Origin of the sequence: Streptomyces actuosus, from assembly GCF_016921115.1 — a bacterium.
GTDB classification, from domain to species: domain Bacteria; phylum Actinomycetota; class Actinomycetes; order Streptomycetales; family Streptomycetaceae; genus Streptomyces; species Streptomyces actuosus_A.
Genome location: NZ_JAFFZS010000012.1, coordinates 56,947 through 171,456 on the forward strand (window position 1 = coordinate 56,947; position 114,510 = coordinate 171,456).

A 114,510-nucleotide genomic window follows, 5' to 3' on the forward strand; every position below is an offset into this window, starting at 1 on the left:
GCTGACGTACCGCACGACCTCCCCCACCGGGAAGATCTGCTCGGCCGTCGTCCCGTCCTGTCTCAGTTTCCCGTTGACCCACAGCCGCAGCCGCAGGTCCTGCGGGTCGGGTACCTCGTCCGCCGTCACCAGCCACGGCCCGAGCGGGTTGAACGTCTCGCAGTTCTTGCCCTTGTCCCAGGTGCCGCCCCGCTCGATCTGGAACTCCCGCTCGGACACGTCGTGCGCCACCGTGTACCCGGCGACGTGTGCGAGCGCCTCCTCGGCGGAGTCCAGGTAGCGGGCCGTACGGCCGACGACGACGGCGAGTTCGACCTCCCAGTCCGTCTTGGCCGACCCGCGCGGCACCAGCACGGTGTCGTGCGGACCGACCACCGTGTCCGGCGCCTTGAAGAAGACCACCGGCTCGGACGGGGGTTGCGCCCCGGTCTCGCGGGCGTGGTCGTGGTAGTTCAGCCCGATGCACACGATCTTGCCGATACGGCCCAGCGGCGGCCCGACGCGCAGCCCGGCCGCGTCCAGCACCGGCAGCTCGCCGGAGTCGGCCGCGGCGCGGATCCGGGCGAGGGCGCCGTCGTCGGTGAGCAGGGCGCCGTCGATGTCCGGGACGAGGCCCGACAGGTCACGCAGGATGCCTTCGGCGTCGAGCAGCGCCGGTCGCTCCGACCCCGCCGTACCGACTCGCAGCAGCTTCATGGGTCCTCACCATCTCCCTCGATCGCGCCCGGCGATGGACGCGACCGGGATGCGGCCGAGGCGCAGCCATCGGAGGCTTGGTCGATCCTCCAAGCTGACTGTCCACTCCGCAATACCCCGTTCATGTACTGGACCGTAGGGTCGGCTCCGTCATCGGTACAGCACGGCACGCTCGACCGCGCTCCACGTCGTACTGGTCACGACGTACAGCGCGGCCGCCAGCGGTACGACCGCCACGGTGACGAGGGTCGCGAACGACATGAACGGCATCACTTTGGAGACCGCTCCCAGGCCGGGCACCGTCGCCGCGTCCCCGGCGCCCTCCTCCGCGCGCGCACCGCCCGGGAAGACCGCGCCGCCGGCGTCGGGCGTGCGCCTGATCCGCCGGTAGTTGCCGACCGCGACGACGAACACGACGGCGAACAGGGCGAGGTACACCGCCCCGGCCGGGCCGAGGAGCCCGCCGCCGGCGAGGGCGTCGGGCCAGCGGTCACCCAGGGGGGCCCTGAACAGGTCGTGCGTCAGGAGGCCGTTGCCGTCCCCTCCGATCGTCGGGCTGGAGAACAGTCGGTAGAGCAGGAAGAAGGCGGGCAGTTGCAGCAGACTCGGCAGGCAGCCGGACAGCGGCGACACCTTCTCCTCGGCGTGCAGTTCCAGCACCGCCTGCTGCAGCCGCTCGGGGTTCCCGGCGTGCCGTCTGCGCAGCTCCGCGATCCGGGGCTGGAGTGCGGCGCGGGCCTTCTGGCCGCGCGCGGCGGCCCGGGACAGCGGATGCAGCAGGAGCCGGACGAGCACCGTGAACAGGACGATGGCGGCGGCGGCCGCGGACGCGTGGAACAGCGGCTGGAGCAGCTCGGCGAGCTGCTCGACGAGTCGAGCGAAAACGGACATGGGTGGGTGAGCCCTCCGGGGTCACGTCGTGCCGGACGTCCACGGCCGGGCATGAGGGGGCCGCCGGCCGGGGACAGGGATGTGCGGCGTGACGACCCGCGCGGGGACACGAACGAAGCCGACGCCGTCGACGGCGTCGCGACGAACGCGGCCCTACGCGGCAGTCGCCGGGAGGACGGCTCCAGGTGCCCTGGGCCGGCGGCGGCCGGGCGCGTCGGGATCGCGCTGGGGCAGGAAAGCCGTACGGCGGGCCCGGTCGCGTATCGCCGTGCGCACGCGGGTCGGTGGCACCACCGGCACGCATCGCGCGCTGACCAGGGCGCACAGACCGAGTGCGGAGCCGGCGGCGGCGGTCGCGGCGAGCGCGACCGTGACGGAGAGACTGCCGGTGTCCAGCAGCGCGACCTGCAGGATCAGGAACAGGGGAACGAGAGCGGGACGCAGCACGCGCCGACCACGGATCATCGCCTGTCCCCCTCCCCCGCCTCGGCAGCGCCTCGGTGGCACTGCGCGCCGCGCCGGACCCGGGCCCGGCACCCTCCACAACGCCCGGCACGGCCCCCATGGTTCCGCGCACGGAAACATGCCCCACGCAACCCACACCCCGTTGCCGCATCCCCGCCCCATTCCTCCTGTTTTCTAGTCCTTCCTCCCGTTCAAGGCGTTTCGTCGCACAGGACTCCCGTGTGGCGGGAGACGGCTCCGCGGGCGTGGCCGGGAGCGCGGCAGCGGGCGCGGAAGAGGGCGTCGCACCACGGCCGTGCCCCGGCAAGGCCGGGAAGGCTCAGGCCGGACGGCACCTGACCGTCGCCGCTGATCAGCAGTACGGTGTCCCCCATGCGCCCCGACACGCCCGCCGAGAACGTCGACCATGCCGCCGAGGCCGCCCGCCTGGAACGGACCGCCGGCCTGTATCCCGAGGACGCCGAACCCCTGCTGCTGCGCGCCGCGGCCCACCTGGAACTGTCCGGCCACCGCCCCGCGGCGACCGCCCTGTACGACCGTCTCCTGAACACGGCGACGGGCCTGGACAACCCCCACCTGGTGCGTGCGCTGAAAGCCTCCAACCTGTGGGAGTACGGCCACGAGGCCGAGGCGCGGGCCATCATCGACGGCCTCCGTGCCACCGGGCCGCGCGACCCGGCCCCTTGGGTGATCATCGCCGAGGCGCTGGAATCCCACGACGAGCTGGAAGCCGCGGCGGAGACCTTCACCCAAGGCACCGGCCTCCTTCTCGCGGACGCCGCGGAACCCCCGTACGCCACCCACCCGCTCCTCTTCGGCCGCCACCGGGTGCGCCGCATGCTGGGCGCGCCGCACGACGAGTGGGACACCCTGGCGGACACCCTGAACACGGCGCCGGTCTCCCTGGACGAACTGCACGACCCGAAGCGCGTCTGGTCCCTGGGCTCGGACAACCCGGCCGAACTTGCGGCGGAGATCTCCCGTCTGCGGGCCGAACTGGGCACCTACCGCGAGGCCCTCTCCCGCCCGTTCCCCGTGGCCATCCTCCACTGGCCCGCGGACGAGCTGGCGGAGCTCCTGTCCGACTACCCCGGCCTGTCCGCGGAGTACCCCTCGTACGAGGAGCACCTGGCGACGATAGAACGCTCACTGCGCGAACTCGCGGCCTCCGGCACGCAGAACCTCGGCATCGTGCCGGGCACCGTCCCCTCGTACGAGGCCTTCGCCGCCTCGGAGGGCACGTCCCCCTCGGACGCGACCCTCCTCCCGCAGTACGCGACGACACTGGCGTCCCGCGGCCTGGCAACGCCCTGGCCGCCACAACGGGGCGCGACCTGCTGGTGCGGCTCACAAGGGTCGTACGACGAGTGCCACGGGAATCCGGAGGACTGACCGACGCGCCGGGGCCCGCTGTCGAACCGGCCCCGGAGAAGTCGGCATCGCAGCCGTCGCGCCCCGGCCCGACGGGGTCAGGACACAGGTGAACCACCATGGACGCACAGCCGAACAGACCGGGCGACCATCTCGGAGCGCAGCAACGTTGACCAGGATCGAGCCTTCCTCCCCCGCCGTGTCGGCACGCATGAGCAGGCAGGCCGGCAAGGACACGGCGTGTGAGCTGGCCGTACGACGCCTGCTGCATGCGACCGGGTTGCGCTACCGCGTCGAGTACCCGGTGCCGGGCATGGCGCGGCGACGGATCGACATCGCCTTCACCTCCGTCCGGGTCGCCGTTCTCATCGACGGATGCTTCTGGCACGGCTGCCCTCTGCACGCCACGCAGCCGAAGTCGAACGCGGAGTGGTGGCGGCAGAAACTGGACCGGAACATGGCGCGGGACACGGAGACGACGGAGCACCTCACAGCGGCAGGGTGGGAGGTGCTCCGATTCTGGGAGCACGAGGCACCGGACGATGTGGCCGTGCGCATCGCGACGGCGGTCGAACGGCGACGGGCCGAGCAGGGGCGAGGGAGGCGTCGTTGACCGGGTCGAGCCGTACCCGCGTCCGCTCGGGGGCCGACCGGTTCGCTCCGGGTGCCGTGTCGACCGGTGCCGAGTCTGGACGGCAGACCGACCAGGACGACTGACGGCCGTCGCACGCGGGCGAACCGTTCGCGGGAGCGGTTCCGGCACGCTTCACCGCAGTCCGGGGGAACGAGTCCGAGATCCGTGACGCGCGGTCGACACCGCGCAGGCCGTGCGTCGTCGACGCCGGCTCCGGACCTCCCGGAGGCTGCGCGACGCCCCGGATCACATCGTGCGAGCGTCGTCCCGTTCATCGTGACGGGCACTCGGCGACCTTCCGGCAGGCCTCCGCCGGACGGCGAGCCTCTGGGCCGGCGCCACCGCCCTGGGGCGGACGTCCCCGCGCCGAGGGCGGTGGCGTTGCGTGCGTGTCCGCAGTTCGGCCGACCTCGGGTGCGCGCCGCGACGGTGACGGGTGCGCGCCTGGGCCGGCCGTCGGCCGCGGCGGCCCCCGAGGTCCGGGGGGGGACGAGCCCCGGGGGCCGTTTCTCGGTGTTGTCAGGTGCTGATCTGCTTGCGGCTGTCGCCGCCGCTGATCTGGATGCGGCGCGGCTTGGCCTGCTCCGCGACGGGGATGCGGAGCGTGAGGACGCCGGCTTCGTAGGAGGCGTCGATGCGCTGGGTGTCGAGGGTGTCGCCGAGGAAGAGCTGGCGGGTGAAGGTGCCCGTGGGGCGTTCGGCGACGAGGAGTTCCGCGCCTTCGGGGGCGGGGGACGTGCGCTCGGCTCGGACGTTGAGGACGTTGCGCTCGACGTCCAGCTCGATCGTCTCGGGGTCGATGCCGGGCAGGTCGAAGTGGACGAGGAAGTCGTCCCCTGAGCGGTAGGCGTCCATCGGCATCGCCGACGGGCGGGCCGCCGTGCCGAGCATCTGCTGTGCGAGTCGATCGAACTCACGGAACGGATCCGTGCGCATGAGCATCACAGGTCACTCCTTTCGTCAGGTGCCGTGCTGGTGATGCACTGTCCTGGCGGCTCTCGCCGCTATATTTCTTATATAGCGCGGTGGAGCAAACTTGACAAGCAGCGGCTCAAGTTTGGGCCATCGGGGAGGGCGCGCCGGAGCAGCGGGAGGACGGCGTCAGCCTCGGAGGCACCGTCGCGTGGTGGCCGAACGGCCACCAGCGGACGTCAGGAGGCATGAATGGCCGGGGTTCCCAGCGCAGTCGTCGCCGCGAGCCGGCTCGTCGGCGGGTACGGGGTGGCCCGCTGGACGAAGAAGCGGCAGCTGGGCGGTGCCGTGCGCGCCGTCGCGGGGGCCGCGGCGGCGCAGCAGTGGCGGCAACAGGCCGGCGCGAGGGCCGCGGGGATGCTGACGGCCGCGTATGTCGCCGCCTTCGCCGGGTCGCATCCGCTCGCCAAGAAGGTCGGCGCGTGGCCGTCCGTCTTCGTGCCGCGGGTGCGGTCGTGGCAGGCGCGTCCGAGGCGGCCGATGCCCCGGAGCGAGGCTGCGGGGTGCAGCAGGGCAGGCCGTCCGCCCGACGTCCGGGCTCGGCCACCGGTCGCCCGGCCGGCTCCCCCCGCCACGCCCGTACCGGTGGCACGCACCGGCCGCGCGGCGGCGTCGCCGGGGCCGTCGCCGTGGCGTCCTGGGCGGTCGCCGACCGCAACGCCAGACGCCCCGGCGGGTCCGCGGCCTCGCGGGCCCGCCCCTACGCGCCGAGCGCCTGCGACACCGTGTAGATCAGCAGTCCTGCCAGGGAGCCGACGACGGTGCCATTGATGCGGATGAACTGCAGGTCGCGGCCGATGTGCGCCTCGATCTTGCGGGTGGTGTGCTCGGCGTCCCAGCCGGCGACGGTGTCGGTGATCAAGGAGGTGATCTCCTTGCGGTAGGTCGTCACGACGTGGACGGCCGCGCCCTCGACCCAGCGGTCGACCTTGCCCTGCACCTTCGCCTCGGTGGCCATCCGGGCACCCAGGGAGAGAAGTGAGGCCCGGGTGCGCAGACGCAGTTCGCTGCGCTCGTCGTCGGCCGCCGACACGATCATGGATCGTACGGCGGTCCACGCGGAGGCGATGAGGTCCTGGACCTCCCCGCGGCCGAGCACCTCTCCCTTGAGCCGCTCCACCCGGGCGCGGGTGTCGGTGTCGGACTGCAGGTCGGAGGCGAAGTCGGTGAGGAAGCGGTCGAGGGCGCCGCGGGCGGGATGGGAGGGCATGTCCCGCATCTCGGCGCAGAAGCGCAGCAGTTCCCGGTAGACGCGCTCGCCGACCTTGCGGTCGACGAACCGCGGGGTCCAACCGGGGGCGCCGCCCTGCACGGCGTCCATCACGGAGTCGGCGTGCAGGACCAGCCAGTCATGGGCCCGGCTCACCACCAGGTCGACGACGCGTCTGTGGCCCCCGTCGACGACGACCTTCTCCAGCATCTTGCCGATGCCGGGCGCGATCTCACGGGCGTTCGCGCGCCGGGTGACGGCCTCCCCGACGACCGCCTGGACGTCGGAGTCGCGCAGGACCGTCAGGGCGCCCCGCAGGGCGGTCGACAACTCTGCCGTGACCCGGTCGGCGTGCTCCGGCTCGGCGAGCCAGACGCCGAGGCGGCTGCCGATGCCGACGCTGCGCAGCCGCTGCCGCACGACGTCCTCGGAGAGGAAGTTCTCGCCGACGAACTCGCCCAGGGAGACGCCCAGCTGGTCCTTCTTCGTGGGGATGATCGCGGTGTGGGGGATGGGCAGACCGAGGGGGCGGCGGAAGAGCGCGGTGACGGCGAACCAGTCGGCGAGCGCACCGACCATGCCGGCCTCGGCGGCGGCGGCCACGTATCCGGCCCAGGCGCCGGCTCCGGAGTCGTGGCCCCACTTGGCGAGGACGTAGACGACGGCGACGAGGAGCAGCAGGCCGGTCGCGGTGAGTTTCATGCGGCGCACGCCACGCCGCTTCTCCTCGTCGGCGGGACTGAAGGCGGTCATGGTGCGGGACACGGGCGCCCCGCGCGATGCGGTCCCCGCGTCGGGCGCCCGCCCGCCGCCGGACGAGCGCCCCGCATCGGACCGCCGCCCCGCGACGGACACGCGGCCGCCGTCTGCACGGGGGGCACCTGCGGGCCCGTCCGCGCCGGACGAGGGCCGCGTCCCGGACGCCGACGGCGCGCGGGACGCGGACGGCTCGCTCGGCACGGGGCCCGGTCGGGCCGCTGCCGCGTCGTCCGTCCCGCCCTGCGGGACGCCTTCCATCCTCTCCACCCGATCACACTCCTTCGTACACATTGTCCCTTTCTCGTCCCCCGTGCCGGGGTCGTCGGACGAACTCCCGGAACGCGGTGAAGGTTCCCGGCATCCGGACGGGTGACCGTGTGGCGCATCATGGAAGGGTCGACCACGGAGCCTCCCGCTCCCCTCGCCCCCGAGGAGACGCGCCGTATGGCCAGGCGTCACGGCCGTGCCCTGCTGTCCGCGATCGCCGCGCTGATCGTCGGCCTGTCCGCCACGCTGTACGCCGTGGCCGCCTCCGGCACCGGCACGGCGGGCCACCGGGGCGGGTCGGCCGACGGGCGCGGCCCGCACCCGTCGGCCGACCCGCCCTCCACCGGCGTCTGGGCGACGTCCTGGGCCGCGTCACCGTCCGGCGCCGAGCCCGGCACCGGGACCACCGGCATGGCCGGGCGGTCGGTTCGCAACGTGGTGCACACCAGCGTCGGCGGCACCCGCGCCCGCATCACGCTGTCCAACCTCTACGGCACCCGTCCACTGACCGTCACCGACGCCACCGTCGCCGTCGCCGCCGGTGGCGGTGGCGCGTCCGCGGACGCGGGCACCCTGCGCCGCGTCACCTTCGACGGCGGCAGCACGCGCGTCGTCATACCGGCCGGGCAGCGGGCGGTCAGCGACGCCGTGCCGGTCCCGGTGCCGGACGACGGCGACGTCCTCGTCACCACCTACTCCCCCGCCTCCTCCGGCCCCGTGACCTACCACCGCTACGCCCGGCAGACCTCCTACGCCGCCGTGGGCGACCGTGCGGCGGACCCGGACGGGTCGGCGTACACCGAGCGGACCCCGTTCTGGCGCTACCTGACCGCGCTGGACGTGCTCGGCCACGAGGCCGAGGGGACCGTCGTCGTGTTCGGCGACTCCATCACCGACGGCATGACCGCCACCTCGGACGCCGACCGGCGCTGGACCGACGTCCTCGCCGACCGGCTGCGGACGGCCGCCGACGCCGGGCAGGACGTGCCGCGCTACGGCGTCGTCAACGCCGGCATCAGCGGCAACCGCGTCCTGGTGGACGGGCTGGGACAACCCCCGGAGAATCCCAGCGGTCTCCACCGCTTCTCGCGGGACGTCCTCGGCCGGGCCGAGGTCCGGGTGGTCGTCATCGACCTCGGCGTCAACGACATCCTGCGTCCGCCCCTCCCGCCCGCCGCCGGCACCGTCCTCGACGGGCTGCGGACACTGGTGCGGCAGGCGCATGCGCGCGGCGTGAAGGTGGTGGGCGCCACGCTGACGCCGTTCGGCGGCCACCGCGGCGGCACCCCTGACCGGGAGGCCGTACGGCAGCAGGTCAACGCGGCGATCCGGGCGGGCGGCGTCTACGACGCCGTGGTCGACTTCGACGCCGCGCTGCGCGACCCGCGGGATCCGCGGCGGCTGCTGCCGCGCCACGACTGCGGCGACCATCTCCATCCGGGGGACGCCGGATACCGCGCGATGGGCGAGGCGTTCGACCTGGCGGTGCTGAAGGGCGCTGCCCCACCGGCGGCGCTGTAGCCCGCGCGCCCCTCTCGGCCGCCCGCCCCGCCTGCCGAGGCCGCGCACCGGCCCCGCCCGGCGCCTCCACGCCCGGACCGGCGGCAGGCCCTTCGACCGGCGCCCTCGGCGCCCCTCGACCGGAAGCTCAGAGCTCCTTGCCCCGGCGCTCCTCCAGCTCCCGGCGCCGTTCCTCCTTCAGCCGACGCTTCTCGGAGCGCGGGAGCCTGCGTTCGACACCGACCCCGCCCCAGAACGCGAAGCCGGTGACGACGACCCGCGGGGCGCCGGGCTCACCGGGGACGCCGGTCTCCCGCTGGTCGAAGCCGCCCATGATGCCGATCCCGCGGACCACGACCTCGACCCCGGGCGGCACGACGACCTGCAACCCACCCATGATCGCAACGCAGTTGATCACGACCTCGCGGTCCGCGAAGTTCGCCTCGCGCAGGTCGATCTCGCCTCCGCCGCAGAAGGCGAAGCAGTTGAAACGGCGCGGCACCGTCCACCGGCCCCGGCGCTGGAAACCGGAGAGCACGGCCACCCCCCATGTCGACGTGCCCTCGCCACCGACGATGCGTCCCGCCCAACCCCCGACCCGTTCCGGCTCCTTGGTCATCGACACGGCGGGCGCCGCGGACCCCGGGAGGTCCCGGGTGAGGGGCGTCAGGTCACGGTACGTGCGCGCCCGGTACGCCGCGTCCAGCCGCTCCTCGAACTCGGCCATGTCGAGCCGCCCCTCGGCGAGGGCGTCCCGCAGGACGTCGGCGACCCGCTCGCGGTCGGCGTCGGAGGCACGGAGGTCCGGGACTGCGTCGTCGGTCATGCCAGCAGCCTACGAGTTCACCGCCGCGGGCACTACGCGATCGATGTCGGCGGCCGGGAGGCGGCGCGGTTCCCCTGCCCCGCGTACATCCGCGCGATCACCGCCTCGATGTCCGGCTCCCGCACCGACAGGTCCACCAGCGGGTACTCCGCCGCGATCCGCGCCACGAGCGGTGCCGCCGACACCGACGACGGAAAGGCCAGCCACTGCCGCGGCCCCTCGACCTTCACCACGCGCGCGGGCGCCGGAGCGTCGACCGGCGGGAGCTCCCGGTCCAGGTCCACCACCAGGATCCGCTCGCTCTCCCCCGCCTCGTGCAGGCCGGCGAGCGGGCCGTCGTACATCAGACGGCCGTGGTCGATCACCATCACCCGGGAGCACAACTGCTCGATGTCCTGGAGATCATGCGTGGTGAGCAGGACCGTCGTGCCGCGTTCGTCCCGCAGCTCCCGCAGGAAGTCACGCACCCGCGCCTTGGAGATGACGTCCAGGCCGATCGTCGGCTCGTCCAGGTACAGCACCTCGGGGTCGTGCAACAGCGCCGCCGCGATGTCACCGCGCATCCGCTGCCCCAGCGACAGCTGCCGCACCGGAGTGTCCAACAGGGGGCCCAGGTCGAGGTGTTCGACGAGCCGGTCGAGATTGGCGCGGTAACGGGCGTCGGGAATCCGGTACATGCGATGCATCAGCCGGTACGAGTCGACCAGCGGCAGGTCCCACCACAACGTGGTGCGCTGCCCGAACACCACCCCGATGCGCTGCGCCAGGCGGGTCCGCTCCCGGGAGGGCTCGATGCCCGCCACGCGCAGCCGGCCCCCGCTCGGGGTGAGGATGCCGGTCAGCATCTTGATCGTCGTCGACTTGCCGGCGCCGTTCGGCCCGATGTAGCCGACCGTCTCGCCGCGCGCCACGGTGAAGGAGAGGTCGTCCACCGCCCGCACCCGCCGCCGCTCGCGCTTCAGGAAACCCGTCCTGCGGCGCACGTCGAAGACCTTCTCCACACGGTCCAGCTCGATGAACGCGCCGTCGGACGGCCCACCCCGCGCCGCATCGCCCCGCACCGCGGAGGCAGCACCCTCCGGGCCGCCGACCGCGCCGTCCCCCGTCCTGCCGCCCGCCGCACCGCCCGTGATGCCGTCGGCTGCGCCGCCCGGTCCGCCGTCCACCGCCATGCCTCCCTCAGCTCCCCGTACTCCGATACATCCGCAGCCCCGCACGCCACGCCAGCCCCGCGAGCGCACAGCAGCCCGCCGCCACCACGGGCGGCGCGAAGGCCGCCCAGCCCGGCAGGCCGAGCGGATACGGCCGCCCCAGCACATAGGCGCCGGGCACCCAGTTGACGAAGGCGAGGGGCAGCACGAACGTCACCCCCCGCACCACGTCCTTGCCGAACACGCCCGGCGGATACTGCAGCAGCGTGGTGCCGCCGTACGTGAACGCGTTCTGCACCTCCGCCGCGTCCTGCGCCACGAACTGGAAGGCGGCGCCCGCCGTGAACAACGCGCAGAAGATCAGCGCACCGCTGACCAGCACGACCGGCATCAGCAGCACCTTGGCCGCGGTCCAGTCGACGTCGACACGAAGCAGCCCGTAAGCCAGCACCAGGACGGCCTGGGTGATCCGGCCGAGGCGGCGCAGCGCGAACCGGTCGGCGGCGACCTGCGCCAGCACCGGCGCGGGCCGCACCAGCAGCGTGTCGAAGGAGCCGTCCCGCATCCGCGCACCCAGCACGTCCATCGAGCCGAACGTCAGATCGGCGATCCCGAACGCCGTCGCCGACAGCCCGTACAGAAAGGCCACCTCGGGCAGGGTCCACCCGGCGAGCGAGTCGACCTGCGAGAACATCAGCACGAGCGCGACGAAGTCCAGCCCCGTCACCAGCAGGTTCCCGAACGCCGTGAGCAGGAAGGAGGCCCGGTAGGTCATCGCCGACCGCACCCACATCCCGGCGATCAGCCCGTAGACCCGCACGCCCTCCCCGAACGGGGAGAACACCGCCGGCCGACGGGCCGGCCCGGGGAGGACCGGCCGGGCCGCCACCGGCCCGCGCCCCGGGGCGGGACCACCGCCCGCCTCCGAAAGCGCCCCGCGACCGGAACCGGTCGCGCGCCCTGTCTCATCCACCCTGCACCACCACCCGCCGCGTCGCCGCAGCCTGCACCAGCCGCCCCGCCGCCAGCAGGGCCACCGCCCACGCCGCCTGGAACGCGTACGCCGCCACCGGCGCCGTCCTCCCCAGCAGCACGTCCGCGGGCATCTGCAACTGCGCCGCCCACGGCAGCGCCCGGACGATGTCGCCGAGCACACCGGGAAAGGCGTTGAGCGGCAGGACCATCCCGGAGCAGAAGATCCCCAGCACCATCACCGCCTGGCTGACCCCCGTCCCGTCCATCAGCCAGAACACGCTCAGGGCCGCCAGGTAGCGGATCCCGAAACTCACCACCATCGCCGGCAGCAGCGCCACCGCGAACGCCGCCCACGCGAACGGGTCGTCCGGCACCGCCATGTCGAACACCAGCGCGCCGAACACGAACGGGACCACCCCACGACCCAGGATCTGGAACACCGCCCGGCCCATGTCGCTCGCCAGCCACCACAGTTGCAGATCGGCCGGCCGGTAGAGGTCGACGGCGATCTCGCCGGTGCGGATACGCGCCATCAACTCCTTCTCCACACCACCGCCCTGAAGGGCGAGGGTCGAGTAGAGGGCCTGGCCGAGCCACACATAGGTGACGGCCTGCGCCTGGTCGTACCCGCCCAGATGCGGCTTCTCGTCCCACAGGGCGAGATACGTGTAGACGAGGATCAGCCCGAAGACCGTGTTGGTGAACACCCCCGCGGCCGTGGCCGCCCGATACGTCGCGTACCGCCGGAACCCGCCCACCGCGACGGCCGGATACAACCGCCCCGCTCCCACAGCCAACGCCTCCCGGCCCGCCGACACCGAAGCGCAGGAGCCTAGCCGCCGGGCACCCGGCCCTGCCACGCCTTTTCCGACCCGCCGTCCCGCCCCGGCGCCCCTCCCCCCGCAGCCTCCCCCGCGCTTCCCAGGGCCGTGCGGGCTCCTTCCCGGCACCACCCCGCGTCCTTGTGGCCCGCCGCGCGTTCTCAAGGGGACACGTACCGGATTCCGGGAACGGATCACCCGGCACGAGAGTCTTCAATGGGGGGAGTGGGGCGCACAAGGCGCAACGACGCGTACGGGAACGTACGACGCGAAACAGGAGTCCGTGCACGAGATGAGCGACGAGCCGCAGCCACAGCAGCCGACCGACGGCGGTGCGGAAGGAGAGCCGAGGGCGGCCGACGACAAGGGCGGCAAGAAGCCCAAGCGCCCCAAGCGCACCGGCTGGCGGCGACTGATCCCGACCTGGCGCATGGTGCTCGGCACCTTCGTCATCGGCACCCTGCTGCTCATCGGGCTGTTCTTCCTCGGCTACTCGATGGTGAAGATCCCGCCGGCCAACGCCCTCGCCACCAAGCAGTCCAACGTCTACCTGTACGCGGACGGCACCGAGATCGCCCGCGACGGCGAGGTCAACCGGGAGAACGTCACCCTCGCCCAGGTCTCCAAGGACGCCCAGCACGCCGTCCTGGCCGCCGAGGACCGCGACTTCTACACGGAGTCCGCCGTCGACCCCAAGGCGATGATCCGCGCCGGCTGGAACACCGCCACCGGCAAGGGCAGGCAGTCCGGCTCCACCATCACCCAGCAGTACGTCAAGAACTACTACCTGGGCCAGGAGCAGACGGTCACCCGCAAGGTGAAGGAATTCTTCATCGCGATCAAGCTCGACCGCGAGAAGACCAAGGACGAGATCCTCCAGGGCTACCTCAACACCAGCTTCTTCGGCCGCAACGCCTATGGCATCCAGGCCGCAGCCCGCGCCTACTACGGCGTCGACGCCATCGACCTGACCCCGGCCCAGGGCGCCTACCTCGCGGCACTGCTGAACGCGCCCAGCGAGTACGACGTGGTGGCACACCCGGAGAACAAGGCCGGCGCGCAGGCCCGCTGGAACTACGTCCTCGACGGCATGGTCAAGCAGGGCTGGCTCAGCCAGGCGCAGCGGACCGGACTGAAGTTCCCGATGCCGAAGGAGGCCACGCTCTCCACCGGACTGTCCGGGCAGCGCGGCTACCTCCTCGACGCGATCAAGGACTACCTCTACGAGAACAAGATCCTCGACGCGGACGAACTGCGGGCCGGCGGCTACCGCATCACCACCACGCTCGACAAGCGCAAGCAGGACGCCTTCGTGAAGGCCGTCGACGACCGGCTGATGTCCAAACTGGACCCCAAGGCCCACCCGCGCGACCGCTACGTCCGCGCCGGCGGCGCCGCCGTCGACCCCAGGACCGGCAAGGTCGTCGCACTCTACGGCGGCATCGACTACGTCAAGCAGTACACGAACAACGCCACCCGCGGCGACTTCCAGGTCGGCTCGACGTTCAAGCCGTTCGTGTTCACCGCGGCCGTGGAGAACGGCTCCACCACCCAGGACGGCCGCACCATCACCCCCAACACCTACTACGACGGCACCAGCGGCCGCCCCGTGGAAGGCTGGAACGGCGGCGTCTACGACCCGCAGAACGAGGACGAGGTCTCCTACGGCCCCATCACCGTCCGCGAGGCCACCGACAAGTCCGTCAACTCCGTGTACGCCCAGATGGCCGTCGACGTCGGCTCCGGCAAGGTCAAGCAGACCGCGATCGACCTCGGCATCCCCGCCGACACCAAGTCCCTGGTCTCGTCCCCGTCCATCGCGCTCGGCGTCGCCAACGCCAGCGTGCTGGACATGGCGGAGGCCTACGCCACCCTCGCCAACCACGGCAAGCGCGGCACGTACACGCTGGTCCAGCGGGTCACCAGGAACGGCCGGGACGTCGTCGTGCTGCCCAAGGCGGAGCCCCACCAGGCCGTCAGCCGCGAAGCCGCCGACACCACGACCGCGATACTGCAGAGCGTCGTCGAGAACGGCACCGCCACCGCCGCCCGGGCAGCCGGCCGGCCCGCCGCCGGCAAGACCGGCACCGCCGAGGAGGACACCGCGGCCTGGTTCGCCGGCTACACCCCCGACCTCGCCACCGTCGTGTCGGTGATGGGCCAGGACCCGGACACCGCCGCGCACAAGTCGCTCTACCAGGTGATGGGCCTGCCCCGGATCAACGGCGGCGGGGCGCCCACCGAGATCTGGGCCCAGTTCACCGAGGACGCCCTGAAGAACACCCCCGTCAGCGACTTCGACCTGCACCTGGAGGAGGGCGCCGACGAGGTCGAGGAACCACCCGCCACCGACTCCCGCGACGACCAGGGGGACGGCAGCGGCGACCGGGAGGACAACGGCACCACCGGCGACACCACGGGCGGCACCACCGGAGGCGAGCCGACCCCGGGCCGGACCGGGAGCGGGGCCCAGGGCGGCACCGACGGCACCACCACCGGCACCACCACCGGCGGAGGAGCCACCACCGGCGGCGGCACGACGACCGACGGCACCACCGGCGGGACCACGACCGACGGCACCACCACCGGAGACGCCTCCGGCGGATTCACCATCGGCGGGAGCACCGGCGACACCACCGGGGACCCCACCAGCGGCGGCACGACCACCGACGGGACCACGACAGGAACGACGCTCGGCCCCGGCGCAGCGCGCCCCTGAGCACCCGGGCACGCAGTCCTGAGCACCCGGGGCGCCGCCTCGCACCCGGCGGGCACCGCACACGCCCCCGGCGGGCACCGGATCAGCGACCGCCGGTCGCTCTCAGACCCACGACGGCGACCAGCAGCAGGGGGACGAAGAAGGTACGGCGCGTCTCGTCGGCTCCCCGAGGCCGGCAAGCACGCCGCGGGAAGCGGACGTCCGGACCAGCCGGACGGACCGAAGGGGCCGGTGACGTCGGTCACCGGCCCCCTGCGCACCGACGGATCACCGGTGCCGGAACCACCGCCTCACAGGTACAGGCCCGTGGAGTCCTCCGACCCCTCGAACCGGTCCGCGGCCACCGCATGCAGGTCACGCTCACGCATGAGCACGTACGCGACACCGCGCACCTCGACCTCGGCACGGTCCTCCGGGTCGTACAGGACCCGGTCCCCCGGCTCCACGGTCCGTACGTTCTGCCCCACCGCGACGACCTCGGCCCACGCCAGCCGGCGGCCGACGGCCGCGGTGGCCGGGATCAGGATGCCGCCACCGGAACGCCGCTCGCCCTCGCTGGTGTCCTGCCGCACGAGGACCCGGTCGTGCAGCATGCGAATGGGCAGCTTGTCGGGATGGGTGCTGTGCTCGTTTCTCTTGGCGCTCACACCACTGAACCTACCTGCCGGAAGTGGATCCGTCCGGAGCCGGGGTCGGCCCGTCCGGACCCGGCTCAGCGCCGGCGGCGCCTCGTGCCCACGACGAGCAGACCCACCACACCGACGGCCAGCAGCGCCACCGGCACGACCCGCTCCATACGGGGCGCCCCGTCCTCGTCCGTGAGCTGCGCCCGCACTTCGCTCACGACCCGGTTGACCTGCACATAGGCCCTCCCGACCGTGTGGTCGACATGGGAGACGACCTTGGCCTTGGCATCCCCGACGATCGTCTTCGGGTGCACCCGCACCCCGATCTCGTCGAGCGTCTCGGCCAGCACGTCACGGCGGCGCCTGATGTCCGCCTCGATCTGCGCCGGGGTTCTGGTGTCCGACGTGTCCGCCACCGTTCGGCCTCCGAAGTCAATCCGATGCTGTTACGGACAGTCTGTCAGCTCTCGGCCCCGCCGCACCGCCAGGACCCCCGGTTACGCTGGACCGATGAGCGAGCGACTCCAGCCCGGGGACCTGGCCCCCGCCTTCACCCTGCCCGACGCCGACGGCAACGAGGTCTCCCTGTCGGACCACAAGGGCCGCAAGGTCATCGTCTACTTCTACCCGGCCGCCCTGACCGCCGGCTGCACGAAGCAGGCCTGCGACTTCACCGACAACCTCGACCTGCTGGCCGGCGCCGGCTACGACGTCATCGGCATCTCCCCCGACAAGCCGGAGAAGCTGGCGAAGTTCCGCGAGAAGGAGAGCCTGAAGGTCACCCTCCTCGCCGACCCCGACAAGGAGGTCCTCGAAGCCTACGGGGCCTTCGGCGAGAAGAAGCTGTACGGAAAGACGGTCGTCGGCGTCATCCGCTCCACCGTGATCGTCGGCGAGGACGGCAAGGTCGAGCGCGCCCTGTACAACGTGAAGGCGACGGGCCACGTGGCCAAGATCATCAGGGACCTGGGCATCTGACCGCCCCCTCCCCAGCCCCGGCCGGGCGTGACCCTCCCCCCTCCACATCGTTACTCCGTACGAGCGGGGAACGCCCGGCCGAACGGGGGAAAGAGATGGGCCGTACCGGCACCTACGCCCGCGAGACACTGGCGACCGCGGTGAGCACGTCGCGGAGCTGGAACGAGCTGATGCGCCGCCTCGGGCTCCGACCCAGCGGTGGTCAACGGCGGGTGCTCCAGCAGAAGGTCGCCAGGCTCGGCATCGACACCGGGCACTTCCAGCGGCAGACCGCGTGGCGCCGCTACCCGGACGGCGCGATCGCCGACGCGGTCGCGGCGTCCACGACCCTGCGCGAGGTGGCCCTCCAACTGGGCGCGACCCCGGCGAGCGGCACCCTCACCCACCTGCGCCGCCGGATCGAGGCGGCGGGCATCGACACCGGCCACTTCCCCGGCCTCACCCGGTCGGCCGTCGGTTTGCAGTTCACCGACGAGGAGCTGAGGACCGCCGCCGCCGGCGCCGACAGCCTCCGCGGTGCGGCGCGCACGCTCGGCGTTCCGGACGACGGGCGGTCCAGGGCGGCCCTGGGGCGCATGCTCCGGCACCGGCGGATCGACACCACACACGTCCGGCACGGCCGGCCGGCCCTCGCGGACGACGCCCTGCGCACTGCGGTGCGCTCCGCCCGCAGCTACGCGGACGTCATGCGCGCATTGGGACTGGACGTCACGCACACCAACCACCGCAGGATCCGGCGAAAGGTGGCACAACTCGGCCTCGACATCAGCCATTTCTCACGTCGCCCCCCGGAGTTCGACAGCGTCCGCGGCGGCACCGCGCCCGCGCGCCGACGGCGTCCTCGTCGTCCTGCCGCCAGGATCGGCGTGACCCAAGCGGGAGCGGTTGCACGCGGCCCTCGCGGAGCGGGGCGTACCGTACGCGTGCGCGTCGTGTGGAAACCACGGCGAGTGGCGGGGGCGGCCGATCACGCTGCACATCGACCACATCGACCACATCGACGGCGACTGGCTCGACAACCGCATCGGGAACCTGCGCTACCTCTGCCCGAACTGCCACGCCCTGACGGCCACATGGTGCCGCAGGAACACCCGGCGCACCGAGCACGGGAGCCCCCGTACACTGTGGACACCGAGCGGCACGGAGTGATCCGATATCCGTTTTGGGGCGGTCGTGGCGAAATAGGCGATACGCGCGGGTTTTAGGTGCCCGTGGGAGCAATCCCGTGTGGGTTCGAGTCCCACCGACCGCACCGTTCGCACATCGAGGGTTCGATCCGCATGCCACGCGGACCGAACCCTCGCCCCGTTCACGGGACCGCGCGCAGCCGACCCGCCCGGGACCGTACGGGCGGCCGGACGCGGGGCGGCACCCCGCCGGTTCACCCGAGGAGGTCGTGCACCACCTCGGCCAGGGCGCGGAAGGCGCGGCCCCGGTGGCTGATGGCGTTCTTCTCGTCCGGGGTCAGCTCGGCGCAGGTGCGGGTCTCGCCGTCGGGCTGGAGGATCGGGTCGTAGCCGAAGCCGCCTGTGCCGGCGGGTGCTCGGCGCAGGGTGCCGGGGAGGCGGCCCTCGACGACCCGTTCGGTGCCGTCCGGGAGGGCGAGGGCCGCGGCGCAGGCGAAGTGGGCGGCGCGGTGTTCGTCGGCGATGTCGGAGAGCTGGGCGAGCAGGAGTTCGAGGTTGGCCCGGTCGTCGCCGTGGCGGCCGGCCCAGCGGGCGGAGAAGATGCCGGGGGCGCCGCCGAGGACGTCCACGCAGAGGCCGGAGTCGTCGGCGACGGCGGGCAGGCCGGTGGCGCGGGCGAGGGCGTGGGCTTTGAGAAGGGCGTTCTCGGCGAAGGTGACGCCGGTTTCCTTGACGTCGGGGATGTCGGGGTAGGCGTCGGCGCCGACGAGTTCGTGCGCGAGTCCGGCTTCGGCGAGGATCGCCCTGAGCTCGGTGATCTTTCCGGTGTTGCGGGTGGCGAGGATCAGGCGGGTCATGGCGTTCAGTATCGCGGCTCGGTTCTGGGTGCCGGGGTGCCGGGGCGCTTGCGGCGGACGTCGAGGGGGTGCCGGTGAGGTTCCTCGGGGGTGGGCCGGTGGCGGTGCCGAGGGCTGTCCCGTGGTCCCCGGTCGATCAGCGGCGGCGTCGGATGCGGTGCGCCGCAAGACGTCGGGACGTCCTCGTGCCGGGCGTATGCGGGGCACCTCGTACCGGGCGTGGGTGAGGAACCGACGGCGCGGCGAGGTGTCGTGGCTGCCGTGGCGCACCCGGCGGGGATCATGGGGCAGGCCTCAGGGGGTGCAGACCTCAGGGGGTGCAGACCTCAGGGGGTGCAGACCTTGGTCAGTTCGCCGGCGGCGTCGGTGACGGGGCTGACGTCGGGGGTGGTGTCGCCGTTGCGGACGGCGGTGCGGACGTTGTCGACGGCTTTGCCGAGGTCGTCGACGGCCTTGTTGACGTCGGCGTTGTCGGTCTTGTCGCCGATCCTGTCGAGGTCGGTGTCTATGGCGGCGAGGGACTCGTCGAGTTGGGTGGGGTCGTCGGCGGCGTTCTCGGCGGCCTGCTGGAGGCGGGTGACGCTGTCGGCGATGGCGTCGGCGGTCTGGACGCAGTCGAGGGCCTTGTCGACGGCGTCGCAGCCGGTGGTGAGGCCGATGGTGAGTGCGGTGGCGGCGACGGCGGCGGCGATGCCGGCTGTGCGGCGGCGTGGGCGTCGGCTCGCGGCCATGGCTGTGTTCCCTCCCCTTGGGCAGGCCTGTCGGGCCTGTGACGTCATCGTTGAGGACGCGAACGGGGGCGGCACGGTTGCCCGTGCCGCCCCGGTGTCGCGAGGGTGGGTCCTACGGTTCGCGGACGGTGTCGAGTGCGGTGCGCTGTGCTGCGGCGAGTTCGGTGCAGCCGGAGACGGCGAGGTCGAGCAGGGCGTTGAGTTCGTCGCGGGCGAAGGGCTCGGCCTCGGCGGTGCCCTGGACCTCGACGAAGCGGCCGTCGCCGGTGCAGACGACGTTCATGTCGGTGTCGGCGCGGACGTCCTCCTCGTAGCACAGGTCGAGGAGGGGGATGCCGCCGACGATGCCGACGGAGACGGCGGAGACGGTGCCGATGAGGGGCTGGCGGCCGGGCTTGACGAGCTTCTTGGCCTGGGCCCAGGCGACGGCGTCGGCGAGGGCGACGTAGGCGCCGGTGATGGCGGCGGTGCGGGTGCCGCCGTCGGCCTGGAGGACGTCGCAGTCGAGGACGACGGTGTTCTCGCCGAGGGCCTTGTAGTCGAGGACGGCGCGCAGCGAGCGGCCGATGAGGCGGCTGATCTCGTGGGTCCGGCCGCCGATGCGGCCCTTGACGGACTCGCGGTCGCCTCGGGTGTTGGTGGCGCGGGGGAGCATGGAGTATTCGGCGGTGACCCAGCCCTCGCCGCTGCCCTTGCGCCAGCGCGGGACGCCCTCGGTGAAGGAGGCGGTGCAGAGGACCTTGGTGTCGCCGAAGGAGACGAGGACGGAGCCCTCGGCGTGCTTGCTCCAGCCGCGTTCGATGGTGACGGGGCGGAGCTGGCCGGGGGTGCGGCCGTCGGTTCGAGGCGTTGAGGACATGGCGTCGAGCCTAGTCGTAGCGCGGGAAGGGGCCCTTCCCTCGGTGGGAAGTGCCCCTTCCGGGTGAGGGGCGGGTCCTGGTGGGCCCGCGGCGGCTCACATCATGTCTTCGATCTCCGCGGCGATGGGGTCGGCGTCGGTGCCGATGACGACCTGGACGGCGGTGCCCATCTTGACGACGCCGTGGGCGCCGGCGGCCTTCAGGGCGGCTTCGTCGACCAGGGAGGCGTCGTTCACTTCGGTGCGCAGGCGGGTGATGCAGCCCTCGATCTCGTCGATGTTCTCGATGCCGCCGAGCCCGGCGACGATCTTCTCAGCCTTGCTGGCCATGTTCCGTCTCCCTGAAATCCCTGGTGCGACGCGCTGTGCCGCAGTAGTCGCAGTAACCCACAGTTGGCCCAGCTTCGCGAGCGGTCATGTCGTGTGTGCCGAATGATGGCGCTCACGACAGCGGAACCGAACCGTATACCAACTGGTCTACACCAGCTGACGGGCGGTCGCCAAATACGGCCCGGTGCGGAGGATGCCGATGACTGCGGAGAGTGCTGCCGAACGTCCCGGGAGCGGTGCGCGGGAACGCTGGGGTCGCCTCTTCCGAGGTCTGCAGAAGATGGGCCGGAGTCTGCAGCTGCCGATCGCGGTGCTGCCGGCGGCGGGCATCCTGAATCGGCTGGGGCAGCCGGATGTGTTCGGGGACGACGGGCTGGGGTGGACGGACGTCTCGAAGGTGATGGCGGGCGCGGGCGGGGCGCTGCTGGACGGTTCTCTGGGGCTGCCCCTGTTGTTCTGCGTGGGTGTGGCGATCGGTATGGCGAGGAAGGCCGACGGGTCGACGGCGCTGGCGGCGGTGGCGGGCTTCCTCGTCTACTACAACGTGTTGCACCAGTTCCCGGAGGACTGTCCGGAGGGTTCGACGGCGGTGGCGCAGGTCGGCTGCCAGGTGTCGGAGACGGGGGGTGGGGTGACGCCGTTCACGTTCCAGAACCCGGGGGTCTTCGGGGGGATCGTGATGGGGTTGCTGGCGGCGTATTTCTGGGCGCGGTTCCATCGGACGAAGCTGGTGGACTGGCTGGGGTTCTTCAACGGGCGGCGGCTGGTGCCGATCCTCATGGCGTTCGTGGCGATCGGGTTCGCGGCGCTGTGCCTGTGGGTGTGGCCGCCGATCGGTGACGGGCTGGAGAGTTTCAGTCGGTGGCTGCGGGACGCGGGGCCGTGGGGTGCGGGGGTGTTCGGGGTGGCGAACCGGGCGCTGCTGGTGGTGGGACTGCATCAGTTCCTGAACGTGCCGATCTGGTTCCAGTTCGGCAGTTTCACCAAGCCGGACGGCACGGTGGTGCACGGTGACATCAACATGTTCCTGGCGGGGGATCCGGATGCCGGTCAGTTCACGTCCGGTTTCTTCCCGATCATGATGTTCGCGCTGCCGGCGGCGGCGCTGGCGATCACGCACTGCGCGCGGCCGGAGCGGCGCAAGGTGGTGGGTGGGCTGATGCTGTCGGTGGCGCTGACGTCGTTCGTCACGGGGATCACCGAGCCGATCGAGTACTCGTTCCTGTTCGTGGCCCCGCTGCTGTACGCGGTGCACGCGGTGCTGACGGGTGTGTCGATGGCCCTGACCTGGGGGCTGGGGGTGCACGACGGGTTCAGCTTCTCGGCCGGTTTGATCGACTACGTCATCAACTGGAATCTGGCGACCCTCCCGTGGGCGATCGTCCCGATCGGGCTGGGCTTCGCGGCGGTCTATTACGTCGTGTTCCGCTTTGCGATCGTCCGGTTCGATCTGAAGACCCCGGGCAGGGAGCCGGAGGACGAGGTCGAGGACGTCACAAGGGCCTGACGGCGCAAGGGTTTCGGGCCTTCGGACCGCGGGTCCGGGGGCCCTTCGTCACGTTTCGGGAACGGCACGCGCCGTAGCGCTCCGGTTGCGATTTTGACGGGTTCCTTACGGCACCTTCATCGTGTTACAACAGGTCTACACCACTGAGTGGTGTAGACCACCACCCGATGGAGGAAGTCTATGAGCACCGCCACCGCATCGGCGGCCCCCACGAAGAAGTGGGGATCCGGTCTTTTCCAGGGCCTGCAGAAGGTCGGCCGCAGCCTCCAGTTGCCCATCGCCGTGCTTCCGGCGGCGGGCATCCTGCTCCGGCTGGGCCAGGACGACGTGTTCGGCAAGGACGGCCTCGGCTGGAACAAGGTCGCCTCGGTGTTCGCGACCGCAGGTGACGCCGTCTTCGCCAACCTGCCGCTGCTGTTCTGCGTGGGCATCGCCATCGGCTTCGCCAAGAAGTCCGACGGCTCCACCGCGCTGGCGGCGCTGGTGGGCTTCCTGGTCTACAAGAACGTACTGACCGCGTTCCCGATCACCGAGGAGAAGATCCAGGCAGGCAAGGACGTCGCCGCCACCTACAACGACCCCAAGGTCCTCGGCGGCATCATCATGGGCCTGATAGCCGCCGTCACCTGGCAGCGTTTCCACCGCACGAAGCTCCCCGACTGGCTGGGCTTCTTCAACGGCCGCCGTCTGGTGCCGATCCTCATGGCCTTCATCGGCACCGCCGTCGGCGTCTTCTTCGGCCTGGCCTGGGAGCCCGTCGGCAACGTCATCACCAGCTTCGGCGAGTGGATGACGGGCCTCGGCTCCTTCGGTGCCGCGATCTTCGGTGCCATCAACCGCGCCCTGCTGCCGGTCGGCATGCACCAGTTCGTCAACACGGTGGCCTGGCAGGAGATCGGTTCCTTCAAGGACCCCTCCGGCGCCATGTGGCACGGTGACCTGCCGCGCTTCTTCCACGGCGACCCGACCGCCGGTCAGTTCATGACGGGCTTCTTCCCGATCATGATGTTCGCTCTCCCCGCCGCCGCTCTCGCCATCACCCACACCGCCCGCCCGGAGCGCCGCAAGGTCGTCGGAGGCATGATGGTCTCGCTCGCGCTCACCTCCTTCGTCACCGGCATCACCGAGCCGATCGAGTTCGCGTTCATGTTCATCGCGCCGGTCCTCTACGTGATCCACGCGGTCCTGACGGCCGTCTCGATGGCTGTCACCTGGTCCCTGGGCGTGCACCACGGCTTCAGCTTCTCGGCCGGCGCGATCGACTACTTCCTCAACTGGGGCCTGGCCACCAAGCCCTGGATGATCATCCCCGTCGGTCTGGCCTTCGCCGCGATCTACTACGTCACCTTCCGCTTCGCGATCGTCAGGTTCAACATCCCCACCCCGGGCCGCGAGCCCGAGGAGGAACTCGAGGACCTCACCAAGGCGTGAGGCCGCACACCGCGCGAAAGGGCGGGGCCCGGAACCACGAGGGTTCCGGGCCCCGCCCTTTCGCGGTCCCGCCGACCGCTGCCGCGGCCCAGGGTCGAGGGATCCCGACCCGGCCCGCGGATGACGCACCCGGGCTCAGATCTCGTACGTCGCCCTCGGCGCCGCCAGGTCCACCGGGCCGTCGAACACCGCCCGCGCGTCCGCCAGGTTGACCTGCGGGTCGGTCCACGGGGGGACATGGGTGAGGACCAGGCGGCGGGCTCCGGCCCGGGCCGCCGTCTCCCCCGCCTCGCGGCCGTTGAGGTGGAGGTCGGGGATGTCCTCCTTGCCGTGGGTGAAAGCGGCCTCGCACAGGAAGAGGTCGGCGTCCCGCGCGAGGTCGTCCAGCACGGGGGTGACGCCCGTGTCGCCCGAGTACGTCAGGGTCCTGCCGCCGTGCTCGATCCGGATGCCGTACGCCTCCACCGGGTGGGCCACGCGTTCGGTGTGCACGGTGAACGGGCCGATGTCGAAGGTGGACGGCTTGACCGTGTGGAAGTCGAAGACCTCGCTCATCGACGAGGCCGACGGGGTGTCCGCGTAGGCCGTGGTCAGACGGTGCTCGGTGCCCTCGGGCCCGTAGACCGGGAGGGGGGCGCACCGGCCGCCGTCGTGCCGGTAGTAGCGCGCCACGAAGTACGCCAGCATGTCGATGCAGTGGTCGGCGTGCAGGTGGCTCAGGAAGATCGCGTCGAGGTCGTAGAGACCGCAGTGGCGCTGCAGCTCGCCGAGGGCGCCGTTGCCCATGTCGAGAAGCAACCGGAAGCCGTCGGCCTCGACGAGGTAGCTCGAGCAGGCCGATTCCGCGGACGGGAATGACCCCGAGCAGCCGACGACGGTGAGCTTCATGGAGCAGAAACCTCCGTTGGCGGAAGACGAGACAAGGGGGGCGTCAGGGGTCGTGCGGTTCGTCGAGCGTAAGGCGCAAAACCCCCGGTCGCTCCTCCGCCAAGGGCTGTTGTGGGCGAACTCACCTGTGCTGTCACCGGTTCGGCTGGACGTGGGGTGTGGACGGCGGACACGCCGTCGCGCGAAGTGAGAAGAGGGCGCGCGGCGCCGATCGCGCGCCGGTAGCGTCATCGTATGGACACGTCCTGGTGGCTGGCGCTCGCGGCGGTGGTGCTCCTCGCACTGGCCGCCGTTCTCGTCGACGGGTGGGGCCGGTCGCCGCGGCCCCCCGGCGGCGGACGGCGGACCCGCATGCCGATGCGGAGGACGGCGCGCGGGACGCGGCCGGAGCCCGCGGAGATCTGGTGGGCGGACGTGCCGTTCGAAGACGGGCCGGGCCGCAAGGACCGGCCCTGTCTGGTGCTGTCGGTGCGGGGCGGCCGGGCGGTGGTCGCGAAGATCACCACGAAGTACCGCGACGAGCGGGCCGGGGTGATCCCGCTGCCGCCGGGTGCCGTGGGGGACGCCCGCGGGCGGGCCAGCTTCCTGGAGACCGACGAGCTGCGGGAGGTGCCGGTGAGCGGCTTCCGCCGGCGGGTGGGCGTGGTGGACCCGGTCCTGTGGGACCAGGTGCGGTATCTCGCGGACTGAGCGCTCCGCTGGAAGCGCCGCGGTACGACGTCCGTCGACCGCGGCGCCGTCGCGTCCGGTCGCGCGGTTCCCCGCGCTTCTTCGGGGCGCTGTCCGCTGTCGAACCGCGGGGGAGGTCGCCCGGCCCGCTCGGCACGGCTTCCGGCCACGGCACCGGGGATGCCGTCCCCGTCGGTCGGTGGCGCTGCGGGCCGGCGTGCGGCCGTCGCCGGGGCGCCCGTGGGCCCCGCGGTCAGCGGACGGTCACGGTGACCGACCAGGAGCGGAGTGCGTGGCAGTGCGCGTGCTGGGGCGTCGAGGCGCAGACGGGACGCGTCGATGTCAGCCGGACGGTGCCGGGCGCCACGGCACGGAAGGCGGCGACGGCGTCCCCGGGGAGGATCACGATGCCCGCGTTGACGGGTTCCAGGATGTCCCCCGAGGCCTCGACGGGCGACCAGGGGCGTTCGCCGGTGCCGTCCAGGGTGAGCCGGACGTCACCACCGCGCACCAGGCAGAGGGTCGCTCCGTCGTCGTGCTCGGTGAGTTGGACGTGGCGGACGCAGTCGGCACTCGGGGTCGCGGACGGCGAGGACGGCGCGGGTGCGGACGACGTCGGCGCGGGTGCGTACGGGGAACCGCTGCCGGACGTGCCGGTCCCGCCCTGCGCGCCGCAGGCCACGAGGGACAGGGCCGCCGCGGTCATCGCGGCGGCGGTCGTCCGCCGGAACGTCGTACGGCGCATGGCGGTCCGCCTTTCAGCAGGGTCGGTGCGGGGCCGGCCGGGCCGTGCGGGCCCGTCGTCCGTCGCTCTTCACCTGTATGACGTTCCCGGGGCGCTGCGGGATCCCTGCCCCGGGACGGCGGAAGGCCCCGGCCGGTGGAGCGGCTGGGGCCCGGGGGGAAGGCAGGGGTCACGCCCAGAGCTGGCCCTGGAGCGTCTCGACGGCCTCTTCGGTGGTGGCCGCGGTGTAGACGCCGGTGGACAGGTACTTCCAGCCGCCGTCGGCCACGACGAACACGATGTCGGCGCTCTCTCCCGCCGTGACCGCCTTGCGGCCCGCGCCGATCGCGGCGTGCAGGGCGGCGCCGGTGGAGACGCCCGCGAAGATGCCCTCCTGCTGGAGCAGTTCCCGGGTGCGGGTCACGGCGTCGGCCGAGCCGACCGAGAAGCGGGTGGTGAGGACGGAGGCGTCGTACAGCTCCGGCACGAAGCCCTCGTCGAGGTTGCGCAGACCGTAGACCAGGTCGTCGTAGCGCGGCTCGGCGGCGACGATCTTCACGTCGGGCTTGTGCTCGCGCAGGTAGCGGCCGACGCCCATCAGGGTGCCCGTGGTGCCCAGGCCCGCGACGAAGTGGGTGATCGAGGGCAGGTCCGCCAGGATCTCCGGGCCGGTCGTCGCGTAGTGGGCACCGGCGTTGTCCGGGTTGCCGTACTGGTAGAGCATGACCCAGTCGGGGTGCTCGGCGGCCAGTTCCTTGGCGACCCGGACGGCGGTGTTGGAGCCGCCCGCGGCCGGGGACGAGATGATCTCGGCTCCCCACATGCCCAGCAGGTCCCGGCGTTCCTGCGAGGTGTTCTCGGGCATCACGCAGACCATGCGGTAGCCCTTGAGCTTGGCCGCCATGGCCAGGGAGATGCCGGTGTTGCCGGAGGTCGGCTCCAGGATCGTGCAGCCCGGGGTCAGACGGCCGTCCTTCTCCGCCTGCTCGATCATGTAGAGGGCCGGGCGGTCCTTGATCGAGCCGGTGGGGTTGCGGTCCTCCAGCTTGGCCCAGATCCGGACGTCCTCGGACGGCGACAGGCGCGGCAGGTGCACCAGGGGGGTGTTGCCTACCGCGTCCAGCGGGGAGTCGTAACGCATCGTTGATCAGACCATGCCGCCGGCCACGGCCGGCAGGATCGTGACGTTGTCGCCGTCGGTGAGCTTGGTGTCGATGCCGTCGAGGAAGCGGACGTCCTCGTCGTTCAGGTAGACGTTGACGAAGCGGCGCAGCTGCTCACCGTCCACGATACGGGCCCGGATGCCCGCATGCCGGGTGTCGAGGTCGGTGAACAGCTCGGCGAGGGTCTCACCTTTGCCCTCCACCGCCTTCTGACCGTCGGTGTACTGGCGGAGGATGGTGGGGATGCGGACCTCGATGGCCATGGGGCAGGGCTCCTGTCGGAAGGTGTGGTCGGGTCTGTGGGCGTGCAGCGGCGCGCGACGGCTCAGAGCCGTACGGTGGCAGGAAGTGTCAACAGATGGCGCTGTTCAGCCGGCACAGGTCGACGTGCAGCCGCGCCACGAGCAGCATGCCCGGCGCTTTTTCGCTCACGTCGTACAGAACCATGGGTTCATCGTATCGATTCCCGGTCCGACTCCCGGAGTGTGATCCCATATCCCGGACGATTGTCGCCCGGAATGCGAGATGACCTGCTGAGGGCGTGACCGGGGGGCGCGGGGTGGCCGGGCGCCGGATCGTGCCCCGGCCGGTGCCGGCGCCGTTCAGTACGACTCCACCACCGCGACCTCCTCCTCCGCGACCTCCCCGGCCACGATCCGGAAGGAGCGGAACTGGAACTCGCCGAGTCCGTCGGTGTCGGCGGTGGACACCAGGACGTAGTGGGCGCCGGGCTCGTTGGCGTAGGAGATGTCCGTGCGGGAGGGGCGAGCCTCCGTCGCGGTGTGCGAGTGGTAGATCACCACCGGCTCCTCGTCGCGGTCGTCCATCTCGCGGTACAGCTTGAGCAGGTCGCCCGAGTCGAACTCGTAGAAGGTGGGCGACATGGCCGCGTTCAGCATGGGGATGAAGCGCTCGGGGCGGTCCGAGCCCGCCGGGCCCGCGACGACACCGCACGCCTCGTCGGGGTGGTCCTTGCGGGCGTGGGCGACGATCTGGTCGTAGAGGGCCTGGGTGATGGTCAGCATGTCCGTCAGGATAAGCAGAGGGGCCGTTCCGTACCGGGGAGTGGTACGGAACGGCCCACATGCCGGACGCCCTGAGCGGCAGCCGGAGAGGGTGCCACGAGTACTCCCTCCGGCCGGGCGTCCTTCGGGGGGTCAGCCGACCTTCTCCAGCGCCGGCTCCTCGGGGCGCCGGGTGATCTGCGGGTTGCGGGACTTCAGCACGAACCAGCCGATGCCCAGGGCGAGCGCCCAGACGGCCATGACGTACAGGCAGGTGCGCGCGTCGCGGTCGTAGGCGATCAGGCAGGTGACGAAGAGCAGGAACACGATGGCGATCCAGCTGCACACCGCGCCGCCCGGCGCCGGGAAGGAGGAGGCGGGCAGCCGGCCGGCCTTGACCGCGCGGCGGTACAGGACGTGGCTGACGAGGATCATCAGCCAGGTCCAGATGCCGGCCGCGGTGGCGACGGAGGTGACGTAGCCGAAGGCCTTCTCCGGGACGACGTAGTTGAGGAGCACGCCGATCCCCATGAAAGCGACCGAGACGGTGATGCCGAGCGCGGGGGTCCGGGTGGCGGACAGCCTGCGGAAGGCCGCGGGGGCCTCGCCGTTGTCGGCGAGGGTGCGCAGCATGCGGCCCGTGGAGTACATGCCGGAGTTGCAGGAGGACAGGGCCGCGGTGAGCACGACGAAGTTGACGATGCCGGCGCCCGCCGGGATGCCGATCCTGGCGAAGGCGGCGACGAACGGGCTCACCTCGGGCGAGAACTCGGTCCACCTCACCACGCACAGGATCACGGTGAGGGCACCGACGTAGAACAGGGCGATGCGCCACGGAAGGGTGTTGATGGCCTTGGGGAGGGTCTTCTCGGGGTCCTCGGACTCGCCGGCGGTGACGCCGACCAGTTCGACGGCGAGGTAGGCGAACATCACGCCCTGAAGGGTCATCAGGGAGGAGCCGACACCCTTGGGGAAGAAGCCGTCGAAGGCCCAGAGGTTGGAGACCGCGGCGGTGTCGCCCGCGGAGGAGAAGCCGAAGGTGAGCACGCCGAGGCCGATGACGATCATGCCGATCAGCGCGGTGACCTTGACCATGGAGAACCAGAACTCCAGCTCGCCGAAGAGCTTCACGGAGATCAGGTTGACCCCGAAGAGGATCACCAGGAAGACGAGGGCCGTCACCCATCGGTGGACCGACGGGAACCAGTAGTTGACGTAGATCGCGGTGGCCGTGAGCTCGGCCATGCCGGTGACGACCCACATCAGCCAGTACGTCCAGGCGGTGAAGTAGCCGAAGAACGGGCCGAGGAATTCGCGGGAGTACTCGGCGAAGGAGCCCGAGACGGGCCGGTAGAGCAGGAGTTCGCCGAGCGCCCGCATGATGAAGAAGATGATCACGCCGGCGAGGGCGTACATGAGGATGAGGCTGGGTCCGGCCTTGGCGATGTTCGCGCCGGCTCCCAGGAAGAGGCCGACGCCGATGGCGCCGCCGATCGCGATCATCTGGACCTGGCGGCTGCCGAGCCCGCGCTCGTAGCCCTCCTCGGGGGTGGCCCCCTGGTCGACCTGCGGTGAGGTCATGGTGGTGGTGCGCCTTTCTCCATGCCGGTCCCGGCCTGTTGTCGGCCTCGGACCGGGTTCCGTTCCCCCCCGGACTGATGGAGCCGGGCGAGCCGCGCGGGCCCGCCCGTGCCTGGCCGGCGGTGGCCGACTCGGTGGCGCACCCGCCGGACACTTGGGTGGTGTGCGGCGGGCGATCATGAAGATCTATCACGGCGGTGAGCGGGATCACGGGGCCGCCATGTGATCCACCGCACGGGAGAACCGGGACAAAGAGAGGGTGGAGCAGGCGCATCCGACAGCCCGGGTGACGTGATCGTTATCCGGATTTGAGTGTCCTTTGAGCGAACAGAGGGTCGGGGCGAACCGATCCGCGACAGGCCGCGGGCCCGCCCGCACCGGTGGTCGGTGCGGGCGGGCCCGGGGGTGGTGCGGGGACGTCGGAGGCCTGGGGTTCAGCTGACGCCGACGGTCTCCGGCTCCTCCTCGGCGCCCTCGGCGGAGCGCGTCGCCTTGCGGCGGGCGAAGTCCAGGAAGGAGTTGAGCTCACGCCGGACCACCGGGGCCAGCAGGTACAGGCCCACGATGTTGATGACGGCGAGCATGAAGAGCACCGCGTCGGCCAGGTCGATCAGCGTCTGCAGGGTGAGCAGCGAGCCGGCCACCGCGAACAGGGTGTAGAGGGCCTTGTAGGTGACCTCACTGGCCCGGCTGCGCCCGAACAGGTGCGTCCAGGCCTTGAGGCCGTAGTAACCCCAGGTCAGCACGGTGGAGACGGCGAAGAGCAGCACCGCGACGGTCAGCACGTACGGGAACCAGGGCAGGACGGTCCCGAAGGCGTCGGAGGTGATGGTGACACCGCCGACGGACTCGCCCTTGCGGGCGGCGGCCCAGCTCGCCGGGTTGGCGATGACGATGGTCAGCGCGGTCATGGTGCAGATGACGACCGTGTCGATGAAGGGCTCCAGCAGGGCCACCAGACCCTCGCTGGCCGGGTGCTTGGTCTTCACCGCGGAGTGGGCGATCGGCGCGGAGCCGAGACCGGCCTCGTTGGAGAAGGCGGCCCGCTTGAAGCCGATGATCAGGGCGCCGATGATGCCGCCGGCGACGCCCTCGGGGTGGAAGGCCCCCTCGACGATGGTGGAGAACGCGGCGGGCAGCTCGGTGACGTTGACGCCGATCACCAGGAGGCAGGCGGCGATGTAGATGATCGCCATGGCGGGGACCAGGCGGCTGGTGACGGAGGCGATGGAGCGGATGCCGCCGAGCAGCACGATGCCGACCAGCGCGGCGATCAGGAGGCCGAAGAAGAGCGCGCCGGCCGAGGAGCCGAGGGCGCCGTTCTCGCCGCCGGCCACGGAGACGAGCTGGGTGTAGCTCTGGTTGACCTGGAAGAGGTTGCCGCCGAAGAGGCCGAAGAAGAGGACCATCACGGAGGCGAGGATCGCCAGGACCTTGCCCAGCTTGGCGCCACCGCTGCCGAAGCGCTCGGCGAGGCCCTTGGGCAGGTAGTGCATCGGGCCGCCGGAGACGGTGCCGTCGGCGTGCACCTCGCGGTACTTCACACCGAGCGTGACCTCGACGAACTTGGTGGCCATGCCGAGCAGGCCGCACAGGATCATCCAGAAGGTGGCGCCGGGCCCGCCGATGGAGACGGCGACGGCGACACCGGCGATGTTGCCGAGGCCGACGGTGCCGGAGACGGCGGCGGTCAGCGCCTGGAAGTGGTTGACCTCGCCGTCGGAGCCCTTCTCGTCGTACTTGCCGCGGACGACGTCCAGGGCCAGCTTGAACTTGCGCAATTGCACGAAGCCGAACCAGGTGGTGAACACCAGACCGGCGACGACGAGCCAGGCCACGATGAGCGGCAGCTCCGTTCCACCGACGGAGACGGAGTAGAAGACGATCTCGCCGAGCTTCTTGGCGATCGGTTCGAAGAATCCGCTGACGGCGTCGTCAATGGACGTGGTGACGGAGTCGAGTGACATCGAGGTACCTCGGTGGCGCGGGGACGTGTGCGCAGGGCGCAGCAGTACGGAGTGCGGGATGAGCGAACGCCGTCGTCCGTTCGGCGACAGGGATGGGAGGAGAAGCGGGGCGCGGCCCGCGGACTCGGGCGGCGAATCGCTTCTCCTGTGGTTCTGTCGTGTCTGACGTGTTGATCGGTGCGCACCGGCGGTGACCGGTTTCGGCTCTGGAGCGGCTAGGGGTGGGCCGCACGCGAGTTGCCAGTTCTTATCACGCCGTTTACGAAGCCTTGGGTGAGTGACATCACACGAAAACGCCCCCCGGGGCAAAACCCCAGGGGCGGTGACGGGATCGTTATCCGGATTTGAGCGTCCGCTGAGCGAACGTCGAGGCCTCTTCCGGTGGCGGCGGGTCAGGTCAGGAGGGTGGAGACCAACGTCTCCTGGAGCCCGCCGAGCCACAGATAGGCCATCACCATCGGCTTGCGGGGGTCCTCGTCGGGCAGCCGGTAGAGCAGGTCGCCGTCGTCATCGTCGCCGATCTCCAGGCGGGATCCGATCGCCAGGCGCAGGTCGTTGAGCGCACCCAGCCACTGCCGGGACTCCTCGGCGGAGAGTTTGAGGACCGCGCCCCCGTCGCCCGCCGACGTCAGCGCGTCCAGCGAGCGGATCATCGCCAGGGCGTCCTCCCGCTTGCGGGCCCGCAGGTCGTTCTCGGTGAAGCGACGGAACTCCGCGGAGCTGGCCCTGCGCTCCTCGGCCTCCTGCGCCGTGGCCGGCTGCTGGCGGGGATCGCTGTAGGCGTCGGGGAAGAGGCGCCTGAGGACCGGGTCGGTGGGGGGCTCGCTCGGGCCCTCGGCGAACAGCTCGGCGAGCGGGTCGTCCGGGGCGTCCTCGGCGGGGCCGGGGCCGATGAGCTCCAGCAGCTGCACGGCGAGCGAGCGGATGATGGAGATCTCGACGTCGTCGAGGGCGACGGCCGCGCCGCCGCCGGGAAGCGGTTCGAAGTGTCCGGGCATGAGGTCTTTTCGCTGGTGGGCGGTGTGCGGACGGCCTACTTGCGGTCCTGCTGGAGGGTGGCCCACAGGCCGTAGCCGTGCATGGCCTGCACGTCGCGCTCCATCTCTTCGCGCGTGCCGCTGGAGACGACCGCCCGGCCCTTGTGGTGGACGTCGAGCATGAGCTTGGTGGCCTTGTCCTTGGAGTAGCCGAAGTACGACTGGAAGACGTACGTCACATAGCTCATGAGGTTGACGGGATCGTTGTGGACGATCGTCAGCCAGGGCACGTCGGGTTCGGGTACGGCGAAGACCTCCTCCGCCGACTCGGTCTTCTCGATCTCGATGGGTGCGGCAGCCGTCACAGTGCCCATGCTGCCACGCACTCCAGAAATCGTCACACTGACGAAATGGGAGTAGCATCAGCCGTCATGAACACTGCGGGCCGCGGGCTGCCGGAGGAAGAAGGACACGAGGCGCTCTTGAGGAAGGGCGGTGGCGGAAGACGGGTGGGCGTTCCCTCGACGGCGCTCTTCACGGACCACTACGAGCTGACGATGCTCCAGGCCGCGCTCAAGGGAGGGACGGCCCAACGGCGCAGCGTCTTCGAGGTCTTCACCCGGCGGCTGCCCGAGGGACGGCGCTACGGCGTCGTGGCGGGCACCGGACGCGTCCTGGACGCGGTGGAGAACCTCCGCTTCGACGCGGACGTCCTCGGTTTCCTGCGCGAGCGGAGGATCGTCGACGAGGAGACTCTGCAGTGGCTGGCCGGATACCGCTTCTCGGGTGACGTCTGGGGCTACCCGGAGGGCGAGGTGTACTTCCCCGGCTCCCCGATCATGCGGGTGGAGGGCTCCTTCGCCGAGTGCGTGCTGCTGGAGACGGTGATCCTGTCGATCCTCAACCACGACTCGGCGATCGCCGCGGCCGCCTCCCGCATGGCGTCCGCGGCCGGCGACCGCCCGCTGATCGAGATGGGCGCCCGGCGCACCCACGAGCTGGCCGCGGTGGCCGCCGCGCGCGCCGCGTACGTCGGCGGCTTCACCTCCACCTCCGACCTGGCGGCGGGCTTCCGCTACGACATACCCACCGTCGGTACCTCCGCCCACGCCTTCACCCTGCTGCACGACCGGGAGCGGGACGCCTTCCGCGCCCAGGTGGACTCCATGGGCCGGGGCACGACGCTGCTGGTGGACACCTACGACGTCGCCGAGGCCGTCCGTACGGCGGTGGAGGTGGCCGGGCCCGAGCTGGGCGCCGTCCGCATCGACTCCGGCGACCTGCTGCTGGTCGCGCACCGGGTGCGGCAGCAGCTGGACGAGCTGGGCGCCCACCACACCAAGATCATCGTGACCTCCGACCTGGACGAGTACGCCATCGCCTCGCTGGCCGCGGCACCCGTGGACGCCTACGGCGTCGGCACCCAGCTCGTGACCGGCTCCGGGCACCCCACCTGCTCGATGGTCTACAAGCTGGTCGCCCGCGCCGAGTCCGCCGACCCGGAGGCACCGCTGGTGCCGGTGGCGAAGAAGTCGTCCGGCGGCAAGACCTCCGTCGGGGGACGCAAGTGGGCCGCGCGGCGGCTGGACGGGGACGGGATCGCCGAGGCCGAGGTCGTGGGCACCGGGACGGTGCCGGGCGAGCTGGCCGACCGGCAGCTCCTGGTGGAGCTGGTCAAGGGCGGCGAGCTCCTGGACACCGCCCGCGAGCCCCTGGACACCGTCCGCGACCGGCACGCGGCCGCCCGCGCGGGCCTGCCGCTGTCGGCGACCCAGCTCTCCCGCGGGGAACCCGTCCTCCCGACGGAATACGTCCACGAGCACCCGGGTAGCCACTGAGCGGTCGGCCTGTCGGACCCGCCGGCCGGCCACGGGGCGCACGGGCGGGAGGGCGACGACAGGTCCGCGGGGGCGGACAAGGGCACGCGCCCCCTTTCACGCCCCCTGATGCCCCCTCCCGAACCGCCCCGGGAGTCAATAGGCTCGGAAGTTCACCGGCCGGGCCCCTTCACCTTCACGCCGACCCCATAGCCGAAGGACACCCACCATGCGCCGCGCCTTGATCGTCGTAGACGTGCAGAACGACTTCTGCGAGGGGGGCAGCCTCGCGGTGGCCGGCGGCGCCGACGTCGCCGCCGCGATCACCGAGCTGATCGGGCAGGCGACCCCCGCGTACCGGCACGTGGTGGCGACCCGCGACCACCACATCGCGCCCGGCGGCCACTTCGCCGACAACCCGGACCACGCCCGCTCCTGGCCCGCCCACTGCGTGGCGGGCACCGAGGGGGTGGGCTTCCACCCGAACTTCGCGCCCGCCGTCGCCTCCGGCGCGATCGACGCCGTCTTCGACAAGGGTGCCTACTCGTCGGCCTACAGCGGCTTCGAGGGAGCCGACGAGAACGGTGTCCCGCTCGCCGACTGGCTCAAGGAGCGCGGGATCGACGAGGTGGACGTGGTGGGGATCGCCGCGGACCACTGCGTGCGGGCCACCGCGCTCGACGCCGTGAAGGAGGGCTTCCGCACCCACGTCCTGCTGGACCTCACCGCAGGTGTGGCCCAGGAGACCACCGAGTCGGCGCTGGAGGAGATGCGCCAGGCCGGCGTGGAGCTCTCGGGCAAGCCCGTCGTCCTGTGACACCCCCTCCCCCTCAAGGGGGGGTCCCGCCTCTCGCCGATGGCCGACCGTGGGATGCGGGCGGCGGGGCGCGGGCCTCAGGGCTGGGGCGTGGGGCGCCTGAGCAGGGACCTGATCGGACGCCACAGCTCGGTCACCAGTTCGGGCGCGGCGAGGCCGTGGTCGGGGTCCGTGCGCCATATGAGGCCGTCCGGGTGATGCAGGACCGCCGTGACCTCGTCCGGCGTCGGCGGGGCCGCGTTGCCCCGCAGGTACACCGCGCGCAGACCCAGGTTGCGCAGCCTGGTCAGGGCGCGCGCCCGGTTCTGGGCGAGGACGAGGACCCGCACTCCGGCGGGGCCGTCGGCGGCGGGGCTGGGCAGGTTCAGCGCCACCACGACACTGCCGTTCGGCAGCTTGCAGAAACCTCCTGCGGCCATGCAGTCACACCCCCGTGCGTACCGGTGTCAATAAGGAAGCCACAGGACGCACCTAAACACGATCGGCGGCAACCCGCCAGGGGGTTGCCGCCGATACGCGCTTGACCTGCGAAAACGTGTACTACTTCGCCGACGGTCCGACCAGCAGGGTCATCGACGAGCCGCTCCACGGCTGCCAGAGGATCCGGATGCTGGTGTCGGTGTCAGTGACCTTGACGCCGGCCAGCGGGTTCGACGCGTCGTAGTAGCTCGACCTGCCGTCGTCGAAGACCGGGACGCCGCGCTGCGACTTGACCTTGGTCTCGACGTCGGCCTTGTGGAGCGTCAGCGCGTCCGTCCGGTACCAGCTGAAGGTGGAGTCGTAGGACTGGATGCGGTTGCGCATCAGGGTGCCGTCGGTCCACTTCAGGGCGTTCGGGTGGGCGTCGACCGGAAGGATCAGGCCCTCACCCGGGTGCGCGCTGGTGTTGTCGTCCGCCTGGGAGGTGTCCCACTTCCAGATCAGCAGACCGTTCTGGTACGGGTAGTGCTCCACCCAGTCGGGGCGGGTCGACGAGAAGCCGAAGTTGTACGGGCCGGTCTTCAGCGTCTTGTCGTACGACACGTACTGCCGGTTCTCGGCGATGTAGTACTGCGCGTAGTCGTCCGTGATGGACGCGCCGATGCGGGAGAAGCCGTTGGCCGTCCAGGCCGAGTCCGCGGACTCGACGTCGTCGGCGAACAGGACCGCACCGTCGGCGGTCACGCTGATCTCGTCGGCCGCGAAGCCCTTCTGGGCCACGCCGCCGTCGGTGGCGTAGCGGAAGCGCACCTGGACCTTCTGGCCCGCGTAGGCGTCCAGCGGGAACGTCAGCTTCTGGTAGGCGTCCACCGTACCGGTGAGCGCCGGCTTGTCGCTGCCGTCGCGCGGGATGGCGGTGCCGTCGGCGAGGGTGCCGTCGATCGGCGTGAAGGTGGCGCCACCGTCCGTCGACACCTCGGTGTAGAGGTAGTCGTAGTCGGTCTCGATGTCCCACCAGCCGTCGAGGGTCAGGCTCGCGGAGGACTTGCCGGTCAGGTCGACCGTGCGGGTCAGGGTGTTGCGCAGGTCGTCACCGCTGCCGCTCCACCACTGCATCGAACCCTGCGCCGGGGCGACGACGTCGGTGGTGACCGTCTTCTCCGGCAGCGAGACCACGACGGCCTGCGGGTTCTTGGTGTTGTACTCGGCGACGCCGACCTTGTGCAGGCTGTACTTGCCCGCCTTGGCGGTGTCGTAGTTCAGCCAGCCGAGCTGGAGCTTGTCCCAGGCGCTCATGTCGCCGGGCAGGTCGCCGATCGACTCCTTGCCGGTGCCCAGCCAGGAACCGGAGGACATCAGCGTCCAGAAGCCGGTGCCGTTCTCGCCACCGCCGGAGGTGTCGTACTCGTCCGGCAGGCCGAGGTCGTGACCGTACTCGTGGGCGTAGACGCCCAGGCCGCCGTTCTCCGGCTGGATGGTGTAGTCACCGACCCAGATGCCGCTGTCGCCGATCTGCGTGCCGCCGAGCTTGTTGGCGTCCGGGCCGGTGGATCCGGCGTCGGTGCCGAAGGCGTACCAGCGGTGCGCCCAGATCGCGTCGGCACCCTGCGCGCCGCCGCCCGCGGACTCGTCCTCACCGGCGTGGACCAGCTGGAAGTGGTCGATGTAGCCGTCGGGCTCGTTGAAGTTGCCGTCGCCGTCGTAGTCGTAGCGGTCCCACTGGTCGAACTTGGACAGCTCCGCCTTGATCTCGGCGGGGGTCTCACCGGCCGCCTCGCGCTGGGCGACCCAGGCGTTGACGCCGTCCTGGACGGCGTACCAGGCGCCGGTGGGGGCGTCGTTGGAACCGTAACGGGCCTCGTTGTAGGGGATCTCGACCCAGTCGGTGACCTCGCCGTCGACCGAGTAGCGGCCCGAGGACTGCTTCTCGTAGTACTTCTTCAGCGACTCGACGCCCTTGCCGGTACCGAAGTACAGGTCCTGGAAGTGCTTCTGGTCGTAGTCCGCCTGCCAGGCGGTGCTGTTGTTCGTGGCACGGTCCGGCTGCGCGATCTGGTTGTGCAGCGGGCCGGGGGTGCCGCCGTAGCGGCTGTCGATCTGGTCACCGAACTCGACCAGGATCGTGAAGATCTTGTCGGTCCTCTCGCGGCCGAGCTCGACGTACTTGCTCCTGCCGTGACGGCTGTCGAGCTGGACGACCTTCGAACCGTCGCGGTTCTTGACGGCCGCCTTGCCGGATATGACCTGCTTCAGGGCTTCTTCGTGCTGCGCCTCCTGCGTCTTGCTGAGCGGGCCGTCGAAGTCGTGCTTCTTGGCCTGTGCGGGCTGCGGGTCCTGACGGTCCGCCGCCGGCGCCTGGGCCGGCGGGTTCTCCGCGGCCTGGGCGGCGGCGAACGTGGAGAACGTCGCGGACGCCGCAGCCAGCGCGACACCGATGGCCGCAGCTCTGAACGTCCAGGGTCTACTGGTCACTTGAGTTCCTCCCCCGCACCGGCGCGCGCGGCAGAGGTGGGCCCTGGTCATGGCGGGAACCGCGCACGCGTGTTCAGCGCGTGTGTTCAAGTGACGTCATTTGACTAGAGGTTTAGAAGAAAAGACAGACCTTGACTTGCACAGGTCAATTGCACTATGCGGAGCTGACGTCCGCTTTACGGACAGCCGGGCCAGGGCCCCCGAGGGGGCCGACACCCCCGTACATACCCCCCTGACTCCCCCTCCGGGGACCCGTCCACACTCCCCCGTCGAGCCTCCGGGACCCGGAAAAATTTCTCCGGCCCGCGCCGGCTCCCGCCGTGAACTTCCCCCCGAACCACCGTGGAACCCCCGTCGAGCCCCCGCAGTCCGCCCGGTGACTCGCCGGTGACTCCGTGCGCCCCCCGTGCACCGGCCCTGTTGGTTAGGTCACGCTTACCGTTCGTTCCGCTCGGGCATGCACGCGAATAGAGTCGAGACACCCCCGCTTCCGAGGACACGATTGCCATGCCTGGTCCGCTGCCTCGTCCGACCGTGGCACAGCTCGCCTACGGTTCCTGCACCGTCGTCTTCTCGACGCTCGCCATGCTGCTGCTGTCCCGGACGAGTTCGGGCCCCGCGGTCGCGGTCGTCGCCGTGGCGGCGCTCGCGCTGGGTCTGCTCGTCGCGATGACGGTCCCTGCGCCCAAGACGCCCGAGGCGACCGAGGCATCCGAGACGTCCGCGGCCTCCACGGCGTCCGAGTCGCCCGCGCCGGACGGGACGACCGCGTCCGCCGAGCAGAACGAACGGCAGCCGGTGGCCCCCTGACTCCACGTCCGGGACGGACCGGGTCACGTCAGGGCGACCACCACCGTCTTCGCCGCCTTGTCGTGCAGGCCCTGCTTGTAGGGCTTGTCGAAGAAGCTCCAGCCGCCCGCGATCGCCGTCCAGACGCACGCACAGCAGAACGCGAACGGGATCCACAGCACCAGGGCGCGGATCAGCGAGGTCTGCACGGTGGGCGTGGCGCCGTCGTCCAGATTGGCCACCCGCATGCCGAGCAGCCTCTTGCCGAGCGTCTGGCCCGTCCTGCTGATCAGGAACGTGTCGTAGCCGACGTAGAGCACCGCGGCGACGACGGCCTGCGCCAGCGACTTTCCGACCTGGATGGTGTTGCTGTCCACGGTGTACTCGGTGACGCCGAAGCCCCACGTGAGCAGCCAGACGACGACACCGACCAGGATCATGTCGATGATGCGGGCGAGGGTCCGCTTGCCGCTGTCGGCCAGCGGGGGCATGCCGGCCAGCGGATCGGCGGGCCCGCCCGCGCCTCCGGGCGGACCGGCGCCGTAGGGGCCACCGCCGTAGGGGCCGCCGGGGGGCGGTCCCTGGCCGTACGGGCCGCCGCCCGACGGGGTGTCGTACGGTGAGCCCGATCCCTGCCCCGGGCCGGGACCGGACGGGGACTGCTTCCTGAACGGGTCGTCTTCCGGCGGCTGTCCGGACCCGGGGGGCGGTTCGGTGCTCATGAGCCGAGTCGACCGCGAACCCCCCGGCTCCGCATCCGGCGAGCGGCCGGAAGGAGTATCGGGCACCGGGCGGACCGGCCGTGCGGCCTATCGGGTCAGCCCGCGACGAACGTGTGGGCGGCCTTGTCGTGCCAGCACTGGTGCCACGGCCGGTCGAACAGGCACCACGCGACGCCCACGAGCCCGATGCCCAGCAGGCCGGGGACGCTGTAGACCAGCCAGCGCCGCAGGGCCACGCCGAAGGACGGCGGCTCGTGCCCCTCGATGTCCTGCACCTGGAGACCGAGGAGCTTCTTCCCCAGGGTGCGGCCCCACCGGGCGGTGGGCAGTGCCTCCACCAGGACGCCGGCCACCAGCAGCACCGCGAGGACGATGCCGAGGTAGACCGACGTGGTGCCGTCGACGATCCACACCGTGACGGTGTGTCCGGACAGCTCGGCCGCGTCGATCTTCTCGTTGACGTGGTCGACGGTGCGCAGGCCGAGCGGGACCGCGGCGGCGGAGGTGACCGCCGCGAGGACCAGGGTGTCCACGAGCCGCGCGGCGAGCCGCCTGCCGAGCCCGGCGGGCCGGGCCGCGGCCTGGCGGCGGGCCGCCGCCAGGAAGGGGTCGTCGACCGGGGGCTTCCAGGGTGCGACGGGCTGCTCCTGCTCGCCCGCTTCCGCCAGCCGGTGGACCTGCTGCGCCCAGGAGGCCTGGCCGCCACCGGGGCCACTGGTGATCGGGGCGGCCGAGGCCGATGCCGCCGGGTCCGCCGCGGGAGCCGCCGCCTGGTGCGGCACACCCGGAGCGGCGGTCGCGGCCCGGGACGCGGCGGCACCGGGCCCGCCCGCCGGGGCTCCGGTGCCGTACGGCGGGCCGGACGCGGCCGGGGCGGATGCCCCGGACGCCGGCCCGGGTGCCGCGCCCTGCCCCGGTGCCCGGCCCTGGCTCTGTGCGGCTGCCGCACGGTCGGCGGCGGCCTTTCCCGCGGCGAAACCGGGCCCGGACGCGGCGGCGGGAGTCCCGGATCCGGCCTGCGGGGTGCCCGCGGAGGCCGCGCGGACCGGCCCCTGCGTGCCGAAGCCCGCGCCCGCGGGGCCCGCGGCCCGCGGATCCGTGCCGCCCGCGCCCGCCGTGCCCGTTCCCCCCGGCTCGCCCCGACCCGGCGAGGCCGCAGGACCGAACAGCATGGTGCCCTCGTCGCGTTCGCCCTGCGCGGCGGCAGGGTGCCGGAAGACGACGGTTCCCGGAGCGGGGGCGGCGCCGTCGGCCGCCGGGGCGGGGCCGGGTGACGGCGCCGGGACCCTCGGGTCGGCTCCCTGGGCGGGGGTGCCCCAGGAGACGCGGTGCTCCTCGCCGAAGCCGGACTGGCGGGAGCGGTCGGCGCCCCAGGCGGATGCGGGTTCCGCAGGGGTGCCGCGCTGCCCCTCGGCCGCGGGCTGCGACCGCGGGTCCTCGTCGAAGAAGTGCGGACCGGTCTCCTCCACGGACGGCGCCGCCGGCTGCGGGGGACGCGCGCCGGGCGGCGGGGCGAGCGGTTCGCCGTCGGTCGGTGCCGGACGGCTGGTGCCCGGTACCCAGGCGGAGCCGTTCCAGTAGCGGACGTATCCGGGGATGGACGGGTCCGGGTAATACCCTTCGCGGGGCCTGTCGTCGCCGGGGGCCGGGGTTGGGGCGCTCATGTCCGTCGTCCCGTATCTGTCTCGGAGGTGAGTTGGGGGGCTCCACATCTATCAGACGAGCGCTGCCACCACTGCCCGTCCGTCAGTACCGACTCCTTTCCGGGCAACGGCGTGCATCCGTCTTCGCGACCGGGGAGGAAAATTTTCGGAACCCGCGTAATGCTTCCGGCCCGGCCCTCTCTCTTCACGTACGGGCCCGCCCGAGGGCCCCCGACGAGAGGACCGAACCTCATGCACACCGTGGTCGAGCGCGAACTGGAACTGAAGCTCGTCCTGTCGCCGGAGCAGAGCGTCCCGGTTCCGGCCAGGCTCAGCTATCGCACCGGCGACCCCTACGCCGTGCACGTCACCTTCCACGTCAACTCCGACCACCCCGTCCGCTGGACGTTCGCCCGCGAGTTGCTGGTGGAAGGGGTGTTCCGGCCGTGCGGGCACGGGGACGTGCGGGTGTGGCCGACGAAGGTGGACGGTCGCAGCGTCGTGCTGATGGCGCTGACCTCGCCGGACGGCGACGCCCTGCTGGAAGCGCCGACGCCGCAGGTGTCGGCCTGGCTGGAGCGGACGCTGCGGGTGGTACCGCCGGGCGCGGAGGGCGAGCAGCTCGGCATCGACGACGCGCTCGACCAACTGCTCGCCCGGTGAGACCCGCGCCCGGGTCAGAACAGCTTGCCGGGGTTCAGCAGGCCGAGTGGGTCGAAGACCTGCTTGATCTGCCGTTGCAGATCCACCCCGACCGGCCCGATCTCGCGCGCCAGCCACTCCTTCTTCAGCACGCCCACGCCGTGTTCGCCGGTGATGGTGCCGCCGAGTTCCAGGCCGAGGGCCATGATCTCGTCGAAGGACTCGCGGGCGCGCCGCGACTCGTCGGGGTCCTGCGCGTCGAAGCAGACCGTCGGGTGGGTGTTGCCGTCACCCGCGTGCGCGCACACGCCGATGGTCAGACCGTGGACGTCGGCGATGCGTTCGACCCCCTCCAGCAGGTCGCCGAGCCGGGAGCGGGGCACGCACACGTCGTCGATCATCGTGGTGCCCTTGACGGCCTCCAGCGCGGTCAGCGACAACCTGCGCGCCTGGAGGAGCAGCTCGGACTCGGCCGCGTCGTCGGCGGGGACGACCTGGGTGGCGCCGGCCGCCTCGCACAGCGCGCCGACGGCAGCGAGGTCGGCGGCGGGGTCGGGGGTGTCGAAGGCGGCCAGGAGGAGGGCCTCGGTGGTCTCGGGAAGGCCCATGTGGGCGAGGTCGTTGACGGCCTTGACGGTCGTACGGTCCATCAGCTCCAGCAGGGACGGGACATGGCCGCCGGCCATGATGCGGCACACCGCGTCGCAGGCCTCCGCCGCCGACCGGAACTCCGCGGCCAGCACCAGTTGCTCGGGAGGCTTCGGCCTCAGCGCCAGCACCGCCCGCACGACGATGCCGAGGGAGCCCTCGGAGCCGACGAAGAGGCGGGTGAGGTCGTATCCGGCGACGCCCTTGGCGGTGCGGCGGCCGGTCGACAGCAGCCGGCCGTCGGCCAGGACGACGTCGAGGCCGAGCACGTACTCGGCGGTCACGCCGTACTTCACGCAGCACAGGCCGCCCGAGGCGGTGCCGATGTTGCCGCCGATCGTGCAGGTCTCCCAGCTGGAGGGGTCGGGCGGGTAGTACAGGCCGTGTTCGTGGACGGCACGGGAGAGGTCGGCGTTGACGACGCCCGGTTCGACGACGGCGATGCGGTCGACCGGATCGATCTCCAGGATGCGCCGCATCCTGGTCAGCGACAGCACGATGCAGCCGTCGGAGGCGTTGGCGCCGCCCGACAGGCCGGTGCGGGCGCCCTGCGGGACGACGGGCACGCGCAACCCGGTGGCGGTGCGCATGACGTGCTGGACCTGTTCCACCGTGCGAGGCAGGACGACCACGGCCGGGGTGCCGGCCGGGCAGAAGCTCGCCATGTCGTTGGCATAGGAGGCCGCGACGTCGGGGTCGGTCAGGACGGCCTCCGTGGGCAGGCCCGCCCGCAGCCGGTCGACGAGGGTGCCGCTGCCTGCCGTGCCCGCCGGGCGGGGCGCTTCGATACGGCTCATGATCACAGGTTCGCACCGGGGGCCATCGGTGTGAACCCCGTGTACGGCAGACGCCGCATGCCGGGGGAGGTGACCGTGGTGACGCACAGTGAGCGCCATGGAGAACAGTGCCACGGAGAACAGCGCCGAGCAGCACGCCGGGAAGCACGGGAAAGGCGCGCGTCCCCGCGCCTGGCGGCGATGGGCACTGATCGCGTCGCTCGCGGGCTGCCTCGTGCTCGGCCTGGTGCTGATGTGCCTGCCGCCGGACCGGTCCGCGACGAGACCCTCCGTCCCGGCCGCAGGGGCCCAGGCGCGGGCGGCGCTGACAGCCGGGGCACCGGCCGCGCTGCCGGATCTCGCGGTGCTGGTCGAGGAGCAGGAGGCGGTTGTGCGCCGCCGTCCGGAGGACGCGGGGGCGTGGGCGCTGCTCGGCACCGCCTACGTGGAGCTGGGCCGGCGGACCGCTGAGGCGGGCTCCTTCCCCGAGGCCGAGCAGGCGCTGCGCGCCTCGCTGCGGGCGGCGCCGAAGGCGAATCCCGAGGCGCTGGACGGGCTGGCGGCGCTGGCGATCGCGCGCCGGGACTTCCGGGCGGCGCGGGGTTTCGCCGACTCGGCGCTGAAGCAGCGGCCCGAGCGGTGGCGGACCTACCCGCTGCTGATCGAGGCCTGTGGCGGCCTGGGCGACCACAAGGCCGTCCTGCGCGCCCTGGACCGGATGCTGGAACTGGGCTCCGGGCCGGCCGTGCGGGCGTCGGCCGCCGCCGTCTACCGGGACAGCGGCCGGCGGGAGGACGCGGCGGCGGCGCTGGCGGACGCGGCGGCGGCGGCCCGGGGACCCGCCGAGCGGGCGGCCTACCTGGAGCGGGCCGGTGAACTGGCCTGGGAGCGCGGGGACCGGGAGGATGCGCTGCGGTACTTCCGGGCGGCCGTGCGCATCGATCCGGACCAGCGGGCGGCGCAGGCCGGTCAGGGGCGGGTGCTGGCCGCGCTGGGGCGGACGTCGCAGGCGCTGAGCGCCTACCGGATCGCGCTCGCCAAGCGCCCGGATCCGGAGTACGCGCTGGAGCTGGGCGAACTGTACGAGTCGCTGGGGCTGGCCGACGCGGCGCGGGTGCAGTACGACCTGCTGCGGGCGCGGGTGCGGCAGAACTCGGCCGCGGGCGTCGACGGCGATCTGGTGCTGGGCCGGTTCGAGGCCGACCACGGGGATCCGGCGCTCGCGGTGCGCATGCTGCGCGCCGAGTGGAAGCGGCAGCCGGCCCCGGCGGTCGCGGACGCGCTGGGCTGGGCGCTGCACCGGGCCGGGGCCGACGAGGAGGCGCTGCGGTACGCGGCGATCGCCACCGACCGGGCGCACGGCGGCACGGTGCGCAGTGCGCCGTACGCCTATCACCGGGGGGTGATCGAGCGGGAGCTGGACCGGTACGGGCCGGCCCGCAGGCACCTGGAGGAGGCGCTGCGGATCAACCCGTACTTCTCCCCGGTGCAGGCGCGGGCCGCGCGGGAGACGCTGCGGGCGCTGGGCGAGCCGTCGGTCGAGGACCCGCCCGGGCGCTGATCGCGGCGGTGCGGTCTACAGGTTGCCGCGCCTCTCCTGCTCGCGCTCGATCGCCTCGAACAGGGCCTTGAAGTTGCCCTTGCCGAAGCCCATCGAGCCGTGGCGTTCGATGAGCTCGAAGAAGACGGTCGGCTTGTCCTGGACCGGCTTGGTGAAGATCTGCAGCAGGTAGCCGTCCTCGTCGCGGTCGGCGAGGATCTTCAGCTCGCGCAGGGTCTCGATCGGCACGCGGGTGTCGCCGACCCACTCGCCGAGGGTGTCGTAGTACGAGTCCGGGGTGTCGAGGAACTGCACACCGGCGGCACGCATGGTGCGGACCGTCTGCACGATGTCGTTGGTGTTGAGCGCGATGTGCTGGACACCGGCCCCGCCGTAGAACTCCAGGTACTCGTCGATCTGGGACTTCTTCTTGGCGACGGCGGGCTCGTTGATCGGGAACTTGACCTTGAGCGTGCCGTCGGCCACGACCTTCGACATCAGCGCGCTGTACTCGGTGGCGATGTCGTCGCCCACGAACTCCTTCATGTTCGTGAAGCCCATGACCTTGTTGTAGAAGCCGACCCACTCGTTCATGCGGCCGAGCTCGACGTTGCCGACGCAGTGGTCGACGGCCTGGAACGTGCGCTGGGCGGGCGGCTCGACGATCGGGGCGGCGGCGACGTACCCGGGCAGGTAGGGGCCGTCGTAGCCGGTGCGCTCGACGAGGGTGTGGCGGGTCTCGCCGTAGGTGGCGATCGCCGCGAGGACGACGGTGCCGTGCTCGTCCTTCATCTCGTACGGCTCGGCGACGGACGTCGCGCCGTGCTCGATGGCGTAGGCGTAGGCGCGGCGGGCGTCCGGGACCTCGATGGCGAGGTCGATGACGCCGTCGCCGTGCTCGGCCACGTGCTGGGCGAGGAAGTGGCCCCAGGTGGTGGCGGGCTTGACGACCGAGGTGAGGACGAAGCGGGCGGAGCCGTTCTCCAGAACGTAGCTCGCGGTCTCACGGCTGCCGTTCTCCGGTCCGGAGTAGGCGACCAGCTTCATGCCGAAGGCGGTGGAGTAGTAGTGCGCCGCCTGCTTGGCGTTGCCCACGGCGAAGACGACCGCGTCCATTCCCTTGACCGGGAAGGGGTCGTCCTGCCGGGCGGTCGTGTCGGGAGTGTGGTGTGTGGTCTGCGTCATGGCCGCAGCCTGGTACCAGTCGGCAAGGTGCGCAATAGTTTGCGTGTCGACCGGGCAATCTGCCCAGCAGTACGCCCGCTTCGGCGGACTTTCTGTACAGGATGCCCAGCTCCGGGAGGCTGATGTGGCGATCGATCATCTGGACGGCCGGATCATCGTGCTCCTCGCGCAGGAGCCGCGGATCGGGGTGCTGGAGATGTCCCGGCGGCTCGGAGTGGCCCGCGGGACGGTGCAGGCGCGCCTGGACCGGCTCCAGTCGAGCGGCGTCATCCGCGGTTTCGGCCCGCAGGTCGACCCGGCGGCCCTCGGTTATCCGGTCACCGCGTTCGCGACGCTGCAGATCCGGCAGGGCCAGGGCACCGACGTGCGGGCCCACCTGGCGACGGTGCCGGAGGTTCTGGAACTGCACACGACGACCGGCACGGGGGACATGCTGTGCCGGCTGGTGGCCCGCTCGAACGCCGATCTCCAGCGGGTGATCGACCGGGTGGTCGGGATCGAGGGCATCGTCCGGGCCTCCACGGCGATCGTGATGGAGAACCCGGTGCCGCTGCGGATCATCCCGCTCGTCCAGCAGGCGGCGGAGGACCGGACCGCAAGCTGAGCCCCCCGGGGGGCTCCGGCGCGGGGCGGCAACGGCGGCACCCCGGGGCGGTCGGGGACGACCCCGCACACGACTTACAAAGAAGGCCTTGCAAAACTCTCTTTGCATAGATACCTTTGCATGCATGCCGGAGGAGCACCACGAACGGAAACGACGCCGGCTGGACGCCCGCTCGTTGCGGGGGCTCGCCCACCCGCTGAGGATGCAGCTGCTCGACACCCTGCGGGTGCACGGCCCGGCCACTGCCTCCCAGCTGGGTAAGCGGCTCGGCGAGTCCAGCGGCGCCACCAGCTATCACCTGCGCCAGCTCGCGTCCCACGGCTTCGTCGAGGACGCACCCGAGCACGGCAAGGGGCGCGAGCGCTGGTGGCGGGCGGTGGACCAGGGCCTGGTCTTCGACAGCGCCGACTTCCAGGGCGCCGGCCCGGAGGTGCGGGCGATGACCGAGGCCTTCCTGCACGAGATCGCCGGAACCCACGCCCGCGAGCTGTCCGCCTGGCTCGGCACCCGGGACGCCTGGTCCGACGGCTGGGCCCGCGCGAGCGACATGAGCGACGCGACCCTGCGGCTCACCCCCGAGCTGGCCGCCGAACTCGTCCACGAGATGCACGCCCTGATCGACGGCTACCGGAACCGGGTCACCGGGCCGGACCGAGCCGGCACCGAGCAAGTACGCATTCACACGCACCTGTTCCCCATCGAGACGGATTGAAAGGGCACCGCCATGCGTATCGAGACCCAGCTCGCCCGCCACCACGCCGCCGAACTGCGCACCCGGGCCGACGCCCACCGCCTCGCCACCGGACTGCGGACCCCGCTGAACCTGCGGGCCCGTGTCGGCAGGACCCTGATCTCGGCGGGCATGCGCCTCACCGCCCCTGTGCCGGCCCACGCCGTCTGAACCCGTCCCCCCGTCGCGGGGGGACCGCCGTCCCGGCCCGGCCGGGCGGGTGTCCGCGACGGCGTCAGCAGCTCGGTACCGAGCCCTTCCCCTTCTCCAGGGCGGTCAGCGCGTCCACCGCGCTCTCCAGGGTCGTGACCGGCACCAGCCGTAGCCCCTTCGGCAGCTCGGACCTGGCGTCGGCGCACTCGGCCCTGGGCACCAGGAACACCGTCGCCCCGTCCCGCCGCGCCGCCTGCGTCTTCAGGGCCACACCGCCGACCGGGCCGACCCTGCCGTCGGCGTCGATGGTGCCGGTGCCGGCGATCGTGCGGCCGCCGGTCAGGTCGCCGCCGCTGCCGTCGCCGTCCAGCTTGTCGATGATGCCGAGGGTGAAGAGCAGCCCGGCGCTCGGGCCGCCGACGTCGGCGAGGGTCAGCGTGACCTTCACGTCCCGCTCGCTGAGGTCCAGATAGTCCAGCGCCGCCGCGGTCGCCGCGTCCTGGGACTGGCGCATCTGCTCGGTGTTGTGCCGCTCGATCTCCTTGACGCTCTCCCCGCTGGGGTAGACCGAGTCGCGGGGCATGATCGCCTGGTCGGTGGCGAACCAGCCGTCGATCACGTCGCCGAGCGAGACGTCCGTGTCCGGGGACGTGGCCTCGATGGTCGTCATCCGCAGTTCGCCACGCGTCTGCCGGGTCGGCGCCCCGGAGATCGTGATCACGGGCGTGCCCTTGTTGTCGCCCAGCACGTTCGCCGTCATCCCCGGCTGCGCCACGGAGAACGGCAGCGGCGCGAGGGCCGCCGTGGCGATCAGGGCCACGACGGGCAGCGCGCAGACGGCGACGGCCTGGAGGCGTGTGAGGCGAGAGAGCACGAGGTCAATCTAACGTGCGGCCGGTGTCCTATCCGGCCCCGGTCACTGCACGCAGGGACATCCGGCCGGCGGATCCGGCGGCACACGGCGTCCGGAGCCGGGACGGCACCGGACGCCGGGCACCGGGGCGGCAGGCGGCAGGCGGCAGGCGGCAGGCGGCAGGCGGCAGGCGGCAGGCGGCAGGCGGCAGGCGGCAGGCGGCAGGCGGCAGGCGGCAGGCGGCAGGCGGCAGGCGGCAGGCGGCAGGCGGCAGAGGGTGCGACGGGCCCCGCCCGGCCCGGGTGGGCGCCCGCCCCGGTCAGCGCAGGGCCTCCGCGACCTCCCGCGCCGCGTCCATGACCCGCGGGCCCACCCGCTCCGGCACGGCGTCCGCGAGCATCACCACGCCCACGCTGCCCTCGACCCCGGTGACCCCCAGCAGCGGCGCCGCGGCCCCGCTGGCCCCGGCCTCCAGCTCCCCGTGCGTCAACGTGTACCCGGGGTCACCCATCGGCTGGGCCCGCGCCGCGAGGATCGCCCGCCCCGCGGCCCCGCGATCCAGCGGATGGCGGAAGCCGGCCCGGTACGCCACGTGGTAGTCCGTCCACGTCGGCTCCACGACCGCCACGGCCAGCGCCTCGGTCCCGTCCACCAGCGTCAGGTGCGCGGTCGCGCCGATGTCCTCGGCCAGGGCCCGCAGCGCCGGCAGGGCGGCCTCCCGCACCAGCGGATGCACCTGGCGGCCGAGCCGCAGCACGCCGAGCCCCACCCGGGCACGCCCGCCCAGATCTCGCCGCACCAGGGCGTGCTGCTCCAGCGTGGCGAGCAGCCTGTAGACCACCGTCCGGTTCACGCCCAGTTTGGTGGAAAGCTCGGTGACGGTCAGCCCGTGGTCCGTGTCGGCCAGCAGCTTGAGGACACGTAGTCCCCGGTCGAGCGTCTGAGAGGTCTCCGCGGTCACGACGCCCACTCCTCCATGTGGTGAGGGAGGCGGCCTACCGCGGCGATGGGGGTCACCGAGTCCCGTCGGCGACGCGCTTCAGAGGCCGCCGATCGGTGACGGTCCGGGGTGTCCCGGACCCGGTCGCTTCACGGCTGCGCTCCGCGGCGGCGCTGCCACGGGGCGTGTGCGTAGCGGGACAGTAGCGAAGCAGGTTCGCTGAGCGGAAGGCTCCGTCCAGAATCCGGTCAGTGGCCGGTATGGAGTACCTGTCTTTGTACCGATACGTACGGCGCACGCCCACACCCCCGCACCTCCGGCCGCACCGTCGGTACGGCCGGCTGCGGGGTCACTTCATCCGCGTCGCCCACTCCTGGACCTTGGCGATGCGCTGGCGCAGCTGTCCGGCCGTGGCCTCCGCGCTGGGCGGGCCACCGCACACGCGCCGCAGTTCGGTGTGGACGACCCCGTGCGGCTTGCCGCTCTGGTGGACGTAGGCGCCGACCATGGTGTTGAGCTGCCGGCGCAGCTCCATCAGCTCCTTGTGCGTGACGACGGGACGCCGCTCGGCCGGCAGTTCGAGCAGGTCCGCCTCGCCGTCGGGCTTCTTGCGGCTGTGCGCGATCTGCCGGGCCTGCCGCTTCTGCAGCAGCAACTGCACCTGCTCGGGTTCCAGGAGGCCCGGGATGCCCAGGTAGTCCTGCTCCTCCTCGCTGCCCGGGTGGGCCTGCATGCCGAACTCGTCGCCGTTGTACGTCACCCGGTCGAAGACGGCGTCCGACTCCAGCGCCTCGAAGGGCAGCATGTCCTGTTCGCCGGTGTCCTCGTCCTGCTGCCGCTCGGCCTCCTGGAGGAGCTTGTCCTCCTCCGCGTACGGGTCCTCCTCGCCGTCCTTCTTGGGGCGGTCGAGGACGTGGTCGCGCTCGCGCTCCATCTCGCCCGCGAAGGACAGCAGGTCGGGCACGGTGGGCAGAAAGACGCTGGCGGTCTCGCCGCGGCGGCGGGACCGCACGAAGCGGCCGACGGCCTGGGCGAAGAAGAGCGGGGTGGAGATGGTGGTGGCGTACACGCCGACGGCCAGCCGGGGCACGTCGACGCCCTCGGACACCATGCGGACGGCGACCATCCACCGGTCGTCGTTGCCGCTGAACTCGTCGATCCGGTCGGAGGCCCCGGAGTCGTCGGACAGCACGAGGGTGGCCCGGTGGCCGGTGATGTCGCGGATCAGCTTGGCGTAGGCGCGGGCGGAGTCCTGGTCGGAGGCGATGACGAGGGCGCCTGCGTCCGGGACGGCCTTGCGCACCTCGGAGAGCCGCTGGTCGGCGGCGCGCAGCACGGACGGCATCCAGTCGCCGCGCGGATCCAGGGCCGTGCGCCAGGCCTGGCTGACGGCGTCCTTGGTCATCGGCTCGCCGAGCCGGGCCGCGACCTCGTCGCCGGCCTTGGTCCGCCAGCGCATGTTGCCGCTGTAGGACAGGAAGATGACCGGGCGGACGACGTTGTCGGCGAGGGCGGAGCCGTAGCCGTAGGTGTAGTCGGCGGCGGACCGCCGGATCCCGTCGGTGCCCTCCTCGTACGCGACGAACGGGATCGGGTTGGTGTCGGAGCGGAACGGCGTACCGGTCAGCGCCAGCCGCCGCGTCGCCGGCTCGAACGCCTCCAGGCACGCCTCGCCCCACGACTTGGAGTCGCCGGCGTGGTGGATCTCGTCGAGGATGACGAGGGTCTTGCGCTGCTCCACCCGGTTGCGGTGCAGCATCGGCCGCACCCCGACACCCGCATAGGTCACGGCGACGCCGTGGTACTCGCGGCCGAGCGGCCCCGCGCTGTACTCCGGGTCGAGCCTGATCCCTATCCGTCCGGCCGCCTCCGCCCACTGCTTCTTCAGGTGCTCGGTCGGCGCGACCACGGTCACCTGCTGCACGACGTGGTGGTGCAGCAGCCAGGACGCCAGCGTCAGCGCGAAGGTCGTCTTGCCGGCGCCGGGCGTGGCGACGGCCAGGAAGTCACGCGGCTGCTCCTGGATGTACTTCTCCATCGCCCCCTGTTGCCAGGCACGCAGCTTGCTGGCGGTGCCCCAGGGGGCTCGGCCGGGAAAGGCCGGCGACAGGTGGTGCGAGTGGGACGAACTGGAGCTGGCGGCGGTGGTAGTCACGGTCTCCGTACGGGGGTCTGGCGGCTCGGCTCTCGGCTGGGCATGACGACCGGGCCACCCTACCGGCGGCAGGACGCCCTCCACGCGCGAACCGGGCGGGGCCGGCCACGGGTGGGACTGACGTCACATCAGTCACCCGCCAAGTCCCGCAACGCCTCCGAGATCGTCTTCACCTCGTCCACGCTTCCGGTCGCCACGGCGATGACCAAGCGCTCGGCGGCGTTGATGTCGGGGCGCAACTGGACCTCGTTCAGAGCGAGGAAGACGACGCAGGACACCCAGGCCGTGCGCTTGTTCCCGTCGACGAAAGGGTGGTTGACCGCGAGTGACTGCAGCAGCGCCGCCGCCTTGCCCCACAGGTCGGTGTAAGCCTCCTGCCCGAACATCGCGGCCGACGGCCGGTGCACCGCCGACTCCAGCAACCCCGCGTCGCGCACGACGACGTCCTGATCGTCCACGGCGTGCCCGGCGATGGCCAGGACATCCTCGGCCGAGAGGTAGACGCAGTTCACTTGAGCCGCTCCAGCAGCTCGGCCCATTTGGCGGTCTGCGCCTTGGCGGCCTTGCGGACGAGCGCCTCATGAGCCGTCCTGGCCAGGTAGTCGTCCACAGCCCTGAGCAGTATGGCGTGCATGCTGACGCCCTCCTCCTCGGCTCGCAGCTTCAGTGCTTCCGTCTGGTCGTCGCGGAGACGCAGATTCATGGCCATACCAAAACGGTACCACCGTTGGGGTCAAACTGGTACCACTCAGCTTTCCCTGCTTCGAAGTCGCGTCGTCACCCACGCCCCCGTCAACGCCACCACCGCCATCGGCAGGAACACCGCGGCGAAGGCGGCCGGGTGGGAGGCGCCGACCGCGGTGGCCGTCGCGGTGTGGGTGACCGTGCCGCCGCCGAGGGCGGCGAAGGCCGCACCGCCCGCCGCGAGGAGCAGGATGTCGGACAGGCCGTCGGAGATCTGCAGCGCGGCGGAGTTGGCGCCGGCCTCCTCGGGAGCGGAGAGCTTCAGCAGCAGCACCCCGGTGGAGGAGATCACCAGACCCATGCCGAAGCAGCCGAACGCCCACGCCGCGGCCACCGTCCACACCGGCACGGAGTGGATCAGCACGCTGGGCGCGGTGGCGATCGCCGCCGCCACCAGCACCATGCCGCCCGTCATCAGCCGCTCCCGGTGCGGCTCGGCCCACGGCCGGGACTGCACCCAGGAACCCAGCGCCCACGTCCCGCCGCCCGCGGCCAGCGAGAAACCCGCGAGCGTGGGTGCCAGCCCGCGCTCGGTCACCAGCATCAGCGGCACGAAGGACTCGGCCGCGATGAACGCGCCGGCCGCGACCCCCCGCAGCAGCACCACGGAGGGCAGTCCCCGGGCCGCCCGCCAGGTGCCGCGGGGCAGCAGCCCCCGCACGGCCGGCACGAGCAGGGCGGCGCCCGCTGCACCCGGCAGGAGCGAGATCCAGCGCGGGTCCTGGGCGGCGTACTGCAGCAGCCCGGCGCCGAGGCAGACCACGAACGCCAGCCGGATGCGGCGGCGGCCGGAACCGGCCGGCTCCGTGGGCCGAGCGGCGGACCGGACCGGGCCGGAGGCCCGCCGCCGTATCTGCGGCACGGCGAGCGCCAGCGGGAGGACCACGAGCACCGGGATCCCGATGAACACCCACCGCCAGCCGAGGTGCTCGGTGACCGCGCCGGCGGCCAGCGGGCCGACGACGGACGGCACGATCCAGCTCGCCGCGAACGCCGCCATGATGGCCGGACGCAACCGCTCGGGGTAGGCCCGGCCGACGACGACGTACAACGCGACGATCACCAGGCCGCCGCCGAGGCCCTGCACCGCCCGGCCCAGGATGAACGGCCACATCGCGCCCGCGGTCCCGGCCAGCAGCAGGCCGGCCGCGAAGGCCGCGATCCCGGCGGTCAGAGCGCCCAGCGGGCCCCTCCGGTCCGACCACTGCCCGGCGAGCACCATCCCGAGCAGGCTCGTCGTGAAGTACCCGGAGAAGGCGAACGCGTACAGCGACACCCCGTGCAGCTCCCGCGCGGCCACCGGCATCGCCGTCCCGACGGCCGTCGCCTCGAAGGCGATCAGCAGCACGACCGACACCATGCCGATGCTCAGCGACCGGTAGGCGCGGCCGAGCACGGTCTCCCCGGGGGCGGTACCGGGCCCGGGCAGAGGAACCGACGGGGAGGCGGGCACGGGAGCGGGCGCGGTGGCGCCGCGCGCCTCGTCGTCCGGATCGATCACGTCGCTGGGTTCGAGGGCGGTCATGCCCGACAGCGTAAGGTCCACGAGCTCGTTTGACCCCTGTCGCAAGTCCCTCACCAGCAGCGACCTTCGTCCTAGGTCCCCGCTGGGACCTGCTGGGACCTCCTAGGGGCGGCCGTCGACCTGCCTCCGGCGGCCCGGCGCGGCGCACCGGGTGCCCCGCCGTCCGGGACGCGGGCGTCTGCGGGGTGCCGCGTCCGCCTGCGGGACGTCGCCCGCGGGGAGCGGCGTCCGGTCGAGCCCCGCCACGGTCCGCGCGGCGGTCCGCGTGGACTGCCACAGGGTGAAGGCGAGCGCGGCGACGTCCGCCTCCAGCGGGCGCGGGGCGCGTCCGGAGCCGCTCCAGGCCAGGACCCTCCCCGTGGGACCGTCCAGGACGGCGTGGGTCCCACCGGTGAGACCGCCGAGGCACAGCCTCAGGTCGGCCCCCGCAGGCAGCGGCGGGACGCGGCGGTCGGGGTACTCGTCGGCGGCGTACTCCGTGAGCGGGCGCAGCGGCGCGTCCAGGTCGAGCGCGAAGCCGGGCGCGTACTCCGGCAGACCGACGTCGCGCAGGAAGCGACGGGTCGGCTCGTGCGTGAGGGCGGGCGGGAAGTCGAAGTCCTCGAAGCGGACGATCCGGCCGCGGCCGAAGGCGTCGTCCAGCAGACGCGGCGGCAGGTCCAGGCTCAGGCCGGAGCGCGTGGCCGGTGCCACGGACCCCGGCGCCGGTGTCCACCGGCCCCGCGCCGCGCTCGTCGGGCCGTGCAGCTCCGATGCGTCCGGAGTCATCGTGCTGGTGCTCATGCTTCCCCCGTGCGTGACATGTCGGCCGCGCCGTCACCGTGCGCGGCGGCCGTCCCACTGCCTCCACACTAGGACCCGCCACCGACAACGCTCCGCCCGACAGGACGCCCGAACCGGGTCCCGGCGTTCCCGGCCGTCCCGTCGCACCGGTTCGGTCGCGCCGGCCACGCCGCCCGGGTCCGCCCCGAACCGCACCCGGTCCCACCTGCCGGAGCCCGCAGCGGAGCCGCCGGGTGGCCCCGCTCCCCCGTTGCGCGCAGCCGGCCTCCGACCGGACGCCGCGGGGACCGGCACCGCCGGTCCCCGCGGCGGCGGCCAGGGCCCGCGGGCTCACCTGGCGGTGACCACCGCCGCCTGCGGCCGGACGGGGAGGCGGTTGACCGGGCGGCCCGTGGCCGCGCGCACCGCGGAGGCGATCGCCGCGGGGGACGTCACCACCGGCACCGCACTGGCCGACTTCGCGCCGAAGGGGGCGACGACGTCCCGCTCCTCGACGAGCTTCACGATCCTGATGTCGGGCACGTCCAGGGCCGTGGGGAGCGCGTAGCCGGTGAGGTCCGGATGCCGGATCAGACCGCGCGGAGTGCGCAGGTTCTCCGTCAGGGCGATGCCCACGCCCTGCGTCACACCCGCCTCGATGCGGGCCGCGAGCTGGACGGGGTTGAGCACCCGGCCGACGTCCTGGGCGACCGCCAGTTCGACGACCCGGACCGAGCCGATCTCGATGTCGACGTCCACCACGGCGCGGATCGCGCAGAAGGACATTCCGACGAAGGCGTCGCCCTGGCCGGACTCGTCCAGGGGCTCCGTGGGGTGCGGACGGCACTGGGCGGTGGCCCACAGCTCCTTGCCCTCCAACGCCTCCGTCACCGTGGTCGACAGCACGCCGTCGTACGACGTGATCTTGCCGTCGGTGATCTGCAGCAGTTCGGTGGACATGCCGAACTTGTGGGCCAGGGGCTGCAGGAGCTGGGTGCGGACCATCTTCGCGGCCCGTTCCACCGCGCCGCCGGAGACCCAGGTGTGGCGGCCCCGGCAGCCCGCGCCGGCCGGGGGCTGCTCGGTGTCCACGGGCGCGACGTGCACCTCGTCGATGCCGAGCGTGTCCTGGACGATCTGGCGGGCGAGCGTCGTGAAGCCCTGGCCGGTCTCCACCGCCGCGCACAGGACCGTCGCCGCACCGCCCTGGACCCTGACGGTGGCCGTGGAGACCTCGTCGGCGCCCTCCGCGCCGAGCATGTGGACCATGCCGAGGCCGTAGCCGACGCCTCGGCGCACGGCGCCCGGTTCGCCCGCTCCCTCGGGGCCGCCGGGCAGCAGCCAGTCCTCCTCCGGGGTGTCCTTGGGCAGGGGCGGGAGGGGGTGGTCCCGGACCGCCTGGAGGAGTTCGGCCACGGGGGCCGGGCAGGTGACCGTCTGGCCGGTCGGCAGGACGTCGCCGGTGGCCATCACGTTGCGCAGGCGCAGTTCCGCCGGGTCGACGCCGAGCTTCTTGGCGAGCTTGTCCATCTGGGCCTCGTGGGCGGCGCACACCTGCATCGCGCCCTCGCCGCGCACATGGCCGGAGGGCGGGTTGTTGGTGCGGACGGCCCAGCCCTCGATGAAGGCGTTCGGGACGACATAGGGGCCGCAGGCAAAGGCGACGGCGGCGGCGAGGGCGTCCGAGGAGGTGTCCGCGTACGGCCCGGCGTCCAGCAGGATCTGCGCCTCGACCTTCACCAGCCTGCCCTCGGCGTCCGCGTGGTGGCGGTAGCGCAGCAGGGTGGGGTGCCGGTGGGCGTGGCCGAGGAAGGACTCCTCGCGGGTGGCCGTCAGCTTCACCGGGCAGCCGGTCCGCAGGGCCAGGAGGCCGAGCGGGAGCTGGAAGCCCAGGTCCTCGCGGTCGGCGGTCGCGCCGGGCACGCCGGTGACGACGACCTTCACCCGCTCGGGTTCGAGGCCGTAGCAGGCGGCGAGCGTGTCGCGGTCCGCGTGCGGGTCGGTGGAGGCGGTGTAGAGCTCCACCCCGCCGTCCGGGCGCGGCACGGCCAGGCCCGCCTCGGCGCCGATCGGCGCCGGGTCCTGGCGGCCGATGCGGTACAGGCCCTCGACGACGATCTCGCCGACCGCCTCCGGGTCGCCGTGCCGCAGCGGGATGTGCCGGATCAGGTTGCCGTCGGGGTGCAGCGGCTCGGCCTCGAAGGCCTGCTCGGGGTCGGTGACCGGGTCGAGCACGTCGTACTCGACGATGACGGCCGCAGCGGCCATCCGCGCGGTGTCGGGGTGGTCGGCGGCGACGGCCGCGATGGGCTCGCCGTGGTGGCGCACGATGTCGGAGGCGAAGACCGGCCGGTCCAGCCTGTCGCGGCCGTACAGCGGGCGGCCGGGCACGTCCTCGTGGGTGATGACGGCCCGGACGCCGGGCATCTCGCGGGCGTGCGTGGTGTCGATGGACCTGATGCGCGCGTGCGGGTGCGGTGAGCGCAGTACGGCCGCCCACAGCAGCCCCTCGGCCCACAGGTCGGCCGCGTAGGGGAAGGTGCCCTCGGTCTTGGCGTGGGCGTCGGCGGGCTGCAGGGGGGTGCCGAGGCCGTGCGGGAGGGACTCGGCGGCGGGTGCGGCCTCGCCGGCGGTCGTCGCGGTGACGGCTTCGTTGCTCACCCCTGGCCTCCATCCTGTTCCCGGCCCCGGCCGCTTCCGTGGGCCGGGCCGTCGTGTCCGTGCGCCGCCCCGTGGTGGGGCACCCCGCCTTGGGCTGCCGTCTCGTAGGCCGGGGCGGCCGATGCCCGGACGCCGCCGGCCCCAGGGCCCGCCTGGTGCGGGATGTGCCCCTCCTCGGCCTCCGGTCCGGTGCCGGCGGCGGCGTGCGCCTCGCGTTCGGCGACGACCTCCTGGACGGCCTCCACGACGCCCCGGTAGCCGGAGCAGCGGCACAGGTTGCCGCAGAGCGCCGTGCGGGTCTCCAGCTCGGTCGGCGCCGGGTTGCCCTCCAGCAGGTCGTGCACGGTCATCGCCACGCCGGGCACGCAGAACCCGCACTGGACCGCGCCGCACCGGGCGAGCGCCCGCTGCACGTCCGACGGCCGTCCGTCGGCGGCCAGGCCCTCGACGGTGCGGACCTCGCTGCCGGCCGCGGTCACGGCGGGCACCAGGCAGGAGGCCACGAGCCGGCCGTCGACCTGGACGTTGCACGCCCCGCACTCGCCCTGCGAGCACCCGTCCTTGGCACCGGCGAGCCCGAGTCGCTCGCGCAGCACGTACAGCAGCGACTCGCCGATCCACGCGTCGGGGACGGGGCGCTCGGTGCCGTTGACACGCAGGACGTAGGAGACGAGGGGGTGCTCCTCGTGCAGGGCCGCCGGCGCCTCGGAGCGGGCCGCTTCGGCCGGTGCCGCGGGCGCCTGTCCCGGGTCCGCCGCATCGGACTCGGAGGGTCCGGGAGCAGAGGAGCCGGGCGCGGCGGGTCCGCCGGTGCCGGGGCCGGCCGGTTCGGGCGGGGCGTCCTCGGGGGTGGGCGTTTCGAGGCCCACGGGCCCGGACGCGTCCGGCTGCGGCCCTGCGGCGCCGTCGGGGCCCGCGGCGGGCTCGGCGGCGGCCTGCCCGGGGGACCCGGGGGCGTCCGCGAGGTACTGGGGAGCGGCGTGCGGAGCGTGCTGCACGTGCTCCGCCGGTTCCGCGGAGTGCGCGCGACCGGCGGACTGCGCCGGGTCCGGCGCACCGGGTACCGGTGCGGTCCCGGGGGCCTCGGCGGGCGCGCCGCCCGGCCCGGCGGGGTCGGCGCCGTACGGCTGTGCGGGCGCGGCGGGGTCCGGCTGGGTCCACGGCCCGTCGGCCCCCTCGTTCGCCCAGGGGGCCGGGGCGCCGCCGGGCAGGGTGGCGGGCGCGGTGGAGCCCCACTCCTCGACGAGGGAGGACGTGGTGTACTCGCCCGACTCGTCCGGCAGGTCGCCGTCCGCGACGGGGATCGACCACTGGCCGGTCACGTCGTGGCCCGGTGCCGGGGCGCGCTCGGACGCCGCGGCGGCCTCGTCGAAGGTCCACTGGCCGGTCGCACCGGGGTCGTGGGCGAAGCGGTCGTCGGGGCCGGACCGGTCGGCGTCGGCACGCGGGTCGTGCCGGCCGGTCCCGTCGGCGGGCATGCCGGGCACGGCCCAGCTGCCGGTGGCCGCCGGGTCGGTGTCGGCGGTGGTGCCGGGGGCGACCGTTATCGGCGGCGGCACGTAGCCGTGTCCGGGCGCGGCGAGCGGGCTGTCGCCGGCGAGCAGGGCGTCGATGCCGCCCTCGGGGAGTTCGACGAAGGCGGTGGCGCCGTCGTCGTAGTCGCCCTGGGGCAGCGGATCCCAGCGGCCGCCGCCGTGCGGTGGGTCGTGTTCCTGTCGTCCCTGCCGGTCGTCGGTCACGACAGCGCCCTCCCCAGTGCTCGTCGGGCCAGCGCGGCGACGGTGCGCCGCAGGTGCAGTACGGCGGGCGGAAGCGCGGCCACGGTGCCGTCCCCGGCCGGCTCAGGGTCGGGGATGCAGGCCGCGGCGACGTACTCGCCGAAGGCGTGCAGGGCTTCGGGGACGATCGCCCGGCTGTTGTCCCAGTCGATGAGCCGGGCGACCCACTGCTCGGCGTCCAGGGGCCTGAGCGGCATCGGCGCGATCGCGCCCACCGCGCAGCGGACCCCGCGGCGGGCGGGGTCGAGGACCAGCGCGACGGAGGCGAGGGCGCGCCCCGGGCCGGTGCGGCCGGTCGCCTTCAGGAAGACCTGCGGGGCGTGCAGCAGCGGCACGCGCACGTACCCGATGAGTTCTCCGCCGCGCAGCATCTCCACGCCGGCCAGCAGGTGCGACACGGGGACCTCGCGGCGTGCTCCGCCGGGACCCGCGACGATCAGGGTCGCTTCGAGGGCGGCCAGCACGGGCAGGGCGTCGCCGGTGGGTGCGGCGGAGGCGATGTTGCCGCCGAGGGTGGCCGCGTTGCGGATGTGCGGCGGACCGGCGGCGCGGGCGGCGGCGGCGAGTGCCGGGATGAGGGCGGCGAAGTCGGGACGGCCCATGCGCGCGTGCGTGAGGCCCGCGCCGAGCAGGGCGTGCCCGTCCTGGTACTGCCAGCCGCGGATCTCGCTGATGCGGTTCAGGCCCACCAGCGCGGCGGGCCGGAGCTGTCCGGAGTTGACGGCGGCCATGAGGTCGGTGCCGCCCGCCACGGGGACGGCCGCGGGCATGGCGGTGAGCGCTGCCACCGCCTCGTCCAGCGTCGTGGGCAGCGTCACGGCCTGCGCCGCCTGCGGTGCGTGCGTGGTCAAAACCGGCTGCCCCTTCCCGCTGCCCCACCTGGTCCCGCCTGTTGCGCCGTACGGTACGTGCTGACAGGGCGGACGTGGCAACTCTGGCACATCTTTGCAAGAGCCGAGGACGGGGGTGTGCCGGACGACGTTCGCGCACCTCACCGGGCGGACGGTCCGGTTTCGCACGGCATCACCGGTGCAGGTGAATTGCCACTCTTCGGTGACCCTGCCGGGGTTTCCCCCTACCTGTTCGGGGGCGGCCCGTCGAACGGGCGGCCGAGGACGCCCGGGCGTCGCTGCCAGGGCCGGGGACCCCCGGGCGGCCGGTAGGCGACCCCGAGGGCGTCGAGCCGCGGGTAGTGGTCGGCCATGCGGCGCTCGAAGTCCGCGTAGTCCCGCTGCTCGGGCGGGGGCAGGGTGCTCCAGGCGACCTCGGCGAAGGCCGCCAGCCGGGGGTGGGTCTGGTAGTCCACGCGCGCCTGGTCCTCCAGCGCCTCGGTCCAGACGTTGGCCTGGGTGCCCAGGACGTGCCGGGCCTCGTCGCCGGTCAGCTCCGGCGGCACGGGCTCGAAGCGGTAGACGTCCTCCAGGGTGCGCACGTGGCCGATCGGCACCGGCTCGTCCTCACCGGCCGCCTGCCGGTGGTCCAGGTAGACCTGCTGCTCCGGGCACATGACGACGTCGTGGCCGGCGCGTGCGGCGGCGATCCCGCCCGCGTACCCGCGCCAGGAGGACACGGCCGCGCCCGGCGCCAGGCCGCCCTCCAGGATCTCGTCCCAGCCGATGAGCCTGCGTCCGCGTGCGGCGAGCCACCGGTCGAAGTGCCCGATGAACCAGGCCTGGAGCGCGTCCTCGTCCGCCAGTCCGAGTTCCCGCACGCGGGCCTGGGCCGCGGGCGAGCGCCGCCACTGGTCCTTCGGGCACTCGTCACCACCGACGTGCACGAACGCCGAGAACTCGGCGGCCTGCGCGGGGAACAGGTCCAGCACCTCCTCGAACACCCCCTCGTAGAAGCGGAGGGTGGCGTCGGTGGGGGCCAGTACGTTCGGGCTGATCCCCCAGGTGTCCCAGACGGTGAGGGCGGCGGTGTCGACGACGTCGGTGTTGCCGAGTCCGGGGTACGCCGCGACGGCGGCCTGGGAATGGCCCGGCACGTCGATCTCCGGGACGACGGTGATGTGCCGCTCGGCGGCGTGGGAGACGATCTCGCGGATGTCGTCCTGCGTGTAGTACCCGCCGTGCGGGCGCTCGTCCCACAGGGGTGAGGCGCGGTGGCCGAACTTGGAGCGCGCCCGCCAGGAGCCGGTCCGGGTGAGCTCCGGGTACCGCGCGATCTCGATGCGCCAGCCCTGATCGTCCGTCAGGTGCAGGTGCAGCACGTTCAGTTTGTGCGCCGCCATCAGATCCAGCTGACGCAGGATCCCTTCCTTGGGGATGAAGTGCCGGGCGACGTCGAGGAGGAGGCCCCGCCAGCGGAACCGGGGCGAGTCCTCGACATGGACCTGCGGCAGCCGCCATCGCCGGCCGGGCAGCGGGGCGCGCCGGTGGGCGTCGGGGCCGAGGAGCTGCCGCAGTGTCTGGGCGCCCCAGAACAGTCCGGCCGGGCCGCCGCCGGCCAGATCCACGCCCCGCGGCGTCACGGACAGCCGGTAGCCCTCCGCGCCGAGGTCCCGGGCGGCGTCCGCGGGGAGCGACAGGCGGATGACGTCGTTCCCGTCCGCCCCGCCCGGCGCGAGCGGCAGACCGGTGGCCTGCGTCAGGGTGGCCCGCAGCCAGCGCTCCGTCCGCTCCGTGCCGGCCTCCGCGGCCAGCGCCGTGCGCGGTCCCAGCTCCAGGAACGAGGCCGCGTGCTCCGTCATACGGCCGGGCTTGGGAATCACATGCACCCCGTCGGTCCACGTCGGTCCGGACTTCGCCGGCGGCGGCGAAGGGCACGCGAAAGCCCCGGGGGCGCGCCGCGCACATCCCGGGGGCCTTGCGGAATCGGGCTCAGGAGGCCGCCGGGCGGGCTACTTGTCCTTGCCCTGGTCGTCGCCGCCGCCGCTCATGGATTCGTAGATCTCCTTGCACATGGGGCACACGGGGTACTTCTTCGGGTCGCGGCCCGGCACCCACACCTTGCCGCACAGCGCCACGACGGGGGTGCCGTCGAGGGCGCTCGCCATGATCTTGTCCTTCTGGACGTAGTGGGCGAAGCGCTCGTGGTCACCGTCACCGTGGGAGACCTGCGGCGTCGGCTCTACGAGGGTCCCCGTACCAGTCCCGCGCTCGGGCTCGAGAGTGCTCATAACAGCCAGGGTAATCAACAGCCGGGAACCGCGGGCCCCGGCCGCGCAACGGCATCACCGGCTGTGACGGGTCCTTCGCGCCCGGCACCGGCCGGGCGGCGGGGCGAGCCGGCGCCGGGACGGCCCTCGCCGCGCACGGGCACGGAAGCCCGCCGCGCGGGCGGCTCCGCTCCGGTCGCGCACGGGCCCGGGGCCGGCCGTCAGTTGAGGGAGGCGTCGTCCGGATAGGTCGCCACCATCGCCAGCTCGCTGCGCTGGCGGCGCAGCACCGCGCGCCAGAGCCGCTCGGGGTCCGGCGAGGAGACGTCCCCGGGCTCGGACTCCACGACGTACCAGGCGCCCTCCACCAGCTCGTCCTCCAGCTGGCCGGGGCCCCAGCCGGCGTATCCGGCGAAGATCCGCAGCGAACCGAGGGCGGAGGCGAGCAACTCGGGCGGGGCCTCCAGGTCGACCAGGCCGATCGCGCCGTGCACCCGCCGCCAGCCCAGCGGGGCGCCGTCCGCGGCGGGGTCGCCGGGGACGACCGCCACGCCCAGTGCCGAGTCGAGCGAGACCGGGCCGCCCTGGAAGACGACACCGGGTTCCCCGGCGAGTTCCGCCCAGCCCTCCAGGATGTCGCCCACGTCCACCGGCGTCGGGCGGTTGAGGACGACGCCGAGGGACCCCTCCTCGTCGTGGTCGAGGAGCAGCACCACGGCACGCTCGAAGTTCGGGTCCGCCAGGGCGGGCGTGGCCACGAGCAGCCGCCCTGTGAGCGAGGACACCTCGGTCATGCCAGACATGATCCCGCATCTTGCCCGGGAGTGGGGAGGCAATCGGGCAAGGGGAGTGAAGGCAGCTCAGGGCGCACGGGTGCGGGGTGCGCGCACGCCCGCGTCGGTGACCGCCCGTGCCCGGCGGGGAACCGTTCGTGTTGTGACACAGCTATGACGTCCTGAGCCTGTCCGCGGGCTTACGGGAGGGGGGTCGGCGGCGATTACTCTGTCTGTTCTCCCCTGCCCGACTCATCGGAACGCGAGATACATGACCGTCAACGACGATGTCCTGCTTGTCCACGGCGGAACCCCGCTGGAGGGTGAGATCCGTGTCCGCGGCGCGAAGAACCTCGTGCCCAAGGCCATGGTCGCCGCCCTGCTGGGCAGTGAGCCGAGTCGACTGCGCAATGTTCCGGACATCCGCGACGTGAGAGTCGTACGCGGTCTGCTGCAGTTGCACGGGGTGACGGTCCGTCCGGGTGAGGAGCCGGGCGAGCTGGTGCTCGACCCGACGCACGTCGAGGGCGCCAACGTGGCCGACATCGATGCCCATGCGGGCTCCAGCCGGATCCCGATCCTGTTCTGCGGTCCGCTGCTGCACCGCCTCGGCCACGCGTTCATCCCGGGCCTGGGCGGCTGCGACATCGGCGGGCGGCCCATCGACTTCCACTTCGACGTGCTGCGGCAGTTCGGCGCGGTGATCGAGAAGCGCGACGACGGCCAGTACCTGGAGGCTCCCAAGGGCCTGCGCGGCACGAAGATCCGGCTGCCGTACCCGTCCGTGGGGGCGACCGAGCAGGTGCTGCTGGCGGCCGTGCTCGCGGAGGGCGTGACGGAGCTGTCCAACGCGGCCGTGGAGCCGGAGATCGAGGATCTCATCTGCGTCCTGCAGAAGATGGGCGCCATCATCGCGATGGACACCGACCGGACCATCCGCATCACGGGTGTGGAGAAGCTGGGCGGCTACACGCACCGCGCCCTGCCGGACCGGCTGGAGGCGGCCTCGTGGGCGTCCGCGGCGCTGGCCACCGAAGGCGACATCTACGTCCGCGGCGCGCAGCAGCGGTCGATGATGACGTTCCTGAACACCTACCGGAAGGTGGGCGGTGCCTTCGAGATAGACGACGAGGGCATCCGTTTCTGGCACCCGGGCGGCCAGTTGAAGTCCATCGCGCTGGAGACGGACGTGCACCCCGGTTTCCAGACCGACTGGCAGCAGCCGCTGGTGGTGGCCCTGACGCAGGCCACGGGCCTGTCCATCATCCACGAGACCGTGTACGAGTCCCGGCTCGGCTTCACCTCGGCGCTGAACCAGATGGGCGCCCACATCCAGCTCTACCGCGAGTGCCTGGGCGGCTCCGACTGCCGGTTCGGGCAGCGCAACTTCCTGCACTCCGCGGTCGTGTCGGGCCCCACCAAGCTGCTCGGCGCGGACCTGGTCATCCCGGACCTGCGCGGCGGTTTCTCGTACCTCATCGCCGCGCTGGCGGCCCAGGGCACCTCCCGCGTCCACGGCATCGAGCTGATCAACCGCGGCTACGAGAACTTCATGGAGAAGCTGGTGGAGCTGGGCGCCAAGGTGGAGCTGCCGGGCAAGGCTCTCGGCTGAGGCGTCCCCGCGGCGCGGCGTCGCGTACGGCGGAGCACGACCCGCGTGCCGCAGGTGCGCGGGTCGTGCGTCCACGCGGCCGGGTGCGTGCGGGCGTCACGGCCCGGTGGACGTCTCCGGTCGCGGCACCTGCGGGCAACGGCGATGGGGCGGCACCCGGTGAGGGTGGCCGCCCCATTGGCGTTTCGAGCCGTGCGTCGACGGGGGACGCACCGGCAGGCCTACTTGCCCTTCGCGGCTTCCTTCAGCTTGGAGCCCGCGGAGACCTTCACGCTGAAGCCGGCCGGGATCTGGATCGGCTCGCCGGTCTGCGGGTTGCGCGCGGTGCGAGCGGCACGGTGGGTGCGCTCGAAGGTGAGGAAGCCGGGGATGGTGACCTTCTCGTCCCCCTTGGAGACGATGTCGCCGACGACGTCGGCGAACGCGGCCAGCACGGCGTCGGCGTCCTTGCGGGTCACCTCGGCGCGGTCGGCCAGCGCGGCCACCAGCTCACTGCGGTTCATGTTGTTACTCCCGTGTTCTTCTTGCCGTTGAGGCGTGCCACGCGGCGGAGCCGCATGTGGGGCGCTGCACAGTCGACACATCGACATGCGCTCGTGCCCAGGGACGCATCCTGCCCCTACCTGCGGCGGGAACGCCAATCCGGCACCCGTGGGAGTCACGAAGAACACCCCAGGGGGTCACTCGAAAAGCGCCGTCGCCCGGCCGCCACCCTAGAGGGCTGTCGGAGGCAGGTGGTTCCACGACGCGCCGGGGCAGGGGGCAGTCGTGGCGATCCTCACAGCCCCTGCACAGCGTGCGGGCCGTGCTGCGCCGTGGCGCTCGCGGCCCTCGCCGCGTCCCGGACCGCACCGGCTACGGCTCCGGCGACCTTGTCGTTGAAGACGCTCGGAACGATGTAGTTCGGGTTGAGCTCGTCCTCGGTCACCACGTCCGCCAGCGCCTTGGCGGCGGCCAGCATCATGTCCGTGTCGACCGTGCGGGACTGGGCGTCCAGCAGGCCGCGGAACACACCCGGGAAGACCAGGACGTTGTTGATCTGGTTGGGGAAGTCGGAGCGGCCGGTGGCCACAACTGCCGCCGTCTGGCGGGCGATTGCCGGGTCGACCTCGGGATCGGGGTTCGCGAGCGCGAACACGATCGCGTCGTCGGCCATCGCGGCCACGTCGCTGCCGTCGAGGACGTTGGGCGCCGAGACGCCGACGAAGACGTCGGCGCCGCGGACCGCCTCCTTCAACGTGCCCGTGAGGTTCTCGGGGTTGGTGTTGTCGGCGATCCAGCGCAGCGCCGAACCGGCGGGAGCGTACACGAGGTCCTCGCGGCCGGCGTGCACGACGCCGTGGATGTCGGCGACGACGGCGTTCTTCACACCCGCGGCGAGGAGCAGCCTGAGGATGGCCGTACCGGCCGCGCCCGCGCCCGACATGACGACCCGCACGTCGCCGATCCCCTTGCCGACCACGCGGAGCGCGTTCGTCAGGGCGGCCAGCACCACGATGGCGGTGCCGTGCTGGTCGTCGTGGAAGACGGGGATGTCGAGGGCCTCGCGCAGCCGGGCCTCGATCTCGAAGCAGCGGGGTGCGGAGATGTCCTCCAGGTTGATGCCGGCGAATCCGGGGGCGATGGCCTTGACGATCTCGACGATGGCGTCGGCGTCCTGGGTGTCGAGGCAGATCGGCCAGGCGTCGATGCCGGCGAAGCGCTTGAACAGGGCCGCCTTGCCCTCCATGACCGGCAGCGCGGCCTTGGGGCCGATGTTGCCGAGGCCCAGCACGGCAGAGCCGTCCGTCACGACCGCAACGGAGTTGCGCTTGATGGTGAGGCGGCGGGCGTCCTCGGGGTTCTCGGCGATGGCCATGCAGACGCGGGCGACACCCGGCGTGTAGACCATGGAGAGGTCGTCACGGTTGCGGATGGGGTGCTTGGACTGCATCTCGATCTTGCCACCGAGGTGCATGAGGAACGTACGGTCGGAGACCTTGCCGAGGGTCACGCCCTCGATGCCGCGGAGCTTCTCGACGACCTCGTCGGCGTGCGCGGTGGAGGTCGCCGCGATGGTGACGTCGATCCGGAGCTTCTCGTGGCCGGACGCGGTGACGTCGAGGCCGGTGACCGAGCCTCCGGAGGACTCCACGGCGTTGGTGAGCTGCGAAACGGCGGTTCCGCTCGCGGGCACCTCCAGCCGGATCGTCATCGAGTAGGAGACGCTGGGCGCCGTTGCCATGGCCGACTTCCTCTGCTTTCACCGTGTCGCGGGTTGTGCCGTCCGATCGTCGCACCTACCGCCGAGTACGTGGTAGCCGCCCCGGATTGCGGACGTTTAGTTCACAGCCGCAGGTCTGGGCGCGAAGGGGATCAGGGTTCTTTTCGGAAAACTGCTTCCACCATACGAGAGACGTCGGGTGGTGGAAGGTGCCGGGGCAGCGAAAGAGGCCCACGTCACACGGACGTGGGCCTCTCGCACGCTCAATGGCACCGACCCGCCATGCTCGCCTCGCGGCAAGTGGTCGCTCGTAGCGACGAAGGTTGGGCCCGGGGGCTTGGATCGAGCCGGTGCCACGCCCAGGCTAACAAACGGATCGCGCGGGGCCATTCCCGCGGCGGAAGTTCGTTCCTGCGCCGGTCCCGGCCCGGCGACCGGCCCCCGCGCCGGGTCCGGACACCGCCCGGCCCCGCGGGGGCGGACGGCGCGCTGCCGTGCGGGAGCGGCCCGTCCCGGCCGGGCGCGACGGGCCCGGCCGGACACCCGGTCAGTCCCGCAGCAGGTCCGGCACCCCGTCGTCGTCCGGCTCGTCCCGCTCACCCGACACCACCGTCAGCTGCTGGGTGGCCCGGGTGAGGGCGACGTAGAGCACCCGCAGGCCGGCCGGGGACTCGTCGGCGATCTCGGCCGGGGAGACGACCACCGTCGCGTCGTACTCCAGCCCCTTCGCCTCCAGGCTGCCGAGCGCCACCACGCGGTCGCCGAGGCCGTCCAGCCACCGCCGGGCCTCCTCCCGGCGGTGCATGGCGACGACGACGCCGACGGTGCCGTCGACGAGGTGCAGCAGCCGCTCGGCCTCCGCCCGCACGGTCTTCTCCGGGGAGCCCTTCCCACCCGGGTCGCACTGTCCGTCGGTGCTCACGAAGCGCGGCTGCACCCCGGTCGAGCGGACCGCCGACGGGGCCCGGGAGCCCGGCATGGCCAGGGCGAGCACCTTCGCGGCCAGCTCGGCGATCTCCGCCGGGTTGCGGTAGTTCACCGTGAGCTCGAAGCGGCGGCGCGGGCGGGTGCCGAGGGCCTCGTCACGGGCCTCGGCCGCCTCGTCCGGGTCGGACCAGGAGGACTGGGCCGGGTCGCCGACGACCGTCCAGGTGGCGTGCCGGCCGCGGCGGCCGACCATGCGCCACTGCATCGGCGTGAGGTCCTGGGCCTCGTCGACGATGACGTGCGCGTACTCCACCCGCTCGGCCGCCAGCCGTTCGGCCCGCTCGCGCTGCGACTCCTCGCGCACCGGCATCAGCTCCTCCAGGCCGGTCAGCTGGTCCAGCGGGTCGAGTTCCCGCTTGCGGCGCGGGCGGGCCGGGACGCCGAGGACGGACTGGAGTTCGTCGAGCAGGGCGATGTCGTGCACCGAGTGGCCGTCGCGGCGCAGCGAGCGGGCGACCCTGCGGATGTCGCCGGGGCTGAGGATCCGGCGGGCCCAGCGGCCCAGGCGCCGGTCGTCGGCCATCGCGGCGAGCACGGTCTGCGGGGTCAGCTCCGGCCACCAGGCGTCCAGGAACTGCACGAACGCTTCCTCGCTCGTCACGTCCTCGTCGAAGGACGAGCGCAGCTCGGCGGCGAGTTCCGGATCGGTGTGCCGGGCGGCGCCGCCGGACTGCGCCCACAGGGCGTCCAGCAGCAGCCTGCGGGCGCGCGGGCGCAGCAGGTTCACCGGGGCCGTTCCGCCGAGCGCGGTGCGGCGGATGCGGTCCAGCTCCTCACCCTCCAGCTCCAGGCGGCGGCCGAAGGCGACCACCCGCAGCCGGGTCGGTGCCCTGTCGTGCTCCAGGGCGCCGCGGGCCGCCTTCCGCAGCACCTTCAGCATGCGGGAGGACCCCTTGGCCCGGGCGGTGGCCGGGGAGTCGTACAGGGTCGCCTCGGCGCCGTCGACGAGGGAGCCGATGGCACGGATGGCGACCTGCCCCTCCTCGCCGAGGGACGGCAGCACGCCCTCGGTGTACGCCACGAGGAGCGGGGTCGGGGAGACGATCAGGATGCCTCCCGCGTAGCGGCGCCGGTCCTGGTAGAGCAGGTAGGCGGCGCGGTGCAGCGCGACGGCCGTCTTTCCGGTGCCCGGCCCGCCCTCGACGTACGTCACGGAGGCGGCGGGGGCGCGGATCACCAGGTCCTGCTCGGCCTGGATGGAGGCGACGATGTCCTGCATGGTGTGACTGCGGGCCCGGCCGAGGGCCGCCATCAGGGCGCCGTCGCCGATGACCGGCAGCTCCCGGCCGTCCAGGGACGCCTTCAGCTCGGGGCGCATCAGGTCGTCCTCGACACCGAGGACGCGGCGCCCCTTGGAGCGGATGACCCGGCGCCGTACGACGCGGCCGGGATCGACCGGTGTGGAGCGGTAGAAGGGCGCGGCGGCGGGGGCCCGCCAGTCGATGACGAGCGGGGCGTACTCCTGGTCGAGAACGCCGATGCGGCCGATGTGCAGGGTCTCGGCGATGTCGGCGGTGTTGTCGGGGCGGACGGCCCCTTCGGCCGGCTCGACGGCGGTGTACGCGCCGTCGGGGCCCTTCTTGCCGTCCTTGCCGAGCAGGAGGTCGATCCGCCCGAACAGGAAGTCCTCGAACTCGTTGTTGAGCCGGCTGAGGTGGATGCCGGCCCGGAAGACCTGCGCGTCCCGCTCGGCGAGGGCGCCGGGCGTGCCGACCTGGCCGCGCTCGGCCGCGTCGTTCATCAGGAACTCGGCCTCGTGGATCTTCTCCTCGAGACGTCGGTACACCCGGTCGAGGTGTTCCTGTTCGACGTCGATCTCCCGGTCCCGAACCGAGTCGTGAACCGAGTCGACCGCAGATGTGTGAGCCTGAGCGGCCACCGGGCCCCCTTCTGACGTGCTGGGCAGCCGTCAACCGTACGCGAAGGGAGCCGCCGGAGGCGAGGGGCGTGCCCGGCGGGATCTGCCCGGGACGCGGGCCCGGCGTGCGCGCCGGTCAGCGCCGGCGCGGGTGGGCGGGAACCGCCGCGGTGGGGGGACCTCCACTCGCCGGTGCCGCTACCGCGTGGGATCTGTCCGGCCCGTCGCGACACGCGCGGCGGCTCCCCGCCCCGGAACGGCCGGAAGCAGCGGGTGCCGCCCGCCGGGAGACGTCCGGACGGCCCGCCGGGAGGATCGCGCGCGGGCGCCGCTCCCCGACGGGCACGGCGCCCGGGCCGCTCCTAGGAGTCGACCTCCACCAGCTTCTTGCCGTCGAAGGTCATGACCTCGAAGTGGTCGATCTCGTTCGGCTGGAAGGCCGCTCCGCCACCGATGTAGAGCGGATTCTTCGCCTGCTCCGACTTCGCGTTCGGGATGCCGTAGCCCCAGTTCGGGACGGACCACGAGGAGAGCGTCTCACGCTCGCCGTTCTTGCCCACGGCGATCAGGGAGCACTTCAGCGGGCCCTTGACGTTCTTCAGCTCCAGGACCGCCTGGGTGCCCCAGTCCTTCTTGGCCATGCCCACGGTCGCGGTGACGGCGGTCGCCGGGTCGGTGCCGGAGACCTTGTCGGACATCGTGGAGAACAGGCTCCGGGCGGGGCTGGGTGGCGACGCCGCCACGTCGGTGCCGGACTCCCCGCTGGAGGCCGCCACGGCGACCAGCGGACCTCCGGCGATCAGCGCGGCCGCGGCGGCGACCATGTAGAAGCTGCGGCGCCGCTTCCGCGCACGGCGCTCGGCGACCTCGTCGACGAGCTTCTCCACGAGCCGCGGACCGGGCCTGGCCGACAGCGACTCGCCGATCTGCGGCGTACCGGATCCCGGCAGGTCCGCCAGGGCGGCCAGCATCGGTTCCATCCCGGCCAGTTCGTCGAGCTGCTGCGCGCACCACTCGCAGGTCGCGAGGTGCGCCTCGAAAGCGGTTGCCTCGGCATCGTCGAGAAGCCCGAGCGCGTACGCGCCCACGGTCTCGTGCTCGTTCGGCACCGAAGATCCCTGCCTGGGGCTCATGGGGCCAGACATACCCGGACCACCCGCGCCGAATCCCTGCATTCCCCCGTACCCGCTCATCACGCCGTCACCCCCCGCTCCTCCAGTGCCAGCTTCATCGACCGCAGGGCGTAGAAGACCCTTGAGCGGACGGTGCCGCTGGGTATGCCCAGGGTCTGCGCCGCCTCGTTGACGGTACGCCCTTTGAAGTACGTCTCGACGAGCACCTCCCGGTGGGCCGGGGTCAGGTCGTCGAGCGCGTCCGACAGCGTCATCAGCCACAGCGCCTTGTCGATCTCGTCCTCCGCGGGGATGACCTCCAGCGGCGACGGATCGACCTCCTGCGGCCGGGCCTGCCGGCTGCGGTGGCCGTCGATGACGATGCGGCGCGCGACCGTCACCAGCCAGGGGCGTACCGAACCGGTCGCTCGATTGAGCTGACCGGCGTTCTTCCAGGCACGGATGAGCGTCTCCTGCACGACGTCCTCCGCGCGCTGCCGGTCTCCGGCAACAAGGCGCAGGACATACGCGAGCAGGGGTCCGGCGTGCTCTCGATACAGGGCACGCATCAGCTCCTCGTCAGGTTCCGAGGGCTGGGAAGCGCGATGTCGGGCCCTCGATCCACGTTCATTGGCCACGACAGAATCCTTGCGCACGCCCACCTCCGGTGTCCGGGGGTTCCCCCAGTCGGTCGCTCGACCACGGGTACGGACGCGGGCCGCGTGATGTTCAAAGCACCGCGAGAGTTTTCCTCGGCCCGACGTGACGAGGGGGACATGAGACCACATTCTCACCGCACGTTCTTTACATTTCCGTCACTGCGGAACGGGCCGGTCCGCCACTCCCTACGGGGGCGTAGGTGAAGGAGGTGTAACGCACATCACGTCCTCCGTCGGGCGTGTCAGGCCCGGGTGAGCGCCGCCCGGCGCCGGTGCCGGGCCACCCGCTCCCGGTTCCCGCACACCTCGCTGCTGCACCAGCGCCTCCTGCGCCCCCGGGATGTGTCCAGGTAGACGAGAGGGCAGTTGTCGCCCTCGCACTGCCGCAGGGCCGCCCGCGCGACGGGATCGGTGAGGAGTTCCACGGCGTCCCGCGCGACCGCCCCGAGCAGGGCCCCGCAGGCGGGCGGTGCGGCCAACTCCCGCACCAGCAGCCCGTCCTGCCCCGGCACCGCGCGGGGAGCCGGAGGCGCGGCCCGGGCGATCTCGTTGACGCGGGCCAGGGCACGGTCGTACGGCACGGCGCCGGGGGCCGGCCGGCCGCGCACCAACAGCCCCACGACCCCGCGCAGTTCGCGGAAGCCCGGCAGCCAGGACGGGTCGGCGTGCGCGAGCGAGGTGCCGGGTGGGACGAGCCGGGAGCCGGTGATCCAGGCCCGCAGCACCTCGACGGAGCCGAGCCGTTCCCCGGGATGCGTGGTCGCGAGGAGATCCAGGCAGATCCTTCCGGCGTCGAACCGGAACGCGTACGGGGCCGTGGCCGTACCCAGCGCCATGTGCCTGTCACCACCTAGGGTTGCCAGGGCTGTTCGGGATCGTCCCTCTACAGTGCCCCCTCGCCGTCGGCCCCGGAACCCCTCGTACCGTTCACGGCTGGACGCCCGCGCATGCGGGTGCGCGTCCGGACGATGTCCCCGGGGCGTCCGGTCGCGTCGACTGGACCCATGACGGACGATCGGACGACATCCGGGACGGGCACCGGCCCCTCCCCCACCGCGGCGGCGGTCCTCACCGCGGCCGTGATCACCAGCGCTCTGACCGCGGGCTCCTTCTTCGTCTTCGCGTGCGCCGTGATGCCGGCGCTGGCGCGGCGCGGGGACCGCGTCTACGTGGACGTCATGCGCGACATCAACGACGTGATCCAGAACCCGTTGTTCTTCGCGGCGTTCCTCGGCGCGCCGGTCCTGACGGCGCTGTCCGCCCGGCAGCTGCGCGACCGCCCCGGGGCCCGCGGCTGGGTGCGGGCGGCCCTGATCGCCCACGTTCTGGCCTTCCTGGTGACAGCGGCCGTGAACGTCCCGCTCAACGACGGGCTCGCCGGGACGGGCGACCCGGCGGTCCTGCGGGCACGGTTCGAGGACCGGTGGGTGTTGTGGAACGCGGTGCGGGCGGTGCTGTCGGCGGGCGCGGTGGGTTGCCTGGCCCGCGCGGCGATCCGCCTGACGGCGGACCGCCGGGACGAGGCGCGTCCGCCGGCTCCGGCCGTCCCGGGCGCGCGGGGGCCGCAGCGGGCGGCCCGCTCCGGGGAGCGCGGCACGCCCGGGCTCGGACGGGTGCAGGCACAGGCACAGGCTGCGCAGACCTCGTCCGGACTCCGGCCCCGGGACGAGGCCCCCGGACCGCCGGAGCCCGCCCCGGGCTGCTGACCGGCCGGGCCCGGATGCGGGGCCGGGCCGGGGCACCCGACCCGGCCGCGGCGCGGCCGCGGTCCCGGTCCCGGCGGGGCGTGCGGAACGGCCCCGGAAGGAGGCGGGGAACAGCCCTGGAAGAGCGCCCGAGTCCTGGCGAGTGCCGAGCCGTCGGAGGAACCGGCCCCCCAAGCGTGCGGGCGGCGGCGTGGGAGGGCCGCGGGGAAGGCCCCCGCGGGGTCACGGGCAGTGCGCCCCGGCCGTCCACCGCGCACCGCGGGCGGTCGACGGCACAGCGCGGCGCGCCGTCGGCGAGGTCGTTTCAGGCGTCCGCGTACTTGGCGTCCGCCGCCGGGTCGAGTGCCAGGCGGTATCCCCGCTTCACCACCGTCTGGATCAGCTTCGGCGCCCCCAGCGCCGTGCGCAGCCGCGCCATCGCCGTCTCCACGGCGTGCTCGTCCCGCCCGGCTCCGGGCAGTGCCCGCAGCAGGTCGGCGCGGGCGACCACCCAGCCCGGCCGCCGGGACAGCGCGCGCAGCAGGGACATCCCGGCAGGCGGCACCGGCTTCAGGTCGCCGTCGACCAGGACCGCGTGGCCCCGGATCTCCACCCGGTGCCCGGCGATCGGCAGCGCACGCGCCCGCCCCGGCAGCTCCTGGCACAGCAGCTGCACGAGCGGCCCGAGCCGGAACCGCTCGGGCTGCACGGTGTCCACGCCCCGCGCCTGGAGCGGCAGCGCGGTGACCGGGCCGACGCAGGCGGGCAGCACGTCGTGGTGGAGCGCGGCGAGCAGCTCGGGCAGCAGCCCGCGCTGCTCGGCACGGTCGAGCAGGGACGCCGCGGCCGGGGCGCTGGTGAAGGTGACCGCGTCCAGGCCGCGGGAGACGGCGGCGTCCAGCAGCCGGTCGACGGGTGAGAGGTCCTCCGGCGGCATCCACCGGTAGACGGGGACCCCCACCACCTGGGCCCCGCCCTCCCGCAGTGCCTCCACGAAGCCGGGCAGGGGCTCGCCGTGCAGTTGGACGGCGACGCGGCGGCCCTCGACCCCCTCCTCCAGCAGCCGGTCGAGCACCTCGGCCATGGACTCGCTCGACGGCGACCACTCCTCGGTGAGCCCGGCGGCCCGGATCGCGCCCTTCACCTTCGGGCCGCGGGCGAGCAGTTCGACGTGGCCCAACCGCGCCAGCAGGGGCTCCCCCAGCCCCCACCCCTCCGCGGCCTCGATCCATCCGCGGAAACCGATCGCCGTGGTGGCCACCACCACGTCCGGCGCCCGGTCGATCAGCTGCTCGGTCGCCGCCAGCAGCTCGCCGTCGTCCGCGAGCGGCACGATGCGCAGGGCTGGGGCGTGCAGGACGGCGGCGCCGCGGCGCTGGAGCAGTGCTCCCAGCTCCTCGGCCCGGCGTGCGGCCGTCACGCCCACGGTGAAGCCGGCGAGGGGCCCGTGTTCCGGTCGCTGTCGTTCGTCGTACATCGCTCTCGTCCCGCACTCGAGTCGTGTGCATTCGCCGGGCACGGCGTGCCCGGCATGCCGATCGAGCCTGTCAACGGTGCGTGACAGGCTCGGATCGGCTTCATGTCGCTGGTGTTACGTCACACCTCGGCGTAGCTGAGCTGCGGCTTCGTCTCTGCGGCGGCAGCGGACTCGACACCGGCCGCCGAGCGGCGAAGGTATACGGCCCAGGTGACCACGAAGCAGACGCCGTAGTAGACCAGGAAGGCGACGAAGGCCCCGGTCCCGCTGCCGACCGTCAGGAAGGACTGCCGCAGCGCCAGGTTGATGCCGAGGCCGCCGAGCGCGCCCACGGCCCCGATGAGGGACATGGCCGCCCCGGACAGCCGGCGTGCGTAGACGGCGGCCTCCTCGCCGGCCAGCCCCTTGGCACCGGCCTGGGCGCGGAAGATGCCGGGGATCATCTTGTAGGTGGAGCCGTTGCCGATGCCGGTGAGGACGAACAGCGCGATGAACGCTCCGATGAACAGCGGCAGCGACTTGTCGACCGACGCCACGACGACGGCACCGGCCGCGACGGCCATCAGGCCGAAGTTCCACAGGGTGACCTTCGCGCCGCCGATCCGGTCGGCGAGCTGGCCGCCCAGAGGTCGGATCAGCGAGCCGAGCAGCGGGCCGACGAAGGTGAGCGAGGCCGCCTGCAGGGGCGTGCGCCCGAACTGGTTCTGGAGCACCAGGCCGAAGGCGAAGCTGTAGCCGATGAACGAGCCGAAGGTGCCGATGTAGAGGAAGGACATGATCCAGGTGTGTCCTTCGCGCACGGCCTCCTTGGCGGCCCCGGTGTCGTTGCGCACCGGGCCGAGGTTGTCCATGTACCGGGCGCTGAGCACGGTCGCGAGGACGATCAGGGGCACGTAGACGGACAGCAGCACACGCGGGTGGCCGGCCCCGGCGACACCGATGACCAGCAGCGCCATGAGCTGGACCACGGCGACGCCGATGTTGCCGCCGCCGGCGTTCATGCCGAGGGCCCAGCCCTTGAGGCGCAGCGGGTAGAAGTTGTTGATGTTGGTCATGGAGGAGGCGAAGTTGGCTCCGCCGACGCCGGTGAGGACGGCGACCACCATGAAGGTGGAGTACGACGTCCCCGGTTCCATCACGACGAGGAGCGCCACGGTCGGCACGAGCAGCAGCCCCGCGCTGAAGATGGTCCAGTTCCGGCCGCCGAAGCGGGCGACCGCGAAACCGTAGGGGACCCGCATGACGCCGCCGACCAGCGAGGCCATGGCGACGAGGAAGAACTTGCCGGCGGGGTCGATCCCGTACTGGGGCCCCATGAACAGCGCGAGCACGGAGTACATGCTCCACACGGAGAAGCCGATGTGCTCGGAGATCACCGAGAACGTGAGGTTGCGGCGGGCGATCCGCTTCCCCCGGGTCTCCCAGAAGGTCTCGTCCTCGGGCTCCCACTGCTCGATCCAGTGGGACCCCTTGTGGGGTGCGCTGGTGGTACTCGGGGCTGTCATCTCAGGCCTCCACGGTGCTCCGGGCGTAACTGGGAGTGGCTGAGTCCCGACGGTAGGGAGACCGCGTTTCGGCGCTGTGGCCATGGGTGACCGGAAGGGAACGTTGCTCTCACTCGCGCCGCCGGCGGTCGGTGAGGCCGGCCGCGGCCCGTGCTCCCCGGCCGGCCCACACCGGGTCCGGGCCCTCGCGGACGGGAGCGCGGCGCCCGCGTCGCCTCCCGCCGGACACCGTGTCCGTCACCGGCGGCGCCGGCACACGGTCGCGCGTGCCGGCCCCGCTCCCTTCCCTTCCGTGGAGGAGGACGAGCCGGGACCCGCGGGTCCCTTCCCTTCCTCCTCGTCCGGGCTGAGCCCGGGGCCCCCGCGGCCCCGGGCTCAGCCCGACCACTCCATGGTCTCGGTGCCGCCCTTGTCCCAGGCGATCTTCACCGAGTCGCCGGTGCGGGTGACGGTGCCGGCGCGGTAGTCGTTCTCGTCCTCGCTGCGCACCGGCTTGACCGCGATGCGCAGCGACCCGTCGCTGTGCTCCCGGCCGAGGCCGAGGAGGATGGGGTGGTCGGCGTCGGGCGCGATGTAGGTGACGCCGCGGTCGCCCTTGTACTCGCCCTCGGTGTACTTCGTCATGACGGTGAGCGTCTTGCCGTCGGTGCTCTTCCACTGGCCCTGGAAGCCGGTCTCGGGCGCGGGACCGGCGGGCACGTCCACGTCGGTGGGTTCGTCCGTCGGCTCGTCGACGGGGTCCTCGGTGGGCTCCTCGACCGGGTCCTCGGTGGGCTCCTCGGTGACCGGGCTCTCCTCGGTGGTCGGTGCGGCGGAGGTGGACGTCCGGGACTGCGGCGGTGCGTCGTTCCCGCCCCGCATGGTGAGGTACACGCCGCCGGCGACGAGGACGACCGCTGCGAGGGCCCCGCCGGCGATCAGCGCCGTACGTTTCCTCCCGGGGGTGCCGCCGGTGGGAGGGGGCGGCGGGTAGCCGGCCGGTGCGCCGTACGGAGGCTGGCCGTACGCGGTCTGAGGGTAGGGAGTCTGGGGGTAGGGAGTCTGGGGGTAGGGAGTCTGCGTCCCGGGGGCGGGCGGGGTGCCGTAGGGAGACGCGCCGGGTATCGGCGCGGTCGGCGCGGAACCGGGCGGCGTCGCATACGGGTTGGGGGACTGCTGTCCCGCGCCCGGCTGCCCCTGGGGCGGCTGCGGCGCGTACGGTCCGGGGATGGGGCCCTGGCCCGGGTACGGCTGCTGCGGAGGCTGGGCCGGAGGATGGGTCACGGTGGGTGGTCTCCTTGTCGACTTCGTTGGAACGGGAGGCACTTCGCGCATCGTGCGCCTCGCCAGTCTTCACCATGCCCGCGGACGGCCACCGCTGTGTTTCCGCGCCCCCCACCCGGTCCGCACCCCGGGCACAGACCCGGACCGCCCCGGTCCGCCCGGCCCCGCACCGGCCGGGCCTGCCGCGCCCGATCCGCCCGGCCGCGTCCCGGCGGCCGGCTGCGGTGGCCGCGTCCGGGGGCGCGGCCACCGGAACGGTGGGCGGGCGTCGATGTCGGTACCCGTGCCCACGGCATGTCCGACGCTCTCAGGTCCTGTGGACGCACGTTGCGGGCCGGGCCCGGCGCCGGGCCCGGCCCGTGACGGCCGTCGGGGCCGGCCCGTACGGCCGGGCCGGCCCCGATGTGGTCAGGCGCGGTGTGATCGCGCGCGGGATCTCCTGCCCCCGCGCTTGGGCGAACCGTCGGGCCACAGCTGCGGTGCGCGCTTCGCGGCCAGGTCCTCCACCCAGCCGAACCAGACGATGCAACTGCCGATGAGGACCCAGGTGATCGCCAGCACGGGCCACAGACTCTGCAGCAGCCAGGGCACGTTCATCGCGAGCGTGTCCACGCGCCACATCTGGTCCCACACCGTGGCGGCGATGAGGATGCAGATGTTGTGCCACAGGTAGATGGTCACGGCACGGGAGTTGAGCAGGGTCACGATGCGGTCCAGGGGACGCAGCGGCCGGGGCCACTCGGACCAGGACGGGCTGACGTGCAGCAGCATCAGGACGGTCGCGAAGGACCACAGGGCCTGCGCGAAGGGGATGTCGTCCAGGTCGTGGCCCGCCTTGAAGCCGTGGGTCACGGCGTACCACATGCCTGCCGCGGCGATGGCCGGGACGACGGAGGGGACGACATAGCGCGGGAGGCGCTTGAGGACGCCCTCCTGGTGCGCCATGCCGAGGATCCAGCAGGCTCCGAAGGTGCTGAAGTCGGTGAGGGCGGAGGGGAAGCGCTCCCCGGGCAGGAAGTCGAGGTAGCCGAACTCGAAGGCGGCCGAGATGGCGATCGGCGCGACGACGGTCGGCCACGGCAGCTTGCGCAGCGCCTTCAGGATCAGCGGCGACAGCATCACGTACCAGAGGTAGGCACGGATGTACCACAGCGGTCCGGCGATCTCGGCCGCCCAGTCGTCGCCGAGGATGCCGTGGATGCCGTGCACGCCCTCGGCGTACGGCGGGTCGCTCAACGGGACGATCCAGAAGGTGAGGTGCAGCCACCACCAGCCCGGATGGCCGTCCTCGTCGGGGCCCCAGCCCTGGAGGACCATGCCGGTGACGCCGATCGCGCCGAGCATCCACAGCGGCGGCAGCAGCCGGCGCATACGGCTGCGGACCACCTGCAGCGGCGGGCGCTTGAGGGAGCGGGCCATCAGGTTGCCGGCGAGGGCGAACATGACGCCCATCGACGGGAACACCACCGGCAGCCAGGCCCAGCCCGTGAGGTGGTAGAAGACGACGCGGAAGAGGGCTATCGCCCGCAGGAGGTCGAAGTAGCGGTCGCGGACGGGGCCGCGGCGGGGCTTGTCGGCCACGGGCGCCGGGGGCGCCTCGCTCGTGCCGAACGGCACACCGGGCGGTGCGGTCATGGGCGGTGCTTCCTGGCGCGCGGGCGGGAAGGGGTACGGCGGTGTCGCCTGGGTGTCCATCAGGCCGAGCTCCCGTCCATGACCGGACTCCGCTGCCCGGGCTCGGACGGCGGGGCCGACACCCCGCCCTTGCGCCGCAGCTTCTGCCAGCGCAGCCGGCCGCCGGTGAGGGCGGTGATCCACGACTGCAGGAGCACGACGTACATGATCTGGCGGTAGAGGATCTGCTGGAGCGGCAGCGAGATCAGCGGGGTCAGCGGTTCGCGGTCGAGGATGAAGGCGTAGGCGGCGCAGACCACCTGGACGGCGAGGACGCCGAACCAGGCCACGATGGTCTTCTCGGTCGGGCCGAAGAGCAGGCCGTAGACGAGGAAGATGTCGATGAGCGGGGCCAGCAGCGGCGCCACCACCATGAACAGGGAGACCAGGGGCAGGCCGACGCGGCCGAAGCGGCCTGAGGGGCCGCGGTCCAGCAGGGCTCCGCGGTGCTTCCAGATGGCCTGCATCGTGCCGTAGGACCAGCGGTAGCGCTGGGACCACAGCTGCTGCACCGATTCCGGTGCCTCGGTCCAGGCGCGGGCCTTCTCCGCGTACACCACACGCCAGCCGTCGCGGTGGATGGCCATGGTGATGTCGGTGTCCTCGGCGAGGGTGTCGTCACTCATCCCGCCCACCCGCTCCAGGGCGGAGCGGCGGAAGGCGCCGACGGCGCCGGGGATCGTCGGCATGCACTGCAGGACGTCGTACATGCGGCGGTCCAGGTTGAAGCCCATCACGTACTCGATGTGCTGCCAGGCGCCGATCAGGGTGTCCTTGTTGCCGACCTTGGCGTTGCCGGCGACGGCACCGACGCGCGGGTCGGCGAAGGGCTGCACGAGCTCGCGGACGGTGGCCGGTTCGAAGACGGTGTCGCCGTCCATCATCACGACGATGTCGTAGCGGGCGTTGGCCAGGCCCCGGTTGAGCGCGGCCGGCTTGCCCGCGTTGAGCTGCCGGACGACGCGCACGTTGGGCAGACCCATCGCCTCGACGATGCGGGCGGTGCCGTCGGAGGAGCCGTCGTCGATGACGATGATCTCGATCGGGTGCTCGCTGCGCATCAGGGAACGGACCGTGTTCTCTATGCACTTGGCCTCGTTGTAGGCGGGTACCAGCACGGACACCGGTTCGGTGACGGGCTGCGGGCCCCAGCGGAAGCTCTTGCGGCGGGTGCGGCGGGCGTGCAGGCCGGACAGCAGCAGCATCAGGCCGAAGCGGGCGAGGACCAGGGAGCCGATGGCGGCGAGGCCCACGACCAGGACGTCCGTGATGTCGTCGGAGGCGGAGACCAGGAAGACCCACGCCTTGCCCTTCCACAGCTCCGCACCGGTGACCTTGGTGTGCGCGGACGGCGCGTCGAGGGCCTCGGTGAGGTTCTGGAACCGGTAGCCCTCCTCCTGCATCTCCGGCAGGAACCTGCCCAGCGCGCGCACGGTCTGGTGGCGGTCGCCACCGGAGTCGTGCATGAGGATGATGGCGCCCTGGCCGTGCTCCGGCTTCGCCCGGCGGATGATCTCGTCGACACCCGGCTTCTGCCAGTCCTCACTGTCGGTGTCGTTGACGACGGTCAGGTATCCGAGGCTGCCGATGTACTGGGTGACCGGCCAGGACGCGTTGTCCATGTTCTCGGACTCGGAGGAGTACGGCGGCCGGAACAGGGAGGTGCGGATGCCGGCCGCGCCGGCCAGCGCGAGCTGGTTCTGGGACAGCTCCCAGTCGATGCGCCGCTTGGACTGGTAGGACAGGTCGGGGTGGTTGAAGGTGTGCAGGCCCACCTCGTGGCCCTCGTCGACCATGCGGCGGATCAGCTCGGGGTAGCGGGAGGCCATGGTGCCGGTGACGAAGAAGACGGCGTGCGCGTGGTTCTTCTTCAGGACGTCCAGGACTCTCGGGGTCCACGTGGGGTCGGGACCGTCGTCGAACGTGAGGACGATGCGGTGGTCCGGCACCCGCAGGGTGGTCGGCGTCCTGCCCCGGGTGTCGATGACCGGGCCGCCGTCGAGTATCTGCTCCGGCACCTTGTCGTTGGCCGTGCCGGGCCGGACCCGGAAGTCGGCGAGGATCTCGCTGTGCACGTAGCCGCGCAGCATCAGCATCGCCAGCATGGCGAACAGCACCAGGACGGGCAGCAGGTAGCGCAGGGGGAACCACCGCCGCCGGGAGGCGCTGTCCGGGGAGCGGCGGGTCGAGCGGAATGCCATCAGACGAGGTTCTCCGTGGGCGAGGGTGAGACCGCGGGACTCGACTCTGCGACGACCGGTTCCGCGGCACCGTCGGCCACGGGCCCCGTGCCGCCGGCGGCGGACGGGGAGGCATCGGGCGAGGGGTCCGCAGTCGTCTTCGACGGTTCCGGGGAGGTGGTGACCGGAGGGGTCGTCGCGGGTGCGGGCTGGGTACTGGCGTCCGTGCCGGGCTTGGTGGCCTTGCTCGCCGACGGCTCGGCGGCCGAGGCGCCGGGCTGCACCGCGCTGCTGGAGGCGGTGGGCCGGACCCCGCCGCCCGGAGCGGTGGCCGCGCCGCCGGCACTGGGCAGGCCGGCGGGGCCGGCGGAGGCGCCCGAGGCGGACGGTGACGGGGTGACGGCGGAGTCGCTGGGCAGCGGCGTGGTCTCCACATCGCCGGCGGGCTGCCCCACCTCCTGGTCCGGCACCGGCAGCCACGGCGCGCTGGAGTTGCCGGACATCACGGTGGCGACGATGACCACGGCGTAGACGGCACAGGCGAGGCCGACGACGATGCCGAGCCGGCGGAAGGTACGGCTGCGGCGTCCCGACTCGTCGACGAAGACGGGCCCGTCGGTTCCGTCCGGCACGCCGGACGTCCTGGTGCCTGCCGGCTCCAGCCCGCCCGCGCCGAGTTGGACGGCGTCGAGCTGGATCGTCACCTCGTGCGGGTCGTGGGTGTGCTCGGCGTCGGAGGCGGACTCGGCCCACGGGTCGCGCAGCGGGGCGGCCTGCCGGGCTGAGGGCAGCACCTGGGTGGAGTCGCTGGGACCGGCGGGAGCGGTCCGGGGCAGGAAGGCCGTGGCGTCGGCTTCCGCGTCGGTCGTGCCGAAGGGCCGGGGCGTCCCGGCCGGAGCTCCCAGCCGTGCCCGCGCCGCCCGCGACAGGAAGTCCGTGGTGCCCTCGGAGGACGGACCGCCGCCGACGGGGCCGCCCGCCCCGCGTTGATGTCCTGGCGCGCCCGCACCGAAGGGACCGCCCTCACCGGGCGCAACGTTTTGCCCAGCCCCCGGACGCGGTCCGGTCTCCGGAAATCCCTGCGTATCGGCCCCCGATGGCGGCATGTTCCGAGTCGCGGACGCGGCCTCGGGCCATTCCGGTTGGGCGTCTTCCCGCCACTTGTTCACGCGCGTACATCCCCCCGGGGACAGTTCTGGAAGCGCACCCGACCCCGAGCACCTCGCCGACCGGACCAGGCCCCCACCCAGCCCGAGCGCCTCTTTTACCACACCGTGCTCAGGCCATGAATGTAGCGCACGCAGGGGCGCCTTGTTCGCCACGTGTCATTTGTGGGACCGCATTGTGTCTTTGTCACTGGCCGGAATCCATCCATCAACAGATGGCCTGAGCCACCCGTCCGCCGCCGCGAGCTGCTCGGCTGCCCGCCGCAGGGCATCGAGTCCTGGATGTACCAGCCCTTTTCGCCACACCAGCGAGACCGGTGACAGCGGAACGGGGTCGACGAGGGGCGTCACGACGGTGTGCGGCAGGGCGGGGAAGCCGACGACGGCGAGGATCGGGTGCCGGGTCTTGGCCATGATCCTCTGGAACTCCTCCTCGCCGATCGCGGGCGGGGCGGGCGGCGCGAGCACGATCCCCCGCCCGTCGAACAGGCGGCGGGCGAGGTCGGTCCACTCCTCGGTACGCGGGTTCCCGGCACCGGCGTAGACGGTCTCACCCGCCAGTTCCGCCACCGGGATCCGGTCCCGCCGCGCCAGCCGGTGGTCCGCGGGCAGGACGACGGCCATGGGCTCGTAGCGCACGGGCCGGTGCGCCAGACCCGCCCGCAGCGCCGGGGCCAGGCCGGCGTACCGCCCGAAGGACGCGTCCAGCCGGCCGGCCAGCAGATCCGCCGCGGCGCCGGTCAGGCCGCTCTCGTAGCGGGCCATGAGTTCCAGTTCGGGGGCGAGTTCGCGGGCCCGGTGCAGGACGCGCCGGGGGGTGGTCAGGCCGGGCGAGTTCAGGTCCACCAGCAGCGGGCGGGCCTGCCCGAACGCGGCCAGCAGTTCCTCCTGGGCCCGGAGCGCGCGCCGCGCCAACGGCACCAGCCGTGCACCGTCGGGACTGAGCGTCACCTGCCGGGTCGTGCGCACGAACAACTCGGCGCCCAGCTCGCGTTCCAGGCGCCGTACGTCCCGGCTGAGCGCCTGCTGGGCGAGGTGGAGGCGGGTGGCGGCGCGGGTGAAGTGCAGTTCCTCGGCAACGGCGAGGAACCCGCGCAGGAGGCGGGGGTCGACGTGGGCGGCGGCCGGGCGCTGCGGCGCTCCTGGGGACATCCCGCGAACCTACAACACAGGTGCGTGAATCCACCTCGAACAGGTGTTGGACCCGGTGATCGACTGCGGGCGAGGGTGGGCGCATGCCCCTCGCCACCCGCACCGGCCCCTACCTCCGTCTCTTCGCCCGCCCCGGCACCCTGGCCTTCACCCTCGGCAACCTCCTCGCCCGCCTCCCCATGGGCATGTTCAGCGTGAGCGCGGTGGTGATGATCGCCGGGACCCGCGGGTCGTACGCACTCGCCGGCGCGGTCACCGCCACCGGGCTCGCGGCCACCGCGCTCCTCGCGCCCCGTATCGCCCGGCTCGTCGACCGGTACGGACAGGCCCGGGTCGCCGTGCCCGCGACGCTCGTCGCCGCGCTCGGCGCCCTGGCACTGCTGCTGTGCGTGCACTACGGCGCCCCCGACTGGACCCTGTTCGCCGCGTACGCCGCCACCGCGACCGTTCCCAACACCGGCGGCATGTCCCGCGCCCGGTGGGCGCACCTGCTGAAGGACGACAGCGAGGCGCTGCACACCGCCAACTCCTTCGAACAGGCCGCGGACGAACTGTGCTTCACCCTGGGACCGGTACTGGCCGCCTTCCTGTGCGGGTCGCTCTTCCCCGAGGCGGGCACGCTCGCCGGCGGGGTGCTGCTGGTGAGCGGCATCCTGCTGTTCGCCGCACAGCGGTCCACCGAGCCGCCGCCGGAACCGGCGGGTGCGGCGCTCCCGTCGCCCCTCACCTCGCCGGGCATGCCGCCGCTGCTCGCCGTGTGCCTGGCCACGGGGGTGGTGTTCGGCGCCGTCGAGGTCGTCACCATCGCGTTCGCGGACGCCGCCGGGCACCGTACGGCGGCCGGGGTGGTCCTGGCGTTCCAGGCCGCGGGGTCGGCGGTGGCCGGCCTGGTGTACGGCGCCGCCGCGCCGAAGGGGTCCGCGGCGCGGCGGCAGCCCCGGTGCCTGGCCGCGATGGCCGCGCTGCTGACGCTGCCGCTGGTCACGGCCTCCACGACCGACGCGCTGCCGCTGCTGGCCGCGGCCCTCCTCGTCGCCGGCTCGGCCACCGCGCCCACCATGATCACGACGATGACGCTGATCCAGCAGCGCACCCCCGCGGGGCGTCTCAACGAGGGCATGACCCTCGCGGTGACCGGGCTCCTCGGCGGCATCGCGGCCGGGAGCGCGACCGGCGGCTGGGTCGTGGAGCACCTGTCACCGGCGGCCGGTTACGGCGTGCCGGTGGTGGCGGCGCTGCTGTCCCTGGTCATCGCCCTCGTCCAGCGGGACGGGGCCCGCTGAGGCGTCGCCCGAGGCCCGGACCGCCCCGGACTGACCACCGCCTGCCGGAGCCCGGGAAGCACGGGCGGGATCATCCGGCGGAATGGACCGGCGGGCAGCGCCGTGCCGCGTGCGTCACCGCGGTCACCGCTCGTCGTCGTCCCGCTTCCACGGACCGACTCCCAGCCTGCCCGTCGTGCCGAGGTCGAGTTCCGGTGTCACCGTCACGGGACGGGCGTCGGGCCTGGCCCGCACGCGGACGTACGGGGCGTCGACCGGGTCGCCGAACTCGGTGGTGTTGCGCCACACGAGCACCGCGCTGGCCCGCTCCCCCGGCTTCAGGGCGAGCGCCGTGGGCGGGCCGTCGGCGCCCGTGCCGGAGGCGATCTGCTCGCCACCGTGCAGGATCCGCACGCCGTCGACGGGGTCGTGGTCCTCGTCGAACAGTTCGAGCTCGGGGTAGCCGTCGAGGCGGTAGACGGCCGTTCCGCAGTTCTCCAGGTGCAGGCCCACCACACGCAGCCCCATCGCGGCGTCCCCCCGGTCGGCGTGGACGCGCACCCCGCCGGAGGGACAGGGGCCGCCCGAGGAGGGCAGCTCGGCGACGGGCACGCTTCGCTCCTCGACGACCTCCGCACTCGTCGCGCGGGACGCCCCGGGAGGCAGGCCCTCCGGCCCGAGGGTGCGCCGCACCGTCTCCCCCGGCCGGACCTGGTCCACCGTCAGCGTCACCGGCTCGGTGCCGCCTCCCGTGCCCGGGCGCAGACCGAAGATGATGGTGTACGCCATGGCGACGGCGGAGTCGTTGGTGACCTCGTACACGGCGACGGCACCGGCCGGCACGCAGTCACCGCCCGGCGCACCTGGCACCCCGGTGATCCGTACTCCCCCTCGGGGCCGTTCCGTTCCCCCCGGGGCGGACGGAGACGCCGCGGTGCAGTGCCCGCCACTGCCGTCGTGTGCGGAGATCCGCTCCGTGCCGCACCCCGTGAGCGTCACGAGGCCGGCGAGGACGGAGGCGAGGGCGAGGGGGGTGGTCCGCATCCGGCCACCCCATCAGCGGACACGCCCGGCGGCTGTGGCGGAGGCCATAGCTCCGGTCACAGGGCTGTCACAGACGGACGGCCCCGGCACGCAGGGGCCGGACTGCCCGGACGGTCTTCCGGCATTCGGCTCTGCCGCAACGCCGGCATCGGGATCGGGACGCCGTACGCGGTGGCGCCCCCTCGCCGGTGGAGGGCCGTTCCGCCGCCCGGAACACGGGGCGCGAGCGGCGCGGCGGGTCCGGAGGCGATCCGGCAAGGGCGCGGGCGGAAACGGGCGGGCGCGCAGGGCGCGGAAAGGACGAAGGCCCCGCCGCTCGTGAGCGACGGGGCCTTGTCCACATGGGGTACCCCCGGAGGGGTTGGTGGAGATGGCGGGAATCGAACCCGCGTCCAACGGTGCGGAACCAGGGCTTCTCCGTGTGCAGTCCGCTGTGCTTTTCTCAGCCCCGGAGATCACGCGGACAAGTCTCCGACGGGCTCAGTCACTGTGTGGTTTCCCTCTTCACCCCGTGACCGGGCTGGAGGTTGAGTCCCCTAGCTGATGCCAGGATCCGGGTCGGGAACAGCCCCGGGCTGACACTCCCTTAGTAGGAGGCCCGCTCGCGCTGCCTATCAGGCAGCGAGGGCGAAGGCCTGCTGGGAGGAATCGCGCTTGGTGTTGGCGATTATTTTTTTCGGCCTGTGGTTTACGAGATCATGGCCGCTTCCTCGACACGCTTCCCCTGTTTCGACAGCCGCTGTCGAAACCGATCATCCCCATGTTGATTTCTCAAGGTGCGCACCTGCTGTGCGGTGCAGATGCCATCGTACGGGAACAACGCCCACCGATGCCACCGTATTCCCGCCGGTCACCCGGGGTGGCCAACGGTTCGGCGGCGGCCGGCGGCGGCAGGGCCCGCGGCCGCGCCGGCTCAGGCCCGCTGCCGCCTGCGCACCGCGGACATCGCGCGGTCGGCCTCGCGCCGGTCCTGCTTCTCCCGCAGCGCCTGCCGCTTGTCGTACTCCTTCTTGCCCTTCGCCAGCGCGATCTCGACCTTGGCCCGGCCGTCCTTGAAATACAGGGCCAGCGGCACGATCGTGTGCCCTGTCTCCTGGGACGTGGCCTGCAGCTTGTCGATCTCCGCGCGGTGCAGCAGCAGCTTGCGCTTGCGGCGGGCGCTGTGGTTGGTCCAGGTGCCCTGGCTGTACTCGGGCACGTGCACGTTGTACAGCCACGCCTCGTGCCCGTCGAGCTGGACGAACCCGTCGGCCAGCGAGGCCCGCCCCTGGCGCAGCGACTTCACCTCGGTACCGGTCAGGACCAGCCCTGCCTCGTACGTGTCGAGGATGAGGTAGTCGTGCCGCGCCTTCTTGTTCTGCGCGATCAGCTTGCGCCCTTTTTCCTTAGCCATAGTGCCGTCCATTTTCGCACTGTGCGGGGGGTGAACCGGAAGCGGATTACCCCGCCGGGTCAGTCGGGCCGGTGCTCGGCGCCCAGACCGCTCAGCACGGTCTGCGCGCGCTGCAGCGCCCCTCCCTCGGCCTCCAGGTCCGGTGCGATGCCGGTGCCGTCGACCCCGCGGCCGGAAGGGGTGCGGTAGTGGCCCACGGTCAGCTCGGCCACCGAGCCGTCCGGCAGCCTGCTGGGCATCTGGACGGACCCCTTGCCGAAGGTGCGGGAACCCACGACGACCGCCCGTCCCCGGTCCTTCAGGGCCCCGGTGAGCAGCTCGGCCGCGCTCATCGTCCCGCCGTCGACGAGCGCGACCAGTGGTCTGGTGGTGTCGCCGCCCGGTTCGGCGTGCAGGGCGCGCTGATCGCCGTCCACGTCGTAGGTGGCGACCAGGCCGCCGTCGAGGAAGGCGGAGGCGGTGGTGACGGCCTCGGTGACCAGGCCGCCGGAGTTGCCGCGCAGGTCCAGGACGACACCGGCTCCGGCCGGGGCCCGGTGCACGGCGGTGCGGACGGCGTCGCCGACGCCCTTGGTGAACGCCGCGATCCTGATGACGGTGACGCCGCCGGCGAGCGTGCGCTCGGTGACCGAGCCGGTGGACAGCCGGGCGCGGCGCAGGGTCGTGCTCCAGACACGCCTGCCACGCTCCATGCCGAGGGTGACGGCCGTGCCGGCGGGGGCGTCGGTGGCGTCGCCGCGCAGTAAGGAGACGACCTCGGTGACGGGGCGGCCGTCGACCCGGTGCCCGTCCACGCTGCGCAGCCGGTCGCCCGCGCGGATCCCGGCCCCGGCGGCGGGCGACCCGGAGGCCACGCCCGTCACCTCGATCCGGCCGTCCCGCTCGCGTCGCGCCGACAGGCCGACGCCGGTGTAGCGGCCGTCGAGGGCCTCCTCGAACTCCTCGTACTCGCCCCGTGAGTAGATCGCGGCCCAGCGGTCGCCGCTGCGGCTGACGACGCGCTCGGCGGCCTCCGTCGGGGACTTGCCGTCGGCCATCGCCTCGGCGGCGGCCCGGGCGACCTGCTCGGGGCGGCTCACGGGGACGACGGACCGGGCCTCACCGGAATCGGGCCTGCGGCCCGTGTCGGGCAGGGAGCCGGTGGCGGCGCCGGCGACGAGCACACTCGCGAACACCAATGTCAGGGTGGCCCCACGGCCGCTGCGGCGGGGCTGACGAAACAGGTCACGACCTGACATGGCGGTGAGTCTAGGACAGAGCCGAAGGGCCGTACGGCCGGTTGACGGTACGGCCCTCTTGGCGTGTGTCACACCTTCAGGTACTTGCGCAGCGCGAAGAACGCGGCCAACGCGGGCATCAGGAAGCTCGCCGCGAGGATGAGCGGCAGCTTGGTCAGCACGGCGTCCCAGCCGACGAAGTTGATGAGCTGGAGCTTGTCGGCCAGTGCCACACCGTGGTCGATCACGAAGTACTGCCCGAGGACGAGGAACGCGCAGGCGATGGTGCCGCCGATCACCCCGGCGACGGCCGCCTCCATGATGAACGGCGCCTGGATGTAGAAGCCGGACGCCCCGACGAGCCGCATGATCCCGGTCTCGCGGCGGCGGCTGAACGCCGACACCCGGACGGTGTTGACGATCAGCAGCAGCGCCACCGAGAGCATCACCAGCATCACCAGCCGCGCCGCCCAGTTGAGGTACCCGAGCAGGGTGAAGAGGTTGTCCAGGATGCCCTTCTGGTCCTGCACCGACTGCACACCGTCACGGCCGTTGAAGGCCGTCGCGATGACCAGGTACTTCTCCGGGGACTTCAGCTTGATCCGGTACGACTCCTGCATCTGGTCCGGCGTGAGGGAGGCAGCCAGCGGGGAGTTGCCGAACTGCTCCTTGTAGTGCTTGTAGGCGTCGTCCTGCGACTCGTAGGTGACCGAGTCGACGATCGGCATCTTCTTCAGGTCGGCCAGGATGGTCTTCTTCTGGTCCTCGGTCACCGCGCCCTTGGCGCAGTTGGGGTCGGACTCGGCGTCGCCCTTGTTGCAGAGGAAGATCGAGACGTTGACCTTGTCGTACCAGTAGCCCTTCATGGTGTTGACCTGGTCGCTCATCAGGAGCGACCCACCGAAGAGTGCGAGGGAGAGCGCGACGGAGACGACGACCGCGAAGGTCATCGTCAGGTTGCGCCGGAGACCGACACCGATCTCGGAGAGAACGAACTGGGCGCGCATGGCGACGGGTTAAGCCTTTCCGTGGATCTCGTGCCGTGTCAGTGCTGGTAGCCGTAGACGCCGCGGGCCTGGTCGCGGACGAGTCGGCCCTTCTCCAGCTCGATGACGCGCTTGCGCATCTGGTCCACGATGTTCTGGTCGTGCGTCGCCATGATCACCGTCGTACCGGTCCGGTTGATCCGGTCGAGCAGCTTCATGATGCCGACGGAGGTCTGCGGGTCCAGGTTGCCTGTGGGCTCGTCGGCGATCAGCAGCTTGGGCCGGTTGACGAAGGCCCGCGCGACGGCGACACGCTGCTGCTCACCACCGGACAGCTCGCCCGGCATGCGGTCCTCCTTGCCGCCGAGACCGACGAGGTCGAGCACCTGCGGCACGGACTTGCGGATCTCGCCCCGCGACTTGCCGATCACCTCCTGGGCGAAGGCGACGTTCTCGAAGACCGTCTTGTTCGGCAGGAGCCGGAAGTCCTGGAACACCGTCCCCAGCTGGCGGCGCATGTGCGGCACCTTCCAGTTGGAGAGGCGGGCGAGATCCTTGCCCAGGACGTGCACCTGGCCGTGGCTGGCCCGCTCCTCGCGCAGGAGCAGCCGCAGGAAAGTGGACTTTCCGGAGCCGGAGGATCCCACGAGGAAGACGAACTCGCCCTTCTCCACCTCCAGGGACACATCCCTGAGGGCGGGGCGGGTCTGCTTGGGGTAGACCTTGGAGACGTTGTCGAATCGGATCACGGATGCACCACGGGTCGCCGGGGGTAGATGAGCGTGACCATACGCGAAGCGGGTGCACCGGCGCAGTCACCGGTTGCGGTTGCGCGCGGGTTGTGTGTGTTTGTGCGGAAGATTGCCGGCACCCCTTTCTGAGGGCGCCCGGCGCACGGTCCCCCGGAACCTGGCACAGTGGAAGGGGGAACGTTCGCGTTTCCGTGAGCGTTGTGACGGACAGGACCGGTTCAAGGAGGCGAGCGCATGACGTACGACCGGTTGGTGTGCGCGAACTGCGCGGCGCCCGTGAGCGAGGGCCGGTGCCCGGTGTGCCGTGCCAACCGCGAGCGGCTGCAGCAGGAGAGCTTCCTCGGTGGCCTGAACCCCATGGCCCTGATCGCGATGCTGGCGGTGCTGATCGCGGCGGTGGCGCTGCTGGCGCACCAGACGGTCTGAGAGCACCGGTACCCGGCACGGCCGCAGGACGCACGGGCCCGGAGCGGTACGCTCCGGGCCCTTCTTCGCGGCCTCCGTGACTACGCTGCGCGTACGGCCGGACGCCGGACGGTCATGGCCGCCGTCAGGCGGCAGCACCGCCGCGACCGCCCACGAGGCGCGGCAGGACGCGGAAGCCCACGCCGCCGGCGATCATCGTGGCGGCGCCGACGATCAGGAAGGTCGTCTGCGCGGCGCCGGTCTCGGCGAGCTGCTTGCCGCTGCCCTGGGCGGCGGTGCCGGAGCCGCCGGTGGACGACGTGGCGGAGCCGGTGTCGGTGAGGGCGGAGGTGCCCGCCTCCTGGGCGGCGTTGTTGTTGCCGCCGTCGGGGGTGGTGTTGTTGCCACCGGTCCCGTTGTTGCCACCGGTCCCGTTGTTACCGCCGGTCCCGTTGTTACCGCCGGTGCCATTGTTACCGCCGGTGCCGTTGTTACCGCCGTCGTCACCGACGCCGCCGATCAGGCCACCGTCAGTGGCCCCACCGTCAGTGGTCCCACCGTCGGTCGTGCCACCGTCAGTGGTCCCCCCGTCGGTGGTCCCGCCATCGGTCGTCCCACCGTCAGTGGTCCCACCGTCGGTCGTCCCACCGTCAGTGGTCCCCCCGTCAGTGGTCCCGCCGTCGGTGGTCCCGCCATCGGTCGTCCCACCGTCGGTCGTACCGCCGTCGGTCGTCCCACCGTCAGTGGTGCCACCATCGGTGGTCCCGCCGTCGGTGGTCCCGCCGTCGGTGGTCCCGCCATCGGTGGTCCCGCCGTCGGTGGTCCCGCCATCGGTCGTGCCGCAGTCCGGGTCGACGCCGACGTCGCAGCCGTCCGCGCCCAGGGTGAAGTTGATCTCGAGCGCCGAGGCGGCGCCCGCAGCCGTCAGCGAGGCGCCGCCGGCGATCACGGCTGCCGCCGCTATCCGCGCGACACGGACTCGCGTCTTCTTCGTCATGTGGTTGCTACCCCCAGTAGCCGATCGTCAGTGAGGCCGCGGCCGGGGCCGTGATCGACGGAGGGCAGCTGAGTGTGACGCGCCCCCGGTTCACATGCGCCCCAGACATCACGCATGCCAACCCGCACCTTTCCCATTTTCCAAAGCATCGTCAAGCGCGTTGCGGGCGCAATGTCCCGTTCAGGCGGCTTTACGGAGAGCCGGAGTTGTGAGTGTGACGTAAAACCCAGACAGGGGGCGTCAATACGGGTACGGAAAAGGCAACTGCCGCCGGGGAGGCGGCAGTTGCCTTGTCGACAAAGTTACTTCTCTTGCTGCTTGCGCCAGCGAATTCCGGCTTCCAGGAACCCGTCGATCTCGCCGTTGAAAACGGCGTCCGGGTTCCCGACCTCGTGCTCGGTCCGCAGGTCCTTGACCATCTGGTAGGGGTGAAGGACGTAGGAGCGCATCTGGTTGCCCCAGGAGTTGCCGCCGTCGCCCTTGAGCGCGTCCATCTTGGCCTGCTCCTCCTGGCGGCGCCGCTCCAGCAGCTTGGCCTGGAGGACGGCCATGGCGGTGGCCTTGTTCTGGATCTGCGACCGCTCGTTCTGACAGGAGACGACGATGCCGGTGGGCAGGTGTGTGATGCGCACCGCGGAGTCGGTCGTGTTCACGCCCTGGCCGCCGGGCCCGGAGGACCGGTAGACGTCGATGCGCAGTTCGGACTCGTCGATGTCGACGTGGTCGGACTGCTCGACGACGGGCAGGACCTCGACGCCCGCGAAGGACGTCTGGCGGCGCCCCTGGTTGTCGAAGGGCGAGATGCGCACCAGGCGGTGGGTGCCCTGCTCGACGGAGAGGGTGCCGTAGGCGTAGGGGGCCTGCACGGCGAAGGTGGTCGACTTGATGCCGGCCTCCTCCGCGTACGACGTCTCGTAGACCTCGGTCTTGTATCCGCGCTGCTCGGCCCAGCGCAGATACATGCGCTGGAGCTTCTCGGCGAAGTCGGCGGCGTCGACGCCACCGGCCTCGGCGCGGATGTTCACGAGCGCCTCGCGGGAGTCGTACTCGCCGCTGAGGAGGGTGCGGACCTCCATCTCGTCCAGGGCCTTCCGGACCGAGACGAGCTCGGTCTCGGCCTCGGCGCGGGTGTCCGGGTCGTCCTCCTCCTCGGCCATCTCGAACAGCACGGCGAGATCGTCGATCCGCGAGCGCAGGGCCTCGGCCTTCCTCACCTCCGCCTGGAGGTGGGACAGCTTGCTGGTGATCTTCTGCGCCTCGTCCGGGTTGTCCCACAGGGACGGCGCTGCCGCCTGCTCCTCGAGCACGGCGACGTCTGCCCTCAGCTTGTCGAGGTCCAGAACGGCCTCGATCGACTCCATGGTCGAGGAGAGGGACTTGAGCTCTTCGGATACATCGACGACTGCCACGCCTCCAGCGTAACGGCTCCGACAAGGGGCGCGGGCCGCCCCGGGGTGCGGGAGGGCACACCCCCGCCCGAGGCCGCGACGGCCCGGCCGCGGGCCTCGGGACCGTGGCCCCACGGGGCCGGGCAGGTGGGCGGGCATGGGGGCGGGGACCGGGCCGGTCTCCCCCACCGTGCCAACGGGCCACGCGAGTGCCGGGCAGGCGGTGCGGGTGCTGTCGGGGCGACGCCGGAGCCGTCCGGCCCTCGCCGGCGCCGTCAGGGCGAGGCCGGTGCCGTCCGGCTCGGCGGCGTCGCGCCCGCGTCGTCGTCGGACGTCGCCACCCAGGCGCCCACTCCGGCCGCGGCGGCCAGCACCACCGCCGCCGCACCGAGCGTCACCCGGCGCCGTCGCGCCGAGGCCCGGTTGCGAGCCGACCCCGGGCGGGGCGCCCCCGCGGCCCTCGGCGCGCGGGCGGTGCCGTGCGCGCCGCCGGCGAGTTCGTCCGGCGCCGGCACCCGCATCGAGGTGTGGGTGTCACGGTTGGAGTCCGGCCTGGCCCCCGGGACGAGCGGCACGGCTCCCCGCCGCGCCCGCCCGCCCGGGGATCCCGCGACCGCCGCGCCCTCGGATGCGGCGCCGTCCGCGCGGCCGACCGCCTCCCGCTCGGGGGTCCCGTCCTCGCCGGAGAGATCCCCGTCCGGTTCGTCCACGTCCAGCGGCGGCATCCCCACCAGCGTCGGCAGCTGCTCACGCAGCCGTGCCGCCAGCTCGGAGGCGCGCAGACGGGAGGCGGGCGCCTTGGCCAGGCACTGGACGAGGAGCTGCCACAGCTCCTCGGGGATGCCGGGCAGGGGGACGACCGATTCCGTGACGTGGCGGCGCAGTACCGCCCCGGGGTGCCCGCCGCCGAACGGTGTGAAGCCCGCCAGCAGCTCGTACAGCACCGTGGCCAGGGCGTAGATGTCGACGGAGGCCCGGGGCGGCAGGCCCTCCACGATCTCCGGGGCCAGGTAGTCCGGGGTGCCGATGATCTTCGTGGCACGGGTCCGCTTCGGCGTGTCGATCAGCTTCGCGACCCCGAAGTCCGTCAGCAGCGCGGGGTGCGATCCGCCGGGACCCAGCGGGCCCTGCATGTCGAGCAGGATGTTCTCCGGCTTCACGTCCCGGTGCACGACGCCGGACGCGTGCGCCGCGGCCAGTCCGTCGGCGACGTCGGCCGCGATCGACACCGCCGCCTCGGGGGCCAGCCGCCGCTCCCGCTCCAGGCGGGTCCGCAGATCGGTGCCCCGGACGAGGTCCATGACGAGGGCGAGGTCGTTGCCGTCGACGACGAGGTCGCGGACCGACACCACGTTCGGGTGCTCCAGGCCGAGCAGCGCCGTGCGCTCCTGCACGAAGCGGCCCACGAGGTCCTCGTCGGAGGCGAGGTCCTCGCGCAGCAGCTTGACGGCGACGGGGCCGTCCGGTCCCTCACCCAGCCACACCGTGCCGGCGCTGCCCCGCCCCAGGATCTGGTGGGCGGTGTACCGGCTGCCGATCTTCCGTGCCAAGGCTGCTCCTACAGACGCGTGTTGTCGCCAAAACTACGCGTCCGAGCGACCGATCTTCACCGCGGAGACGGAAATCACCTGCCAGTTGTCGACAAATCCACGCACCGGGCCACTCCGGCCGGAAGTCAGTTGCCGGGACCGCCCAGGGACGAGCCGCTGTCGGCCACGTCGCCGATCCAGCCGGTGACGGTGTCGAACCAGTCGCTCAGCTGCCCCCAGTAGCTGCGGCCGGTGCCGATCCAGTCCTTCAGTGGGCTGAGTTCCCAGACCAGCCAGCCGGCGACGAACAGCACGAGGATCGTGACCAGGCAGCCCTTCAGGCAGCCGAGCCCGGGGATCTTCATCGGGTTGGCGCTGCGCTGCCGCGGCGCCCGGGGCTCGCGGGGCTCCCGGACGGGCCTCTGCGGCTCCGGAGGCTGCGGCGCGGGGGCGTACCGCTGGGGCTGCTGGTGCGGGGGCGGGGCGTACTGCTGCGGCTGCTGCTGCGGGGCGTACTGCTGCTGCGCGTATCCCTGGGGCGGGCGCTGCTGGGGCCGCTGCTGCGCGGGCCGCTGGGGCTGCTGCTGCGGTCGGGCGACCTGGCGCTGGGGCCGGCGGCGCAGGGGGTCCTCGCCGGGGTCGAGGTACTGGATCTGCGTCTGCTCGTTGCGGTCGCGGGCGGCTCGCAGCTGGTTCTGCCAGGGGTGGGGCTGCTCGGGCCCGCCGGGCTGCTGCCCGGGCTGGTTCTGCGGCACGGGCGGCATGACCGCGGTCGGGTCGGCGGCACCCGCGTGCGGCAGCACGGCGGTGGGGTCGGCCGGGCCGGGGCCGCCGGTGTGCGGCAGGACGCTGGTCGCGGCGCCCGGGTCGTACATCCCGGCGCCCGCCTGGCCGTGCGGCAGCATCTGCGTGGGGTCGGCCGAGCCGGGCACGGCGGCCGGCGCCGGGTCGGGTGCCAGCAGCGCGCCGACGTTCTCGGCTGCGGCGATCTGCGCGGAGTTCGCGTGCACCCCGACGCCCTCGGCGACGACGCGCAGGGCGCGGGCGAGGTTCTCGGCGGCGGGCCGCTGATCGGGGTTCTTGCGCAGGCAGCGCTCGATGACCGTCCACAGTGGGTCGGGGACCGTGGACGGGCGGCGCGGCTCGGCGCTCAGGTGCTGGTGCAGCACCTCGAGGGCGGAGCCGCCGCCGAACGGCGGACGGCCGGTGACGAGCTCGTACAGCAGGATGCCGGCGCCGTAGACGTCGACGGCGGAGGTCTGCGGGCGGCCCTCGGCGGACTCCGGCGCGACGTACGCGGGCGTGCCGACGAACTCGTGGGTGCGGGTCAGGCCGGGGGAGTCGGCGAGGCGTGCGATGCCGAAGTCGGTCAGCATCGGGTGCATCTGCCCGCCGTCCTGGCGCAGCAGCACGTTGGCGGGCTTCAGGTCGCGGTGGACGACGCCGTCCGCATGGCTCGCGGCGAGCGCGTCGGCGACCTGGGCGGTCAGCAGGGCCGCGGCGATCGGCGTGAAGGGACCGTTCTCGCGCAGGTAGCGGTGCAGGTCGGGCCCTTCGACCAGGTCCATCACCAGGGCGAGCAGATCGCCCTCGACGACCAGGTCGCGCACCCGGACGATGTTGGGGTGGGTCAGCCGCAGCAGCACCGACCGCTCCCGCAGGAACCGCATGACGATGTCGGCGTCGCCGGCCAGCTCCTCCTTGAGGACCTTGATCGCGACGGTCTCTCCCGGCTGGCCGGGCACGGCCGCCTCGGCGCCCGCGGTCTCGCGCTGGCGGGCTCGCCAGACGGTGCCCGTGGCGCCGCGTCCGAGCGGCTCCTCGAGCAGGTACTTGCTGCCGACTGGCCGCACGTCACGCGCTCCCTGCTGCTTGCCTGGCTGGTCTGTGTTCCGACCCACTGTAGTGCCGCACACGCGGCATCGGGCTGTCGTCCGGCAAGGGCCCGCGGCCCCTCACCCATGCTTCTCCGCGGAGGTCCGCGGTTCCCGCGCTGCTGGCCGCCCCTTGCGGCACTCGCACCCGTTCTCGCACATGTTCGAAGGAAAGACGCTCCTCTCGGGCCCGTTGGTTGCCCAACGCGGACGTGACCGATCTCAACCGGTCGCGGATCGGTCGGCGGCGCGGCACCGGTCAGGCACTTTTGCGGGCAGAGCCGACCAATCAAGATCACTTCTTCCCGGGTGGCGGGCGGACTGTCGGTGGCAGGTGCGAGGATGCGTGCAGAACTGGCCGACGTGCCCGCGCGGAAGGGAAACGATCCGCGCCCGCGCAGAAGGGACCGCTGACGGCGATGCAGATCCGGCTGACCGTCGTAGATCCGCCGGCCCCGGGCGCCGAGGGGCGGTCACGCGCCGCGAGCAGGGACGTGCTGGTCACCGCCCCCGCGGGCACCGGCCTGTCGGCGGTGGCGTCGGCCCTCGCCGCGTCGGTCCCGGGGCACGACGGCCCGGTGGTCCTGTACGCGGGCGCGGAGCGGCTCGCCCCCCAGCGCTGCACCCTGGGCGAGCCACCGCTGATCGACGGCGCCGTGCTCCGTCTGGGTGCCCCCGACGAACCCGAGCCGCACCCGGAGCTCGACGACGCCCCGGCCCGGCTGCACGTGGTCGCGGGACCGGACGCGGGCGGCGTCCATCTGCTCCACGGCGGCCCCGTGCAGGTCGGCCGCTCCGCCGGGGCCGACGTCCCCCTCGACGACCCGGACGTCTCGCGGCTGCACTGCGCGGTCACCCTGGGCGCCGACGGCCGCGTCACCGTCGCCGACCTCGGCTCCACCAACGGCACCCTCCTGGACGGCGTGCCCGTGGAGGGCCGTCCGGTGCGCTTCGCCCCGGGGTCGCTGCTGCGGATCGGCGAGTCGGCCCTGCGGCTGGCGCCCGCCGCCGGGCCGGGCGCCCGTGTACCGACGACGCCGGACGGCGAGGGGCATGTGCGCGTCCCGTGCGGGGACGGCGGCGGCCCGGACGGACACGACGCAGCCCCCTCGGTCCCGGCCGACCACGCCCACGCGTCCGCGTCCGGCGCGGCCCGGTCGCACGGCACCGCGCCGACCCCGCCGCCGGTCCCGGAGCGGACGGGGGACCCGGGCGGCACAGGCCGCGCGGGTCCCCCGTCCGGCGGCGCCACCCGTCCGGCCTCCCCGGGCGCCGGCCCGGACACCCACGGCGCCGGCCTGGACATCCGGCACGCATCGGCCGCCGGCCGGGCTGCCCTCGGCGCCCTTCCTCTCGACGACGCGGACACCGGCGACGCCACCCGTCCGGGGACGCCCCCGCCGCACGGCAGCGGCGCCCCGCAACGGCGGCGCGGGCTGACGGCCTGGGCCCGGCGCCTGGCGGGCGCGCGCGGCGCGCCGGAACCGGCCGCGCCCCGGACTCCCGGCACCGGGCCCACCGACCGCACGGTGCTCCGGCCGGCCGCGCCGGGCGTACCGGAGGTCTGGCCGGACCCGGCGGCCCTGCTACTGACGGCCCTGGGGCCGGGCCCGCGGCTGTGGGAGCGCGGGCCGGGACACCCGGAGGCCCTGACCGTGCGGCTCGGCACCACCGACCGCACGGCGCCCGACGGCTCGGGCATGCTGCCCGCCGTGCCGGTGACCGCCGGACTGCGCGAGGCGGGCGGGCTGGGTCTGGCCGGACCGCGACCGCGGCTGTCCGGGCTGGCCCGCGCGGTGGTGGCCCAGCTGGCCGCGCTGCACTCGCCGGACATCCTGGAGATCGTGCTGATCAGCGTGGACCGGTCCCGTTCCCTCCAGGAGCGCACCGCCGAGTGGTCCTGGCTCGGCTGGCTCCCCCACCTCCGGCCCGGGCACGGCCAGGACTGCCGTCTGCTGCTCGCGCACGATCGTGAACAGGCCGCCGCCCGCACCGACGAGCTGCTGCACCGTCTCGCCGAGGTCACCGAGCGCGACGCGGCAGGGGCGGGCGCCTCCGTCCCCCGGCCCGCGAGCGGCGCCCCCGCCCCGACCGCCGGAACGTCCCCCGAGTCGTCGTCCGCTCCCCGCCGCCCGTCCTGGGCCCGCCCCGACGACGGCGCCGACCCGGCCCCCACCGCCTTCCCCGGCCCGTACACCGTGGTCGTCGTGGACGGCGACCCCGGTGGCCCGGGGCTGCACGAGGCCGTGGCCCGACTGGCGGCGGAGGGCCCGCGCGCCGGGATCCACGTGGTGTGCCTGGCGGAGACGGACCCCGTGTCCCCCGCGTCCCCGGTGGCCGAGACCTACCGGGCGGCGTGCGAGGCCTCCCCGACCTTCGGCGAGTGCGGTGCCGTCGCGCTGCTCAGCGGCGACGTGGCCACGACTCTGCGGCTGCTGCGGGTCGCCCGCGGTACGCCGGTCCCGGTCGGCAACGGCACCCTCGCCACTGTCGACGCGGTCTCGCCGGCCTGGGCGGAGCGCTTCGCCCGCGCCCTGGCGCCGCTGCGGCCCGACGGCCCCACCGAGCAGCACGCGCGGGTGGCGGCACCGCTGCCGCAGTCGGCGCGGCTGCTGGACGAGCTCGGGCTGGCCCGGGCGACGCCGTCGTCCCTGATGGCGCGGTGGGCGGACGCGGCCGACGACACCGACGCGCTGGGTGGGCGGGCCCGCGCCGTGCTGGGCGCCGGCCCGCGCGGCCCGGTCGGCGTCGACCTGGTCGCCGACGGCCCGCACCTTCTGGTCGAGGGGCCGCAGGGGAGCGGGCGGACGGAGCTGCTGCGGTCCGTGGTCGCGTCGCTGGCCGCCGCCGAGCGGCCGGACCGGCTCGGCGTCGTGCTGATGGACGGCCGGGACCGGGTCGGCGACCCCGGCGAAGGGCTGCGGGTGTGCACGGACGTGCCGCACGTGACCACCCACCTCATCGCCAGCGACCCCGTGCGCATGCGGGAGTTCGCCCAGTCGCTCAGCGCGGAGCTGAAGCGGCGGGCGGAGCTGCTGGGCCGCTCGGACTTCGCCGAGTGGCACCGTCATCGTGCTGTGTCCGGACGGATCGTCGCCCAGCGCACGCCGGAGACCTCGCGCGCCTCCTCCCCCGCCCGGACGGCCGGCAGCGCCTCCGCCCCGTCCGCCGGTTCCGGTGGCACGGCCGTCACCCCCGCGGCCGCCTCCGGAGACATAGAGACCCCGCCCAGCTCCACGATCCGCCTGCGCCCCGCCGCCGCCGGCCGGCAGCCGGAGACTCCGCCGCTGCCGCGGCTGGTGGTGGTCGTGGACGATCTCGACGCGCTCGCCTCGCCCGCTCTGGGCTCGCCCGGGCGACCCGCCGCCGGTTCGGTGATGCGGGCGCTGGAGGCGGTGGCCCGGGAGGGCGAACGGCTCGGCGTGCACCTGGTGGCCGCCACCGGTCCGGGCGGTCGTACGGCCGAGACGGAACCGGCCCGGCGCGCCGACCTACGGGTCGTCCTCGACGCCCCCGGCTCCGGCTCCGACGATCCGGCGCCGGGGCGGGGGCGGCTGACCGGCTCGGACGGCCGGGCCACCCCGTTCCAGGCCGGGCGCGTCACGAGCCGTATCCCGCGTACGGCGACGCTGCGCCCGACGGTCGTCGCACTGGAGTGGCACCGGATGGGCGATCCGCCCGCCCGCCGCCCCGTGCGGGAGCTCGGCAACGGCCCCACCGACCTCGCCCTGCTCGCCAGCGCCCTGGAGCGGGCGGCGCGCGAGGTGTCCGCGGCGCAGGTGCCGTCCCTGCTGTAGGGCGCGGACCACACGCGCCCGCCCCGGCGATCCGGTCCGGGGCCAGAGGACTTCAGCCGCCGCTCCTCGTCTCCGCCCCGGCGCTCCCGCCCGGCACCGCCGCGACCTCCCGGCGCGTCTTCGAGCCCACGGCGGCGCCGTCGGCACAACCGCCCGCGCCCTTGCGGAAGTCCACACCGCAAGGCCCCGCCCACCGGGTGCCGGCGCGCGCACCCGCCCGCCGGCACGACGGGGCCCGCCACCACGCCCCCGACCCTCCCGGCCGCGCCCACGCGCGCGTGGGCGCGGCCGGGACCCGGCGCCCGACGCCTCGTCACGAGGGGGTCACGATCGCCCACTTGACACCGTATGCGCTCTTGCCGACCCCCGTGCCCGGGCGTAGACCGGAGCGCACGGGACAGCGCTCGACGTTCGACGAGATCGAAGAACGGGGCAGTCATGCGCAGCACGAGCAGCACATACCGGACAAGCAGGACAGGGCGCAGGGCCGCGAGGACCGCCGCCGCCGTGGCCGCGGGCGCCTTGGCCCTCTCGCTCACCGCCTGCGGGGGCGACGACGACAAGAGCGGCGGCACCGGCGGCAAGAGTACGGAGAGCGGCTCCTCCCTCACCCTCCCCCGGCTCGACGGCACGACCCTGGAGGTCGCCGCCGTCTGGACGGGCGACGAGCAGAAGAACTTCAAGAGGGTCCTTGCGGAGTTCACCACCCGCACCGGCGCGAAGGTGACCTTCGTGCCCGCGCAGGACCCGATCGTCAACTTCCTCGGTTCGAAGATCGCGGGCGGACAACCGCCGGACGTGGCCCTGCTCCCGCAGCCCGGGGCCATCAAGCAGGCCGTCGACAAGGGCTGGGCCCAGCCGCTCGGCGCCGATGCCCGCTCCGAGCTGGCCAGGAACTACTCGCAGGCATGGCAGGACATCGGCAAGGTCGACGGCAAGCAGTACGGCGCCTACTACAAGGCCGCCAACAAGTCGCTGATCTGGTACAACGCCAAGGTCTTCGAGAACGCGGGCGCGAGCGAGCCGACGACGTGGCAGGAACTGCTGACCACCGCGCAGACGGTGTACGACTCCGGCGTCACCCCGTTCTCCGTGGCGGGCGCCGACGGCTGGCCGCTGACGGACTGGTTCGAGAACATCTACCTCTCCCAGGCGGGGCCGGAGAAGTACGACCGGCTGGCCCGGCACGAGATCAAGTGGACGGACCCCTCGGTGCGGGACGCGCTGACCACGCTCGCCCAGGTCTGGGGGAAGAAGGACTGGGTGGCGGGCGGCGGCACGGGCGCCCTGCAGACGTCGTTCACCGACTCCGTGGAGCAGACCTTCACCGGCGGCGACCAGCCGAAGTCGGCGATGGTGTACGAGGGCGACTTCGTGCAGGTGAACATCGGGCAGACCAAGGCCCGGGTGGGCACGGACGCCAAGGTGTTCCCGTTCCCGGCCGCGGGGGACACCGCGCCCGTGGTGACCGGCGGCGACGCGGCGGTGATCCTGAAGGACTCGCCGGGCGCGCAGGCGCTGGTGAAGTTCCTGGCCTCCCCCGACGCGGCGACGATCCAGGCGAAACTGGGCGGCTACCTGTCCCCCAACAAGAACGTGCCGAACTCCGCGTACCCGAACGAGGTGCAGCGGCGGATCGCCAAGGCCCTGATCGACTCGGGCGACGACTTCCGCTTCGACATGTCCGACCAGGCGCCGCAGTCCTTCGGCGGCACGCCGGGCAAGGGCGAGTGGAAGGACCTCCAGGACTTCCTGGCGAACCCGTCCGACGTCGCGGGCGCGCAGCGCCGGCTGGAGGCCGACGCGGCCGCCGCCTACGGGAGCTGACGCCGTGGCGCCCGCAGCGGCGGGCGGTGTCGCGAAGACCGTGGCGCCGCCCCCCGCACCCCGTACGCGCAAGAGCGTGACCGGCACCCGCAGGACCGCGGCGGCGCTCTTCCTGCTGCCCGCGCTCGTGCTGCTGGGGGCGCTCGTGGTGTACCCGATCGGGTACTCGGTCGTGCGCAGCCTCTACGACCGGTCCGGTGACTCCTTCGCCGGCGTCGACAACTACCGGGCGCTCTTCACCGACGACGGCATCCGCACGGCACTGCGGAACAACGTCGTCTGGGTGGTGTTCGCCCCGACGATCGCGACCGCGCTCGGGCTGGTCTTCGCGGTGCTGACCGAACGGATCCGCTGGGGCACGGCGTTCAAGCTGATCGTCTTCATGCCGATGGCGATCTCCATGCTCGCGGCCGGCATCATCTTCCGGCTGGTCTACGACCAGGACCCCGACAAGGGCGTCGCGAACGCGGTGTGGGTCGGCGTGCACGACACCTTCGCCGAGTCCTCCGCCTTCCCCAGGGCCCACCCGGGCCGCGATTCACCGCTGCGGCCGGCGGGCGGCGGCGCCTTCGTCACCCGGGCCGCCGTGCACAGCGGGGAGACGGTCGTGCTGCCGCTGGTCGGCGTGGCACCCGACCGGATGCCCGACAGCGCGAGGAACGCCGTGCCGCCGACCCCGGAACCGGGGAAGATCACCGGCACGACCTGGCAGGACTTCACCCGCGGCAAGGGCGTCGGCACGCTCGCCGGGGTCGACCCCGGCGAGCTGGGCTATGCCGGCATGCGGATCGAGGCGGTCCGGGACGGCACGGTGGTCGCCTCGGCGAAGGCCGCCCCGGACGGCACGTTCACGCTGCCGGCCGCCGCGGACGGAGCGCACCTGCGCCTGCCGGCGAGCAACTTCAAGGAGCCGTACAACGGGCTGGACTGGCTCGGGCCGTCCCTGGTGACGCCGGCGATCATCGGGGCGTACATCTGGATGTGGGCGGGCTTCGCGATGGTGCTGATCGCGGCGGGGCTCGCGGGCATCCCGCGTGATCTGCTGGAGGCGGCGCGGGTGGACGGGGCCGACGAGTGGCAGGTGTTCCGCAGGATCACCGTGCCGCTGCTGGCGCCGGTCCTCGGGGTCGTGACCGTCACCCTGATGATCAACGTGCTGAAGGTCTTCGACCTCGTCTTCATCATCGCCCCCGGTTCCTCCCAGGACGACGCCGACGTACTCGCCCTGGAGCTGTACCGCAAGGGCTTCTCGGAGGACGAGCCGGGCATCGCGAGCGCGATCGCGGTGTTCCTGCTGCTCCTCGTGATCCCGGTGATGTGGTTCAACATCCGGCGGCTCAGGCGGGAGGTGCGGCGATGACCGCGGAAGCCGGACGTCTCGGCAGAACGGCACCCGAACCGGCCCGCCGGCCGGACCCCGCAGCCGGACCCGGGCGGTCCCTCGGCGCGCGGCTGACCGCGGCGGTCGGCGGCGGGGTGGTGCGGACCGTCCTGATCGTGGTCGCGCTGTTCTGGCTGGTGCCGACCGTCGGTCTGCTGGTCTCCTCGCTGCGCGCGCCCGCGGACATGAGCGCGAGTGGCTGGTGGACGGTGTTCGGCGAACCGTCCCGGCTCACCTTCGACAGCTACCGCAACCTGCTGGACAACCCCGACATCACCGACTCGCTCGTCAACACGGTGCTGATCACGGTTCCGGCGACGGTCCTGGTGGTGGTCATCGGCTCCCTCGCCGGCTACGCGTTCGCGTGGATGGAGTTCCCGGGCCGCGACTGGTGGTTCCTGATCGTGGTGGGCCTGCTGGTGGTCCCCGTGCAGGTGGCACTGATCCCGATCGCCGAACTCTTCGGCACGCTGGGCCTGTTCGGAACGGTGTTCGGAGTCGTGCTGTTCCACGTCGGCTTCGGCCTGCCGTTCGCGGTGTTCCTGCTGCGGAACTTCTTCGCGGAGATCCCGCGCGAGCTGCTGGAGGCCGCACGCCTGGACGGTGCGGGCGAACTGCGGCTGTTCGCACGGGTCGTGATGCCGCTGGCCGGGCCGGCGGTCGCCTCGCTCGGCATCTTCCAGTTCCTGTGGGTGTGGAACGACATGCTGGTCGCGCTGGTGTTCACCAAGGCGGGCACCCAGCCGATCACGGTCGCCCTGCAGACGCAGGTCCGGCAGTTCGGCAACAACGTCGACGTCCTCGCGCCCGGCGCGTTCATCTCCATGGTGATCCCGCTGGTCGTGTTCTTCGCGTTCCAGCGGCAGTTCGTGACCGGTGTGATGGCCGGCGCCGTCAAGTAGCGGCGCACACAGCGGAGATCGAGTGCGGGTGGCGGACCGGCGACCGGTCCGCCACCGTACCTGCGGCGCGGTCCCCCGGATGCCGCAGGGTCCGTGACCAAGTCGTCCCGCCCGCAGTTGCCGGGCACGGCGCTGCCGTGACGGCGGGGCCGACCTCCCGCGCCGACCCACGGATGTCCCGTTGCCCAGGATCAGTGTCATCGTCCCCGCCCACCAGGCCCAGGCGTACCTGCCCGGGCGCCTGGAATCGGTGCTGTCGCCTTCGTACGACGACGTCGAGGTGATCGCGGTCGACGACGGCTCGCCGGATGCGTGCGGCGAGCTCATCGACGAGTGCGCGGCCCGCGATCCGCGGGTGAGGGCCGTGCGCCTGCCGGACCGCGCCGACCCGGGCGGGGCCCGCACCGCGGGGACGGCCCGGGCGAGCAGCGACCACCTGCACTTCCCGGACGCGGACGACACGCTCGCCCCGCACGCGCTGCGCGCGATCGCGGACCGCCTGAAGGAGACCGGTGAACCGGACGTCCTCGTCCACGCCTCTGCGTGCGTCCACCGGGACGGCCGGACGGAGTCCGGGCCCGCCGCGCTCCAGCTGACCGAACAGGGCCCGGCCCCGTTCCGGCTGGAGGACCGGCCGGGGCTGCTGCGCGGGCTCGGGGCGGCCCGGGACACGGTCTGCCGGCGGGAGTTCGCCGAGCAGGAAGGGCTCTCCTTGCCGGCCGGCCACCACGCGGGGACCGTCTGGGCCTGTCCGCCGCTGACGGCGGCCGAATCGATCGCCACCCCGGACCGGGTCTGCGTGCACCACCGCCGGCCCCGGCCGGGCCACACCTCCGGCCAAGGCGACTTCGACGTGTTCGCACCGTACGACCGGGGCTTCGCGTTCATCGGGCAGCGGCCCGAACCCGCGGTGCGGCGGCCGATGCTGTTCCGTAGCACGGTCGGCGATGCGACGGCCCTGTTCACCGGGCCCGGCCGCCTGCCGCGCGGCGCCCATGCCGAGTTCCTGCGCCTGGCCCGCGCCCGCTACCGCCGCCACCGCACACCGGGCGCCCCGGTCCCGCTCGCCGCCCGGCTGCGCCACACCCTGGTCCGCCACGGACTGCACCGCACGTTCCGGCTGCTGCACCTGGGCGCGGCGGTGCGCGCCCGCCTCGGCAAGGCCGCCGCCAGGACGGTCCGCGCCGTGCGGGCCGGGCTGCTCCGCCTGCGCCACCGGATCCGGCGGCGCCTGCCGCTGCGCGCGGACCTCGCCGTTCGGCGAGCGGTGTCCGGTGCCGTCGGCGGCGTCCTCGCTCGTGCGTTCCCCCCTGGCCACCGTCCCGCAACCCGCCGGCTCCCCGACCGTCACCGAGAGCCACTGACCGCCGTTTCCTCTACGGGAGTTCCCATGTCCCCCAGTCCGTCGCGGCCCCGGCCGAGCGGGCCGCCCACCCGGCGGCCCTCCGGACGACCCGGCCGTCCTCGCGCGGTCCGGGAACCGCCTGCCACGGCCTGAGCACCAGGACGACAACAGGAAGAGAAGCATGCAACCCCGCTTCAGCATCATCGTCCCGTCCCATGGGGTGGCGGGCCGGCTGTCCCAGGCGCTGGACTCCGTCCTCGCCCAGTCCTTCGGCGACTTCGAGCTGATCCCGGTGTGCGACGCCCCCGACGCGCCGGCCGCGGACGTGGCCGCCGGCTGTGCCGAGCGGGACTCGCGCGTGGCGCCGGTGCACTCGCCGCCGTCGGCGTCGCTGGCCGGGGCGCGCACCACCGGGCTGCGGGCGGCGACCGGCGCGTACGTGCTGTTCCTCGACGGCGACGACGTGCTGGCGCCGGGCGCGCTGGCCGCGCTGGACACCCGGCTCGCCGCGACCGGCGACGTGGACGTGCTGTACTTCGAGCACGAGCGGATGCCCTGGTGGGAGGGTGAGCCGGCCAACCCGGCCGCGCCGCTGCTCGCCAAGGCGCCGGACGGTGCCTTCGCCCCGGAACGGGCGCCGCAGCTGACCGGGGTGGAGCTCCCGGCGTGGAGCGCGGCGTACCGCCGGACGTTCCTCACCGAGCGGGGGCTCGCCTTTCCCGCCGGCCACTTCACCGACGTCGGGTTCGGCGGCCTGGTCGCCCTGCACGCGACACGGATGGCGGTGGCGCGCACGGTCGTCGTACGGCATCTGCGGCGGCGGCAGGGCAGCCGGCTCAACCTGCCCGGCGAGCACCACTTCGATCTCCTCGATCAGGTCGGGCTCGTCCTGCGGACAGCGGCGGAGCTCGGCCTGTCCCCCGAGCGTACGGCTCCCCTGTTCGAGCAGCTCTTCGCGGCCGTGCTGAGGACGGCGGCGCAGCCGGGGCGGCTTCCCGGGCGGCGGCGCGCCTTCTTCCGCCGGGCGAGTCGCCTCTACCGCCGCCACCGCCCCGCCGGGTTCCGCAGACCGGGCGGGAGCCTCGGCGTCCAGCACCGGCTGCTGGCGGCGGGCGCCGGCACGGCGTTCCGGGCTCTGCGCGCCGTCAACCGGTGGGCCGTGCAGGCCGCGGGTCGGCTGCCGCGCCCCGGGGGCCTGCGCACGCGCCTGCTCTACCGGTGGTTCCTGCGCCGGCGCATCGACCCCGGCCTCGCGGTGTACTGCGCCTACTGGGGCCGCGGGTACGCCTGCAACCCGGCCGCGATCCACGCCAAGGCCCGCGAACTGGCCCCGCACATCCGGTCGGTGTTCCTCGTCGAGCCCGACCAGGCGCACACCGTTCCAAAGGGCGTCGACCACGCGGTGCTCGGCAGCCGCCGCTCCTGGGAGGTGCTGGCCCGCGCCAAGTTCCTGATCAACAACGCCAACTTCGCCGAAGGGGTCGTCAAACGGCCGGGCAGCGTGCACCTGCAGACGCAGCACGGCACACCGCTGAAGAAGATGGGCGTCGACCAGTCGACGTACCCGGTGGTGGCGGCCGCCGCCGGCAGCTTCACCAAGCTGCTGGGCCGGGTCGACCGCTGGGACTTCAACCTGTCGTCCAACCGCCACTCCACGCAGATGTGGGAACGCGCCTTCCCCGGTTCCTACGAGCACCTGGAGTACGGCTATCCCCGCAACGACGTGTATTACACGGCGACCGCGGACGACGTGGCACGCGTGCGCCGCGAGCTCGGCGTGCCGGAGGGCAGCACGGCGGTGCTGTACGCGCCCACCCACCGGGACTGGCGGACCGGCTTCGACGCCGCCCTGGACCTGGAGGCGTTCTGCGCCGCGGCCGGCGAGGACGTGGTCGTGCTGCTGCGCGCCCACTACTTCTACGACCGGGGCGGCGCCGCCGCCTCGGGCCGGGTCGTCGACGTGACCGCGCACCGCTCCTCGGAGGATGTGTGCCTGGCCGCGGACGTCCTGGTCACCGACTATTCGTCGATCATGTTCGACTACGCCAACCTGGACCGGCCGATCGTCGTGTACGCCGACGACTGGGAGGTCTACCGGGAGACCCGCGGCGTCTACTTCGACCTGCTGCGGACCCCTCCGGGGCCGGTGGCGCGCACCCCGCAGGAGCTGGCGCGGATCTTCCGGGAGGGCGAGCACTGCGGGGCCCGGTCGGCCCGGCAGCGGGCCGCCTTCCGGGAGCGGTTCTGCGAGTTCGACGACGGGCGCGCCGCCGAGCGCGTCGTGCGCCGGGTGCTGCTCGGCGAGCCGGCGGAGTCGATCCCGCCGGTCCGGCCGCCGGCCGAACGCGTTCCCGCCCCCGCCGCGACGACCCTGGTCAGGAGTTGACATGCCCCGTTTCAGCATCATCGTGCCCTGTTTCAAGGTCCAGGGCTTCCTGCGCGAGTGCCTCGACTCGGTCCTGGAGCAGTGCTACCGCGACCTGGAGGTGATCGCGGTCGACGACTGCTCCCCCGACGGCTGCGGCGCGATCCTCGACGAGTACGCCGCGCGCGACGCGCGGGTCAGGGCGCTGCACCTGCCGGAGAACGTGGGCCTGGGCCGCGCCCGCAACGCGGGCATGCCGTACGCGGGCGGCGACTACGTGCTCTTCCTCGACAGCGACGACACCCTGACGCCGGGCGCGCTGCGCGCGATGGCCGACCGGCTGGCCGAGGCCGACGACCCGGACGTGCTCGTCTTCGACTACGCCCGCACCTACTGGTGGGGCGGCACCCGCCGCAACGCCCTGGCCCGGGTGCTCGCGGAGGCCGGGGACGCGGCCTTCACCGCGGCCGAGCGGCCGGAGATCCTCGACCTGCTGATGGTGGTGTGGAACAAGGTCTACCGCCGCGACTTCGTCGACGAGAACGGCTTCGAGTTCCCGCCGGGCTACTACGAGGACACCCCGTGGACGTTCCCGGTGATGCTCAGCGCCGAGCGGATCGTCACGCTGGACCGGATCTGCCTGCACTACCGGCAGCGCCGCCAGGGCAACATCCTGTCCACCACCAGCCGCAAGCACTTCGACGTCCACGACCAGTACGAGCGGGTGTTCGCGTTCGTCGACTCCCGCCCGGCCCTGGCGTCCTGGCGGCCGTACCTGCACCGCAAGATGGGCGAGCACTGCCTGGACATCCTCGCCAAGCCGGACCGGCTGCCGCCCGCGGACAAGGGCGAGTTCTTCCGGCGCACGGCGCGGATGTTCCGCGCGCACCGGCCCGAGGGGGCCGAGATCCCGGCGGAACTGAAGGCGCTTCAGGGCGGTTATGCCGCTTACCTGGTGCAGCGGCAGGCGGAGCGGGCGGGGCAGGCGCTGGGGCGGCGTGCTCTGGCCGCCCGGCGCGTGGCCGCCGGACGGGTCAAGCGCGGTTGGACGACGCTGCACGCCCGCCGCCCGCTGGACCCGTACCTCGCCGTGTACTCGGCGTTCTCCCACCGCGGCATGCTCGGCGATCCGGCCGCCGTCTTCCGCAAGGCCCGCGAGATCGCCCCGCATCTGCGGGGGGTGTGGGTGGTGCGCGACGCGGAGACGGCCGCGCAGCTGCCCGACGACGTGGAGTACGTGCTGCTCGACTCGCTGCGGTACCGGCAGATCACCGCCCGCGCCACGTTCTTCGTCAACAACGTGAACTGGCCCGGCGGCCTGGACAAGCGGCTCGGCAGCGTCCATGTCCACACCCATCAGGGCACCCCGCTGAAGTACATGGGGGCCGATCTGCTCGACCGGCCCGGCGCCCGGCTCGGCGTGGACGTGCCGCAGATGCTGCGCCGCGCCGACCGCTGGGACCACAGCCTGGTCGCCAACCGCCACTCCGAGCTGGTGTGGGAGCGGGCCTACCCCTGTCACTTCAGCTCCGCCCGGACCGGCAGCCCGCGCAACGACGTGCTGGTCGGCGCCGGGCCGGAGGAGGGCCGGGGGGTCCGTGAGCGACTGGGCGTCCCGGACGGGCACACGGTCGTGCTGTACGCCCCGACCCGTCGCGAGTACCGGCGCGGCGGGCACGTCGACCGGATCGACCTCGCCCGGTTCGCCGAGGACCTCGGTGAGGGCCACACCCTGGTCGTGCGGCTGCACCCGTCCCTGGCGACGGGGCCGGCGCGGGGGGCGGGGCTGGCCGAACTGCACCGGCGCGGGGTGCTGGTGGACGCGACGGACGAGCCGCACGCCGAGGAGGTGATGCTCGCCGCCGACGTCCTGGTCACCGACTACTCGGCCCTGATGTTCGACTACGCCAACCTCGACCGGCCGATCGTGGTGCACGCCGACGACTGGGAGACGTACACGGCCGGCCGCGGCGCCTATCTCGACATCACCGCCGAGCCGCCGGGCCATGTCTCGCGGTCCTACCGGGAACTGGCGTGGCTGTTCGCCTCGGGGGCCTGGCGGGACGACGGGTCCGCGCGGCTGCGAGCCGCCTTCCGGGAGCGGTTCTGCGAGTTCGACGACGGGCGCGCCGCCGAGCGGGTGGTGCGGACACTGCTGCTGGGCGAGTCGATGCCCGCGCGCGAGCCGCAGGTCAGGCTGCCCGGCCAGGCCGCCGGCAGGGATCTGCTCGCCTCCTCGTGACGGCCCTGGTCCGAGGTCCGCGTCCACGGCGGGAGCGGGTGTCGCGTCCCGGGCGGGTGCCGTGCCCGGGCGCCGGTCCGGTCACGGCACCGGGCCGGGGCGGTGCGCCGGGCGAGTGGCTGCGCCTGGGCTCACTCGATGTGGTGAGGTGTGGCGGGAACGCCGGCCAGACAGGGCATATAGGGCGAATGCCCAGTTCTGCGGTGGATGTGCGATGAGTGTCGGCCTCCTCGCCCGACGGCCGCCGCGCGGCGCCACGGCGCTGCGCGGCGGCCGCTTCCGGCGCCCCTCGCCGTACCAGGTCTTCGGCCTGCTGTTCTGGCTGGTGATGTCGCTGGCGTACTGGCGGGTGCCGCTGTGCTGCGACGCCGGGCAGCACGCCGCGGTGGTCGAGCGGCTGTCGGCGCACCTGCTCGCACCGCGCCATCCGATGGCGGACCTGCCGGGCGCCGGCAGCCCCTACTACTCGCCGTACGCCGTCGCGGAGGGCGCGTTCGCCCGGTCGACGGGGCTGGGCGGCTGGGAGGTGGTGCGGCTCGCCGGGCCGCTGAACCTGCTGGTGCTGCTGACCGGCATCGGCCGCTTCGTGCGGGTCCTGACACCGCGGCCGTGGGCGCCGGTCCTCGCGCTCGCCGCGATGACCCTGCTGTGGGGCACCGAGCGGGCGTGGTGGAGCGGCTACCTGGGCCTGATGTCGATGACCGGCAACCTCGGCTACCCGTCCACCTTCGCGATCGGGCTCACCTTCTGGGCCTGGGCGCTGACGGGCGCGAGGGCGCGGGACACCGGCGGGGTGCGCTACGTCGGCCCGACCGGGCTGCGCGGCTTCGCCGGGTACGCGGCACTCGGCGCGCTGTACGGCACGATCCTGCTGGTCCACCCGATCACCTCGGTCGCGGCGGTGACCGGCGGGGCCGCGTTCGTCGCCGGATGGCAGCGGAACTGGTCGCGTGCGGTGCTGGCGCGCTGGGCGGTGACGGGAGCGGCGGCGGTGCTGGCGGCCCGGTCGTGGCCGTACTTCGACGCGTTCGCACTGGCCGGGAACACCACCGTCGACGGGATCCACCGGCGGCTGTACGACGACCTGCCGGCCCACTTCTGGCTGGCGCTGCTGGTGGGCCTGCCGGTGCTGTGGCTGCGCGCGAGGCGGTCGTGGCGGGACCCGCTGGTGCTGATGTTCGCCGTTGACTGCCTGGTGGTGGCGTACGGCTGGGCCAGCGGCCACTACACCTACGGCCGCATCCTCGGCCTGACGCTGGTCCCGCTGCAGTTCGCGCTCGCCGTGGAGCTGGCGCAGCCCCGGCCCTGGCGTCCTCGGCGGCGACTGCTGGGCGTGGTCGCGGCGGCCGGGGCCCTGACCGGCTTCCTGACCGTGCAGGCCGGGGCGGTGGTGCCGCGCTCACTGGATCCGGTGGGCTTTCCACAGCCGCCGCGCTGGCCGTCGTACACATGGGCCGCGCAGTACATCCGGCCGGGCGAGGTCGTGCTGACGGACGGCTACCACGCCGTCCGCATGATCGCCGGATACGGCCCCGATCTGGTGGCGCCGGCCTGGCCCGACCCGGCGCTGCCCGAGGCGGAGCGGCAGCGCCGGGTCGCCGACGTCCGCGCCTACCTCGCCGACGACTCGACCCGCGCCGAGCGGGCCGCCGTGGTCCGCCGCGACCACGTGCGCTGGCTGCTGCTGACGCGCCGGCGGCGGGTGCCCGAGGAGGCGGTGGTGGTGGCGTGGAGTCGGCGGACGGGAGAGGTGCTGGCGCGGGTCGGGCGCTGACGCGGGACCTGCGTCACTCGATGACGAGGTCGACCGGGATGTTGCCGCGGGTGGCGTTGGAGTAGGGGCAGACCTGGTGGGCGCTCTCGACCAGCTTGCGGCCGGTGGCCTCGTCCACCGTCGCGGGCAGTTCGACGCGGAGGGTGACGGCGAGCCCGAAGCCCTCGCCGTCCTTGCCGATCGAGACCTCGGCGGTCACCGCGGCGTCGCTGACGTCCACCTTGGCCTGGCGGCCGACCAGCCCCAGCGCGCTGCCGAAGCAGGCGGCATAGCCGGCGGCGAAGAGCTGTTCGGGGTTGGTGCCCAGACCGTTGCCGCCCAGCGCGACCGGCATGGCCAGCGCGAGGTCGATCGCCCCGTCGGAGCTGACGGTGCGGCCCTCGCGGCCGTGGGTGGCGGTGGCGACGGCGGTGTACAGCGCGTCCATGCGTGAACCATCCCTTACGAAGTCGGGTTCCGGCCGGCCCGGTCGGGCCCACCGCACCAAAGTAGAGCACACAATTAAGTTGTGCACAACTGGTTGGGGAGCAAGGGCTACCCTTTGGACATGACCCCGCTCCAGCCCGCCCCCGCCGCAGAGGACGACTGGCTCCGCCTGGACCACCAGATCTGCTTCTCGCTGCACGCCGCGTCCCGCGCCTTCAACGGCGTGTACCGCGTGATCCTCAAGGACCTCGGCCTCACCTACCCCCAGTACCTGGTGATGCTGGTCCTGTGGGAACGGGGCGAGCTGCCCGTCAAGAAGCTGGGTGAGCACCTGCGGCTCGACTCCGGCACGCTCTCCCCGCTGCTGAAGCGGCTGGAGGCGGCCGGACTCGTCCGGCGCGAGCGCAGCGCCCGCGACGAGCGCTCGGTGCAGGTCGGGCTCACCGAGGAGGGCAGCGCGCTGCGGGAACGCGCCCGCCAGGTGCCGCGCCGGATCGCTGCGGCCACCGGCTGCGACGTCGAGGAGATCCGCACCCTGCGCGAACGCCTCGACGAACTCACCACGGCACTCGACGCGGCAGCCCTGCAGGAGGCCCCTGGTTGCTCCTGACCGCACCGCGCCGGACGCCCCCGCCCACGGCCTCGACGGACGCCTCTACTCGACCGTCCGGCAGCCCGGTGCGGCGGCACCGCCCTCTCCCCGGGCGGCGCGACCGCGCAGGCGGCGACGACCACGGGTGCCCGCCTCCACATCGCCGCCGGGCTCCCCGCACCACGGGGCGCACCGGACACACGCGGCACCCCCGGCGTCCTCCTGCGGCACCGGCCCCCTTCGCGGCCCGGCCGCCCGCCCCCGAGCCCCCGCCGCTCCCGCGGACCTGCACGACGTCCGGTGCGGCCCACACGGCCCGGCCCGACGCCGCCCCGCATCCCCCGCACCGGCGACCGCACCCGGACCGTCGTGGACCGCACGTGGACCCCACCAGCTCTCCGCAAGCACCTCCCAGGGCGCCGCTCGTCCCGCTCCTACCGCCCGCCCGGGACGGCTCCCGCGGCGCGCAGCACGGCGGCGGTCTCCTCGTGCCGCCCCGTCAGGGCCCACTCCAGCGGGGTGCAACCCGCTCCCCGGTCCTCGCGCAGACCGGGAGCGGCACCGTGTGCGAGCAGCGCCCGCACCGTCTCGGTGTGGCCCCAGCAGGCCGCCCCGCACAGCGGCGTGCCCTCCGAACCGTGCCCGCTCTCGGTGTCCGGCGACGCCCCGGCCGCCAGCAGCCTCAGCACGATGTCCGTCGCTCCGTGCACGGACGCCGCGTACAACGGCGTGGTGCCCTCCCCGTTCGCCGCCGCCGGTGAGGCGCCGGCCCGCAGCAGCGCCTCGACCTCGGTCGGCTGCCCGAGTACCGCCGCCGTCACGAGCCGGCTCGCGAGCTTCTTGCGCTTACGCATGTTCACGACGATCAGGCTAGGACGGCGAGCCGGCACTTGCCCGCCCTTTACGCTGCCGCCATGCCCGCCTCCGGCCACCGACCCTGCGGCCCCACGGACCCCGTCCCCGTGGTGCCCGCTCCTGCGCATGCCGTCTCGGCGGATCCCGCCGCCACGGAGCCCCCGGCAGCACGTACCGGGGCCGTACCGGCCGTGTGCCGGGGGCCGTGATCGGCTCGGCCGTGGGCGACGCGCCGGGTGCGCCCTTCGAGGGCGGGCCCGAAGGGGCCTTCTCGGCGCGGTTCCCGCAGGCCGGGCAGGGCGGTGAGATGTGCGGGGGCGGCGGCCGGCAGCCCGGGGAGGCGACCGACGACACCCAGATGGCTGTGCTCGTCGCCGAGCCCCCGCTGGAACGGGGCGGCCTGGACGGCGCGGACGCCTTCGGCCGCTTCCGGCAGGACGGGCCGGTGGACGGCCCGGTCACAGGGCCCTGAGCGCCTCGGTCGTCGTGCGGGTCAGGGCGTCCAGGTAGCCCCGGGGCAGCTTGGGGCTGCGGATCACCACCGAGCGCCAGTACAGCGGGCCCGAGATGATGTCCAGCGCCAGTTGCTCGTCCTGCTCCCCGAGGTTCTCGCGGATCTCCCCCCGCCGCTGCGCCGCCGCCACGATCCCGCTGGCCACACTGTCCTGCCCCTCGCGCAGCGCCTTCTGCATCGCCTCG

General features: G+C 72.9%; 100 protein-coding genes, 1 tRNA gene, 1 other RNA gene and 2 pseudogenes (2 of these 104 cut by a window edge). 34 read left to right on the plus strand and 70 right to left on the minus strand.

Translation table 11 applies throughout. The features are described 5' to 3' along the window. From JS756_RS17225 to JS756_RS17235, 3 genes are all read right to left on the minus strand, one after another. Positions 1-696 carry the 5' portion of a fumarylacetoacetate hydrolase family protein gene (locus tag JS756_RS17225; RefSeq protein ID WP_205383983.1) on the minus strand. 162 nt of this gene lie to the left of the window's left edge, so the window shows 696 of its 858 coding nt (coding positions 1-696); it begins with the start codon at positions 694-696; its stop codon lies beyond the left edge, outside the window. A gap of 150 nt (positions 697-846) precedes the next feature. After that, the gene (locus tag JS756_RS17230; protein WP_205383984.1) at positions 847-1,587 is read right to left on the minus strand and encodes a YidC/Oxa1 family membrane protein insertase; all 741 of its coding nucleotides are present in this window, start codon (positions 1,585-1,587) and stop codon (positions 847-849) included. A gap of 153 nt (positions 1,588-1,740) precedes the next feature. Beyond that, positions 1,741-2,052: a DUF6412 domain-containing protein gene (locus JS756_RS17235; RefSeq protein WP_205383985.1), complete on the minus strand. Its 312-nt coding sequence runs from the start codon at positions 2,050-2,052 to the stop codon at positions 1,741-1,743. A gap of 372 nt (positions 2,053-2,424) precedes the next feature. Between JS756_RS17235 and JS756_RS17240 the strand changes: the two genes are divergently transcribed. Together JS756_RS17240 and JS756_RS17245 are read left to right on the plus strand one after the other, a co-directional pair. Next, positions 2,425-3,444, plus strand: a complete 1,020-nt coding sequence (locus tag JS756_RS17240; protein WP_205383986.1) for a tetratricopeptide repeat protein — start codon at positions 2,425-2,427, stop codon at positions 3,442-3,444. A 190-nt stretch (positions 3,445-3,634) separates the two neighbouring features. Further along, positions 3,635-4,036: a very short patch repair endonuclease gene (locus JS756_RS17245; protein ID WP_205383987.1), complete on the plus strand. Its 402-nt coding sequence runs from the start codon at positions 3,635-3,637 to the stop codon at positions 4,034-4,036. A 540-nt stretch (positions 4,037-4,576) separates the two neighbouring features. Here JS756_RS17245 and JS756_RS17250 read toward each other — a convergent pair. After that, the gene (locus JS756_RS17250; protein ID WP_205383988.1) at positions 4,577-4,999 is read right to left on the minus strand and encodes an Hsp20/alpha crystallin family protein; all 423 of its coding nucleotides are present in this window, start codon (positions 4,997-4,999) and stop codon (positions 4,577-4,579) included. Positions 5,000-5,221: 222 nt separating this feature from the next. Between JS756_RS17250 and JS756_RS36830 the strand changes: the two are divergent. Together JS756_RS36830 and JS756_RS17255 are read left to right on the plus strand one after the other, a co-directional pair. Then, a pseudogene (locus JS756_RS36830) lies at positions 5,222-5,506 on the plus strand (hypothetical protein); the annotation flags it as partial. Next, entirely contained in the window at positions 5,452-5,760 is a 309-nt protein-coding gene (locus tag JS756_RS17255; RefSeq protein ID WP_205383989.1) for a hypothetical protein, read from the plus strand. The pseudogene JS756_RS36830 and the gene JS756_RS17255, both read left to right, overlap by 55 nt. On the opposite strand, the gene JS756_RS17260 is transcribed toward JS756_RS17255, so the two are convergent. Continuing rightward, the gene (locus JS756_RS17260) at positions 5,730-6,992 is read right to left on the minus strand and encodes a DUF445 domain-containing protein (RefSeq protein WP_205384096.1); all 1,263 of its coding nucleotides are present in this window, start codon (positions 6,990-6,992) and stop codon (positions 5,730-5,732) included. The genes JS756_RS17255 and JS756_RS17260 overlap by 31 nt on opposite strands. A 450-nt stretch (positions 6,993-7,442) precedes the next feature. Here JS756_RS17260 and JS756_RS17265 point away from each other — a divergent pair, with 450 nt between their 5' ends. Next, entirely contained in the window at positions 7,443-8,786 is a 1,344-nt protein-coding gene (locus JS756_RS17265; protein WP_205383990.1) for an SGNH/GDSL hydrolase family protein, read from the plus strand. Between the two features lie 127 nt (positions 8,787-8,913). Here the strand turns inward: JS756_RS17265 and JS756_RS17270 are convergent, their stop codons facing one another. From JS756_RS17270 to JS756_RS17285, 4 genes are all read right to left on the minus strand, one after another. Next, on the minus strand, positions 8,914-9,591 hold the full coding sequence (locus JS756_RS17270) for a DUF1707 SHOCT-like domain-containing protein (protein WP_205383991.1): 678 nt from the start codon (positions 9,589-9,591) through the stop codon (positions 8,914-8,916). 32 nt (positions 9,592-9,623) lie between these two features. After that, positions 9,624-10,763 (minus strand): ABC transporter ATP-binding protein, encoded by a 1,140-nt coding sequence (locus tag JS756_RS17275; protein ID WP_240203909.1) that lies wholly within the window; start codon positions 10,761-10,763, stop codon positions 9,624-9,626. Between the two features lie 7 nt (positions 10,764-10,770). Next, entirely contained in the window at positions 10,771-11,535 is a 765-nt protein-coding gene (locus tag JS756_RS17280) for an ABC transporter permease (protein ID WP_205384098.1), read from the minus strand. Between the two features lie 172 nt (positions 11,536-11,707). Beyond that, the gene (locus tag JS756_RS17285; protein WP_205384099.1) at positions 11,708-12,508 is read right to left on the minus strand and encodes an ABC transporter permease; all 801 of its coding nucleotides are present in this window, start codon (positions 12,506-12,508) and stop codon (positions 11,708-11,710) included. A 322-nt stretch (positions 12,509-12,830) separates the two neighbouring features. On the opposite strand from JS756_RS17285, the gene JS756_RS17290 reads away from it, so the two are divergent. Continuing rightward, on the plus strand, positions 12,831-15,257 hold the full coding sequence (locus tag JS756_RS17290; protein ID WP_205383992.1) for a transglycosylase domain-containing protein: 2,427 nt from the start codon (positions 12,831-12,833) through the stop codon (positions 15,255-15,257). Positions 15,258-15,547: 290 nt separating this feature from the next. Here the strand turns inward: JS756_RS17290 and JS756_RS17295 are convergent, their stop codons facing one another. Together JS756_RS17295 and JS756_RS17300 are read right to left on the minus strand one after the other, a co-directional pair. After that, entirely contained in the window at positions 15,548-15,904 is a 357-nt protein-coding gene (locus JS756_RS17295) for a GroES family chaperonin (protein WP_205383993.1), read from the minus strand. A gap of 65 nt (positions 15,905-15,969) precedes the next feature. Next, positions 15,970-16,299, minus strand: a complete 330-nt coding sequence (locus JS756_RS17300) for a DUF3618 domain-containing protein (protein WP_205383994.1) — start codon at positions 16,297-16,299, stop codon at positions 15,970-15,972. A 94-nt stretch (positions 16,300-16,393) separates the two neighbouring features. Here JS756_RS17300 and bcp point away from each other — a divergent pair, with 94 nt between their 5' ends. The 3 genes from bcp (at position 16,394) to JS756_RS17315 (ending at position 18,113) form a co-directional block, all read left to right on the plus strand. Beyond that, a complete protein-coding gene (gene bcp / locus JS756_RS17305) occupies positions 16,394-16,861 on the plus strand; it encodes a thioredoxin-dependent thiol peroxidase (RefSeq protein ID WP_205383995.1) in 468 nt (155 codons plus the stop codon). A gap of 95 nt (positions 16,862-16,956) precedes the next feature. Next, complete coding sequence (locus JS756_RS38575) at positions 16,957-18,066, plus strand: HNH endonuclease (protein ID WP_438817321.1); 1,110 nt, start codon at positions 16,957-16,959, stop codon at positions 18,064-18,066. Then, positions 18,029-18,113, plus strand: a tRNA-Leu gene (locus tag JS756_RS17315). The genes JS756_RS38575 and JS756_RS17315 overlap by 38 nt, the downstream gene beginning before the upstream one ends. A 129-nt stretch (positions 18,114-18,242) precedes the next feature. Here the strand turns inward: JS756_RS17315 and rdgB are convergent. From rdgB to JS756_RS17335, 4 genes are all read right to left on the minus strand, one after another. After that, on the minus strand, positions 18,243-18,845 hold the full coding sequence (gene rdgB / locus JS756_RS17320; protein ID WP_205383996.1) for an RdgB/HAM1 family non-canonical purine NTP pyrophosphatase: 603 nt from the start codon (positions 18,843-18,845) through the stop codon (positions 18,243-18,245). A gap of 326 nt (positions 18,846-19,171) precedes the next feature. After that, positions 19,172-19,576 carry a hypothetical protein gene (locus JS756_RS17325; RefSeq protein ID WP_205383997.1) on the minus strand — a complete coding sequence of 135 codons (405 nt, stop codon included), beginning with the start codon at positions 19,574-19,576 and terminating at the stop codon, positions 19,172-19,174. 112 nt (positions 19,577-19,688) lie between these two features. After that, on the minus strand, positions 19,689-20,435 hold the full coding sequence (gene rph, locus JS756_RS17330; protein WP_205383998.1) for a ribonuclease PH: 747 nt from the start codon (positions 20,433-20,435) through the stop codon (positions 19,689-19,691). Between the two features lie 96 nt (positions 20,436-20,531). Next, a complete protein-coding gene (locus tag JS756_RS17335; RefSeq protein ID WP_205383999.1) occupies positions 20,532-20,765 on the minus strand; it encodes a PTS sugar transporter subunit IIB in 234 nt (77 codons plus the stop codon). A gap of 199 nt (positions 20,766-20,964) precedes the next feature. Between JS756_RS17335 and JS756_RS17340 the strand changes: the two genes are divergently transcribed. Both JS756_RS17340 and JS756_RS17345 read left to right on the plus strand, forming a co-directional pair. After that, positions 20,965-22,272 (plus strand): PTS transporter subunit EIIC, encoded by a 1,308-nt coding sequence (locus JS756_RS17340; protein ID WP_205384000.1) that lies wholly within the window; start codon positions 20,965-20,967, stop codon positions 22,270-22,272. 180 nt (positions 22,273-22,452) lie between these two features. Beyond that, positions 22,453-23,703, plus strand: coding sequence for a PTS transporter subunit EIIC (locus tag JS756_RS17345; RefSeq protein ID WP_205384001.1), 1,251 nt, complete (start codon positions 22,453-22,455; stop codon positions 23,701-23,703). A 135-nt stretch (positions 23,704-23,838) separates the two neighbouring features. On the opposite strand, the gene JS756_RS17350 is transcribed toward JS756_RS17345, so the two are convergent. Then, a complete protein-coding gene (locus JS756_RS17350) occupies positions 23,839-24,591 on the minus strand; it encodes an MBL fold metallo-hydrolase (RefSeq protein WP_205384002.1) in 753 nt (250 codons plus the stop codon). Between the two features lie 234 nt (positions 24,592-24,825). Here JS756_RS17350 and JS756_RS17355 point away from each other — a divergent pair, with 234 nt between their 5' ends. Then, positions 24,826-25,281, plus strand: a complete 456-nt coding sequence (locus tag JS756_RS17355) for a type II toxin-antitoxin system PemK/MazF family toxin (RefSeq protein WP_205384003.1) — start codon at positions 24,826-24,828, stop codon at positions 25,279-25,281. 232 nt (positions 25,282-25,513) lie between these two features. On the opposite strand, the gene JS756_RS17360 is transcribed toward JS756_RS17355, so the two are convergent. The 9 genes from JS756_RS17360 to clpS all read right to left on the minus strand — a co-directional run bounded on the left by JS756_RS17360 (position 25,514) and on the right by clpS (position 33,050). Beyond that, positions 25,514-26,005, minus strand: coding sequence for a hypothetical protein (locus tag JS756_RS17360; protein WP_205384004.1), 492 nt, complete (start codon positions 26,003-26,005; stop codon positions 25,514-25,516). 169 nt (positions 26,006-26,174) lie between these two features. After that, positions 26,175-27,125, minus strand: a complete 951-nt coding sequence (locus JS756_RS17365) for a PLP-dependent cysteine synthase family protein (protein WP_205384005.1) — start codon at positions 27,123-27,125, stop codon at positions 26,175-26,177. Positions 27,126-27,131: 6 nt separating this feature from the next. After that, a complete protein-coding gene (locus tag JS756_RS17370; RefSeq protein WP_205384006.1) occupies positions 27,132-27,410 on the minus strand; it encodes a MoaD/ThiS family protein in 279 nt (92 codons plus the stop codon). A gap of 88 nt (positions 27,411-27,498) precedes the next feature. Beyond that, entirely contained in the window at positions 27,499-27,594 is a 96-nt protein-coding gene (locus JS756_RS38070) for a putative leader peptide (protein WP_351207146.1), read from the minus strand. A 155-nt stretch (positions 27,595-27,749) separates the two neighbouring features. Further along, the gene (locus tag JS756_RS17375) at positions 27,750-28,172 is read right to left on the minus strand and encodes a M67 family metallopeptidase (RefSeq protein WP_205384007.1); all 423 of its coding nucleotides are present in this window, start codon (positions 28,170-28,172) and stop codon (positions 27,750-27,752) included. Positions 28,173-28,304: 132 nt separating this feature from the next. Then, positions 28,305-29,732, minus strand: a complete 1,428-nt coding sequence (locus JS756_RS17380) for an amino acid permease (protein WP_205384008.1) — start codon at positions 29,730-29,732, stop codon at positions 28,305-28,307. Between the two features lie 434 nt (positions 29,733-30,166). Next, entirely contained in the window at positions 30,167-31,699 is a 1,533-nt protein-coding gene (locus JS756_RS17385; RefSeq protein ID WP_205384009.1) for an alanine/glycine:cation symporter family protein, read from the minus strand. A 392-nt stretch (positions 31,700-32,091) separates the two neighbouring features. Next, positions 32,092-32,697 (minus strand): DUF2017 domain-containing protein, encoded by a 606-nt coding sequence (locus JS756_RS17390; RefSeq protein ID WP_205384010.1) that lies wholly within the window; start codon positions 32,695-32,697, stop codon positions 32,092-32,094. A gap of 35 nt (positions 32,698-32,732) precedes the next feature. Then, on the minus strand, positions 32,733-33,050 hold the full coding sequence (clpS, locus tag JS756_RS17395) for an ATP-dependent Clp protease adapter ClpS (RefSeq protein WP_205384011.1): 318 nt from the start codon (positions 33,048-33,050) through the stop codon (positions 32,733-32,735). A 57-nt stretch (positions 33,051-33,107) separates the two neighbouring features. On the opposite strand from clpS, the gene JS756_RS17400 reads away from it, so the two are divergent. Both JS756_RS17400 and JS756_RS17405 read left to right on the plus strand, forming a co-directional pair. Beyond that, entirely contained in the window at positions 33,108-34,514 is a 1,407-nt protein-coding gene (locus tag JS756_RS17400; protein ID WP_275892698.1) for a nicotinate phosphoribosyltransferase, read from the plus strand. A gap of 208 nt (positions 34,515-34,722) precedes the next feature. Further along, the gene (locus JS756_RS17405; protein WP_205384012.1) at positions 34,723-35,310 is read left to right on the plus strand and encodes an isochorismatase family protein; all 588 of its coding nucleotides are present in this window, start codon (positions 34,723-34,725) and stop codon (positions 35,308-35,310) included. A 77-nt stretch (positions 35,311-35,387) separates the two neighbouring features. On the opposite strand, the gene JS756_RS17410 is transcribed toward JS756_RS17405, so the two are convergent. After that, positions 35,388-35,729, minus strand: coding sequence for a hypothetical protein (locus JS756_RS17410; RefSeq protein WP_205384013.1), 342 nt, complete (start codon positions 35,727-35,729; stop codon positions 35,388-35,390). A 121-nt stretch (positions 35,730-35,850) separates the two neighbouring features. Beyond that, entirely contained in the window at positions 35,851-38,202 is a 2,352-nt protein-coding gene (locus JS756_RS17415; RefSeq protein ID WP_205384014.1) for an immune inhibitor A domain-containing protein, read from the minus strand. Positions 38,203-38,721: 519 nt separating this feature from the next. Here JS756_RS17415 and JS756_RS17420 point away from each other — a divergent pair. Continuing rightward, complete coding sequence (locus JS756_RS17420; RefSeq protein WP_205384101.1) at positions 38,722-39,012, plus strand: hypothetical protein; 291 nt, start codon at positions 38,722-38,724, stop codon at positions 39,010-39,012. A gap of 23 nt (positions 39,013-39,035) precedes the next feature. Here JS756_RS17420 and JS756_RS17425 read toward each other — a convergent pair whose 3' ends face one another. Together JS756_RS17425 and JS756_RS17430 are read right to left on the minus strand one after the other, a co-directional pair. Next, on the minus strand, positions 39,036-39,713 hold the full coding sequence (locus tag JS756_RS17425; RefSeq protein WP_205384015.1) for an RDD family protein: 678 nt from the start codon (positions 39,711-39,713) through the stop codon (positions 39,036-39,038). Between the two features lie 95 nt (positions 39,714-39,808). Beyond that, a complete protein-coding gene (locus JS756_RS17430) occupies positions 39,809-41,377 on the minus strand; it encodes an RDD family protein (RefSeq protein WP_205384016.1) in 1,569 nt (522 codons plus the stop codon). Between the two features lie 231 nt (positions 41,378-41,608). Between JS756_RS17430 and JS756_RS17435 the strand changes: the two genes are divergently transcribed. Beyond that, positions 41,609-42,019, plus strand: a complete 411-nt coding sequence (locus tag JS756_RS17435) for an SsgA family sporulation/cell division regulator (protein WP_205384017.1) — start codon at positions 41,609-41,611, stop codon at positions 42,017-42,019. 14 nt (positions 42,020-42,033) lie between these two features. Here JS756_RS17435 and JS756_RS17440 read toward each other — a convergent pair whose 3' ends face one another. Further along, the gene (locus JS756_RS17440; RefSeq protein WP_205384018.1) at positions 42,034-43,449 is read right to left on the minus strand and encodes an FAD-binding oxidoreductase; all 1,416 of its coding nucleotides are present in this window, start codon (positions 43,447-43,449) and stop codon (positions 42,034-42,036) included. 91 nt (positions 43,450-43,540) lie between these two features. Between JS756_RS17440 and JS756_RS17445 the strand changes: the two genes are divergently transcribed. Further along, a complete protein-coding gene (locus JS756_RS17445) occupies positions 43,541-44,983 on the plus strand; it encodes a tetratricopeptide repeat protein (RefSeq protein ID WP_205384019.1) in 1,443 nt (480 codons plus the stop codon). 15 nt (positions 44,984-44,998) lie between these two features. Here JS756_RS17445 and hppD read toward each other — a convergent pair whose 3' ends face one another. Continuing rightward, complete coding sequence (gene hppD / locus JS756_RS17450) at positions 44,999-46,147, minus strand: 4-hydroxyphenylpyruvate dioxygenase (RefSeq protein WP_205384020.1); 1,149 nt, start codon at positions 46,145-46,147, stop codon at positions 44,999-45,001. 124 nt (positions 46,148-46,271) lie between these two features. Here hppD and JS756_RS17455 point away from each other — a divergent pair, with 124 nt between their 5' ends. From JS756_RS17455 to JS756_RS17465, 3 genes are all read left to right on the plus strand, one after another. Next, positions 46,272-46,751 carry an Lrp/AsnC family transcriptional regulator gene (locus JS756_RS17455; protein ID WP_205384102.1) on the plus strand — a complete coding sequence of 160 codons (480 nt, stop codon included), beginning with the start codon at positions 46,272-46,274 and terminating at the stop codon, positions 46,749-46,751. 124 nt (positions 46,752-46,875) lie between these two features. Next, positions 46,876-47,463 (plus strand): winged helix-turn-helix domain-containing protein, encoded by a 588-nt coding sequence (locus JS756_RS17460; RefSeq protein ID WP_205384021.1) that lies wholly within the window; start codon positions 46,876-46,878, stop codon positions 47,461-47,463. A 12-nt stretch (positions 47,464-47,475) separates the two neighbouring features. Next, positions 47,476-47,652: a hypothetical protein gene (locus JS756_RS17465; RefSeq protein WP_205384022.1), complete on the plus strand. Its 177-nt coding sequence runs from the start codon at positions 47,476-47,478 to the stop codon at positions 47,650-47,652. 64 nt (positions 47,653-47,716) lie between these two features. Here JS756_RS17465 and JS756_RS17470 read toward each other — a convergent pair whose 3' ends face one another. From JS756_RS17470 to JS756_RS17530, 13 genes are all read right to left on the minus strand, one after another. After that, positions 47,717-48,508: a YlbL family protein gene (locus JS756_RS17470; protein WP_205384023.1), complete on the minus strand. Its 792-nt coding sequence runs from the start codon at positions 48,506-48,508 to the stop codon at positions 47,717-47,719. 298 nt (positions 48,509-48,806) lie between these two features. Then, entirely contained in the window at positions 48,807-49,448 is a 642-nt protein-coding gene (locus JS756_RS17475) for an IclR family transcriptional regulator (RefSeq protein WP_205384024.1), read from the minus strand. Positions 49,449-49,776: 328 nt separating this feature from the next. After that, positions 49,777-51,582 (minus strand): DEAD/DEAH box helicase, encoded by a 1,806-nt coding sequence (locus JS756_RS17480; protein ID WP_205384025.1) that lies wholly within the window; start codon positions 51,580-51,582, stop codon positions 49,777-49,779. A gap of 128 nt (positions 51,583-51,710) precedes the next feature. Next, positions 51,711-52,094: a type II toxin-antitoxin system death-on-curing family toxin gene (locus tag JS756_RS17485; RefSeq protein ID WP_205384026.1), complete on the minus strand. Its 384-nt coding sequence runs from the start codon at positions 52,092-52,094 to the stop codon at positions 51,711-51,713. Further along, positions 52,091-52,291, minus strand: coding sequence for a ribbon-helix-helix protein, CopG family (locus JS756_RS17490; protein WP_205384027.1), 201 nt, complete (start codon positions 52,289-52,291; stop codon positions 52,091-52,093). Before JS756_RS17490 ends, JS756_RS17485 begins: the two co-directional genes overlap by 4 nt. A gap of 39 nt (positions 52,292-52,330) precedes the next feature. Further along, positions 52,331-53,851: an MFS transporter gene (locus tag JS756_RS17495; RefSeq protein ID WP_205384028.1), complete on the minus strand. Its 1,521-nt coding sequence runs from the start codon at positions 53,849-53,851 to the stop codon at positions 52,331-52,333. A gap of 102 nt (positions 53,852-53,953) precedes the next feature. After that, the gene (locus JS756_RS17500; RefSeq protein ID WP_205384029.1) at positions 53,954-54,634 is read right to left on the minus strand and encodes an SUKH-4 family immunity protein; all 681 of its coding nucleotides are present in this window, start codon (positions 54,632-54,634) and stop codon (positions 53,954-53,956) included. A 330-nt stretch (positions 54,635-54,964) separates the two neighbouring features. Then, positions 54,965-57,274, minus strand: coding sequence for a xanthine dehydrogenase family protein molybdopterin-binding subunit (locus JS756_RS17505; RefSeq protein WP_205384030.1), 2,310 nt, complete (start codon positions 57,272-57,274; stop codon positions 54,965-54,967). Then, positions 57,271-59,013, minus strand: a complete 1,743-nt coding sequence (locus JS756_RS17510; protein WP_205384031.1) for a 2Fe-2S iron-sulfur cluster-binding protein — start codon at positions 59,011-59,013, stop codon at positions 57,271-57,273. Before JS756_RS17510 ends, JS756_RS17505 begins: the two co-directional genes overlap by 4 nt. Then, on the minus strand, positions 59,010-59,903 hold the full coding sequence (locus JS756_RS17515) for an FAD binding domain-containing protein (RefSeq protein WP_205384032.1): 894 nt from the start codon (positions 59,901-59,903) through the stop codon (positions 59,010-59,012). Before JS756_RS17515 ends, JS756_RS17510 begins: the two co-directional genes overlap by 4 nt. Positions 59,904-60,127: 224 nt before the next feature. Continuing rightward, positions 60,128-61,744: a beta-N-acetylhexosaminidase gene (locus tag JS756_RS17520; RefSeq protein ID WP_240203915.1), complete on the minus strand. Its 1,617-nt coding sequence runs from the start codon at positions 61,742-61,744 to the stop codon at positions 60,128-60,130. Between the two features lie 150 nt (positions 61,745-61,894). Then, complete coding sequence (locus JS756_RS17525) at positions 61,895-62,173, minus strand: DUF3039 domain-containing protein (protein WP_205384034.1); 279 nt, start codon at positions 62,171-62,173, stop codon at positions 61,895-61,897. Between the two features lie 200 nt (positions 62,174-62,373). Further along, entirely contained in the window at positions 62,374-62,946 is a 573-nt protein-coding gene (locus tag JS756_RS17530; RefSeq protein ID WP_205384035.1) for a YqgE/AlgH family protein, read from the minus strand. 250 nt (positions 62,947-63,196) lie between these two features. On the opposite strand from JS756_RS17530, the gene murA reads away from it, so the two are divergent. After that, positions 63,197-64,537 (plus strand): UDP-N-acetylglucosamine 1-carboxyvinyltransferase, encoded by a 1,341-nt coding sequence (gene murA, locus JS756_RS17535; protein WP_205384036.1) that lies wholly within the window; start codon positions 63,197-63,199, stop codon positions 64,535-64,537. A gap of 221 nt (positions 64,538-64,758) precedes the next feature. Here murA and JS756_RS17540 read toward each other — a convergent pair whose 3' ends face one another. The 6 genes from JS756_RS17540 to JS756_RS17565 all read right to left on the minus strand — a co-directional run bounded on the left by JS756_RS17540 (position 64,759) and on the right by JS756_RS17565 (position 72,192). Continuing rightward, positions 64,759-65,040, minus strand: a complete 282-nt coding sequence (locus tag JS756_RS17540) for an HU family DNA-binding protein (RefSeq protein ID WP_205384037.1) — start codon at positions 65,038-65,040, stop codon at positions 64,759-64,761. A 275-nt stretch (positions 65,041-65,315) separates the two neighbouring features. Continuing rightward, complete coding sequence (locus JS756_RS17545; protein ID WP_205384038.1) at positions 65,316-66,761, minus strand: NAD-dependent malic enzyme; 1,446 nt, start codon at positions 66,759-66,761, stop codon at positions 65,316-65,318. 526 nt (positions 66,762-67,287) lie between these two features. Continuing rightward, positions 67,288-69,606 carry a HelD family protein gene (locus JS756_RS17550; protein ID WP_205384039.1) on the minus strand — a complete coding sequence of 773 codons (2,319 nt, stop codon included), beginning with the start codon at positions 69,604-69,606 and terminating at the stop codon, positions 67,288-67,290. A 341-nt stretch (positions 69,607-69,947) separates the two neighbouring features. Continuing rightward, positions 69,948-70,718 (minus strand): anti-sigma factor family protein, encoded by a 771-nt coding sequence (locus JS756_RS17555; protein WP_240203916.1) that lies wholly within the window; start codon positions 70,716-70,718, stop codon positions 69,948-69,950. 59 nt (positions 70,719-70,777) lie between these two features. Then, complete coding sequence (locus tag JS756_RS17560; RefSeq protein WP_205384041.1) at positions 70,778-71,359, minus strand: sigma-70 family RNA polymerase sigma factor; 582 nt, start codon at positions 71,357-71,359, stop codon at positions 70,778-70,780. A gap of 239 nt (positions 71,360-71,598) precedes the next feature. Further along, positions 71,599-72,192 (minus strand): CGNR zinc finger domain-containing protein, encoded by a 594-nt coding sequence (locus JS756_RS17565; RefSeq protein WP_205384042.1) that lies wholly within the window; start codon positions 72,190-72,192, stop codon positions 71,599-71,601. A 168-nt stretch (positions 72,193-72,360) separates the two neighbouring features. Here JS756_RS17565 and JS756_RS36840 point away from each other — a divergent pair, with 168 nt between their 5' ends. Next, positions 72,361-73,062: an anthrone oxygenase family protein gene (locus JS756_RS36840; protein WP_307790729.1), complete on the plus strand. Its 702-nt coding sequence runs from the start codon at positions 72,361-72,363 to the stop codon at positions 73,060-73,062. 304 nt (positions 73,063-73,366) lie between these two features. Here JS756_RS36840 and JS756_RS17575 read toward each other — a convergent pair whose 3' ends face one another. The 7 genes from JS756_RS17575 to JS756_RS17605 form a co-directional block, all read right to left on the minus strand. Then, positions 73,367-74,518 (minus strand): uroporphyrinogen-III synthase, encoded by a 1,152-nt coding sequence (locus JS756_RS17575; RefSeq protein ID WP_205384044.1) that lies wholly within the window; start codon positions 74,516-74,518, stop codon positions 73,367-73,369. Between the two features lie 119 nt (positions 74,519-74,637). Next, positions 74,638-76,023: a nitrate/nitrite transporter gene (locus tag JS756_RS17580; RefSeq protein ID WP_205384045.1), complete on the minus strand. Its 1,386-nt coding sequence runs from the start codon at positions 76,021-76,023 to the stop codon at positions 74,638-74,640. Between the two features lie 375 nt (positions 76,024-76,398). After that, a complete protein-coding gene (locus tag JS756_RS37575; protein WP_205384046.1) occupies positions 76,399-77,286 on the minus strand; it encodes a hypothetical protein in 888 nt (295 codons plus the stop codon). A 408-nt stretch (positions 77,287-77,694) separates the two neighbouring features. Beyond that, positions 77,695-78,921 (minus strand): acyltransferase family protein, encoded by a 1,227-nt coding sequence (locus JS756_RS17590; protein WP_205384047.1) that lies wholly within the window; start codon positions 78,919-78,921, stop codon positions 77,695-77,697. Positions 78,922-78,980: 59 nt separating this feature from the next. Next, positions 78,981-81,161, minus strand: a complete 2,181-nt coding sequence (locus JS756_RS17595; protein WP_205384048.1) for a bifunctional polysaccharide deacetylase/glycosyltransferase family 2 protein — start codon at positions 81,159-81,161, stop codon at positions 78,981-78,983. Further along, complete coding sequence (locus JS756_RS17600; protein ID WP_205384049.1) at positions 81,161-81,934, minus strand: hypothetical protein; 774 nt, start codon at positions 81,932-81,934, stop codon at positions 81,161-81,163. The genes JS756_RS17595 and JS756_RS17600 overlap by 1 nt, the downstream gene beginning before the upstream one ends. A 531-nt stretch (positions 81,935-82,465) precedes the next feature. Beyond that, positions 82,466-83,458, minus strand: coding sequence for a LysR family transcriptional regulator (locus tag JS756_RS17605; RefSeq protein WP_205384050.1), 993 nt, complete (start codon positions 83,456-83,458; stop codon positions 82,466-82,468). A gap of 83 nt (positions 83,459-83,541) precedes the next feature. Here JS756_RS17605 and JS756_RS17610 point away from each other — a divergent pair, with 83 nt between their 5' ends. Next, on the plus strand, positions 83,542-84,741 hold the full coding sequence (locus JS756_RS17610) for an MFS transporter (RefSeq protein ID WP_205384051.1): 1,200 nt from the start codon (positions 83,542-83,544) through the stop codon (positions 84,739-84,741). Positions 84,742-84,864: 123 nt separating this feature from the next. On the opposite strand, the gene JS756_RS17615 is transcribed toward JS756_RS17610, so the two are convergent. From JS756_RS17615 to ftsE, 6 genes are all read right to left on the minus strand, one after another. After that, positions 84,865-85,764 carry a DUF4232 domain-containing protein gene (locus JS756_RS17615; RefSeq protein WP_205384052.1) on the minus strand — a complete coding sequence of 300 codons (900 nt, stop codon included), beginning with the start codon at positions 85,762-85,764 and terminating at the stop codon, positions 84,865-84,867. Between the two features lie 362 nt (positions 85,765-86,126). Further along, positions 86,127-86,524, minus strand: a transfer-messenger RNA (tmRNA) gene (gene ssrA / locus JS756_RS17620). 153 nt (positions 86,525-86,677) lie between these two features. Further along, on the minus strand, positions 86,678-87,157 hold the full coding sequence (smpB, locus tag JS756_RS17625; protein ID WP_205384053.1) for an SsrA-binding protein SmpB: 480 nt from the start codon (positions 87,155-87,157) through the stop codon (positions 86,678-86,680). Between the two features lie 59 nt (positions 87,158-87,216). Then, positions 87,217-88,395, minus strand: coding sequence for a S41 family peptidase (locus JS756_RS17630; RefSeq protein ID WP_205384054.1), 1,179 nt, complete (start codon positions 88,393-88,395; stop codon positions 87,217-87,219). 68 nt (positions 88,396-88,463) lie between these two features. Continuing rightward, positions 88,464-89,381, minus strand: coding sequence for a permease-like cell division protein FtsX (gene ftsX / locus JS756_RS17635; protein WP_205384055.1), 918 nt, complete (start codon positions 89,379-89,381; stop codon positions 88,464-88,466). A gap of 38 nt (positions 89,382-89,419) precedes the next feature. Further along, on the minus strand, positions 89,420-90,109 hold the full coding sequence (gene ftsE / locus JS756_RS17640; RefSeq protein WP_205384056.1) for a cell division ATP-binding protein FtsE: 690 nt from the start codon (positions 90,107-90,109) through the stop codon (positions 89,420-89,422). Between the two features lie 237 nt (positions 90,110-90,346). On the opposite strand from ftsE, the gene JS756_RS17645 reads away from it, so the two are divergent. Beyond that, the gene (locus JS756_RS17645) at positions 90,347-90,538 is read left to right on the plus strand and encodes a hypothetical protein (RefSeq protein WP_205384057.1); all 192 of its coding nucleotides are present in this window, start codon (positions 90,347-90,349) and stop codon (positions 90,536-90,538) included. 124 nt (positions 90,539-90,662) lie between these two features. On the opposite strand, the gene JS756_RS17650 is transcribed toward JS756_RS17645, so the two are convergent. The 4 genes from JS756_RS17650 to JS756_RS17665 form a co-directional block, all read right to left on the minus strand. After that, a complete protein-coding gene (locus JS756_RS17650; protein ID WP_205384058.1) occupies positions 90,663-91,514 on the minus strand; it encodes a hypothetical protein in 852 nt (283 codons plus the stop codon). Between the two features lie 302 nt (positions 91,515-91,816). Next, on the minus strand, positions 91,817-92,923 hold the full coding sequence (gene prfB / locus JS756_RS17655) for a peptide chain release factor 2 (protein ID WP_205384059.1): 1,107 nt from the start codon (positions 92,921-92,923) through the stop codon (positions 91,817-91,819). A 254-nt stretch (positions 92,924-93,177) separates the two neighbouring features. Then, positions 93,178-94,452: a serine/threonine-protein kinase gene (locus JS756_RS17660; RefSeq protein ID WP_205384060.1), complete on the minus strand. Its 1,275-nt coding sequence runs from the start codon at positions 94,450-94,452 to the stop codon at positions 93,178-93,180. A 125-nt stretch (positions 94,453-94,577) separates the two neighbouring features. Further along, the gene (locus tag JS756_RS17665; protein ID WP_205384061.1) at positions 94,578-96,284 is read right to left on the minus strand and encodes a serine/threonine-protein kinase; all 1,707 of its coding nucleotides are present in this window, start codon (positions 96,282-96,284) and stop codon (positions 94,578-94,580) included. Between the two features lie 440 nt (positions 96,285-96,724). On the opposite strand from JS756_RS17665, the gene JS756_RS17670 reads away from it, so the two are divergent. The 8 genes from JS756_RS17670 (at position 96,725) to JS756_RS17705 (ending at position 111,938) form a co-directional block, all read left to right on the plus strand. Beyond that, the gene (locus tag JS756_RS17670; protein ID WP_205384062.1) at positions 96,725-100,102 is read left to right on the plus strand and encodes an FtsK/SpoIIIE domain-containing protein; all 3,378 of its coding nucleotides are present in this window, start codon (positions 96,725-96,727) and stop codon (positions 100,100-100,102) included. A 438-nt stretch (positions 100,103-100,540) separates the two neighbouring features. Beyond that, positions 100,541-101,929, plus strand: coding sequence for an ABC transporter substrate-binding protein (locus JS756_RS17675; RefSeq protein WP_205384063.1), 1,389 nt, complete (start codon positions 100,541-100,543; stop codon positions 101,927-101,929). A gap of 76 nt (positions 101,930-102,005) precedes the next feature. Continuing rightward, the gene (locus JS756_RS17680; RefSeq protein ID WP_307790732.1) at positions 102,006-103,289 is read left to right on the plus strand and encodes a carbohydrate ABC transporter permease; all 1,284 of its coding nucleotides are present in this window, start codon (positions 102,006-102,008) and stop codon (positions 103,287-103,289) included. Continuing rightward, positions 103,286-104,212, plus strand: a complete 927-nt coding sequence (locus JS756_RS17685) for a carbohydrate ABC transporter permease (RefSeq protein ID WP_205384065.1) — start codon at positions 103,286-103,288, stop codon at positions 104,210-104,212. The genes JS756_RS17680 and JS756_RS17685 overlap by 4 nt, the downstream gene beginning before the upstream one ends. 181 nt (positions 104,213-104,393) lie before the next feature. After that, positions 104,394-105,710 (plus strand): glycosyltransferase family 2 protein, encoded by a 1,317-nt coding sequence (locus tag JS756_RS17690; RefSeq protein ID WP_205384066.1) that lies wholly within the window; start codon positions 104,394-104,396, stop codon positions 105,708-105,710. Between the two features lie 28 nt (positions 105,711-105,738). After that, entirely contained in the window at positions 105,739-107,943 is a 2,205-nt protein-coding gene (locus JS756_RS17695; RefSeq protein ID WP_205384067.1) for a bifunctional glycosyltransferase family 2 protein/CDP-glycerol:glycerophosphate glycerophosphotransferase, read from the plus strand. A gap of 1 nt (position 107,944) precedes the next feature. Then, entirely contained in the window at positions 107,945-110,164 is a 2,220-nt protein-coding gene (locus JS756_RS17700) for a bifunctional glycosyltransferase/CDP-glycerol:glycerophosphate glycerophosphotransferase (protein WP_205384068.1), read from the plus strand. 214 nt (positions 110,165-110,378) lie between these two features. Next, positions 110,379-111,938 carry a hypothetical protein gene (locus JS756_RS17705; protein WP_205384069.1) on the plus strand — a complete coding sequence of 520 codons (1,560 nt, stop codon included), beginning with the start codon at positions 110,379-110,381 and terminating at the stop codon, positions 111,936-111,938. A gap of 13 nt (positions 111,939-111,951) precedes the next feature. Here the strand turns inward: JS756_RS17705 and JS756_RS17710 are convergent, their stop codons facing one another. Further along, positions 111,952-112,365, minus strand: a complete 414-nt coding sequence (locus tag JS756_RS17710) for an organic hydroperoxide resistance protein (protein ID WP_205384070.1) — start codon at positions 112,363-112,365, stop codon at positions 111,952-111,954. Positions 112,366-112,485: 120 nt separating this feature from the next. On the opposite strand from JS756_RS17710, the gene JS756_RS17715 reads away from it, so the two are divergent. Next, positions 112,486-112,974 carry a MarR family winged helix-turn-helix transcriptional regulator gene (locus tag JS756_RS17715; RefSeq protein ID WP_205384071.1) on the plus strand — a complete coding sequence of 163 codons (489 nt, stop codon included), beginning with the start codon at positions 112,486-112,488 and terminating at the stop codon, positions 112,972-112,974. A 416-nt stretch (positions 112,975-113,390) separates the two neighbouring features. Here the strand turns inward: JS756_RS17715 and JS756_RS17720 are convergent, their stop codons facing one another. Further along, positions 113,391-113,816, minus strand: coding sequence for an ankyrin repeat domain-containing protein (locus tag JS756_RS17720; protein ID WP_205384072.1), 426 nt, complete (start codon positions 113,814-113,816; stop codon positions 113,391-113,393). A gap of 188 nt (positions 113,817-114,004) precedes the next feature. Between JS756_RS17720 and JS756_RS17725 the strand changes: the two are divergent. Continuing rightward, positions 114,005-114,247 (plus strand): annotated as a pseudogene (locus JS756_RS17725) (ADP-ribosylglycohydrolase family protein); the annotation flags it as partial. A gap of 22 nt (positions 114,248-114,269) precedes the next feature. On the opposite strand, the gene JS756_RS17730 reads toward JS756_RS17725, so the two are convergent. After that, positions 114,270-114,510, minus strand: the 3' portion of a protein-coding gene (locus tag JS756_RS17730; protein WP_205384074.1) for a TetR/AcrR family transcriptional regulator. Its footprint extends 395 nt past the window's final position; the window shows 241 of its 636 coding nt (coding positions 396-636); its start codon lies off the right edge, out of view — the gene reads right to left on this strand; the stop codon is at positions 114,270-114,272.

Coding starts and splice junctions, on each gene's coding strand:
- JS756_RS17230 (WP_205383984.1), bottom strand. CDS start 1,587: ATGTCCGTTTTCGCTCGACTCGTCGAGCAGCTCGCCGAGCTGCTCCAG.
- JS756_RS17235 (WP_205383985.1), bottom strand. CDS start 2,052: ATGATCCGTGGTCGGCGCGTGCTGCGTCCCGCTCTCGTTCCCCTGTTC.
- JS756_RS17240 (WP_205383986.1), top strand. CDS start 2,425: ATGCGCCCCGACACGCCCGCCGAGAACGTCGACCATGCCGCCGAGGCC.
- JS756_RS17245 (WP_205383987.1), top strand. CDS start 3,635: ATGAGCAGGCAGGCCGGCAAGGACACGGCGTGTGAGCTGGCCGTACGA.
- JS756_RS17250 (WP_205383988.1), bottom strand. CDS start 4,999: ATGCTCATGCGCACGGATCCGTTCCGTGAGTTCGATCGACTCGCACAG.
- JS756_RS17260 (WP_205384096.1), bottom strand. CDS start 6,992: ATGACCGCCTTCAGTCCCGCCGACGAGGAGAAGCGGCGTGGCGTGCGC.
- JS756_RS17265 (WP_205383990.1), top strand. CDS start 7,443: ATGGCCAGGCGTCACGGCCGTGCCCTGCTGTCCGCGATCGCCGCGCTG.
- JS756_RS17270 (WP_205383991.1), bottom strand. CDS start 9,591: ATGACCGACGACGCAGTCCCGGACCTCCGTGCCTCCGACGCCGACCGC.
- JS756_RS17275 (WP_240203909.1), bottom strand. CDS start 10,763: ATGGCGGTGGACGGCGGACCGGGCGGCGCAGCCGACGGCATCACGGGC.
- JS756_RS17280 (WP_205384098.1), bottom strand. CDS start 11,535: ATGTGGGTGCGGTCGGCGATGACCTACCGGGCCTCCTTCCTGCTCACG.
- JS756_RS17290 (WP_205383992.1), top strand. CDS start 12,831: ATGAGCGACGAGCCGCAGCCACAGCAGCCGACCGACGGCGGTGCGGAA.
- bcp (WP_205383995.1), top strand. CDS start 16,394: ATGAGCGAGCGACTCCAGCCCGGGGACCTGGCCCCCGCCTTCACCCTG.
- JS756_RS38575 (WP_438817321.1), top strand. CDS start 16,957: ATGGGCCGTACCGGCACCTACGCCCGCGAGACACTGGCGACCGCGGTG.
- rdgB (WP_205383996.1), bottom strand. CDS start 18,845: ATGACCCGCCTGATCCTCGCCACCCGCAACACCGGAAAGATCACCGAG.
- JS756_RS17325 (WP_205383997.1), bottom strand. CDS start 19,576: ATGGCCGCGAGCCGACGCCCACGCCGCCGCACAGCCGGCATCGCCGCC.
- rph (WP_205383998.1), bottom strand. CDS start 20,435: ATGTCCTCAACGCCTCGAACCGACGGCCGCACCCCCGGCCAGCTCCGC.
- JS756_RS17335 (WP_205383999.1), bottom strand. CDS start 20,765: ATGGCCAGCAAGGCTGAGAAGATCGTCGCCGGGCTCGGCGGCATCGAG.
- JS756_RS17340 (WP_205384000.1), top strand. CDS start 20,965: ATGACTGCGGAGAGTGCTGCCGAACGTCCCGGGAGCGGTGCGCGGGAA.
- JS756_RS17345 (WP_205384001.1), top strand. CDS start 22,453: ATGAGCACCGCCACCGCATCGGCGGCCCCCACGAAGAAGTGGGGATCC.
- JS756_RS17350 (WP_205384002.1), bottom strand. CDS start 24,591: ATGAAGCTCACCGTCGTCGGCTGCTCGGGGTCATTCCCGTCCGCGGAA.
- JS756_RS17355 (WP_205384003.1), top strand. CDS start 24,826: ATGGACACGTCCTGGTGGCTGGCGCTCGCGGCGGTGGTGCTCCTCGCA.
- JS756_RS17360 (WP_205384004.1), bottom strand. CDS start 26,005: ATGCGCCGTACGACGTTCCGGCGGACGACCGCCGCCGCGATGACCGCG.
- JS756_RS17365 (WP_205384005.1), bottom strand. CDS start 27,125: ATGCGTTACGACTCCCCGCTGGACGCGGTAGGCAACACCCCCCTGGTG.
- JS756_RS17370 (WP_205384006.1), bottom strand. CDS start 27,410: ATGGCCATCGAGGTCCGCATCCCCACCATCCTCCGCCAGTACACCGAC.
- JS756_RS38070 (WP_351207146.1), bottom strand. CDS start 27,594: ATGGTTCTGTACGACGTGAGCGAAAAAGCGCCGGGCATGCTGCTCGTG.
- JS756_RS17375 (WP_205384007.1), bottom strand. CDS start 28,172: ATGCTGACCATCACCCAGGCCCTCTACGACCAGATCGTCGCCCACGCC.
- JS756_RS17380 (WP_205384008.1), bottom strand. CDS start 29,732: ATGACCTCACCGCAGGTCGACCAGGGGGCCACCCCCGAGGAGGGCTAC.
- JS756_RS17385 (WP_205384009.1), bottom strand. CDS start 31,699: ATGTCACTCGACTCCGTCACCACGTCCATTGACGACGCCGTCAGCGGA.
- JS756_RS17390 (WP_205384010.1), bottom strand. CDS start 32,697: ATGCCCGGACACTTCGAACCGCTTCCCGGCGGCGGCGCGGCCGTCGCC.
- clpS (WP_205384011.1), bottom strand. CDS start 33,050: ATGGGCACTGTGACGGCTGCCGCACCCATCGAGATCGAGAAGACCGAG.
- JS756_RS17400 (WP_275892698.1), top strand. CDS start 33,108: ATGAACACTGCGGGCCGCGGGCTGCCGGAGGAAGAAGGACACGAGGCG.
- JS756_RS17405 (WP_205384012.1), top strand. CDS start 34,723: ATGCGCCGCGCCTTGATCGTCGTAGACGTGCAGAACGACTTCTGCGAG.
- JS756_RS17410 (WP_205384013.1), bottom strand. CDS start 35,729: ATGGCCGCAGGAGGTTTCTGCAAGCTGCCGAACGGCAGTGTCGTGGTG.
- JS756_RS17425 (WP_205384015.1), bottom strand. CDS start 39,713: ATGAGCACCGAACCGCCCCCCGGGTCCGGACAGCCGCCGGAAGACGAC.
- JS756_RS17430 (WP_205384016.1), bottom strand. CDS start 41,377: ATGAGCGCCCCAACCCCGGCCCCCGGCGACGACAGGCCCCGCGAAGGG.
- JS756_RS17435 (WP_205384017.1), top strand. CDS start 41,609: ATGCACACCGTGGTCGAGCGCGAACTGGAACTGAAGCTCGTCCTGTCG.
- JS756_RS17445 (WP_205384019.1), top strand. CDS start 43,541: ATGGAGAACAGTGCCACGGAGAACAGCGCCGAGCAGCACGCCGGGAAG.
- hppD (WP_205384020.1), bottom strand. CDS start 46,147: ATGACGCAGACCACACACCACACTCCCGACACGACCGCCCGGCAGGAC.
- JS756_RS17460 (WP_205384021.1), top strand. CDS start 46,876: ATGCCGGAGGAGCACCACGAACGGAAACGACGCCGGCTGGACGCCCGC.
- JS756_RS17465 (WP_205384022.1), top strand. CDS start 47,476: ATGCGTATCGAGACCCAGCTCGCCCGCCACCACGCCGCCGAACTGCGC.
- JS756_RS17490 (WP_205384027.1), bottom strand. CDS start 52,291: ATGGCCATGAATCTGCGTCTCCGCGACGACCAGACGGAAGCACTGAAG.
- JS756_RS17495 (WP_205384028.1), bottom strand. CDS start 53,851: ATGACCGCCCTCGAACCCAGCGACGTGATCGATCCGGACGACGAGGCG.
- JS756_RS17500 (WP_205384029.1), bottom strand. CDS start 54,634: ATGAGCACCAGCACGATGACTCCGGACGCATCGGAGCTGCACGGCCCG.
- JS756_RS17520 (WP_240203915.1), bottom strand. CDS start 61,744: ATGACGGAGCACGCGGCCTCGTTCCTGGAGCTGGGACCGCGCACGGCG.
- JS756_RS17525 (WP_205384034.1), bottom strand. CDS start 62,173: ATGAGCACTCTCGAGCCCGAGCGCGGGACTGGTACGGGGACCCTCGTA.
- JS756_RS17530 (WP_205384035.1), bottom strand. CDS start 62,946: ATGACCGAGGTGTCCTCGCTCACAGGGCGGCTGCTCGTGGCCACGCCC.
- murA (WP_205384036.1), top strand. CDS start 63,197: ATGACCGTCAACGACGATGTCCTGCTTGTCCACGGCGGAACCCCGCTG.
- JS756_RS17540 (WP_205384037.1), bottom strand. CDS start 65,040: ATGAACCGCAGTGAGCTGGTGGCCGCGCTGGCCGACCGCGCCGAGGTG.
- JS756_RS17545 (WP_205384038.1), bottom strand. CDS start 66,761: ATGGCAACGGCGCCCAGCGTCTCCTACTCGATGACGATCCGGCTGGAG.
- JS756_RS17555 (WP_240203916.1), bottom strand. CDS start 70,718: ATGAGCCCCAGGCAGGGATCTTCGGTGCCGAACGAGCACGAGACCGTG.
- JS756_RS17565 (WP_205384042.1), bottom strand. CDS start 72,192: ATGGCGCTGGGTACGGCCACGGCCCCGTACGCGTTCCGGTTCGACGCC.
- JS756_RS36840 (WP_307790729.1), top strand. CDS start 72,361: ATGACGGACGATCGGACGACATCCGGGACGGGCACCGGCCCCTCCCCC.
- JS756_RS17575 (WP_205384044.1), bottom strand. CDS start 74,518: ATGTACGACGAACGACAGCGACCGGAACACGGGCCCCTCGCCGGCTTC.
- JS756_RS17580 (WP_205384045.1), bottom strand. CDS start 76,023: ATGACAGCCCCGAGTACCACCAGCGCACCCCACAAGGGGTCCCACTGG.
- JS756_RS17590 (WP_205384047.1), bottom strand. CDS start 78,921: ATGACCGCACCGCCCGGTGTGCCGTTCGGCACGAGCGAGGCGCCCCCG.
- JS756_RS17595 (WP_205384048.1), bottom strand. CDS start 81,161: ATGGCATTCCGCTCGACCCGCCGCTCCCCGGACAGCGCCTCCCGGCGG.
- JS756_RS17605 (WP_205384050.1), bottom strand. CDS start 83,458: ATGTCCCCAGGAGCGCCGCAGCGCCCGGCCGCCGCCCACGTCGACCCC.
- JS756_RS17610 (WP_205384051.1), top strand. CDS start 83,542: ATGCCCCTCGCCACCCGCACCGGCCCCTACCTCCGTCTCTTCGCCCGC.
- JS756_RS17615 (WP_205384052.1), bottom strand. CDS start 85,764: ATGCGGACCACCCCCCTCGCCCTCGCCTCCGTCCTCGCCGGCCTCGTG.
- smpB (WP_205384053.1), bottom strand. CDS start 87,157: ATGGCTAAGGAAAAAGGGCGCAAGCTGATCGCGCAGAACAAGAAGGCG.
- JS756_RS17630 (WP_205384054.1), bottom strand. CDS start 88,395: ATGTCAGGTCGTGACCTGTTTCGTCAGCCCCGCCGCAGCGGCCGTGGG.
- ftsX (WP_205384055.1), bottom strand. CDS start 89,381: ATGCGCGCCCAGTTCGTTCTCTCCGAGATCGGTGTCGGTCTCCGGCGC.
- JS756_RS17645 (WP_205384057.1), top strand. CDS start 90,347: ATGACGTACGACCGGTTGGTGTGCGCGAACTGCGCGGCGCCCGTGAGC.
- JS756_RS17650 (WP_205384058.1), bottom strand. CDS start 91,514: ATGACGAAGAAGACGCGAGTCCGTGTCGCGCGGATAGCGGCGGCAGCC.
- JS756_RS17670 (WP_205384062.1), top strand. CDS start 96,725: ATGCAGATCCGGCTGACCGTCGTAGATCCGCCGGCCCCGGGCGCCGAG.
- JS756_RS17675 (WP_205384063.1), top strand. CDS start 100,541: ATGCGCAGCACGAGCAGCACATACCGGACAAGCAGGACAGGGCGCAGG.
- JS756_RS17685 (WP_205384065.1), top strand. CDS start 103,286: ATGACCGCGGAAGCCGGACGTCTCGGCAGAACGGCACCCGAACCGGCC.
- JS756_RS17695 (WP_205384067.1), top strand. CDS start 105,739: ATGCAACCCCGCTTCAGCATCATCGTCCCGTCCCATGGGGTGGCGGGC.
- JS756_RS17700 (WP_205384068.1), top strand. CDS start 107,945: ATGCCCCGTTTCAGCATCATCGTGCCCTGTTTCAAGGTCCAGGGCTTC.
- JS756_RS17705 (WP_205384069.1), top strand. CDS start 110,379: ATGAGTGTCGGCCTCCTCGCCCGACGGCCGCCGCGCGGCGCCACGGCG.
- JS756_RS17710 (WP_205384070.1), bottom strand. CDS start 112,365: ATGGACGCGCTGTACACCGCCGTCGCCACCGCCACCCACGGCCGCGAG.
- JS756_RS17715 (WP_205384071.1), top strand. CDS start 112,486: ATGACCCCGCTCCAGCCCGCCCCCGCCGCAGAGGACGACTGGCTCCGC.